This window comes from Lachnoanaerobaculum sp. Marseille-Q4761, from assembly GCF_017565785.1.
Lineage (GTDB): Bacteria > Bacillota > Clostridia > Lachnospirales > Lachnospiraceae > Lachnoanaerobaculum.
The window spans coordinates 346,029-461,371 of record NZ_JAGEKB010000003.1 but is presented as its reverse complement, the minus strand read 5'-3'; the positions used below and the strand labels follow the sequence as shown (position 1 = coordinate 461,371).

Here is a 115,343-nt window from a genome sequence, read left to right as displayed (position 1 = left end):
GGGTATTGAGATCATCTCATGTAATATACAAAAGATAAAGGATGAGAAGGATCTTATACTGGCATTAGGTCAGGACAATATGTCTCAGATTCAAAAATGTGCATCCATTGCCAAAGCACAGGCTGAAAGAGATGTTCAGATAGCAGATGCGTCTGCTAAAAAAGAGGCAAATGCCGCAAGAGTTGCAGCAGAAACGGAAATTGCACAAAGACTTACAGATCTGGAGATAAAAAAGGCGGAGCTTAAAGTGCAGACCGATACAGCAAAAGCTGAGGCTGATGCGGCTTATGAGATTCAAAAGCAGCAACAGGAGAAGAAAATTCAGACTGAGACCATCAATGCACAGATAGCCAGAGCGGAGAGAGAGTCGGAGCTTAAGGAAAGAGAGATTTCCATAAAGCAAAGACAGCTTGAGGCTGAGGTAAATAAGCAGGCTGATGCTGAAAAATACGCTACCGAGCAAAGAGCTACGGCGGATCTTATAAAAAGGCAGAGAGAGGCTGAGGCTACACGCTATGCTGCCGAACAGGAAGCTGCAGGTATTCGTGCAAAATATGAAGCTGAAGCCAACGGTATAGCACTAAAGGGTAAGGCTGAGGCTGAGGCTGCAAAAGCAAGAGGACTTGCCGAGGCGGAGGCTATGGAGAAAAAAGCCGAGGCTTATAATAAGTATAACCGTGCCGCAATGGTGGAAATGATCATAAAGGTATTACCTGAAATTGCAGGTAAGGTGGCTGAACCTCTAAAGCAGATCGATAAGATTACTATAGTGGGCGGAGGCTCGGATAACAGCGGTTTATCAAATGTAGCGGATAATGTTCCTCTTATGATGAAGAAAACCTTTGAGTCTGTAAAAGAGGTAACAGGTATAGATTTAACCGAAATAGTAAGAGCCGAGAGCTATGATGCAAAGGTAAATAAGAATGTAAATATTTCAGGACTTTCCGATATATTATCAAATGTACAGGTAAAGAATGTGACTGAAAAACCGGAGGATCAAAATGCTGAAAAAGCTGTAGTGTCCGACAAAGATACAAAAGAGGTTGTATCGCCTAATCAAGATATAAAAGAAGTCACATCGTCAGCTCATAATGCAAAAAAAGTTGCAAAAACAGATCAAAACACAAAAGAGATTACCTATAAGGAAGATCTGATTGACAATACAAAAGATAATAAGGACAAGGATGAATGATGGAAACAAAGATAATTCTTGCCTCGGCATCACCAAGAAGAAAAGAATTATTGGAGCAGATAGGCTTAGACTTTGAGATAATGGTCTCCGATAAAGAGACGAATATAGACAGTGATGATCCGAAAGAAGCCTGCAAAAAGCAGGCGATACAAAAGGCGGAGGATATTGTAAAAAAGGCTGAGTCAATATATAAAAATTATATTATAATATCTGCCGATACGATTGTAGCCTTTGAGGGGGAAATACTTGGGAAACCTAAGGACAGGTCTGATGCAAAGAGGATGCTTGAAGCCATATCGGGTAGAAAACACAGGGTGTATACAGCTGTATGTGTATATAATTCCATAAAAGGAAAATATGAGAGTTTTGTAGAGGATACCCTTGTGGAAGTGGCAAAATTATCAAAAGAAGAGATAGAAGATTATTTATCCAAAAAAGAGCCTTATGATAAGGCAGGTGCCTATGGGATACAGGGATATTTTTCAAGATATATTGTGGGAATAGAAGGCGATTACTACAATGTAATGGGGCTGCCCATAGGTAGGCTCTATAGAGAACATTTAAGGGGAATAGTATAATTTATATTCCATAAAAGAATTAAGAAAAACGATTGATCACTGTTTGAGTGAAAAGTGTTTTGCTTAATTCTTTTTTATTGAAAAATTTTACAAAAGAAGTTAATTTTGAAAAGCTATAGGAAAATAGTATTCATAGATAAACTCTGAGCTATTCATTGAAGTAATATTACTTTAAAAATGGGTGTAAAGGGAATATTGGTAGAGAAAGTAAATAAAGTGAAAATAAAACTACTGCAGTAGTATTGACTCATACAAAAGACTGTAGTAGTATATAGTTAAAACTACACCAGTCTTTTGTAAGGAGGAATATAAAAATGATTGTAAAATTATTTGATTCGGAGCTTAAAGTGATGAATGTTCTATGGAAAGAAGGAGACTGTACTGCCAAACATATCTCAAATGTACTGAAAGAAGAGATTGGTTGGAATATGAATACAACATATACTTTAATAAAGAGATGTATCAATAAGGGTGCAATTGAACGTTATGAACCAAACTTTATGTGTCATGCTGTTATTCGAAAAGAAAAAGTACAGATAGAAGAAACTAAGGAATTTATTGACAAGATGTTTGATGGATCTATTGATAAAATGTTTGCTGCATTAATTGGAAATAAACAGCTTTCGGAAAAACAGATTACGAAACTAAGAAATCTTATAGAAAATATAGAGTGAGGTGGGAAGAATGACACTAATACAAATGAGTATTTCTGCAACAATTTTGATAGCCATCATTACTTTAGTACGTGCCATATCCATAAATAAATTGCCAAAAAAAATTTTTATGTTTTTATGGGGGATTGTTTTATTTAGACTGCTTGTTCCAATTTCCATTGCATCTATTTTCAGTATACACTCCATAATACCGCAGAGTAAGGCATCATATTTATCTGAATCAATAAATGAATTGCCAATATTTTTAGATACTTCAGATATGCTTAGTGGGGACATTGGAAACGAGGTTGATATTCAAGGATTCCATAATGTAACTATTTCATTGTGGATAGTATTATGGATGGTAGGGTTTTTATTGTGTTCTATATATTTTATAATCGCATACCGTAGAGGAATAAAGAAATTTAAAAATTCTCTGCCGATTGAAACAGATTTTATCAGAGCGTGGGAAGAAAAACACCCTTTGAAAAGGATTCTTTCTATCCGTAGTTCTGACCAAATTCTCTCACCACTAAGTTATGGAATATTAAAACCTGTTATCTTATTGCCGAAAAATTTGAATTTTGATGACACAAATAGTATGAACTACATCTTGACACATGAATACATCCATATTTGTCATTTCGATGTTTTAACAAAAATGTTGATGATACTGGCATTAAGTATTCATTGGTTTAATCCAATGGTTTGGATTATGTTTTTACTACTTAACAGAGATATTGAGCTGGTATGTGATGAAACAGTTATTAAGATAATGGGAGAAAAAAACAAAAAATCTTATGCTCATATTTTGATAGATATGGAAATACAAAAGTCGGAATTTATTTCTATTTACAATAGTTTTAGCAGAAATGCGATTGAAGAAAGAATAGGTGCAATTATGAAAATGAAAAAAATGACAATTTTCTCATTGTTACTTGCAGTACTTCTGGGCTTAGGTGTGACTATGGCATTTGCTACATCTGAGGTATCAGACAAAGAAAAGACACAATTTATCGTATCTAATCTATCAGCAGAAGAATTTGAACAAATAACAGCTTTAAAGTTAGACGGATATGAAAATATGAGCATTTCAGATTATCAAAATAAAGTATGGGAAATTACAGATACTGTGGAATATAGAAATTTATTGGATCGTATTTTAAATGATGATGCTTTGTATAAACAAAAAGACAGAAATGCTATTGCTTCCTACTTATTCAATATACTGGAACCTCTTACTTCTGAAAGATGGCAAGAAAAAGAATTTGGAGGGTATGTCCAAACAAATTATAAGGAAGCTTCAGATAATGCTTTATTGGAGTATTCTTTTATTATGACTATTAAAAATCCCCAATTGATTACCGTTGGACAGTATGACAAAACGCGCTTGAGTATTAAAGATGAATTAGATGTTATTATAAATGATAAAACTTTGGAAGAGCTTCAAGATGAAGTATCTATGAATAAATATATAAGTTCAAAAATTGAAAGTATTAAAAATCAATATAATAGTGATGTATTGAAGGTTGATTTGAACTATAGCTATCACCCATTATCAGGTTTAAAAGCAGATAATACTATAGAAGCTCCGGTAGAAGAATATGAAGAAGGACAATATCCGAATGCTACAAGAGAAGACTATCAATCGTTACTTGCCCTTAAAACACCCAATTATAAAACAATGTCTGTTTCAGATTTTAATAGAAATCTGATGGAATGGGCTAATGAAAATTATAATCGGTTCGAACGAATAGCCATGGACTATACTCGTGAAGATTATAAAATTCCTTTATCCAAAGAGGAAAAAAACTTTATTGAACTTACTGTATGGGCATCAGGCACAGAAAATGCTGAATTGGTAAAGAGTTTGTACACATCTGAACATATACAAAATCCAATACTGAATGTAGAGCTTCCAAGAAAAGGATATTACTCTGAAAATGAATCATCTACATGGTGTAGCGGTTCTTATCAACTTTCTTACTACATTAAAAATAAAGATATACTCAGCATTGGTGAAAGAGATAATTATCTTAGTAATGTTTTGTCTGAAATAAAAAGATTTTGGGATGATACGGAAATACATATGATGATAAAAATGGATAAAAAAGAGATTGAAAAGAAGTTTAGCGATATTGCAATAAAAAGCTGCAATGATAAAATAACATTTTCGATTGTAGAAGGCCAAGTTTACCTCGATTACAGTAATCCTTAAAGATATATTTCGAGATTGTGCCACAAATTGAGTTGAAAAAGAAATAGAGATATTCTAAATTTAAAAGACAATAGTTTTTTTGACTTATACGTAAAAGAACTTGATATTCAATGAAAATACATAAAAGCGAAGCTTCATATCTAATGCTTCGCTTTTATGTATTTAATTTATTTAATTTCCGTCAGGATTCAGGCATTTGCCTTCTTTATCAAACTGATAACTTACTCCCATTATATCAATGGAGCGGTCTCTTGCCATCTTACCGTCCAAAAGCAAATAATACCATTCATCCTCACCCTTAGGTACCCATTCATTGGTTGCCATTGAGCCGTCGGAATGAACATAGTATGTATTGGTATCATCCTTTATCCATTTGTGCTTGGACATCTTACCGTCATAATTAAAATAATACCATTTGCCATTATCCTTATCCTGCACCCATTCTCCCTGTGCCATTGTTCCGGTGGAATGAAGATAATAATAATCATCCTTTATTTTTTGCCATCCGGTAAGCATGGAGCCGTTATTGCTAAGATAATACCAGGAACCGTCTATTACTTTCCAGCCTGTTGTTTTTCTGCCATTGGCATCGGAATAATACCAGGTGCCGTCCTTTTCCTCCCAATTGGTCTTTTCTACAACAGTTACATGAACGGATTTATTTATATCCATATATGATACTGAAATATTGGTTTCACCTGCTTTTTTTGGGCTTATTACACCCTGTACAACATCTGCAACCTCGGTATTTTCAGATGTCCAGACAGCAATCTGGCTGACATTTGTATATATACCGCCCTCCAAAAATATGGCTTCAATAGAAGGATTAAGTGACAGTTGCACATCCATATCGGTTGGAGTCACTATGAGATGTTTCTCCAGTTTATCCTCAGAATCAACACCTGAATTTGCAAGTGCAAGCTCGGTCATTTTTTTCTGAATGGAATCCACATCAAAACCATTTTGTAAATCAATGCCGGAACCGCTATATACATCACCGATATCCGTAGAACTGCGCAATTCTCTGATAAAGCCGGTCTTTCCTGCGTTGTCGGCAGCGGTAAAACTATTTTCAATAGATGAAGACTGATTGTTACTACATCCGGTTACTAAAAAACTACTACCAATAAAAACTGATAGAAATAAAAATGGTACAATACTTCTCATAATCCTCCAAAACAAATATACTCTAATATGTATTATATCTATTTAAAAATATCATTTCAATACATATTTTGAGAAAATACAGGAATCTTTTAAGTATTTCTTAATTTTGAAAAATATATCAATACAATTCCATAAAAAATATGATTTCCGGGGCATTTTTAACAAGATTTAATATAATATCATGGCTGTCCTTTGTTTTACCGCTTATTGTTAATGTGACAGCACCGTAATTATCGGGTACTATAAAATTTTTTGAAAATTCAAGTGAAACTATATCCAGATCATTTTGCCTTATATGATTTAAAAAATCACTGAAGGGCATTTTATTATCATATTCTAAGTATAACTCAACAGTGGTGGAGTTTTTTCGCAAAAGTCCCTCAAGTTTTTGCAGTAATGCCATAACGGCAAATATGGCTATACCGCCTGCTATTGCACATTCATAAAATCCTATACCTATAGTCAGACCGCAACAGGCTGCTGCCCATATACCGGCTGCTGTGGTAATTCCTTTTACCTGGTTGCGCCCTGTAAGGATTATTGTTCCGGCACCCAAAAATCCCACACCGCTTACAACCTGTGCCCCAAGCCTTGTAGGATCTCCGCTGTCAAACATTTGATACACATATTGGTTTGTCATCATAACAATTGTGGAACCGAGGCAAACCAAAATATAGGTTCTAAAACCGGCAGGTCTGTTTTTCCTTTCACGGTCAAATCCCAGTATTCCTCCTATGAATAAAGACAGTATAATGCGAAGTATCATAGAGTAAAAGTTTAATTCTCTAAACATACACACTCCTTAAAATATTTATGTGCCTATTATATATGTTATACCGTATAAGGTAAATATACAGATGCAGCTATTTAGAGTTCGCCTTTAATAAAGGGGGCGTACTTCTTGCTTTTAGACCTTCTATAAGCTATAATTATGTGATTATATGTAAACAATATGGAGGATTATATGACAAGGCATTTGCTAAGGGAACATTGTTTTAAAATATTATTCGGCTTGGATTTTTATGCTGATGAAGAAATCAAAGTTCAAACAGATAATTATTTTGAATCGCCGTCTTTAGAGGATGAAGATGATGAACTGATTCATGATGCAAATTTCAGTGATGTAGATATAGAATATATAAAGTCAAAAGCAATGCTGGTAATGGATAATAAATCCGAAATAGATAAAATAATCAGCGAACTCTCACAGGGTTGGAAGCTTGAAAGAATAGGAAGAGTGGAAAGAAATATTCTAAGGCTTGCTATAGCTGAGATGAAATATGATGATGATATACCTGTAAGTGTAGCTATAAATGAGGCTGTAGAACTGGCAAAAGCATATGGCAGAGATGAGTCTTATTCATTTGTAAATGCCATATTGTCAAAGGTCGGCATAGAGGAGTAATGTGATATGGTTTATTCTGTGTCCAAAGTAAATGCATATATAAAAAATATGTTTATGCAGGACTTTGTGCTAAATAAGATATCAGTAGAGGGAGAAGTAAGTAATTGCACCTATGCAAACTCAAATCATATATATTTTACCATAAAGGATGAAGGAGGGACCTTATCTGCGGTGATGTTTGCCAGTCAGAGAGGAGGTCTCTCTTTTGATATGAAAAGAGGGCAAAAGGTTATTGTTACCGGCAATATTTCCTGCTATGAAAAAGAAGGAAAGTACCAGCTGTATGCGAGTAAAATAGAGGAAGCGGGCAAGGGTGATTTATATGAAAAGTATCTTCAGTTAAAAGAAAAACTTGAAGATATGGGTATGTTTGATCAAAGCTATAAAAGAGAAATACCGAGATTTGTTCAAAGTATCGGAGTGGCGACAGCACAAACGGGAGCGGTAATAAATGATATACAAAATGTAAGTTACAGAAGAAATCCCTATGTCAGGATAGTTCTTGCCCCATGCCTTGTACAGGGAGAGATGGCGCCAAAAAGCATTATTTCAGCTATAAAAAAGCTGGATAAAATGAATCTTGATGTTTTAATAGTGGGAAGAGGCGGAGGCTCCATAGAAGATCTGTATTGTTTTAATGATGAGGAACTTGCAAATACTATTTTTAATGCAAAAACCCCTATAATAAGTGCAGTCGGGCATGAGACGGATTTTACAATAGCTGATTTTGTGGCTGATTTAAGAGCCCCTACACCAAGTGCGGCTGCTGAAATAGCCAATTTTATATATGATGATTATATGTATACTTTGGATTATTACAAAAGGAAATTGAGCGAATCTGTGGAGAGAAAAATAGATTATGCCAAAAGAGATCTGGATATGCTGCTTATAAGATTAAATACATTAAGCCCGCAGATAAGACTTAGAGAGCAAAAACAAAGACTGGAAAACTTTTCAAAAATATTGCAAAATAGCTTTAGGAATACTTTGGAAAACAAAAAGATATCACTTGAAAATCTGGCTAAAAGGCTTGAGAGTTCTTCGCCTTTAAAAAGATTATCGGGCGGATATGCATATATAAGTGATGAGAACAATAAGAAGGTATTAAGTGCAAAAACCTTAAAGCCTGATGAGGAAATAAATATATTTTTTTCTGATGGAAAGCTAAGGGCAAAGGTTTTATAATAAGGGGAGAAATATGCCGAAAAAACAGGAAAAAAAGCCGGGAATAGAAGAGAATCTGGCAAGCATCGAAAGCGTTATAGCAAAACTTGAGGAGCCGAATACCACATTGGAAGAGGCTTTTGTACTATACGAAGAGGGAATAAAGCTTGTAAAACAGGCAAGCGAAGGTATTTCCCATGTAGAAAGACAGATGGAAATATTATCGGGAGCGGATGATGAATAAAGAAAAGATAAAAAAAATCGACAGTATAATAGAATCCTTTTTTTATGCTGAGGACGGATTGAATAAAAAAGTTATAACAGCATCAAATGAAGCCATAAAAAACGGAGGAAAAAGACTCAGACCGCTTATAATGTTTGAGATTTACAGGGCGGTTGCGGGTGAAGAATACCGTGAAGAAATAATAGCCCCTTTTTTGGCTGCAATAGAAATGATACATACCTTTTCGCTTATTCATGATGATTTGCCCGCTATGGACAATGACAGACTCAGAAGAGGAAAGCCTACCACATGGGTAAGTTATGGAGAGGATATGGCAATACTTGCAGGTGATATGCTCTGCGTTCAGGCATTTGAGATAATATCAAAAAAGATGCAGGATGTGGACGATATAAATATACTAAAGAGAATGTCAAAAGCATTATATACTTTGGCAAATGCCACAGGAGCGCTAGGAATGATTGGAGGTCAATGCGTGGATGTGGAGTATTGCGGTAAGAGAATGAGTGAAGATGTATTAAGATATACCTATGAACTAAAAACAGGTGCATTATTACAGGCTTCATTTGTTATAGGAGGAATACTTGCAGGTGCAAATGATAAAGAAACCCGATTGCTCAAAAAGGCGGGAAGTTATATAGGAGAAGCTTTTCAGATAAGAGATGATTATCTGGATATAGTGGCGGATGAGAAGGAACTTGGAAAGCCTACACATTCTGATGAAAAGAATGAAAAAACAACATATGTAAATATAGTCGGTATCAATGAAAGCTTAAAAAGGGTGGAAACACTCAGCAGTGATGCCAAGAAATGCTTGAAGGAAGTAAGAGGAGATATGGACTCTATTTTTGAAATCATTGATATGATGGTAAATAGAACTTCATAAAAACAAATATGATACTTGAAAAAATTGAAAAACCAAGTGATATAAAAAAATTAAAGAAAAAAGAACTGGAAATTTTAGCGAGGGAAATAAGAGATTTTCTTATAAAAAAAATAAGTATAACCGGTGGACATTTGGCAAGTAATCTGGGAGTCGTGGAGCTCACCATGGCTATGCATATATCCTTTGATTTACCCAAGGATAAAATAATCTGGGATGTGGGACATCAGTCATATACACATAAGATTCTAAGCGGAAGAAAAAATGCATTTGATAATCTTAGAAAGTTTGGAGGTATGGCGGGATTTCCAAAAACCAGTGAGTCAAAGTTTGATGTTTTTAATACCGGACATTCATCCACAAGCCTTTCGGCAGGTCTTGGGATGGCATTTGGAAGAGATATAAGGGGAGAAAATTACAGAATAATTTCAGTAATAGGTGACGGTGCGCTTACAGGAGGCATGGCATATGAGGCTTTAAACAATGCTGCAAGAATAAAAAAGAATTTTATAATGGTGCTTAATGATAATGAAATGTCCATCTCCAAAAATGTGGGCGGTATGAATGACTATCTTAATAATATAAGAACAGCGGACAGCTATAATAATCTGAAAAAAGCCGTTGTAAGTTCTTTGGAGAAATTGCCATATATGGGCAAACCTATGATAGACAGTATCAGACAGACCAAAAACGGTATAAAGCAGATTTTAATTCCCGGTATGCTGTTTGAAAATATGGGAGTAACATATCTTGGACCTGTGGACGGACATAATATATTTGCACTTTTAAAGGTATTTGATGAGGCAAAAAAGGTTGAAGGACCTGTACTTGTACATATACTTACAAAAAAAGGCAAGGGATATTCTCCGGCTGAAAATCATCCTGAAAACTTCCATGGAATAGGAGCATTTGATATTGCAAGCGGAGATGCAAAGTCCGGAAGTAAAAAGCCGACATATACCGATATTTTTTCAAAAAAAATAGTGGAGCTTGCGGCGGAGAATAAAAATATAGTGGCTCTCACAGCCGCCATGCCGGAGGGATGCGGTCTTTTAGAATTTAGAGATAAGTTTCCGAAGAGATTTTTTGATGTGGGCATTGCAGAGCAGCATGCCATCACATCTGCGGCAGGACTTTCCGCTGCGGGGCTTACCCCTGTGGTATGTGTTTATTCATCATTTTTACAGAGGGGATTTGACCAGATAGTGCATGATGTCTGTTTACAAAATCTTCATGTGGTATTTGCAATAGACAGAGCAGGTCTTGTAGGAGCGGACGGGGAGACTCATCAGGGAATATTTGATGTTTCCTTCCTTACATGTATACCGAATATGACCTTGCTTGCACCAAAAAACGGCAAAGAGTTGGAAGTCTGCCTTGAATTTGCCATAAATTTTGACGGACCGATTGCTATAAGATACCCAAGAGGAATAGCCTATGACTGTTTGGAGGAGTTTGAGAGCAAAATAGAGTTTGGAAAGGGCGAAATGCTGTTTGAAGAAAGAGACATAGCTCTTCTTGCTATCGGAAGCATGGTAAGCACCGCTAAAAATCTGAGGGAGAAATTAAAGGCGAAGGGAATAAATGTATCTATTGCCAATGCCAGATTTTTTAAGCCTATAGATTTTGATTTGGTGGATAGATTATGTGAAAAGCATGGATTTATCGTTACTATGGAGGAGAATGTGTTAAACGGCTCCATGGGTGAAAAAATAAAAGCATATATTCATGAAAATCATAGCGATGTAAAAGTACTTAATATTGCATTGCCTGACGGATATGTGGAGCATGGAGATGTGAGTCTTTTAAGAGAAAAGCTTGAGATAGATTCAGATTCCATATTAAAAAAAGTTTTGGACAAATATGAGAAGATAAAAAATGAAAGATAGATTGGATATACTTTTGGTAAAGCGTGGACTTGCCGAAAGTAGAGAAAAGGCTAAGGCTGTAATAATGTCCGGTATAGTATATGTGGACGGTCAAAAGGAAGATAAAGCCGGACAGACATTTTCCGAAAATGTAAATATAGAAGTGCGTGGAAATACATTAAAGTATGTGAGTCGTGGAGGATTAAAGCTTGAAAAGGCTATGGAATGCTTTGATGTAAGTGTGGAGAATAAAATCTGTATGGATATAGGGGCATCCAGCGGAGGATTCACCGATTGTATGTTGCAAAACGGAGCAATAAAGGTCTATGCGGTGGATGTGGGGCATGGACAGCTTGCATGGAAACTTAGAAATGATGAAAGAGTAACAGTCATGGAAAAGACCAATATAAGATATGTAAAGCCTGAGGATATAGGCGAGCAAATTGATTTTGCAAGTATAGATGTGTCATTTATATCCCTATCAAAGGTTTTGCCCGCCGCTTACAATCTTTTAAAAGAAAACGGAGAAATAGTGGCGCTTATTAAGCCGCAGTTTGAAGCCGGAAGAGAAAAGGTGGGCAAAAAAGGTGTGGTAAGAGAAAAATCCACACATATCGAGGTGATTGAAAACTGCTTTGAATACGCAAGGGCAAATAATTTTTCCATAGAGGAGCTGGAGTTTTCTCCGGTGAAAGGTCCGGAAGGAAATATTGAATATCTGTATCATCTTGTAAAGAACGGAGAAAATAATAAGGATATAGATATTAGCGCTATAGTAAATACAGCGCATGAAAGTTTATAAGAGCGATATTAACGGAGGATAAATGAAAACTTTTTTTCTTGTCGGAAACAGTGAAAAGGACGGAATAAAAAAAGCACTTTTAAGTTTGGAAAAAGAGATAAATGACAGGGGAGGAGTATGCTATAAATCTTATGGATATATAGATATAAACAAATTTCCGAAAGTGGACTGTGTAATAACTCTTGGAGGAGACGGTACTCTTATAAGAGCGGCAAGGGATATATCACATCTTGGTATTCCGCTAATCGGTATAAATATGGGACATATGGGTTATCTTACAAGTATCAGCAGTGCAAAAGATTTTAAATATATGGTGGATATTCTTATAGATGATAAATACTTCATAGAGAAAAGAATGATGATAACCGCAACAGTTATAAGAGAAGGAAAAGAGCTGCACAGCTTAAATGCCCTTAATGAAGCCGTAATTACAAGAAGAGAAATGTTAAAAACTATAAGATGCAATGTTTATATTGACGGGGATTTCTTGAATGAATATTCATCTGATGGTATAATTGTAGCAACGCCTACAGGCTCAACAGCATATAATTTGAGCGCCGGAGGTCCCATCATAGAGCCAAGTTCAAGAATGATGCTGATTACAGCTATCTGCTCTCATGCACTGAGTCAGAGAAGTATAGTACTTTCATCTTCAAAGGTGATAAGGATTTCATTTAATGACAATCTTAAGGCGACAAGAGAGCTGGTTGTGGATGGAGATGACAGTGTAAGCCTGAAAAACGGGGATGTTATTGAACTGAGGGAGTCGGAAATATTTGCCGGATTGATAAAATTAAAAAAGGGAAGTTTCCTTGACAATATCAGAAATAAAATGAATAGGATTTGATATGAAAACAAAAAGACATTCAAAAATTGTGGAACTTATCAATGCATTTGATATCGAAACACAGGAAGAACTTGCACAAAAGCTCGAGGAGAGCGGATTTGTGGTAACTCAGGCTACAGTTTCAAGAGATATCAGAGATTTGAAACTCTCAAAGGTGATACTGGGAGACGGAAGACAGAAATATTCTCTGATGCCCAAGCAGGACGGTATCTCTGAAAAATATGTAAGAATATTAAGAGAAGCCTTTGTATCAATGGATATGGCACAGAATATTTTGGTATTAAAGACTGTATCGGGTATGGCTATGGCTGTAGCTGCGGCACTTGATTCCATGCAGATGAGTGAGATAGTGGGCTGTATTGCGGGAGATGATACAATCATGGCAGCTATAAGAAGCACAGATGATACCGTAGTAGTTATGGAGAGAATAAGGAAACTTGTTTATAAAAACGAATAGACATTAGTATATCAGGGTAGTACCTAAAAGGAGAATTATGCTGATAGAATTACATATAAAAAATCTTGCACTTATAAAAAAGGCGGATATTTACTTTAAAGAAGGACTTAGTGTACTAAGCGGTGAAACAGGTGCAGGTAAATCCATCTTGATTGATTCAATAAATCTGGCACTTGGAGCAAAGGCAAGCAAGGATATTATAAGAACCGGTGAAAATGAGGGTTTTGTAGAACTTATTTTTACACTGGATGAAAAGAGAAAAGAAAAATTAAAAAATCTGGATATTTCATTTGAGGACGATTTACTTATAATCACAAGGAAAATAAGTAATTCAAGAAGTGTATGCAGAATCAATGATGAAACCGTAACTTTAGCAAAACTTAGAGAAATTACGGATACCCTGATTGATATTCATGGTCAACATGAGCATCAATCACTTCTTAGTGCGGGCAATAATCTTGTTTTACTTGATTCTTTTTGCCCTGAGGAACTTATCACACTTAAAAAGAGTTTATCAAAAAATTATGGTGAATTAAAAACAATCAATCAAAAAATACAGGGCGGCAGTGATGAGAGGCTTAGGAAAAGAGAGATTGATATATTAAACTTTGAAATATCCGAAATAAAGACTGCCGATATAAAAATAAATGAAGAAGAAGAGCTGGAGCAGATATTTAAAAAGAGTAAGAATATTTCAAAAATCAATGATGTACTTTCAAATATGCTTGAAGACCTTGAAAATGAAAGTATCGGAAACAATATCAGGGAAGTATCGGAGATTGCAGCTTTGGATGAAGAAATTGAGACCATATCATCAAATCTTAATACAATAGAGGATTTGATATCTGAAACCATACATTATACCAACAGATATCTTGACAGTCTTGAATACAATGAGAAGGAGTATGACAGGGTTATAGAAAGGCTTGATACGATAAGGCATATAAAATCCAAATACTCAAATGATTATAAAAAAATCGGAGAACTTTTAAAAGAAAAAGAAAAAAGACTTGAGTTTTTAAAAGATTTTGAAGGTGAAGTTCGTATATTAAAGGAGAGTGCATCAAGGCTTGAAGAAAGTATATTAAAGGAATGTACAAAAATCAGTGAAATACGAAAAAATGTGGCAATTACTCTGACAAAGAGGATAAAAGAAGAACTTGAGGATTTAAACTTTCTCGGTGTGGAATTTGAAATAAAATTTACAAGGAAGGATAAAATCTCAAGGGACGGATATGATGCGGTGGAATTTTTGATAAGCACCAATCCCGGTCAGCCGCTAAAATCTTTGCAGATGGTGGCAAGCGGTGGTGAATTATCCAGAATAATGTTGGCATTAAAGAGTGTTTTTGCAAATAATGACGATATTCAGACTCTTATATTTGATGAGATAGACAGCGGTATAAGCGGGAAGACGGCGGTAAAGGTAGGAGAGAAGTTAAGTAATATCTCAAAGGGACATCAGGTTTTATGTATTTCTCATTTACCGCAGATAGCGGTGATGGCTGATCAAAATCTGTTTATATCAAAATCAACTGACGGGAAGACTACTCAAACAAATATTGATTTACTGGATAAGGATGGTAAAATAAGAGAGATAGCCAGATTGATAGGCGGAAACAATTTGACTGAGGTTGTTTTAAAAACAGCAAGGGAAATGATACAGGAAGCGGACTCAAGAAGATGAGGAGGAAACAGCTATGAAAAAGATATTATTTGTTGCATCGGAAGCAGTGCCTTTTATAAAAACAGGAGGTTTGGCGGATGTTGTAGGTTCCTTACCGAAATATCTGGATAAAAGATATTTTGATGCCAGAGTTATTTTGCCCAAATATATGTGTATGAAAGAAGAAATAAGAAACTCACTGGAATATATAGGTGATTTTTATATAGATTATGCCGGTACAAGTAAGTATGTCGGTGTACTGAAAAAAGAAATAGACGGTGTGATTTTTTATTTTATAGACAATGAAGAGTATTTTGGAGGACCAAAACCCTATGGGGATTGGCTTTATGATATAGAAAAGTTTATCTTCTTTTCACAGGCTGCACTTTGTGCCCTGCCGCTTGTGGACTTCAGACCTGATCTTATTCACTGTCATGACTGGCAGACAGGACTTGTGCCTGTTTATTTAAAGGACAGATTTGCGGGCGGTGATTTTTTCAAGGGAATAAAGTCAGTATTTACGATACATAATCTTAAGTTCCAGGGAACATGGGATATGAAGACAATACAGTATTTTTCAGGACTGAGCGATTATTACTTTGCTCCGGATAAGCTGGAGGCATTTAAGGACGGTAATCTTTTAAAGGGAGGTCTTGTATATGCCGATGCTATAACAACAGTGTCAAAAACCTATGCGAAAGAGATACAAAATCCTTTCTACGGAGAGGGGCTTGACGGACTTTTAAGAGCAAGACAAAATGATCTTAGAGGTATTGTAAACGGTATAGATTATAATGAGTTTAATCCGGAGACGGATAAGCTTATTTATGCAAATTACAATGCAAAAAACTTCAGAAAAGAAAAAATTAAAAATAAAAGAGCATTGCAAAATGAGCTTGGAATCACTGTGGATGATAATAAATTTATGTTGGCGGTGGTTTCAAGACTTACAGACCAAAAGGGATTTGATTTGGTTGAATATATGATGGAGCAGATCTGTGAGGAAAATGTACAGCTTGTGGTACTTGGAACCGGAGATGACAGATATGAAAATCTCTTCAGGCATTATGCATGGAAGTATCCTGACAGAGTTTCGGCAAATATTTATTATTCCGAGGAGATGTCACATAAGATATATGCGGCAGCGGATGCATTCCTTATGCCTTCGCTTTTTGAGCCATGCGGTCTCAGTCAGCTTATGTCGCTCAGATACGGAACTATTCCGATAGTTCGTGAAACGGGCGGTCTTTGCGATACGGTGGAAAGCTATAATGAGTTTGAGTCAAAGGGTACAGGATTTTCATTTGCAAATTATAATGCACATGAGATGCTTGACAGGATAAATTTTGCAAAGCATATTTATTATGATAAAAAAAGAGAATGGAATAAAATGATTGACAGGGCAATGGCGGTGGATTTCTCATGGGGACAGTCCGCACTTGAATATCAGGCTCTGTATGATTGGTTGATAGGATGAAAGAATATTTAAAAGATATAGAGTATATGGAATGTGTTAAAGACATACTGTGCAGCGATATTTTCAAAAAAACCGATGAGTTTGTTCAGCATGGTTCAACATCTACGATGGAGCACAGTATTGCTGTTTCATATACTACATATTCGGTATGTAAGAAACTTAATTTAAATTATAAATCTGCTGCCAGAGCGGCACTTCTACATGATTTTTACCTCTATGACTGGCATAGACCGGTTAAGGAGACCGGAGCATTTTTGCATGGATTGACACATCCTTTTAAGGCGGCAAAAAATGCTAAAAAATATTTTAATATAACAAATATGGAAGCCGGTATGATAAAAACACATATGTTTCCTTTAACCCCTCTCCCTCCGCTTTCACCGGAGGGATGGGTGCTGACTATGGCTGATAAGTCGGTTTCAATAAATGAAATTATTAAAAATATGAAAAAGATCACCAGAACAGGGGAGGGAGCTGTATGAGTATTTTAGATGAGATAGTTTCAAATCAGGTGCTCATCAGTGCGGCTCTCGGATGGTTGGTTGCACAGCTTTTAAAAACACTTATAGATATATGGTATAATAAATCTTTTTCACCGGACAGACTTTGGGGAAGCGGGGGTATGCCAAGTTCACATTCCGCCACGGTTTGTGCATTGGCTACTTCAAGTGCATTAAAATACGGCTTTTCGGGATTTGAGTTTGCGGTCAGCTTTATTTTGGCATTGGTGGTTATGTATGATGCCATGGGTGTCAGAAGAGAAACCGGAAAGCAGGCAAAGCTCCTTAATATGATTTTGGAGAACAATATATTTGAAGACAATTTTGAACATTTTGAAGAAAGATTAAAGGAATTTGTCGGACATACACCGTTACAGGTATTTATGGGTGCAATACTGGGTATAGTTATAGCATTTATAATTGGAGGTATATACTAAAAATGATAAAACTTATTGCTTCGGATGTGGACGGAACCTTGGTAGGTGACGGTGAGGGCAAGCTTGATAAAAGAGTTGTAGAGGCTATAAAGGCTCTCCATGATAAGGGGATACATTTTGCTGTCGCATCGGGCAGACAGTGGGTAAGTATAGAAAATGTTTTTGAAGAGGTAAAGAATAAGATTTTTTATATTTCGGATAATGGAGCCTATATAGGGATCAACGGCAGAAGTCTTTTTATAAATAAAATGGATGAAATAACAGCAAAGGATCTGATTTTAGATATAAGAAAAGACAGCGAATTGATTGCTATGGTGGCGGATGAGAATTCTTACTATATCGAAGAGAATAATGAGTTTTTAATAGACTGGATCAGGGGCGGATACAGAGGAAGAATAGAACTTGTGGAGGATCTTACCAAGATAAAAAATATAATAAAAATTTCAGCATATTCCGAAAGTGTATATGGAAAGGCGGATCATATTATAGCTAAATATTGTGATAAGCTCTTGGTAAATTATGCCGGAAAAATGTGGCTTGATTGTACGGCAAAGGGTGTGAGTAAGGGAAATGCTTTAAGAAAACTTCAGGAAGCATTTGATATAAGCGAAAATGAAACAATGGTTTTTGGAGATCAGGATAATGATGTTGAAATGTTTAAAGCGGCATATTATTCTTTTGCAGTGGGAAATGCAGCTCCCATAGCAAAGGAAGCTGCAAGATTTATGGCAGACAGTAATGAAAATGCAGGTGTTTTAAAAATATTAAATTATCTGCTTTAGGAGACTAAGTTGAAAAGAAAATTTTTGTTTGGCTTTATAATGGCTATTTGTCTTTACGGTTGTGGAATAAAGACTAACAGTATCAGTGAAAATATAAAAATCAATCTTACAGAAAACAGTTTAGGCTATAATTACAGCCAGATGCTTATTCCTGCGGTATCGGAGATTCAGATTGTAACAGATACATACACAGATGCAATATGGGACAGCTATGTTGACAGAGAGAGAAATCTTACCTACAGAGATAATTTTTATAATGATTTGAAAAATTATTATAAGGAATTGGTAGTATTAAAGAAGGTGGCGGGAAATTATAAAATCACCTTATCAGAGCAGGAAAAAAATAAAGCATTGAAGCTCTCAAAAATATTTTATGATGAAAATGTGGAAAATACACAAGACTTCCCGGAACTTAGCAGGGAGGATTGTGATACCGTATTTTTAGATTATTTTTTGGTAAATAAGACAAAGAAAAATCTGATAGAAAAAAATGTCAAAGAGGTAAGTGAGAGTGAAGCCAGAATAATGGATTTTCATGTGATTGAAGTTTCAGACTATGAGCTTGCAACAACACTTTTGGAAAGACTTAACAATGGTGAAAACTGTGTAAAACTTGCAAATCAGTTTTCGGAAAGTGACGAAATTTCAAGAAGTATAGCTATAAACAATGAATCCGATGATGTAAAGAATGCTTTAAGTGTTTTGGTTGACGGCGGTATAAGCCCGATTGTCACAGATAAGGGTAAGTATATGCTTTATAAATGTGTAAAGGGCTATAATGAAGATGCCACAAGAAGAAATAAAAAAAGAATAAAAGAAGAAAGAGAATCGGCTTATCTTTTAAATTTATATAATAATTATGCAAGGGAAAATCCAATAGATATAAATGAAAATGAATTTGAAAAGGTTTGTAAAGCTCCTGATGTTACTCTTTTAGGAAGAGATTTCTTTACACTTTGGTCGGAGGAAGAAAATGGAGGCCTTTGAGATTTTAGATGTGAAGGAATTCACCAAAAAACTTTTTATGACTGATTTATTTGATAAATTCAGTGTTGTGGAGGCGGAGTTTACCACCTTTGTAAAATTTGATATAAAGGGTAATCTGAATAAGTCTTATTTTGATGAGGAACAAAACAGAGATTTTTGTAGCTGGAGCGAAATAAGAAATATTTGTTTTGAAATAATAAAGGGGAAAAAGCCGCCTACAGCTTTCAAACTCATATTAAAATTTTCAAAAGAGTTTACAAAAAAATGGATTGCGGATAATACAACAAAGGATATAGATGCGGATATGTATCTGAATATAAGATATGCCGATAAAGGATTGAATCTTATCAGTTCATTTTCGCCTAAGTCATTTTTACTTGAAAGAGATATAATGCATACCTTTGATTTATATGTAAAGGATATGTTTAAGAAAATAAATATTACATTGGTACAGATGGGAGCAGACAGTGAAGGATAAAACAATTCTTGAGATGTATCTTGAGGATATGAAAAATATAAAGCCGCTTGATGAGGCAAAAAAAGATGATTTGCTTAAAGCTTTGTGTACAGGTGATAATAATGCCAAAAACAGGCTTATAGAAGCGCATATGATGTATGCTGCAGAGCTTGTACAGCCGTTTATGGGATGCGGCCAGGAAGTAATGGATTTAATAAGTGAGAGTCATTTGGCACTTACTATGGCGGTAACGGAGTATAAGTCCGGAGATTTAAAAGCTCAAATAAGACAGGCTGTTGAAAAGCGACTAAATGAGATAATAGATGAACAAAACAGAGCAAAGCATGATTCAAACGAGCTTACAAACAGGCTTAACGAGTTGATGGAAATATCAAGTGCTTTGGCAAATGAATACGGTAGAGAAGCTACTGCCAAGGAGCTTTCCGACAGACTCCTTATACCACAGGATGAAGTGGAAGAACTATTAAAAATCAGTCTAAATGCTATAAATTTAGATAAAAATATTTAGGATATGGAGAAGTTTATGATAGAGAGAAAAAATTTGATTGTAGGTCAATCGGGCGGACCGACTGCGGCTATCAATTCATCACTGGCAGGAGTTTATGAAGGGGCAAAGCAATCAGGATTTAAAAAGGTCTATGGTATGAGATACGGTATTGAAGGATTATTATCGGAAAAGATAATAGACCTTGATGATACTCTTAACAATTCATTAAATATCGAACTCTTAAAAAGAACACCAAGCTCATATCTTGGCTCTTGCAGATATAAACTGCCCAAGGTAGAAGCAAATAATGAGGTCTATGAGAAAATATTTGAGATACTTAAAAAGTATAATATTGAGATTTTCATCTACATAGGCGGAAATGACTCTATGGACACTATAAAAAAATTGTCAGATTATGCAAAGCTTATCGGAAGTGATATCAGATTTATCGGAGTTCCGAAAACTGTAGACAATGACCTGCCTGTTACAGATCATACTCCGGGCTATGGAAGTTCGGCAAAATATATTGCAACCTGTATTTCAGAGATAGTCAGAGATTCAAATGTATATGATCTAAAGAGTGTAACAGTTGTAGAAATTATGGGCAGAAATGCGGGGTGGCTTACAGCCGCAGCCGCATTGGCAAAAAACAGCTTAAATGACGGAGCCGATTTTATATTATTGCCTGAAATAGGTCTTGATTTACAGGGCTTTATAAAAATACTCGATGAGAAACTTTCAAATAAAAATAATATTATAGTTGCCGTATCCGAGGGACTTAAAGATTTAAACGGAAATTATATAAGTGAAGATGAGGGAAATGTGGATGCATTCGGACATAAAATGCTCTCAGGCACCGCAGCATATCTTGCTAAAAAGATAAAATCCGAACTTTCGGTAAAAACAAGAGCTGTGGAGATAAATACCTTGCAAAGAGCGGCAGCACATCTTCAAAGTAAAACCGATATAGATGAGGCGTTTAATATAGGATTTTTGGGAGTAAAAGCAGGCATTGAGGGAAAAACCGGAGTTATGATGTATTTTGAGAGAACGCCGGAAGCTCCGTATTCCTCAACCGTAAAATCCTGTGATATAAATTTGGTTGCAAATATTGAAAAGGAAATACCGAGGGAATGGATATCTGATGACGGCTTTGGCGTGAAGGAAGAGTTTATAAAGTATGCAAAACCTCTTATAATGGGCGAACTTTCAAATATTGTATGTGACGGTATACAGAGTCATATAAGAAGTTTAAAGTAAATATTAACAAAAATAATTCATAAAACTCATAGAAAATCAGCCCAAGACAGATTGCAAGTTAACAACCCCCATTTCAAATGGGGGTTTAATTTTAACCCCTCCGGGGTATTTCTCCGGTTCCGCCAAGGGCGGGATTTCGCAGTACCATTTTTATCGGTAGCCTCCTAAAGAAGGCTCTTCTACTTTCTTCCGTCCGCTACCTTATCATTTTCTTCTTGTTCCTTAATATATTTCAAGATTGTTTCTTCATTTACATTTCCTACTGTTGATACATAATATCCTCTTGCCCAAAAATGACGATCGCCCCATTTATTTCTATACTCAGGATGTCTATCAAATAGCATTAATGCACTTTTACCTTTTAAATATGACATGAATTCCGATACACTTATTTTTGGTGGAATTGCTATATACATATGAATATGATCTATACATACTCTTCCATCTATCAACTTTACCTGTTTCATCTCACACAACTTTTTTATTATTTCCACCAAATCTTTTTTTGTTTCTCCATACATGATTTTTCTTCTGTATTTTGGTATAAAAACAATATGGTAAGTGCAATTCCAACGTGTATGTGTTATACTTTGATTATCCACTTGGATACCTCCTATGCTTTGATATGGCCTGCGAAACCAATATCATTATAGCATAGGAGTTTTTAATACTCTAAGTAACGCTTCGGCTTTGCCGGTTCCCCCATCTCAGATGGGGGATTAATAGCTTTTTTCATTTATAAGACTTTTATAAATATTTTAAAACAGTACTTGCAAATCTTTGAATCTGTTGTAAAATATTTCAGATAAAAAGTTTTGGAGAAGATTAAAAATTATGATAAAAGTAGTAAAGTTTGGAGGCAGCTCACTTGCCAGCGCACATCAGTTTAAAAAAGTGGGAGATATAATAAAGGCTGATAAGTCAAGGAAGTTTGTGATTCCTTCCGCACCCGGAAAAAGGAATGCAAAGGATGAGAAGGTAACGGATCTTTTATATGAGACTTATGATGCTGCGGCAGAGGGAGCTTCATATAAGAAAAAATTCGAGAAAATAAAGGCAAGATATGAGGAGATTATAGACGGTCTTTCACTTGATTTAAATCTTGAACCTGAGTTTGCAAAGATAGAGGAAAACTTTTTAAATAAAGCAGGCAGAGAATATGCGGCATCAAGAGGAGAATATTTAAACGGTCTTATAATGGCAAAATATCTGGGGGTGGAGTTTGTAGATCCGGCTGAAATGATATTTTTCTTTGAGGACGGTACATTTGACTCGGAGGCTACAAATAAGGAAGTTGCGGAAAGACTTGAAAAAGTTCAAAGAGCGGTAATACCCGGATTTTACGGCAGTGACCATAGCGGAAAAATCAGAACATTCTCAAGAGGAGGTTCCGATATCACAGGTTCCATAGTTGCCAGAGGTATAAAGGCTGATATGTATGAGAACTGGACCGATGTATCAGGATTTTTAGTGGCTGATCCGAGAGTAATCCCAAACCCTGAGACCATTGAATCAATAACATATAAGGAGCTTAGAGAACTGGCTTATATGGGTGCTTCAGTATTACATGAGGATGCGATCTTTCCTGTAAGAAAAGAGGGTATTCCGATAAATATCAGAAACACAAATAAGCCTGAGGATAAGGGTACAATGATTGTGGAAAGTACCTGTAAGAGCTCAAAGTTTACAATTACAGGTATCGCCGGTAAAAAGGGATTTTGTGCGATAAATGTGGATAAGGCAATGATGAACTCAGAGGTAGGCTTTTGCTCCAGAGTATTGGATGTTTTTGCAAAAAACAATATCTCAATAGAGCATATGCCTTCAGGTATTGATACTATGACAGTGCTTGTACATCAATCAGAGTTTGAAGAGCATGAGCAGCAGATAGTATCGGGTATACATAGAGCTGTAGGTCCGGATACCGTGGAGATGGAATCAGGGCTTGCACTTATTGCAGTTGTAGGCAGAGGAATGAAGGCAAACAGAGGCACAGCAGGAAGAATATTCTCGGCACTTGCACATGCAAGAGTGAATGTAAAGATGATAGATCAGGGTTCATCAGAGCTTAATATCATTGTGGGTGTTAAGGAAAATGACTTTGAAACAACTATAAAGGCAATATATGATATGTTTGTAAAATCGGTATTATAATATGGCAAAAGTAATAATCATAGGCGGAGGTGCGGCAGGAATGATAGCAGCATACTCCGCTGCTTTAACATCAAAGCAGGTAATATTGCTTGAAAAAAATGAAAAACTCGGAAAAAAGATTTTTATTACAGGCAAGGGAAGATGTAATCTTACAAATGCGTCCGATATGAATACTGTGATGGAAAATGTAGTAAGCAATAAGAGATTTTTATTCAGTGCTTTTAAAAAATTTACAAATGAAGATATTATGAGACTGGTGGAAGAAAACGGCACCAAACTTAAAATTGAAAGAGGAAACAGAGTATTTCCGGTGAGTGATCATTCCTCGGATATAATAAAATCTCTTGAAAATGCACTTCGGGCTTTGAATGTTGATATCAGACTGAATACAAAGGTGGATTCTCTTTTAATAGAAAATGATATATGCAAAGGTGTGTTAATCGGAAAAAGTAAAATTATGGCTGATGACGTTATTGTGGCTACAGGCGGAATGTCATATCAGGCTACAGGCTCTGACGGTGACGGCTACAGATTTGCAAAAGAGGCCGGACTTAGTGTAAGCAAGCTCTATCCGTCCCTCGTACCTTTTAATATCGAGGGGGAGAGAATAAAGGCATTACAGGGGCTTTCGCTAAAGAATGTACATGTATATATATATAATGAAAAAAACCTTGTATATGATGAGTTCGGTGAAATGCTTTTTACACATTTTGGAGTAAGCGGTCCTGTGATAATATCCGCATCTGCAATCATAGGAAATAAAAATATAAAGGGCTATAGGCTCTGTATTGACTTAAAGCCCGCATTGGATGAGGAAAAGCTGGATGAGAGGATACTAAGAGATTTCACTGAGCAAAAAAACAAAAGTTTGAAAAACTCATTAAATAAGCTTTTTCCGGCAAAACTTATAGACGAGGTCATATATCAGAGCAAAATAGATCCTGAAAAAAAGGTAAATTTACTTACAAAAGAGGAAAGGCAAAGGCTTGTACATGCTACAAAAAATCTCGAATATGTTATAAGCTCCACAAGAGGCTTTAATGAGGCGATAATCACAAAGGGAGGAGTGGAAGTCTCACAAATAAATCCAAAGACCATGGAATCAAAAAAAATCAAGGGATTATTTTTTGCAGGAGAGGTGCTTGATCTGGATGCATTTACAGGAGGTTATAATCTTCAGATAGCATGGTCCACAGGATATGCCGCAGGAGAAGGAGCAGGAGAATGAACAGTATAGCAATAGACGGACCGGCAGGTGCCGGAAAATCAAGTATAGCAAAAGCTTTGAGCAAAAAGCTTGGATATATTTATATAGATACGGGAGCAATGTACAGAGCGGTGGCGTTATTCTTTCTTGACAATAATGTGGAGGATGGAAATGATGCCAAAGCGGAAGAACTTTTAGAAAAACTTGATATCAGCATAAAGTATGAGAACGGAATACAGAAAGTTTTTTTAAACGGGGATGATGTTACCGATAAATTAAGGCTTGAGCAGATAGGTAAGTTTGCAAGTAAGTTCAGTGCCATAGGGAGTGTAAGAGAAAAGCTTGTAGCCTTGCAAAGAAAGCTTGCAGAAAAAGAAAATGTGGTAATGGACGGCAGAGATATAGGTACTGTGGTTTTACCAAAGGCAAATCTTAAGATATATCTGAGTGCAAGCTCCAAAATCAGAGCCAAAAGAAGATATCTTGAACTTTTGGAAAAGGGCTTTAAAGATTTGGATATAAATATTATTGAGGATGAAATAATAAAAAGAGATGAGGCGGATATGAACAGGGAAATATCACCTCTAAAACAGGCAGAAGATGCTTATTATCTGGATTCATCAGAAATGTCTATAGATGAGGTGGTATCAAAGATACTTACAATGGTGAAAGAGGAAAAATGAAAGTCGAGCTGGCTAAAAGTGCAGGATTTTGCTTCGGAGTGGAGAAAGCGGTAAATACCGTATATGAAGAAGCAAAAAAAAATGATGATATTGTATATACTTTGGGACCTATAATTCACAATGAAGAAGTCGTTAAGGATATGAAAAAAAGAGGTGTGGAGGCTGTTGCCATAGAGGATTTACATTCCATGCCAAAGGGAACCGTAATTATCCGTTCACATGGTGTAAGCAAAGAGATATACAATTATGTAAAGGAAAGCGGACATAGAGTGGTGGATGCCACCTGTCCTTTTGTAAAAAAAATACATGCTATAGTTTCCGTGCAAAGCGGAAAAGGAAAAACTGTAGTAATAATAGGAAATCCCAAGCATCCTGAAGTGGAAGGAATAAGAGGCTGGGGAGATCAAAACACCTATGCGGTGGAAAACATAGATGAGTTTATAAAATTAGACTTAAAAAAGGATAAAGAGATCATAATCGTAGCTCAAACTACATTTAATCATAAAAAATTTCAAGAAATCATTGATAAAATATCGCTTTTAGGTTATGATGTAAGATGTTTTAATACGATTTGCAATGCAACACAGGAAAGACAAGCTGAGGCAAAAAATATAGCGTCAAATGTGGATGCTATGATAGTTATCGGAGATAAAAAAAGCTCCAATACATCCAAGCTTGTGGAAATATGTCAGGAAGAATGTAAGAATACAGTTTTTATTCAAACTCTTGAGGACCTGGACTATGATGCTTTACTTTCTGTGGATAGTGTAGGTATTACGGCAGGGGCGTCAACCCCAAAACATATCATTGAGGAGGTTCAAAATATTGTCAGATCTAAGTTTTGAACAAATGTTAGATGAGTCATTCAAGACTCTACACACGGGAGAAGTTGTCAACGGTAAGGTAATTGATGTTAAGGAAGATCAGATTATTCTTAATGTCGGATTTAAGTCAGACGGTATCATCACAAGAAGTGAATATAGTAATGATAACAGTTTAGATTTAAGAACAGTTGTAAATGTCGGTGACGACATGGAGGCAAAGGTCTTAAAGATAAATGACGGAGAAGGTCAGGTTCTCCTTTCATACAAGAGGTTGGCTCAGGATAGAGGTAATAAGAAGCTTGAGGATGCTTTCAACAATCATGAAGTACTTACAGGAAAAGTGATACAGGTAGTTGAGGGCGGTCTCAGTGTAGTTGTAGAGGATGCAAGAGTATTTATACCTGCTTCACTTGTATCAGATACTTTTGAGAGAGATTTATCTAAATATAAGGATACTGAGATTGAGTTCGTTATCACAGAGTTCAATCCAAAGAGAAGAAGAATTATCGGTGACAGAAAGCAGCTTCTTGTAGCTAAGAAAGAGGAGCAAAAGAAGGCTTTATTTGAGAAGATAACACCGGGAGATGTAATAGAGGGTACAGTAAAGAATGTTACAGACTTTGGCGCTTTCGTTGACCTTGGAGGTGCAGACGGTCTTTTACATATCTCAGAGATGAGCTGGGGTAGAGTGGAGAATCCAAAGAAGGTATTCAAATCAGGAGAGACTGTTACAGCTTTTATTAAGGATATCTCAGGAGAAAAGATTGCGCTTTCAATGAAGTTCCCTGACCAGAATCCATGGCTTGATGCTGAAGAGAAGTTTGCACGCGGAAATGTTGTAAAGGGCAGAGTTGCAAGAATGACAGATTTCGGTGCATTCGTTGAGATTTCAAACGGAGTTGATGCATTATTGCATGTATCTCAGATTTCACATGATCATGTGGAAAAACCTTCTGATGTACTTAAGGTAGGAGATGAAGTTGAGGCTGTTATCGTTGAGTTCAATGAGGCGGATAAGAAGATTTCACTTAGTATTAAAGCTTTAACTCAGGCAAATGAAGAGCTTGAGAAAGAGAATGCAAGAAATCCCGAGTCTGAAGAGGAATAAAAATTTAGTTAACGGGGGTCGTAGGTGGATTTCATCTGCGACCTTTTTATCTGATTTATAAGGAGTTATATGGAGAGAAACTATAAAAGAACAGCTTTTTGGGCAATTGTTGTTGTCCTTTTATATTTGAGCTATGAAAGGCTCAGTGATGTAATATTTAGAGCTTTTAACTATATTGATGTAAATTACAGCGTAGTGCCGGAAGCATTACTTCCGAGTATAAATGCATTTGTGGATACATTTATTTCTGCAATACTTATTGTTATTTATCTTATATTGGCGGTATTTATAGTTAAAAAGCATGAACCGGGGGTAAAGCTTGGATATGTTAAGGGCTTTATTTTCTGTCTTGTAATGGGCTTTGCATTCTACGGAATAGCAGGGCTTTGGTTTGAACTTGTAGACAGATTTTTGGTGGCAATTCCTTTTATTGCCGAAAATGTTGAATATTTTTCAGGTGTATATGATGATTTGGAATCCGGTGCCTATATATGGTCACTATTGTCCATATCAATTATAGGTCCTGTTGTAGAGGAGATATTATTCAGACTGTTGATATTTAACTCACTTGAGAGAATAACAAAGAGTCCATGGTTTGCAATCATTGTTTCAGGGGTGCTGTTCGGTATATGGCATATGATTTTTGTGCAGAGTGTTTATACCGCTGTAATGGGTTGTATTATGGGACTTATTTACTATAAAACAAGAAATATTTTTTACACTATTTTGATACATATTATAAATAATACCATCGGCAATCTGCCGCCGGCACTCAATACCGATGCGATAAACACTCTAATAAGCAATGTAACATATCTGATGATTATTCCGAGCATTATACTTTTGATACTTTTATGTAAGGAAAAACCGGCAAATAGGGAGCTTGCAGCAGAAGATTACGGTCTATGACAGATAAAAAAATAAGTATTTTTTCATTTACAAAAAAAGGTGGAGAAATAAATATCCGGTTGATGGATATACTGAAAGAAAATAATATATCATCATATACCTTGGAAAAATATCTGACAGATGAAAGAATGAGAGTCTTAACTGATTTAAAAGAAAAAGTAAAAAAGCATTTCAGTGATGACGCCATTATATTTGTCGGAGCTACAGGTATTGCAATCAGAAGCATATCCGGATATATAAAGGATAAGTTCAGCGATCCTGCGATACTTGTAATAGATGAACTTGGAAGATATGTGATACCATTGCTTTCCGGTCATGTCGGAGGTGCAAATGAATTAGCGGAATATATAGGAGCGGCACTTGGTGCCACTCCTATTATTACTACAGCTACAGATATCAATGGTGCTTTTGCAGTGGATGTATTTGCAAAAAAGTATGATTTGATACTTTCATCAAGAAAACTTGCAAAGGATGTAAGTGCGGCACTGCTTGACGGTAAGCCCGTAGATATTGACAGTGATATAAAGGATATAGATGTTTCGGGTATAAGGGAAAAATTAAATCCTTCACATTCAAAATGTGATCTTACTGTAAGAATAACGGATAAAATCTATGATGAAAATGTACTGACTCTTATACACAAGGATCTATATATAGGTGTAGGCTGTAAAAAAAATACAGATATAAAAAAAATGCTGGATTTTATCTATCAGGTGTTTAGAGGTAAAGGGCTTGATATAAGGGCGATAAAAGCCATCGGAAGCATTGATATAAAAAAAGATGAAAGGGCTATAGTTGAACTTTCAAACAGCTTATCGGTTCCGTTTTATACCTTCACCAAGGATGAATTAAAAAAGGTGGAGGGAGAGTTTAATGAGTCGGATTTTGTAAAAGAAACCGTAGGAGTGGGAAATGTTTGCGAAAGAGCGGTTTTGATACAATGTGACAAGTTAATACTTAAAAAGACGGCAAAAGACGGAATGACTGTAGCAATAGGGCGGTCATGATATGATATATCTTATAGTGGATAAAAAATATGAAAAAGATTTAAAAAGGATAGAATATTATAAAAGTTTTTTACTTGATTTATATCATGATGATGTGGACTGTATCATAGAAGACAATAGAGTTATAACTCCGCTTGGAGAAGAGGGGAGGGCTTTGGAAGAGAAAGGCAGAAATATAAGAAAAAAACTTTCAGATGCCAAAGCGGTATATCTATGGCGTGGAGGAAGTCTTATTGTATTAAAGGATGTAACAGTAAAAAAATAATTTCCCATATTTAAATTTTATCTTGCGAATATGTTTCTATTCATATATGATACAATGGTATTAAGATAAAAACTTAAAACTTACTTTCGAGGTGTATTATGGTTACGGTTGCATTGGATGCAATGGGTGGAGATTATTCACCCGAAGAAATAATAAAGGGGGCATTTGATGCCTTAAAGAAAGATAAAGACATTAAAGTTATTTTAGTCGGTAAGAAGGAGGTTTTAGAGGGGAAGGTAATCAAAGAATTTGAAGACAGATGCTCTGTGGTTTATTCCACAGAGGTGATAACAAATGAGGAAGCACCTGTAGCTGCTATCAGAGCAAAGAAGGATTCATCCATAGTGGTAGGCATGAATCTTGTAAAAGAGGGTAAGGCTGACGGCTTTGTAAGTGCGGGAAGCACCGGAGCGGTACTTGTCGGAGGACAGCTGATAGTGGGAAGAATAAAGGGAATACTAAGACCTGCACTGGCACCGCTTTTACCCACTGAAAAGGGGGTATCACTGCTTATTGACTGTGGTGCAAATGTGGATGCAAGAGCCGAGCATCTGGTTCAGTTTGCCAGAATAGGTTCTTTATATATGGAGAAGGTCATAGGTATTAAAAATCCAAGAGTAGGTATTGTAAATATAGGTGCCGAGGAAGAAAAAGGTAATGCTCTTGTAAAAGAAACCATGCCGCTTTTAAAGGAATGCGATGATATCAATTTCATCGGCAGTGTGGAAGCCAGAGAAATCCCGAAAGGCGGTGCGGATATTATAGTCTGTGAGGCATTTGTGGGAAATGTAATACTCAAATTATATGAGGGTGTAGGTTCCACGCTGATAGGAAAAATAAAAGAAGCATTGATGAAGAATGTTTTCACAAAAATAGGTGCAATGATGATAAAATCTTCATTAAAGCAGACTTTAAAATCATTTGATGCAAGCGAATATGGCGGAGCACCTCTGCTAGGTCTTAACGGTCTGGTCGTTAAAGCACATGGAAATTCAAAGGCAAATGAAATCTGTAATTCGATTTTGCAATGTAAGAGCTTTAAAGAAGAAGCTTTAAGTGATATTATAAGAGAAAAAATGACAAATAATTAGAATGGAGAATAAAATGGAGTTTGAGAAATTAAAAAAGATTATCGCTGAGGTTTTAAATATTGATGAGAGTACAATTGAGCTGAGTTCTTCTTTTGTAGACGATTTGGGAGCGGATTCCCTTGACTTATTTGAGATTATTACAGGAATTGAAGAGGAGTTTGAACTTGAGATACCTCAGGAAATTGCAGAGAATATTCATACTGTGCAGGATGCGGTAGAAGAAATAAAGAAGGCAACAGACTCCTTTAGATAAGAGATAATGAGGCTATGCAAATAGCCTCTTTTATAGATTTGGAATGTAGAGGATTTATATGAATAATAATTTAAAAGAATTGCAGGAATTATTAGGGTATGAGTATAAGAATAAAGAACTTTTAAAGCAGGCACTTACACACAGTTCCTATGCCAATGAGCATCAGCTTGGTAAAAACGGCTCCAATGAAAGACTGGAGTTTTTGGGAGATGCGGTATTGGAGCTTGTCAGCAGTGAGTTTTTTTACGGAGTTTATCCTGAAAAGCCGGAGGGTGAGCTTACAAAAATAAGAGCAAGCTTTGTTTGTGAGCCGGCTTTGGTGGACTGCGCTAAAAATATAAAACTCAGTGAGTTTTTAAAGCTTGGAAAAGGTGAGGAACATACCGGTGGAAGAATGAGACCGAGTATTATCAGTGATACATTTGAGGCGATTATAGGAAGCATCTATTTGGATGGTGGTTTTGCTAGTGCAAAAGAGGTGATTTTAAAATTCATTTTAAATGAATATGAGAATAAAGTCTTCTTTTATGATAGCAAGACTATTTTACAGGAAGTTATTCAATCACAGGATTCAAAACCTGTGGAATACACTCTATTATCAGAAGAGGGACCGGATCATTTAAAAAAGTTCGTTGTAGCTGTAAATATTGACGGTAAAAGAGCCGGAGTGGGTGAGGGCGTAAGCAAGAAGGCTGCGGAACAGGCAGCCGCCTATGAAGCATTAAAAAAATTAGGAAAAATTGAAGGATGTATTTAAAGCGTATTGAAATTCAAGGATTTAAGTCCTTTGCAAATAAAATTGTATTTGATTTTCACAATGGAATAACCGGTATAGTCGGCCCCAACGGTTCCGGAAAAAGTAATGTTTCGGATGCGGTAAGATGGGTTCTCGGTGAGCAAAGTGCCAAGCAGCTTAGAGGCGGAAATATGCAGGATGTTATTTTTGCCGGAACGGAACTTAGAAAACCGCTCGGATTTGCCTATGTTGCCATCACCCTCGATAATTCGGATCATAAGCTTGATATAGATTTTAAAGAGGTTACGGTTTCAAGGAGACTTTTCAGATCGGGAGAAAGCGAGTATCTTATAAACGGCTCTGCTTGCAGACTGAAGGATATCAGTGAGCTGTTTTTTGATACCGGTATCGGTAAGGACGGATATTCTATAATAGGTCAGGGACAGGTAGATAAGGTACTTAACGGAAAGCCCGAGGAGAGAAGAGAATTATTTGATGAGGCTGCAGGAATCACCAAATTTAAAAGAAGAAAGGGACTGGCTCTAAAAAAGCTCGAATCTGAGAGAGAAAGTCTTGTAAGAGTAAATGATATTATCTCAGAGCTGCAAAAGCAGGTAGGTCCGCTTGAAAAGCAGGCTAAGATTGCCAAAGAGTTTTTAGGTTTGCGTGAGGAATTAAAGATATTTGATGTAAACAGTTATGTAATGGAGTATGACAGTATTACACAAAATCTGAATGAGTATAAAAAAAGAGAAAAACTTTTATCGGATGATTTAAATGATGCAAAAGCGGCATTTGAAAAATCAAAAGAGGACTATGAGGGTATTAGTGCAGATTTAAGAAGGCTGGATGAAGAGCTGGATGAAGTAAAAAACATAAGAAGTAATGCAGGAATACAATTACAGGAAATTACCTCACATATTGAAATATTGAAGGAGCAGATAAACTCGGAAAATAAAAATAATGAGAGTTTATCATCCAGAAGTGAAAATATAGACAGTGATATAGAGAAAAAACAAAAAGAGCTTGACGCCCTTGAGGAAGAAAAAAACTCACTGCAGATACTCTTAAAGGAAAGCAGTGAAAAGGAAATCGGTATCTTTAATGAACTTGAAGATACCGATAAAAAAATAAATGAACTTTTAAAGAAACTTGAAAGTTTAAGAATTACTTCTGAAGAATTCACTTCAAAAAATGCCGATTTAAGAGTGAAAAAAGAAAGGTATAGAGGTATCTTAGAGCAGGTAAGACTTAGAAAAGCCGAAATGACTCAAAGATTGCTTGAGAGTAAAACCGGACAAAATACTCTGGAGATAAAAATAGATGAAGAGGATAAAAGCCTTAATGAAATAAATGAGTCCATTGATATTACAGCAGCCAAAAGAAATGAACTTGAAAGTAGTGGTGAGAGTATTCATGCCGAGATAACCAGATTTTCAAAAGTGGCATCGGATCTGCAAATAAAATATCAAAGAGAGTCTGCAAGGCTGACATCATTAAAAAATATAGCCGAAAGATATGACGGATATGGTAATTCCATAAAAAAGATAATGGAGACCAGAGACAGAATCGGAGGCATTCACGGAGTTGTTGCGGATATTATTAAGGCATCAAAAGAGTATGAAATAGCCATAGAGACTGCACTCGGAGGTAGGATTCAAAATATAGTTACCGATTCTGAAAATACCGCAAAGATACTGATAGAATATTTGAAAAAAAATAAATACGGAAGAGCCACATTCCTACCGCTCTCATCTGTAAGAAACTCCACTTTTTCAAATACAGGTTTTCTAAAGGAGAGAGGTGTTATAGGTATAGCCTCAGACCTTGTGGAGTATGATGATAATTATAAAAATCTTGTGGGAAGTCTGCTTGGCAGGATTGTAGTTATTGACAATATAGATAATGCCATAGCATTTGAAAAAAAGTTTGCATATGAGTACAGAGTGGTTACACTTGACGGTGAGTCATTAAGCCCCGGAGGTTCTATAAGCGGGGGTGCTTTTAAGGGTGCCGGAAATCTGCTTGGAAGAAAGAGGGAAATAGATGAGCTTGAAATCAGTGTATCGGAGCTTTTAAAAAATTATGCACAGGCAAATGATAAGGTGGAAGCCTTTAAAGCACAGAGAGAGGATATTTTATTAAAGATTGAGGAAAACAGGAAAATCAATCAGGATCTTATTATCGAAAAGAATAATATAGAGAACAGAAAAAGAAGTCTGATTGAAAAACTGGATGAATTAAAGGCATCATCCATATCGGTTCAAAATGATTTTGACAATATAGATAATGAGCTTTTGGAAATAGAAAATGAGACCAAAAGGCTTGATAACAGCCTTATCAATGTGGGTGAGGATTTCGGAAAAGTCGGAAAAGATATGGAAAGTCTTGAAAGAGAGATTCAAAATCATAGAAATCAAAAAGAAAAGATAATGGAGAGGCTGAATACTTCAAGGCTTGAAAATGCAAATATATCACAAAGACTTGAGTTCAGTGAAAAAAATGTAAGCAGAACCAAGGCTGATATGGAAACACTTGTATCTGAAAAAGCGGGTTTAAAGGATAGGGTTTTTGATATTGCAAGAAATATATCGGAGAAAAACTTAAAGATAGAAGAAGAGCATAAAAAAAGACAGGAACTTTTAAAAAAGATTGAGATTCTTAAGGCAAAAGAAGAAGAGCTGGCTGCATTTAAAGATACAAAGTCTAAATCTCAAAATAAGATCTTTGAAAACAGAGATACCTACAGTGAGAGAGTTTCACTTCTTGACAGGGATTTATACAGGCTTAGAGGTCAGATAGAAAAATCCGAGGAGAGAATTTCAGAGCGAACAAATTATATGTGGAATGAGTATGAGCTTACATATAATTCCTCACTGGAATTAAAGACCGATATCAATATGAATTTAAATGATATCAGGGCGCAGATACAGGAACTCAGAAGCAAAATAAAGGCACTTGGGAATGTAAATATTAATGCAATTTCCGACTATAATGAAATATCGGGAAGATATGAGCTGATGAAAAAGCAGCATTCGGATATTTTGGAAGCGGAAGCTACTTTGATAAAAATTATTGAAGAACTTGATATTGCAATGAAAAAGCAATTTGCAGAAAAATTTGATGAGATTGCGACTGAATTTAATGAGGTGTTTAAAGAACTCTTTGGAGGAGGCAGCGGAAAGCTTGTACTTGAAGAAGAGGGAGATATGCTTGAGGCGGGTATTACGATAATCTCACAGCCGCCGGGAAAGAAACTGCAAAATATGATGCAGCTTTCAGGTGGAGAAAAGGCACTTACCGCAATAGCACTTTTATTTGCCATACAAAATCTTAAACCCTCACCATTTGCACTTCTGGATGAGATAGAGGCTGCACTTGATGATTCCAATGTAGACAGATTTGCAAAATATCTGCATAAGCTTACAGACCATACACAGTTTATAGTGATCACTCACAGGCGTGGTACAATGGTGGCATCAGACAGGCTTTACGGAATAACAATGCAGGAAAAGGGCATTTCCACCCTTGTTTCGGTAAATCTTATAGAGAATGAATTAGATAATTAGGAGGCTGATATGGAAGAAAAGAAAAAAGGATTTTTTTCGAGACTTGTAGAAGGTCTTACAAAAACAAGAAATGCCGTTGTAAGCGGAATAGAAAATGTTTTTTTAGGATATGATGTAATAGATGAGGACTTTTATGAGGAGCTGGAAGAAACCCTCATAATGGGAGATATCGGAATCAGAGCATCCACAGATATCATAGAGGAGCTTAGAAAAAGAGTAAAAGAAGACCATTTAAATTCACCCTCACAGTGCAGGGATGTACTTATTGACACTATAAAGCAAAGAATGGATTTGGGAGAAAATGCTTATGAATTTGAAAACAGAAAATCCGTTGTATTTGTTATAGGTGTGAACGGAGTCGGAAAGACAACTTCGGTAGGAAAACTTGCAAGTCAGCTTAAAAATGAGGGCAAAAAAGTATTGGTGGTTGCGGCGGATACTTTCAGGGCTGCGGCAATAGAACAGCTTGAGGAATGGACAAAGAGAGCCGGAGTGGATATAATAGCACAAAATGAAGGCTCGGATCCGGGTGCTGTGGTATTTGATGCATGTAAGGCTGCAAAGGCAAGAAATGCCGATGTAATGATAGTTGATACCGCAGGAAGACTTCATAATAAGAAAAATCTTATGGAGGAGCTGAAGAAAATAAATAAAATCATTGAGAGAGAATATCCGGATGCATACAGAGAAACATTGGTTGTACTGGACGGTACTACAGGGCAGAATGCATTGGAGCAGGCAAGAGTATTTAATGAAGCTGCAAATATAACAGGAATTATACTGACAAAGCTGGATGGAAGTGCCAAAGGAGGTATTGCGGTGGCAATACAGGCGGAACTTTCAATTCCTGTAAAATATGTCGGGGTGGGTGAGAAAATAGATGATTTACACAAATTCAATTCAAAGGAGTTTGTGGATGCACTCTTTAGTAATGAGTAATCGAAAAAGCTATTACAATTTATGTAAAATAGAATCGAGGAAATCATGAAAGAATTTACATTAGAAAAATTTGAAGAGGCAAGTGAGCTTGTACAAAAGGTCACATCAGAGACAAAGCTGGTATTCAGTGAATTTTTCTCTGAGCAATCCGGAAATAAAGTTTTTTTCAAGCCTGAAAATATGCAATATACAGGGGCATATAAGGTAAGGGGTGCATATTATAAGATATTTACTTTATCGGAAGAAGAAAAGAAAAAAGGAATAGTGACGGCATCAGCGGGAAATCATGCACAGGGAGTGGCATATGCCGCAAAGCTCTCAGGTATCAAGGCTACTGTTTTTATGCCCACCACCACACCTCTTATAAAAATAAACAGAACTAAAAACTACGGAGCCGATGTGGAGCTTTATGGTGATGTCTTTGATGAGGCGGCATCAAAAGCTTTGGAATATGCAAAGGAGAGCGGTGCGACATTTGTACATCCGTTCAATGATCTTACAGTGGCTACAGGACAGGGCAGTATTGCAATGGAGATAATAAAGGAGCTGCCTACCGTAGATATCATACTGGTGCCTATCGGAGGAGGCGGATTATGTGCAGGAGTGGCAACACTTGTAAAGATGCTGAATCCAAGTATACAAGTCATTGGTGTTGAGCCTGAAAATGCAGCCTGTATGAAGGCTTCCATAAAGGAAGATCATATAGTGACCTTAGAATCCGCAAATACAATTGCGGACGGTACCGCGGTAAAAACCCCCGGAGATAAGCTGTTTAAATATATCAAGGAAAATATACATGATATTATAACAATCAATGACAATGAGCTTATTGTTTCATTTCTTGATATGGTGGAAAATCATAAGATGGTTGTTGAAAACTCAGGGCTTTTAACTGTAGCCGCTCTGAAACATTTGAATGTAAAGGGAAAAAAGATAGTGTCAATTCTAAGCGGCGGAAATATGGATGTTATAACAATGGCATCACTTATACAGCATGGTCTTATTGAGAGAGGCAGAATATTTACCGTTTCGGTGCTTTTGCCGGATAAGCCGGGTGAGCTTGCAAAGGTGGCGGACCTTTTGGCAAGTGAGAGAGGAAATGTTGTAAAGCTTGAGCATAATCAGTTTATAAGTATTAACAGAAATGCGGCTGTGGAGCTTAGAATCACCATAGAGGCTTATGGCACTGAACATAAAAAAGAGATAGTTGAGAGATTAAATAAAGAGGGATATAGACCAAAACTTGTAAGGAGTAAGGGAACTTATAATGCTTGATGAAAAAGTAAATGTAGATTTCAGAGGATTTTTAAATAAATTTCATTTTAAAACCAATTTGATCTATTGTATAAAATGGGGAATAGTGTCGCTTATAATCGGCGTAATTGTGGGGATTGCAGGTTCAAGCTTCGGGCATGCTATAGATTTTGCCACGGGAATCTGGAAAACTCACAGCTATACACTTTATCTTATGCCGGTATTCGGACTTATAATCGCAGGACTTTATCATTTTATAAATGCGGACAATCCAAGAGGAACTAATTATGTAATTGATTCGATATCATCAGGAGAAAGACTGCCTCTAAAGATGGCACCTGCAATTTATATATCTTCGTTTCTTACCCATCTGGCATCGGGAAGTGCCGGAAGAGAGGGTGCGGCATTGCAGATTGGAGGAAGTATCGGAAGCTTTATCGGAAGAATGCTAAAGCTTGGAGAAAGCAGATTTTCAGATAAAGCCGATATAAATATTGCGGTAATGTGCGGAATGGCGGCATGCTTTTCGGCGCTTTTCGGTACACCGATTGCAGCATCCATATTCAGTATGGAATTATTCAGTGTAGGTGTAATGTATCATGCAGCATTTATACCATGTCTGCTCTCATCATATATTGCCGTATATGTGGCAGGGATTTTACATACACCTGAGGAGAAATTTATATTGCAAAGTGCACCGGAGTGGAGTCTTAGAATGGTTTTATTTATGATGTTACTTGCGGCTCTTAGTGCAACGGTGGCAATATTATTTTCTGTAGCAATGCATGAAAGTGCGGATCTTTATAAAAAATATTTTAAAAATCATTATATTAGGATTGTAGTTGCATCAATTTTATTTATAATATTAACTATAATCTCAGGAAGCAGAGATTATAACGGAGGCGGATTTTGGCTGATTGAAAGAAGTATGGAGGGAGATGTAAGATATGAAGCATTTCTTATGAAAATACTTTTTACGGCTCTAGCTCTTGGAGGAGGCTTTAAAGGTGGAGAGATAGTACCGACATTTGTTATCGGTGCAACCTTTGGAGGCGCTTTTGCAAAAGTATTCGGACTTCCATACGAATTATGTACAGTATGCGGAATGATTGCCTGCTTTGTGGGAGTTACAAACTGTCCGATTGCCTCGATATTTATGGGAATAGAATTTTGTGGTAGCCTTGGCTTAAATTATTATGCTATAGTAGTGGGAGTCAGTTTTGTATTATCAGGTTATTATGGACTGTACAGTTCACAAAAGTTTGCATATTCAAAAACTGAGGCAAGATATTTGGGCTCGGATGCGGTAAGTATCAGGAAAAAAAGACAAAAAGTTTAGGAGGATTTTATGGCTATATTTGAGGGAGCCGGTGTTGCGCTTATAACACCGATGAATGAAGACTTCAGCGTAAATTATGATAAATTAGAAGAAATAATTGAGGAGCAGATAGCAGGAGGTACAGACTGTATAATAATCTGCGGTACAACAGGTGAGGCATCAACTCTCACTGTGGAGGAGCATCTTGATGTTATAAAAAGAACAGTTGAAATGGTAAACAGGAGGATTCCCGTTATTGCGGGAACAGGTTCAAATTCCACAGAAACAGCTGTAGAGTTTTCAAAAGAAGCACAGAAATACGGTTCAGACGGTGTACTTGTCGTTTCACCTTACTATAATAAGGCTACACAAAAAGGTCTTATAAGGCATTTTAGTGAAATAGCAAATTCTATATATATTCCTGTACTTCTTTACAATATTCCGGGAAGAACAGGGGTTAATATAGAGCCTGAAACTATTGCCTACCTGGTAAATAGTGTTTCAAATATAGTCGGTGTAAAAGAAGCAAGCGGAAATTTCTCAAATGCTGTAAAAATACTCAGATTATGCCCTGAGATAGATATGTACTCAGGAAATGACGATCAGGTAGTGCCGCTTATGAGTATAGGTGCAAAGGGTGTTATTTCTGTTTTATCAAATGTGGCTCCAAGGCAGACACATGATATGTGTCGTGCCGCACTTGACGGAGATTTTGTGAAGGCAAGAAAAATGCAGATAGAGGCACTTGATGTGATTGAAAATCTGTTTACAGAGGTAAATCCTATACCTGTAAAGGCAGCAATGAATTTGCAGGGTAAAAATGTCGGACCTCTAAGACTCCCTCTGACACAGATGGAAAAGCCTCATGAAGATGTTTTGGCTAAGGCTATGAAAGAGTATGGTATTTTATAATGACTAAAATAATATTAAACGGTGCAAACGGTGCAATGGGAAAGGTGGTATCTGAGCTTGCAGCTGCCGATTCCGATATAGAGATTGTGGCAGGAGTGGATTTGAATACCGAGTCAAAATATGATTTTCCTGTATTTGATAATATTAAAAAAGTCGATATCGCTGCAGATGCTATAATTGACTTTGCATCAGTAAAGGCAGTGGATAATCTTCTTGATTTTATCGAGGAGAAAAAAATACCTGCCGTGATTTGTACTACAGGTCTTAGTGAGGCACAGACAGATAGGATAAATAAAATTTCAAAAAGCTGCGCAATACTCAGATCCGCAAATATGTCTCTTGGAATAAATATTTTATCAAAGGTATTATCGGATGTGGCTCCGGCGCTTAGGGCGGCGGGTTTTGATATAGAGATTGTGGAAGCACATCATAGAAGAAAGCTGGATGCTCCAAGCGGTACAGCGATTTTGCTTGCAGATGCAGTGAATGAAAATATGGGAGAAAAACTCTCATACACCTATGACAGAAGTGAAAGACATGAGCCAAGAAGAGCTGATGAGATAGGGCTCTGTGCTATAAGGGGAGGAACTATAGTAGGTGATCATGATGTGATATTTGCAGGTGAGGATGAGGTTATTACATTCAGTCATAGAGCATATTCCAGAAAGATTTTTGCAAAAGGAGCAATATCCGCCGCAAAATTCCTGAATGGAAAAAGTAAAGGACTATATGATATGAGTGATATTATCTAAAATTATTATTTAGGCAATCAGGTGTCTGATTGCCTTTTTTGTAGAGGTGAATATGAAGATATTGGGGATTATTGCGGAATATAATCCTTTTCATAACGGACATAAATATCAGATAGAAAAAGCGAAAGAGATTTCGGCTGCCGACTATATAATAGTTATTATGAGCGGTAATTATGTTCAAAGAGGTGCACCTGCTGTTTTTGATAAAAAAACAAGGGCGGAGATGGCATTAAATGCTGGGGTGGATGCCGTATTTGAAATGCCAAGCTTTTTTTCCTGTGCAAGCGCTCCTGATTTTGCGGATTTCGGTATAAGCCTGCTTCAAATACTCGGTGCGGATTATATATCCTTCGGTGCGGAAAATAATGATTATAAGCTACTTAATGATGTAGCGGATATATTACTTTACGGAGATTTGGAATCCAACATAAAAAAATATATTTCATCGGGATTAAATTATGCCAAAGCAAGGCATAATGCTATAATAAAGGAATTAAAAGGCAATAATACAGAGCAGATAGAGAGTATACTTGCCTCCCCCAATAATATATTGGCAATAGAGTATTTAAAAAATATAAAATTAAAAAATTTTGACATAGAGCCGGTTATAATTAGCAGATGCGGAAGCGGATATCATGAAAAAGAAATAGAGGAAAATAAATTTTCATCAGCCACCGCTATAAGAAAACTTATGGCTGTGAGGGGATACCGTAAAGAAACAGATTTTACTCAAAATATAATAAAAGCCGTACCGAAAGAAAATATTGATCTTCTTAAAAAAAACAAACCTGTATTTGAAGATGATTTTTTATTCACTTTGCAAAGAAATATACTTGATAAGCTAAAACGGGGTGAGAATTTGACAGAATACTGTGATATGTCTGAGGAGCTTGCCAATACCGTAGAAAAAAACATATATGAGCTTAAAAGCAGGAGTTATACAGATTTTATATTAAATCTAAAAAGCAAGAATTTTACATATACAAGAATCAGTCGTGCTCTTTTCCATATTCTTTTAAATCATAAAAAGCAGGATTTAAAGAAAATAAAGTCGGGAGAAAATATATCAGCCTATCCCCTGCTTCTGGGATTTAAAAAAGAATCATCAGAGCTTTTATCCGAATTAAAAAGGCGAAGCAAAATGCCTATTATAAGTAAAATAAGTAATGCAAAGGATATCTTAAGTGAAAAAAGCCTTAAAATATTTGAAAACAATATATACGCAGATTTTTTATATAATTCAATATATTTTGAGAAATATGGAGAAAGTCTTATAAATCCTTATAGAAGTAATGTGGTAATACTCTAATTTCATCTTGCCAAATCTTTTTCGGGATGTTAAAGTATCTTTTAGTAAAACAGACGGTCGCACGAATGTGAGGAAAGTCCGGGCTTTATAGGGCAGGATGCCGGATAACATCCGGTGGAGGCGACTCCAAGGAAAGTGCAACAGAAAATAACCGCCGAAAGGTAAGGGTGAAAAGGTGGTGTAAGAGACTACCGCTCATATGGTAACATATGGGGACAGTGTAAACCCCATCCAAAGCAAGACCGAAGCGAATAGGGCTGCCCGTCCGATATTCAGGTAGGTCGCTAGAGCCTTGTGGTGACATAAGGACCAGATAGATGACCGTTTAATACATAACCCGGCTTATGTTTTGCTCAGGCTCCCATTGGGAGCCTGTTTTTGTTGTAAAAAATCATTACAGCAATTATAATAATAATATATTAAGAGTTCGTAAGGGGTATATATGGGAGATTGTATAATAAAAACAGCCATATTTATTTCTATACTTTTTATCCTTTCATCCTGTAGTAAAGTAGAATCATCAAATATATCAAATAAAGATATCATTTCATACAGTATCGGAGATATAGACATGGACGGTGATGATGAACTTATTGCGATAAATGACGGTGGAGAAAGACAGAGGCTGCCAAGCGGAGAGCCATATGGCAAATTTATAGAAATATACAGAGATTTTAAATTATTGGACGGCAACGTAGTATTGGGGGAAGAGCCGGATTACAGATTTGATTTCTCAAATATGAAGCCTTCAAAGATACAGCTTGGTGATGTGGACGGCGATAAAAGAGCTGATATAAATATTATAATGTATAAAAAGGTAAAGTTTCACAATGCATTGGCAAAAAGACCTTTTTTCTATAATTTTGATTCCCAAAAACTTATACCGCTCTGGCTGGGTTCAAGACTGTCAAAACCTTTTGATGATATTATATTGGCGGATATAGATAATGACGGTATAGCTGAGCTTATAGCGATAGAAGAACTTGAGAATAAAAAGAGGATTTTGGCAGTATATAAATGGGAGGGCTTCGGATTTAACCTGTTTATTCAGGGCAGTTAAGAATTTAAAAAAATAAAATTTGATAATAATAAGGATGGAATAAATGTTATAGCGGACGGTAAAGAAAGAGAGGTGAAAATAGTAAAAGAAAATTTATTTTTGGAATAAAGAGGTAAAAACATAAAAAAGGGGATAAATTTATGAAAAAACGATTTTTGTCGGTGATGATAGTTATTATATTGATTTTAACTTCCTGCAGATACAGTATTGATATAAAGGTACATAATAACGGAAAGGATAAAGAAAATCAAAGTGTAGATAATGGCAGTCAAAACAGCAATATAACAGTCAAAAATCTTGACTATGAATTGCCAAAGCCAAAGGAATTTTATTCTACAGGAGGCGAGTATACTCCTCTTGAAATAGAGGCAAATGTTCCTGATATTAATATACAAAGCGGTCTTTCAAATATTGAAAATCTAAGTCAGTTCGGGAATTTGAATGATGTGCAAAAAGAAATGATTGAAAAAAACGGTTTTGTTGTAAATCCTACGGACAGCCAACAGTTGTTTTACATATATGAGGCAAATACATATAATAGGATACCAAGTTTTATAACCACAGATTCCGTTTTACAGCTCTATCATATCTTTTATGATTATACTCTCAGGCAGACGGAGACTGAAAAGCTTTATATAGAACTTAAAGAGCTGAATAAAAATATGGTGGATATTTTAAATCAAAAATATCAGGATACAAAGAATCAAAAGGATAAAGAACTTGTCGGAAAGACATTGGCATATTTTGCCCTATGTGAAAAGCTTTTGGGCGAAGGCAGCAGTTTGCCGGATGAAATAAAAACACTTGTAGAAGCGGATTATGCAAATGTAGGGGCGGAGAGCAAAACTGTATCTTCAATCACCGGCAGTGATGTTGACTACAGTTTGTTTAAAGTAAGGGGACATTATAGCAGAAGTGATGAATTAAAGGCGTATTTCGGTGCTATGAGTATGTATGGTGTTGTACCCTTTGTTTTATCCAACTCAGTAGGCAAAAGAAATGAAGACGGAGCATATATGTCAATCATTGCCACCGAGGCTTTGGAGGAGCTGCCAAAGGAAAAAGGAATGGAGCTGTGGGAAGATATATATACGATCACAGAGTTCTTTGTGGGAAGTACAAATGATATAAATCCTTTGGAGTTTGGTGCCATAGTTAAAGCTGCTTATGGGGAAATGCCTGAGCCGAAAGATATAGCGGGCGGTATGGATAAGCTTTATGCCGAGCTTGATAAAGTAAGTCAGGCAAAGATAAAGAACAGTTCCATAGATTTGAGTTTTAGATTTATGGGACAAAGATATATACCTGATTCGGAAATTTTAAGCAGACTGTCAAATGAAAAAAGACCTTTCCCGAGCGGACTTGATGTTATGGCTGTATTCGGATCTCAAAGAGCGGAAGAGATATTGGATTCGCTTTATGAACCTGCAAAGAAATGGCCGGGATATAGAGATGAATATAATAAGGTAAAGGCAGAGTTTGATGAAAGAAGCATTAAGGATAAGACGGGTAATATATATACTACATGGCTTTACAGTCTTGAGAGTTTAAATCAAAGATTCCCTGAAGGTTATCCGAGTTTTATGAGAAATAAGGCATGGGAGAGCAAATCACTTGCAACAGCACTGGGAAGCTGGGCGGAGCTTAGACATGATACCATATTATACGGTGCCCAAAGCAGTGTGGAATGTGGAGGAGAAGAAGAGGAGCCGCCAAAAGTTACAGGATATGTGGAGCCAAATCCTGAGTTTTATAACAGACTTATATGGCTTACAAAGCAGACTATGGAGGGACTGTCACAAAGAAACGGAATAAGTGACAGCATGAAAAATAAATGTGAAAATATAATTGAGCTGCTTGAGTTTTTAAAGAACTGCTCCATAAAGGAACTTAAGGGAGAAAGCCTTACATATGAAGAGAATGATACATTAATGACATATGGAGGTACACTTGAGTATTTAAGCAGCAGTATTGCAGAGGCTCAAGACTGGTATCAGGTAGAGTCCGATACAGATAAGAATATGGCACAGATAGCGGATATTCATTCTGCAAGTACAAGCGGCGGTATGGGATATCTTGAAGTAGGTGTAGGAAATGCCGCTGAAATATATGTTGTTGTACCTATAGAGGGCAAGCTTTATTTGACCAGAGGTGCGGTGTTTGATTATTTTGAATTTATAGGTAATGAAAGACTGACGGATGAGGCATGGCAGAATATGGTTAAAAGACCGCCTAAGAGACCTCCGTTTGTAGAAGATTATATGCAAGAGGAGGAGGGAGAGGAGATAATAACTCCTGAAGTTCCTTACAGTTCAGGATGTTAAAAAATAAAAAAAATATTTTTATATTGATTTTAATTGTAATGTCCGTATCCGGTATAGCTGTTCACTGTTATCGAAGCAAAAAAAATAAAAGTATAGAACTTACAATTGTAGGTGATATCATGCTTTCAAGAGGGGTGGACAGCTATATAAAAAAGAGAGGTTATGATCATCTCTATGAGAATATGAAAGATATTTTCTTAGAGGATGATCTTACAATAGTTAACCTTGAATGTCCTATTACCGAATACAGCCGTGGAGCCAATAAGGCGAGTCGCTTTGTGTTTAAAGCCTCAGCCGACAATGCAAAAGCTATGAAAAAAGCGGGTATAGACCTCTGTGACCTGGCAAATAATCATACAATGGACTATAGATCCGAGGGATTAAAGGATACTATGGATGAACTGGAAAGAGCCGGTATCTCATATGTGGGAGCCGGCGAAAATGCCGGTGAGGATATGAGCTATATTTTTGAAAAGGACGGTTTTCGGCTGGGGATTTTGGCATACAGCATATTTCCGCCGGAAGGTTTTGTATACAATGCGGATAAAGCCAATATAAATTATCTTTTAGATTATGACGGAAATAAATCCGACAAAATAAAAACTGAACTTGAAAATATGAAAGCTGATTTTAAAATAGTATATTTTCACTGGGGAATTGAATATGAACGATTTGCAAGCAAGATGCAAAAAAATCTTGCAAGATATGCCATAGATAACGGTGCGGACTTCGTAGTGGGAGCCCATCCTCATGTAATACAGGAGAGTGAGGTTTATAAAGACAAATATATTTATTACAGTCTGGGTAATTGCATATTTGATAAGCAGATACAAAGGGGCACTGATGAGGGGCTTATGCTAAGAATCAGTATTGATAAAAAAAACAATGTAAATATAGATGAGCGGAAATTTAAAATAAACAAAGGGCAGCCGGTGATGATGGAATAAGGGGGATGATAATTCCACATATTAAAATTCATTGAAATTTAACATATAAAAGGCTACAATTGTGATATCATATGTTCATAGATAAGTCTTTTCTTGCTATTTTTATTGGTGCCATTTTATATGGCAGATTTCACAAGAAAAGAATGGAGGAAAAACTATGGAAAGAGCGATTAATGTTGCACGATATATTTGCGACGAATATCGCAAAATGTCAGGTGAAGCAATTGACGAAATGAAATTGCACAAGCTGCTTTATTTTTCACAGCGAGAAAGTTTTGCAATTACAGGGGAGCCACTTTTCATTGATGAATTTGAAGGATGGCGTTACGGTCCGGTCTGTGTTGCAGTTCGAAAGAGTTTTTTTGATGGAGAAATTATTTCCAAAGAAACGGAAAATATATCGGATAAAGATATATACATTGTTTCTAATGTGATAGCACAGTATGGAGAGCTGGCATCATGGAAACTTAGCAAACTTTCACATGATGAGACTTCATGGAAAAATGCACGCAAAGGTTTGAGTACATCTGAAAACGGATACAACAAACTATCTTTGGAGGATATCGAAAATGATGCCAAAAAGGTTAGGCCTTATGACCACATATGGGATATGTATCTGGATGAATTTGAAGATTATGAGGATGTTGAATGATAGGAAAAGTTTATAAATCTATTGTTCCTTATTATGATCGATCTGCTCGCAAACAAAGTTTTAAAAGTAGGCCATGTTTAATAATCGGTCAGGCAGATGTAGGTGATTATGTAGTTTTGCCTATATCATCAATCTCTGATAAAAGTAAGGTAAACCCTGTTTATGACATAAGTCTTGATTGTTCGGTTTATACATTTTTGCATAAAGATTCTTATTTAAGAACACATAAACAAACAGTTGTAAATATTGCATTGCTTAAAGATCAGTTAGTGGATTTTAAATCTACATATGAAGAGAAATTTTTAGAAAGTATTATAAAAGTTGAGGAGTTTCAAAAACAGATGACTTTAGATGCTTTATAGAATTTTCAAAGAAACTCAAATAACTCTATCGGATGAAGCTAATTCCGATAGAGTTATTTTTATTAAAAAAAATTTACTTTATCTTAACCGAAAACATGGTAATATATACAAAAGAAAATTTGTAGGAGACAAGAAATGAAATACTTCGAGAATAAATATACAAAGCTTCAAGAGAGGAAGAAAAATATTATACAGGCATTGGCGAGCCTTGCTACCAATGCGAATTTAAAGGGCTTTTTTGAGGGAAGGATATATACGGGAAATACAAAAGTGGCATGTGTTCCGGGACTGAACTGCTATTCATGTCCGGGAGCGGTAGGTTCCTGTCCGATTGGCTCATTACAGGCGGTAATAGGAAGTAAAAAATTCAGCATATCCTATTATGTATTTGGAATAATGATACTTATAGGAGCATTATTTGGCAGACTGGTATGCGGACTTTTATGTCCTTTCGGCTTTGTACAGGATCTTTTATATAAGATACCTACCCCGAAGTTTAAAATACCGGAAAAGGTGGACAGACCGCTCAGATATCTAAAGTTCGTTATACTTTTAGTATTTGTAATACTGCTGCCTATGTTTTTGACAAATCAGTTCGGGCTTGGCGCACCGTATTTTTGCAAATTGATATGTCCCGCCGGAACACTTGGAGGAGCATTACCTTTACTTGCTAAAAATGAAGGACTTAGAAATACAATAGGATTTTTATTCTTTTGGAAACTAAGTATTTTAATAGTAATAATAGCTTTATCAATATTTACGTACAGACCATTTTGTAAATATATTTGCCCGCTTGGAGCTTTTTATTCCTTCTTTAATAAAATAGGATTTTACAAGATGGAATTTGTATCCGATAAATGTGTAAACTGTGGCTTATGCGAAAAGTCATGTAAGATGGATATAAATGTAAGAGCTAATCCTAACTCTTTGGAATGTATCAGATGCGGTGCATGTACTGCAGCCTGCAGACATGATGCTTTAGTGATGACATATGCAGGTCTTGGAAAGAAAAAAGAAGAAAAGCCTGCTCCTGTAAAAGCTTGTAAGAGTGGTTGCAGAGGATGTGCAAATGTGGAATAAACTGTCTATAAGAATAAAGGTAACATTACTTACAGCTGCAGTGCTCTGTGTAATCTCGGTGTTGTTATTCTTATTTAATATAGAAAGTGCATCCAATATTTTTATAATACCCGATAATGTGGATATACCTTTTAACAGTGATGCGAGCTTTACCTTTGATTTTGATATTGCACAGCGTGTATTTAGGATTAACAGTCTTTATACATTGATAATATTTTCCGTCGCGGGAACCGCTTTGATGTGGTGGGTGGTAGGTAAGGTTTTGATGCCGCTCAATAAATTCAGCAGAGAAATAAAAAAGCTTGATATCACTAAAATTAATGATGATATACATATAGTAAAAAGCACTGATGAATTGGGTGATCTGCAAAATGCCTTCAACCATATGCTTGGAAATATAAGGGAATCCTATGAAAGGCAAAAAAGGTTTTCGCAAAATGCCGCCCATGAATTAAAGACTCCTGTGGCGGCAATAAGGGCAAATCTGGAGGTATTAAATCTGGATGAAGAGCCGCAGATAGAGGATTATAAAGACTTTGTGGAAGTTGTGGGCAGACAGATCGAGATGATGAACTCGATAGTAGTGGGACTTAGGCTTTTAAGTAATGAAGAGAGCTTAAATATTGAAAAGGTTTATTTGTATAAAATTATAAATGAGATAATCGAGGATTTAGATTATAAAATCAAAGAAAAAAATCAGAATATAGAGTTTATTTGTGATAATAAAAATATGGCTATAGATGCCGATAGAGTTTTGATAAAGCAGGCTATCTTTAATATAGTACATAATGCCATAAGATATTCAAGGGAAAATGCATTTATAGAAATAAAGCTTGGAGATAATTTATTAAGTATAAAAAATCACGGAGAAAGTATTCCGAAAGAGAGTCTTGAAAAGATATTTGAAGCTTTTTACTGTGTGGATAAGTCCAGAGCTAAAAAATTCGGTGGAAGCGGTCTTGGTCTTGCCATAGTAAGGGAAATATTGGACAGACATAAATTCAGAATAAGTGCAAACAGCGTAGATGGTGATTTTGTAGAGTTTATAATAGATTTTAAAGGATGAAAATATGAAAGAGATTTTAAAAAAGTTGGAAAAGAATAAAGCACTTCCTTATATTATGCTGGGAGTAGGTGTGGTAATGATTATTGCAGGTGTAATGAGAGATGAACATCTGGTGGTATTAAAAAAAGCTGTTAATATATGCCTTGAATGTATAGGCATAGGATAGGGGGAAGAAATGAAAATACTAAAGATTGCATGGGCTACATTTATAGCTGTTTTACTGGGATTTATATTTTTTGTGATTACGGATCTTGTGATGATCAGTTTAGGTTTTGCCTATAATAAGACCGGAAATGCGGTACTTGACTGGTTGACTCTGCCACAGGAGATGGACAGGATTTATCTGGTGATTTATCCTTTATCAATTCTTGTATATTCAATTATATTCTTTAAATGGATAAATAAGGATAAGGAGGAAGCACAAGTACATTGGGATATAAAGACAGGAGTGGTGTGCAGCATAATGGCAGGTATAGCCTTTGGAGGTATATCTACATTATGGGTAATGTTTTTAAAAAACACGGCACTGTCAAATATAGGTTTTATAAAGAGCAGTCTGGAGTATTTGAATGCCTCATCAGCAAATAAATCAACTGTATCATTTATTATAAGTCTGGTGGTTGCAGGAATTCTTGCACCTATCAATGAGGAGATTATATATAGAGGAGTAACTTTTAATTTCCTTGAAAAAAGAGTGAATACAAAATATGCACTTATAGTTTCATCACTGATGTTCGGAATTATACATTTATCATTTGTACAGTCTGTATATGCAACTATTATGGGGCTGATATCAGGTATTGTATATATGAAGACAAGAAAACTCAGGTGGTCCATTTTAATACATATAACTATAAACACTTTGGCAACATATGAGCTTACCTCAAATTTGATCTGGGTGGCTTTTACAATAATCATGTTTTTACCGCTTGGAGCCATGCTCTATAAGCTTTTAAAAACAAAAACAAATTATGCATATTAAAAAGATATAGTTTTATCAATCTTAACTTAGGCTTAACCAAAGCCATGTTAGTATATAGACATAAGATAAAGAAATTCATAAGGAGAATAAACATGAAAAAAAGATTATTGATTTTAGGTTTTGCTTTGATGATGATGGCAAGTGCTACAGCTTGTGGAAGTCAAAGCAGTACAGACAAAGACGGAGGAAATGCCAAGACTGAAAGTACGGCGGCAAGTACAGATAAGAAGTCTCAAAAGTTCCCGGAGTTTAAGGCAAAAACAGTAACAGGTGAGGATATAAGCAGCGATGTGTTTAAAGACAATAAGTTGACAGTGGTAAATGTATGGGGAAGCTGGTGCGGTCCATGTGTAGCTGAAATACCTGAATTACAAAAGCTTTATGAGAATATGAAGGATAAAGGTGTAAATGTCGTAGGACTTGCACAGGATGCCGGAACAGATATGGACGCGGTAAAGGATATTTTGGAGAAGAACAAGGTTACTTATCAGAATGTAGTACCTGAGGGGGCTGTTACTGATTTTGTAATGAGTATTCAAGCATTCCCAAGTACCTTTTTGGTAGACTCTGAAGGAAATATAGTTGATAAAATACAGGGCGGAAGAGACCTTGAGTCATTTACAAAGGCAGTTGAGGATGCTTTAAACAAGATGTAATGGGGAAATGCTTGTTGTAGCGATATTTATGAGTATGAAGTGTGATATTCAAATAATAAAAATATTAATATAAAGGAGATAAATATGAAACAGAATTTGAAAAAGCTTATTATGGCAGCGGCAGCCGCATCATTATTGATGGCATGTACAAGTAATGCAAAACCGGCTGAAACAAAAACAGCAGAGACGGAGAGTGTTATGCCGGAGAGTGTAGAGGCAGGACAGGCAGGAATGACTATTGAAACAGATGCACAGATGCCTGATGATATGCCAAGTTTACCGGGCGCTGAAAACGGAAAGGTAAAGTCGGTTACAGACAAGGTTATCCGCATAGAGAGAATATCATATGTGAGTAATGAGGTAGAAAGCAGTGAAAGTACAAATACAAAGGAAGAAAATGAGGTTCCTGAAGAAGTTGACCTGGTACTTGATCCTGCAGGTTTGAATTTCGTAGATATGGCTACAGGTCTTGTAAGTGATGCACCTAAGGAGGGAGATGAGATCTATGCATGGGTAGCACCTGAATATATGGCAAGTATGCCTCCACAGGTAAACTCATATGTGGTACTTACCAATGCAAAAGAGGGATTCCATATGCCTATGTACACAGACGGTATTGAAAAGGCTGAGGAAGTAGACGGCAATATTGAACTTTTGGATACTTTAAACAATGCTAAATGGACTGTAGATAAATCCGTAAAACCTGTGCTTGCATCAACAGGCGAGGAAGTGGATTTTTCCGAGATTAAAAAGGGAGACAGATGTCTTTTATGGTCAGAGAACTTTATGATTACAACTACAAGTACAGAAATGCCTAAGATAAAGACAAACAGAGTGGTTATTTTAAAGTAAAAGATATCTAAGAATTGTAAGTGAATATACAGATAAGCCTTGGGAATAAAGGCTTATCTGTGACAAAATAAGGACTATATAAGGGAAATGATAATGAAAAAGAAACAATTTAAGTTTAAGGGTGTAGTTTTGGCATGTTGTTTGGCGGCGTCTATGCCGCTTGGTATAACAACACCGTTTGAAATAAGTGCTATGGCAGATGTGGCTGCACATAATGTAGATATAACGCCTCCGGCAGGAACAACAGATAAGGCTTCTTATATAAAGACAGCAATAGAAAATGCATTGGCGTCTCATGATATTGTAAGAGTCAGCGGTAATGCACAAATGGAACCGACCGCAAACAGTATAGAAATTACTATACCTCAGGGAAAAAAGATTATATGGGAAGCAAGTATTACAGGATCAGCCGCAAATGTATTGCTAAAGATAAAGTCAACAGGAACGGGTGGAGAATTTGAAATGGTTTCAGGAACACTGAGGTCTGAAGCACATTCAGCGCTTGCATCTACAGACATAAACGGTTATACAAATTTCACTATAAAGGGTGGAGAAATTATAAGCGGAAAGCATGCAAGTGCTCCTACAGTGAACTTTAACGGAAAAGGTCAGTTTAATATGACCGGTGGAACAATAATAAACTATGCAGCAGATAATGCTCTGATTATACAGCCTAAAGCTGATACAAACCACAGCATAACAGGTGGAACTTTGTTAGCCTGCGGTGAAAAAAACGCTACCGATATAAAGGCTAATAATGATGTGATAGAGCTTGCGGCGCCACCTACAATAAACAGTATTGTAGATATAGATACACAAAGAACAAATATAATATGCTGGAACAAGACAGTTTATAATAATCGTACTCCGGTGATAAGATATGTTGCAGAACATGACAATAGGGATATACTGGCTTATCCGGGTTCTCAAACAAAGGCTATGTGGATAAGCGAGAACGGTAAAGCCGCTATAAGGTATACCAACAGTAATGGAGAAAGCGGAAGTGCGGTATTTGAAGATGCAGCAGTTGAGAATATAGATTTTCCAAATGTTTCCGATGCTGTTTATGATAAGAGCGGACATGGAGTCGATAATTTCGAAGCACCTGATCATAGCAATATAGAATTCAAATATAAGGACGAGCAGGGCAATATAAGCAGTGATAAACCTGTAAATGCAGGAGAGTATGAAGTTACAACAAAGCTGTCGCCTACTTATGACGAGCTTGAAGTGAATCTTGGGAAATTCACTATAAATAAAAGACCTGTAACTGTCGAAGTGGCAGATAAGGAAATAAATGTAAATGAAGCATTGCCAAATGATTTTTCAGACTATAATGTAAGCAATCTTGCAAATGGGGATAACAGAGAAGATGCGATTATGCAGATGCCTTCATTTACATGGGGGACGGATGGAGCATCCGTTGGAGAGTTTAATATATCAACTTCTACAGCTATAAATTATACAAATAATTATATGCCTGCAAGTACAGCATTAAGAGGTGTACTAAAGGTCAAAGCGGCACAATCAAATCCACAGCAACCGCAGACACCGGGAACACAGCAGCATCCACAACAGCCACAAACACCGGGAACACAGCAGCATCCACAGCAACCGCAGACACCGAGAACACAGCAGCCACAGCAACCGGGTACACAACAGCAACCACAAACACCGGACACACAACCAAATAAACCGCAGCAAAATCAAACTCCGGAAAAAAAGCCTAATAAACCGCAAACACCTGAAAAACAACCTCAGATACCGCAGCAGCCTGAAAAGAAAAAGCCTTCAGATATATTAACGCCGGGCAAATCAGGTTCAGAAGATAATAAAGCGCATGGCAAAGCTACACCTTCTGTACCTAAAAAGCCCGACAATAGTGGAGGCGGAAGAAGAAAAGGAAGAAATTCAGGCGGAGGCTCAGGAAGAGGTTCAGGTAGAGATTCAAAAAAGGATAAAAGCGCAAAAAACAATAACAAACCGCTTGCAGGCACATGGATAAATGATGCAAAGGGATGGTGGTATAAGGAACCAAACGGAGCATATCCTAAATCAACATGGAAACAGATAGATTATAACGGTATAAAAAACTGGTACTATTTTGATGAACAGGGATATATGGCAACCGGTTGGAAACTTATAAATGATAAATGGTATTATATGTATGAAAATACTGAAAAAGGTCATATAAAAGGTAGTATGGCATATAGTACAAAAGTAGGTGAATATAAAATCGGATTTGACGGCGCATGGATAAAATAATATAAACTATATAGCATGATATCGATAGGATCGCAAAAGCGGTCCTATTTGAATGTAATAAAATCTTTGATCAGCCGGAGTGGATTAAGCAATATTTATAAATACTATATAAAATTAGTATAGATTCTTAAGATAATTAAAATATTTTTAATGTCAGCTTTAATAAAGATATGATATAATACGAAAACAAACTATATAAGGAGTTAATATGAAAAAGAAAATATTAGTTTTGGGTTTTGCACTGATGATGGCAGCTTCTATAAGTGCTTGTAATGCAAAGGGTACAGCTTCAAATGATGCTGCAAGTACACAGTCACAGCAGGCTGAGTCTAAGCAGGATGATACAAAGCAGGCTGAATCTAAGGAAGCCGATTCCAAGCAGGCAAGCTCAGAGCAGGAAGATATAAAGTTCCCTGAGTTTAATGCAAAAACCGTAGCAGGTGAAGAAATAAGCAGTGATATATTCAAAGACAGTAAGCTTACTGTTGTGAATATATGGGGAAGCTGGTGTGGTCCATGTGTTCATGAGATTCCGGAATTACAAAAGCTTTATGAAAACATGAAGGAAAAAAATGTAAATGTAGTCGGAATAGCACAGGATTCAGGAAGCGATTTTGATGCTGTAAAGGAAGTACTTGATAAGAACAATGTTACTTATCACAATATAATCCCTGAGGGAGATGTGGAAGGTTTTGTAATGAGTCTGCAGGCATTCCCTACCACTGTATTTATAGATTCAAACGGAAATATAATCGGTGGAATACAGGGTGCAAGAGATTTGGAAGGTTTCACACAGATAGTTGATGAAATATTGGCTAAACAAGGCTGATATGATAATATAAACTAAAATATTAAAGAGGTATGGGATATACTAATCATTTATAGTATATCCCATACCTCTGTTTGTTTTTATTACATCACTTCCAAGTTTTTTTCTGATAGCGGCTATATGTACTTTTATTACGGTTGAAGCATCATTGGCATTCATATCAATATTATGTTCAAGGAGTTCTCCTGTAGAAATCAGATTCCCCTTGTTTATACAAAGATATTCAAATATAGAATATTCCTTAGGTGTAAGAGGTATTATCTCACCGCCTTTTTGTACCTGTTTTTTACTGAGATAGAGAGTGATATCCTGAGATTCAATTCGTATAGTATCATCATTTGTACTGTAATTATTGCGCAAAAGCACCCTTATCCTTGCTTCCAATTCTCTAAAATGAAAAGGTTTTACCAGATAATCATTTGCACCAAGATCAAGTCCAAGTACCTTATCATTTAGTGTATCTCTGGCAGATAAAATAATAACCTTACTTTCCGCATTGTCCTCTCTGATAGTCTTTAAAACCTCCAGTCCGTCAAGCTTGGGCATATTAAGATCAAGTATTATAAGATCATATTCGGACTCAAAATAAAGAGAAAGAGCTTCTTCACCGTCCATAGCAGTGTCGACATAATAGTTCAGTTTGCGAAGTCCCTTTGCAAGTCCGTTCAAAATATCTTCTTCATCTTCACATATTAAAAGTCTCATCAATTCCTCCCAAAATTTTTAATAATATAAAGATACAATGAATTTCAATGAATATCAACAGTTAAAATACATATAGAACCAAAATTTCTGAATGAAAAAAATAATGATATTGGCTGAAATGCTAAATAAACACTCATAATTATATAAAATCCCGAAGAACAACCCCCAAACTGAAAGAACAAAGCAATATTTAAGCACAGTTAACAAAAATATTAATATATAGTTAAGTAAAGATAAAGTTCTCATTGAATAAATTATATCTAGCAGTATAATAGAGAAGTCAAAACAGGTGTTAATAAAAAAGAAAATAAAAATAAAGGAATATGAAAGGTAATGAGTATTTAATAGACATCCATTCACATATAGTTTTTGATGTGGATGATGGAGCAAGGAATTTGGAAGAATCTCTTAAGCTTATAGATATGGCAAGGGGGCAGGGAATTAAAAAAATAATAGCAACACCTCATACAATGCCGAATCTAAAGCCGGAGGAGATTATAGAAAAAATAAATATAATAAGGTCAAAAATTCATGAGAGGGATATGGACTGTGAAATCTATACCGGACAGGAAATATTTTATTCCGGTTCAGCTATAGAAAAAATCAAAAAAGGTGAGTATCTTACATTGGCAAACAGTAAGTATATACTCGTGGAATTTGAACCTGCTGTCAGCTTTAGTTATTTAAAGAGGGCAACAAGAGATATTATATTTGCAGGATATATTCCGATATTTGCACATGTTGAGCGCTATATCTGCTTAAGAAAGTCGGACCGATTTACAGAGATAATGGATATGGGAGCATTATTTCAAATGAATTATGGCAGCATAAAAGGGGGGATCTTTGATATAGATGCTTATTGGTGTAAAAGGCAGATAAAAAACGGATACATTTCCTTTATGGCAACGGATATGCATAGAATCGGCAGCAGAGAACCGGATATAGCAAATGCATTACGATGGCTTTCAAAAGGAGTAGAAAAGCATTTTAGGGAAATAACCTATGATAATGCAAATAATATTATTTTAAACAAATAGAATGGAGCAGGCAGATGGGTGACAGAATGATAAATGAAGACACAGAGATAGACTTACTTGAATTGCTTTTTGTTTTAAAAAGGAAATGGTGGATGATTATATTGTTTGGAATACTTGGCTGTGCATCGGCTATAGGAATCAATATGTTTTTAATCACACCGCAATACCAATCCACCTCACAGATGTATGTTTTATCAAAGGAAACCACACTTAATTCATTGGCAGACCTGCAAATAGGCAGCCAACTGACTAAGGACTATAAGATTATAATACAGAGCAGACCGGTGCTGGAGAAAGTTATTGAAAAGCTGGGACTTAATATAAATTATAAACAGCTAAGAAGTAAGCTTAAGATTGACAATCCATCGGATACAAGAATACTTTCGCTTACTGTTACGGATCCTGATCCTGAGAATGCAAAAGAGATTGTAAATCAGATATCAATGTCATCATCACAGTATATAGGTGATTTGATGGAGGTGGTTCCACCAAAGATTATCGAGTTTGGAATAGCTTCGTATGAAAAATCAGGTCCCGGTATAAAGAAAAATGCAGTACTTGGAGGGATTTTAGGCGTTTGCCTGATTTCAGCCATTATTATAACTATAGAATTACTGGATGACAGCATAAAGAGCGAGGATGATCTGGAAAAGAATCTTGGACTTACAATTCTTGCCAGCTTACCTGAGTATAAAAAAAGTAAGTAACTTGAGAGGAGAAGATAAACATTGGAAATATTATTCAATTTGGACGGAATGGACAAGGGCTTTTTGTATGAAGAGTCTGTAAGAATACTTAGAACAAATCTTCAGTTTTCAGGTGCAAATTTAAAGGTAATACTTTTTACAAGCTCAATACATGGAGAGGGGAAGTCTGAAACAAGCTTTCAATTGGCAAGAAGTCTGGCTCAAATAGAAAAAAAAATACTTTATATTGATGCAGATATGAGAAAGTCAATGTTTACAACAAGATATAGGATAAAGGAAGAAGTAGAGGGACTCAGTCAATTTTTAAGCGGTATGAATACTGATAATATCATATATAAAACAAATATAAAAAATATGGATGTGGTATTTTCAGGACCGTATGCACCTAATCCCGCAGAGCTTTTATATGAGCTAAAACTGGATGAGTTTATAAAGGAGCAAAGAAAGATTTATGATTATATCATTATTGATGCCCCTCCAATCAGCAATATTGTAGATGCGGCGATTATAGGAAGATGTGTTGACGGAGCCGTAATAGTGGTGAGGAGTTCAACAGTAAGTCAAAGGATGGTAAAAAGAGTTAAAGACCAGCTTGAAAAAGTGAATTGTAAAATTATAGGAGCGGTTTTAAACGGAGTTGAGATGAAAAAGAACAGCTATCATTATAAGTATTACGGAGACTATTACAGTTATAAAAAATGAGAGTATCAATCAAAAAGTGCTTTGTTATTTCATTGCTTGTAGTTTCGACAATAATACTTGTTGCTATAGGCATTTGGAAAAATAATGCAGGAATAATAAAAACGACAATAAATGAAAATGCTGAAACAAAACCTGATAAAACTTATATAGTTCAGGATGGAAAAAAATATAAAAGAAAGAGCTATGTAAAGGCAATACTTGTACTGGGAATAGACTCGAATGTAGATATGCATTATACGCAGGATGCAGGCTCAGGAGGGCAGGCCGACAGTATAGGACTTATTGCATGGGATACTGCAAATAACAGATTGGATATGATAATGATACCCAGAGATACGATGACACAGATACCTGTAACAGATGTCGGTGGAAACATTATCGGGAAAACTCTTCAGCATATAACGATGGCATATGCCTTTGGTGATGGAAATGAAATCAGTGGAGAGTTTATGAAGGAGGCGGTAAGTGAACTTTTTGAAGGACTTTCAATCGACCAATATCTGTCTGTAAATACATCAGCAATAAAAAGTATAAATGATGCAATAGGCGGAGTAGAGCTGGTTATACCATATGAAGGTATGGAAAAAGTCGATGCCTCATTTGTAAAGGGCGAAAAGGTGTTACTTAAAGGAGATATGGCTGAAAAGTTTTTAAGATACAGGGATACGGACAGTGATTTTTCAGCAATGACCAGAATAGAAGCACATAAAGTGTATCTGGCGGCTTATCAGAAAAAACTTAGACAGTTTAAAGGGGATTCTTTGGTTGAAAAAATTTTAAAAGAGATAAGCCCCTATTATTATACTGATATGCAAAAAGATATGATTTTAAAGCTTGCCGCCTGTGCTATGGCAGATGAAAGCTTTAATGAAGACAGAATGTATGTATTGGAGGGAGAAAACAAAAAGACGGAAATTTATGATGAGTTTTATATGGACAAAGACATGGCAATGAATAAGATTATTGATTTGTTTTATGCGGAGGAATAAAGAAAGGGATAGAGATATGAAGAAAATTATTATGGCAATATTATCATGTGTACTTGTTATATCAATGGCAATAACAAGTTTCGGAGCGCCAAGCATTCAAGGTGCCGGAGCAAAGACTATAGGACTTTTTGGTGCTTTGGATAAGGGGCATGCAATGATTGCACCTTTAGAAGCTGAAACAACAGGTCTTCCTGAAAAGGTAGTAGCAAGTATAAAAAGTATTAATGAAGGCAAAAGTATCAGTGAGGCTACAGGATTAAAAGAGTTTGCCGAATATAAGGCATTAGGCAAGACGGTGGCAATACTTACAACCGATGCAACAGGAAAGATATTGGATGTTCCTACAAAGCTCAGTATCTATGTTCCTAATATGGTTGAAGGAAAGGATATAAAGGTTATCGCCTATACAAATATCACAGGATTATGGGGACCTACGCAGGTACTGGGACTGAATTATCAGAAAAAGAGTTTAGATATTTTGATAAACGGTTCATCAACAATATGTGTTGTATATAAATAAAGATTCGCAAGAAAAAAGTCTATGGGGGAGAAATGCAAGAACGGGACTTAAAACTAAATTACTTACATGGAGCAGCTGTAATGCTTGTTATCTATGATATGATCGCGGTGAATTTGTCATATCTTGTAGGACTGTGGCTGCGGTTTGACCTACAGTTTTCACGTATTGAGACTAATTATATTACGGCATGGGCAAAATTTGTTCCGATATATACTCTTATATCATTGGCTACATTTATTGTATTCAAATTATATAAAAGTATATGGCAGTTTGCCGGTTACACTGAATTAAAGCATGTGCTGTATACAAGTATTATCACAGGAATATTGCATACAATATTGATTACATTATTGATTGAGAGAATGCCGATTTCATACTATTTACTTGGTGCAATAGTGCAGTTTTTGGCAATTATCGGAAGTCGCTTTTCTTATCGCTTTGTACTTTTACTTCGTTCAGACAGGGAAAATGAAAGAAAGTTAAAGGGTGATATTTCCAGAGTAATGATAGTTGGCGCAGGAAGCGCAGGAAGATTACTTTTAAGAGATATTAAAAGAACAAAAGATTGTGACGATATAGTCGTTTGTTTTATAGATGACAATAATTTAAAATGGGGAAAGACTGTAGATAATATACCTGTAGCCGGTGGAAGAGAAAGTATTCTTGATACTGTAAAGCGCTATAGAATAGATAAAATCTATGTGGCAATACCGGGAAGTACATCGGAGGAGCTCAGTAAAATACTTAATATTTGCAAGGAGGCGGACTGTGTATTAAAGAATTTACCGGGAATGTGCCAACTTGCCAATGGAAAAGTGGAAGTAAAGGATCTAAAGGATGTAAATATTGAAGATTTGCTTGGAAGAGAGCCGATAAAAGTTGATTTGGATGAAATATTTAACTATTTAAACGGAAAAACCATAATGGTAACAGGCGGAGGTGGTTCCATAGGCAGTGAGTTATGTAGACAAATTGCGGCACATTCACCAAAGCAGCTTATAATCTTTGATATATACGAGAACAATGCCTATGAAATAGAGCAGGAACTTTTGATGGATTATCCGGAACTGAATCTTGAGACAATAATAGGTTCGGTCAGAGATTTAAAAAAGCTTGAGCAGGTGTTTAGCACATATAAGCCTGATGTTGTATATCATGCTGCGGCACATAAGCATGTACCTCTTATGGAAGACAGTCCATGCGAGGCTATAAAAAATAATGTAATGGGTACATATAATACCGCACTTGCCGCACTTCACTACGGTTGCAAACGCTTTGTACTGATTTCTACCGATAAGGCTGTAAACCCGACAAATGTTATGGGTGCAAGTAAAAGAATGTGTGAGATGATTATACAGACCTTTGCAAGAAAGGTGCAGGCTAAAAAAACATCAGATCTTAGACCTATTAATGTCCAAAGAAATAACAGAATTATTGAAATGGATGATTACTGCTATACCACTGTTAAAAATCCTGAGACCGAGTTTGCAGCTGTAAGGTTTGGAAATGTACTTGGAAGTAACGGCTCGGTTATACCTAAGTTTAAAAAACAGATACAGGCAGGCGGACCGGTGACTGTTACACATCCTGATATTATCAGATATTTTATGACTATATCAGAGGCGGTATCCTTGGTATTACAGGCAGGAAACTACGCAAAGGGCGGTGAAATATTTGTCCTTGATATGGGAACTCCGGTAAAGATAGATACTATGGCAAGAAATCTTATAAAGCTATCAGGTCTTCGTCCCGATATAGATATTAAGGTGGAGTATTCAGGTCTTCGTCCGGGTGAGAAACTCTTTGAGGAAAGACTTATGTCGGAGGAGGGACTTGAGACCACTCCTAATAAACTTATAAGTATAGGAAAGCCGCTTGACTTTAATGAGGACAAGTTCTTAAGACAGCTTAAGTTATTAGCTGTATATATGGGAGATAATAATGGAAATATTCGTGAACATATAAAGCAGATAGTAACGACATATCATACAGCTCATGTTGAAAGTATAAATAGTGAATTGTTTGATAATAAAAATGAAATTGCAGACGGATTACATCATGAAGACTTACCACAGGCGGCAAATTGATTTTATCAACTCAAAAAGCTTACAGGAGCAGTCTTGTAAGCTTTTTTAACTTTATAGATTTAATATGTTGTAAATCTAAGTAATCCTTAAAATGAGGTGAAAATGTTTAATACAGATAAGATATATGAAAAAAATGATAAGCATGTGTGGTTAAGCAGTCCGACTATGCATGGAGATGAGCTTGAATATATAAAAGAAGCATATATGAGCAATTGGATGTCCACAGTCGGAAAAAATATTGATGAAGTTGAAAAACATATTTCAGAATATATAGGTACAAAGTATGCCATAGCTCTGGCATCAGGAACAGCATCACTTCATCTGGCAATAAAGATGGCAGCAATAAAAGCATACGGAATGCCGGGCTCCGGGATAGTAAGCTTAAAGGGTAAGAAGGTATTTTGTTCAGATATGACATTTTCGGCTACAGTTAATCCAGTGCTTTATGAGGGTGGAGAGCCGGTATTTATAGATACCGAATATGATACATGGAATATGGATCCGAAGGCTTTGGAAAAAGCATTTGAGATATATCCTGATGTGAAGATAGTGGTACTTGTACATCTTTACGGAACTCCGGCAAAAATAGATGAAATAAATACTATTGTAAAAAAGTATAATGCAATACTGATAGAGGATGCCGCCGAGTCAATGGGGGCAACATATAGAGGAAGTCAAACAGGAACATTTGGAGATTATAATATTTTATCATTCAATGGAAATAAAATAATCACGGGAAGCAGCGGAGGCTGTCTTTTGACAGATGATGAGGAGGCGGCAAAGAAGGCAAGAAAATGGTCCACACAATCAAGAGAGGCAGCTCCATGGTATCAGCATGAGGAGATTGGCTATAATTATCGCATGAGTAATGTGATTGCAGGTGTGGTAAGAGGTCAGCTCCCGTATCTTAATGAACATATAGCCAAGAAAAGGAAAATATATGAAAGATATCAGGAAGGGCTTAAAGGTCTACCTGTATCTATGAATCCTTTTGATAAAGAAAAATCAAATCCTAATTTCTGGTTATCCTGTTTAATTGTAGATAAGGCTGCAATGTGCAAGCAGGTAAGAAGCGAGAGTGATAATTGCTATATCAAAGAAAAGGGAAAAAGCTGTCCGACAGAGATACTGGAAGCGATATCTTTAATAAATGCGGAAGGTCGCCCGATATGGAAGCCAATGCATAATCAGCCTATTTACAGAATGAATCCTTTTATCACATCTGACGGAAATGGCAGAGCCAAAACAAATGCCTATATATCCGGTGAGGCAACAGATGTGGGTATGGATATATTTGACAGAGGGCTGTGCCTGCCAAGCGATAATAAGATGACGGCAGAAGAACAGGACAGGGTAATAAAAGTAATAAGGGATTGTTTTGAGTAGAAAATGGGAGCAAACAGTGGTGAATAAAAGAAACAGAATGGGAGTTTTAGCTACAGTATCTATCATATTAGTAGCAATTATTTTATATATTATAAAAAAAACAGAAAAAAAGACAACCTACAAAGCCTATATTATCGAATCAATTAAAGTTAGAAAAAGAGGGTTGTATGAGAAGTACATAAAAAGAGGAATTGATATTATTTGCTCTATAGCGGCAATCGTATTTTTTAGTCCTGTTTATATATTAGTGGCAATTTTAGTTAGAATGAAATTAGGAAGTCCAATTTTGTTTACACAAGATCGCCCGGGTATTATTGGTGAAGATGGAAAAGAATCTATTTTTAGAATATATAAATTCCGCACCATGACGGATGAAAAAGATGAAAAAGGAGAACTTTTACCGGATAAAGATCGTTTGAATTCATTTGGTAAGTGGCTTAGAAGTACAAGTTTAGATGAACTTCCTGAAGTATTTAATATTTTAAATGGGACACTTTCCATTTGTGGTCCACGTCCACAACTGGTTAGAGATGTTACATTTATGACAAAGGAACAACGCATGCGTCATACTGCAAAACCGGGATTGACAGGATTGGCACAGGTAAATGGAAGAAATGCAATAAAATGGGAAGAAAAATTGGATTGGGATTTAAAATATATTAAAAATATTTCTTTTTTAGATGATTTACATATTATTTTAAAGACTATAAAAACTGCTATTATTAATAATGAAGGCATTACAGATGGAAATATGGCAACAGCAGAAGACCTTGGAGATTATTTACTTAAAAATGGTAAAGTGAGTGAAGAGGAATATAATAAGAACCAATCTAAAGCAGAAAAGATTTTAAATAAAGAAAGTATTCTTGAAGAAATCGGTAAAATAGATTCTCGCAATCATGTCCCGTTTTCTGTAATTATATCAGTATATAAAAATGATAACGCTGTGTTTTTTAGTAGAGCACTCGATAGTATTACAGAAAGTCAAACAATTATTCCAAATGAAATTGTGTTGGTTGTTGATGGACCTATAAGTAAAGAGATAGAGGATGTTATTAGTGAATATACAAAAAAATATGGGATATTTAAAGTTATCAGACTGAAAAAAAATGTTGGATTGGGAAAGGCATTAAAGCTTGCAATTGAAAATTCAACTTATGAGTTAATTGCCAGAATGGATAGTGATGACGTTTCAGTACCTACACGTTTTGAAGAGCAATTAGCATATTTTGAATTGAAACCTGAAACAGATGTTTTAGGTGGAGATATTACAGAATTTATTGGTGAAGAACATAATATTGTAGGGAAGAGAGCCGTTCCATTATCTAATGACTGTATTAGAGAATTTATGAAAGAAAGATGTGGAATGAACCACGTCTCTGTTATGTACAAAAAGGAAGCTGTAAAGCAAGCGGGAGGCTACCTGGATTTATTTTGGAATGAAGACTACTACTTATGGATAAGAATGTGGATGAAGAATGCAGTATTTGCTAATACCGGAAGTGTACTTGTTAATGTTCGTGTCGGAACGGATATGTATAAACGACGTGGAGGTTCTAAGTATTTTAAAAGTGAGAAAAAAATTCAGGATTATATGCTGAAATATGGAATGATTTCATATCCACTATATATTAAAAATATAGCAAAGAGATTGGTAATTCAAAAGTTAATGCCAAGCAATATAAGGGGATTTATATTTAGGAAACTGGCGAGGGAAAAGGTATTATGAAGTATGTAGAGGGATTAGTTAGTGTTGTTATGCCTACATACAAAAGGTCAGAAAAATTAATTAGGGCAATAGATAGTGTGCTGAATCAGACTTATAGTCATTTGGAATTATTATTAGTTAATGATAACGATCCATTTGATGAGTATACACAGGAGTTGAAGATAAAATTAAATCGTTATATAAATGATGATAGATTACACCTTATAATTCAAGATAAGCATATTAATGGAGCAGTGGCAAGAAACATAGGTATACGATTATCAAAGGGAGAGTATATTGCATTTTTAGATGATGATGATTGGTGGGAGTTAAATAAATTAGAGGAGCAGATAAAAATATTCAAATGTCTTGATGACAGTTGGGGGGGAGTATCTTGTAAATTCAAGTTTTACGATCAAAATGAAAGACTTATTGGAAAAACATTAAAATATAGAGATGGATATATATATAAAGATATTTTAAATCTTATGTCAGATGTAGCCACAGGAACTTTGCTTTTAAGGCATGATTATTTTGATAAAACAAGATATTTTGATGAAAAACTGTCAAGACATCAAGACCTTCAATTATTAGTTGATTTCACATCAAAGTATAAGTTGAAGGAAGTAAATCAATATTTACATTGTGTAGATGTTTCAGACACGCAAAATAGACCGGATGCTTATAAATTAGTAAAATATAAAAAAGATTTTTTCAAATCTATAAAACCGGTGATGGAATTATTAAGTAAAAGCGAAAGAAAATGTGTTATTGCAATGCATAAATACGAACTTGGATATGTGTGTATAAAAAATGGTGAAATTTATAGGGGTATAGCGTATTGTAAAGCATTATTTGGGAGCCATAAAGCTTGTGTGTTAGCATTAAAGAAAACCATTTTAAAAATTATTCAGAGCATAAAATGGTAAACTTTGATCGGTATTGTTAATGAGATTAAATCAAGAAAGATTTTAATAGAAAATATTCAAACAGATAGCTTAAATCAATATAACCAATACTGAATTTATAAAGAGGAATAAGAAGTAATGTCAGAAGAATTAGTAAGTATAGTTGTACCGATATATAATATGGGGAACACTCTTGAACGATGTGTGAATTCATTATTATATCAGTCATATTCCAATATAGAGATTTTACTGATTGACGATGGTTCGACAGATAATAGTCTTGAAATATGTAATGAGTTAAAAAAGAAAGATAGTAGAATTTTAGTATATCATACAGAGAATAGAGGGTCAGGTCCGGCACGTAATACAGGGATTGAGAATGCAAACGGTAGATATATTTATTTTCCTGATGCTGATGATAAGCTTGAAAAAGACTCTATTTCTATTTTGGTTTCGGCAATGAAAAAAGGAAGCTTTGATATGGTTGTATTTGGATATAAGAGTATAGATGTAAAGGGAAATATATACTTGGAGAAACAATATCCAAATATGATAAAAAAAGGGGAAGAAGTTCGTAAAGATTATTCGGACTATGTGCTGTCAACCAGAAAATATGGTATACAGGGAGCACCTTGGAATAAGTTTTTCGACTTAAATATTGTAAAAAAATATTCCATAAAATATCCGGGGTTGAGACGTCATCAGGATGAAGGATTTATTAGTAGTTATGTCTGTCACACAAAAGAAATTCGATTTATAAATGATGTTTTATACAGCCATTATTTAAATGATTTAAAAAAAGAATGGGATAAGTATCCTGTTGACTATGTAGATGCTGTGATAGGTTTATATAAGATACGTCAAGAAACTATTTTAGCATGGAATAATGAGGATAAAAAAACAAGGGAAATAGTAGAGCATGAATATATTTGTAATATTATCAAAGCCTTGGAATTATCATATTCACCCAAAATGAAATTTAATAGAAAAGAGAGATTAAAATGGATTAAAAAACAAATTGAAAAATCACAAATTTTAAAAGTTGTTATGCCACTATCATTAGGGCGTTATCAGAAAATATTATTTATTCTGTTAAAAAAACAATATATATTTGTTGCAATGCTAATCATGCATATAAAAATAGTGATTGAAAAAAATGGATTTTTAGAGTTTTTTAGAAAATTTCAGTGAATATTTTGTAATGTATAGTAATTATATAAGTATATTGCATTTTTAATAAAAATTATATATTTAAATTATAAATATAAACATAATATTCCGGAGGAATAGATTGATGAATATTAAAAGTAAACGATTTATGAGTTTATGGTCATATGTGTATATATTAGCTATACTTTTGATTTCACTGTTTAGCCAAGATTTCAATATTATGTTGTTTGTCCTTTACACTATCATGGCATTTCCTTTTATATATTCTATTGAGCATTATGTTGTGATAGTTTTAATGCTTTCAACAATATCATATTATTTTACAGGTGCATATGAAGGTGTTTATAGTATATACACAATACTTATGATATTGATAATTATAAGAATTCTGTTTATGCAAAAAGGTAAAATGGAATTCAATAAGAATAGCGTTGTCCTTATAGTTATATTAAGTGTAATATCCTGCTTCTCTTATTCCATATCACAATTTAATTATTTTAACGGATTGGTCAGACTATTATATTTACTATTTTTATCTTTAATACTTGGAAATACTATTAAGCTTAAAATAGATTTAATGTGTAATATATTGCCGGAAATAGCGAGTGTAATGATCAGTGGTTATATTTTTAGTGTTTTAGTTAACGGTTCTATTATAGAAGGAAGATTAACAATAGCAAATACTGTTAATACAAACACATTTGGTATGTCATGTGCGCAGTTGGGTAGTGTATTATTAACAGACTCATTCCTTAATAAAACACATAAGAAAAGCAACTTGCTTTTATGTGCAGCGGTTATTGTATTGGCATTTCTAAGCGGCTCAAGAGGGGCAGTATTGGCATTTGTATTGACTAATGTGATAATAATTATTATGTATGAGAAAATAAATGGTAGATTAATAGGAGCTATGCTTAGATTTGCAGTTTTAGGAACTATAATTCTGTCCGGTATATATTTTCTGTTTATATTATTTGGACTGGATGTAGGCAGGTTCAATGTTACAGATGTTATATCATCCGGTGGTTCACGCAGAACACTTATTTATAATTCATTAATTCCTTACATAATAAAAAATGGATATTGGAAGTTAGGATATGGTCCCGGGCATGAGTGTAGTCGTATAGTAATAATGTCATTGATAGGATGGGATTATGCACATTCTCACAATACATTTTTAGAAGCTTTTGGCGAACTTGGAATTATTGGAGTATTGACTTTATTTTTAATAATAAAAAAATCTTTGAAAAACATTTATAGTACATGCAAAACGCATAAAAGAGCATATTTATTTATAGCAATGCTTATATGTTTAATTATTAACGGTTTTGCAGAATCATATTTTTTTGATGCTATCTTATGGCTCTTATTGGCTATCAGTAGGAATAAATATAGCGATATGAAATATAATTTAAATAAGGTTTAAAAAGTTGGAGGAAAAAAGTTTGTTGGATGTATTAAAAAAGAAGTTTCCGGGTCTATACGATTACTATCAGCATATGAAACGCATGAAAGTATTAGCTAATGCCAAGAGATTAGAAAGTCTGCCGGAAGAAAAATATAATGATCTAATAGAAAAAGAATACCTGAAAGTATTTGGTAATATTTTAGATTGGAATAATTTAAGAACATATACAGAAAAAATGCAATGGGAAAAAATATATGACAAAAATCCGATAAAAACAACTTTAACAGATAAATATGCTGTAAGAGAATGGGTTGAAGGTAAAATCGGTAAAGATTATTTGATTCCATTGATAGGTGTGTGGGACTCTTTTGACAACATAGATTTTGACTTATTGCCTAAGCAATTTGTTTTAAAGACAAATCATGGAACGGGAACTAATTTAATCGTAAAAGATAAATATAAAATAAATATGCGAAGAGCAAAACGTATGTTTGATGATTGGATGAAAACCGATTATGCTTTTACAAACAGTTTACAACTACATTATAGGGATATTAAACGAAAAATAATTGCAGAAAAATATTTGGAAACAAACTTAGGAGAGCTGCAGGACTATAAATTCTTATGCTTTGACGGAAAGCCATGCTTTTGTTGGGTTGATTTAGGTAGATATTCAAAACATACCAGAACGGTATTTGACATGAACTGGAAATTACAACCATGGACTCAAGCTTCATACGGAATTGCAAATTATGATATACCAATGCCTAAGAATTTTGACATGATGATAGACATAGCAAATATATTATCAAAAGGATTTTCTCATGTCAGAGTTGACCTTTACAATATTGACGGAAAAATATATTTTGGCGAAATGACATTTACAAATGGAAGCGGTTTAGATCCTATTATCCCCAAAGAATATGACAAAGTCCTTGGAGATTATTGGAAACTCCCAAAAAATAAAGACGGAAAAACAAAAAATGATTAACAAACAAAGTATATCAAAAAATTTTTTTTTCCAATATGTTTATCAACTATTGGTACTGGTAATTCCACTGGTTTTAGCACCATATTTGTCCAGAACACTTAGAGAAACGGCACTAGGTATATTTTCTTATGCGAATTCTATAGCGGCATATTTTGTTACATTGTCTATGCTTGGAATTGCAAGACATGGACAAAGGATAATTTCTGAAAATGCAAATAATAATATAAAATTGAGAAAAGCATTTTGGAGTTTGTTTGTAGTACATATTATAGTATCTGTAATATCGATAATTCTTTATTCACTATTTGTAGTCTTTTTTATAAAAAGTGACAGGGTAGTATTTAGGATAGAGATATTATATGTGGCATCAGCGTTGTTTGATATTACATGGTTATTTTACGGTCTTGAGAATTTTAAAAGTGTCGTAATAAAAAATACATTAATAAAAATATTCGAATGTGCTTTTGTATTTATCTTTGTAAAAAGTCCAAATGATTTGGGTATTTATACATTTATAAATGCAAGTGCTATATTAATTAGTCAGGCAATTATGCTTCCACAAGCTATTAAAGCGGTAAGACCGATTAGATTTAATAAAGATGACGCTAAAGAACATATAAAACCATTACTTGTTTTCTCAATATCTGTGATTGCATCATTTATGTATACAGTATTCGATAAAACACTTTTGGGAATAATGAGTACAAAAGAGAGTGTCGCGTTTTATGAATATTCGAATAGGATTGTGAGTGTTCCTAAGACTATAATAGGGGTAACCGGAACGGTTATGTTTCCAAGAGCATGTAGATTAGCAGCCGAAGGAAATATTATCGGGCAAAGAAAGTATATTAAATATTCATATTTTATTACTTCTTTTTTAGGTATGGCAGCTTTGTTCGGTCTTATAGGAATTTCAGATGTATTTTCAATTTTATACTATGGTGATTCGTTTAGAATATGTGGCAAAATAATTGTATATATGGCACCGCTTATTTATATTGTCGGTGCGGGAGATATAATAAGAACCCAATATATGATACCTAATCATATGGATAAACAATTTAATATATGTATTATATTTAATGCAATTATTAATTTGATTCTAAGTGTGTCTTTAATTCCGTTAATAGGTGTTTTCGGCGCCGTAGTAGGTTCTGTATCTGCAGAGATATTTGGATTAATAGTACAAATAGTTCTATGTAGAAAGTTTGTTAAAATAAAAGAAATATTAAGCGAACTTATACCGTTTATTTTAATTGGGGGAGTAATGTTACTGTGTATAAGATATGTAGATAATATCAGTAGTATATCATTATTAGGACTGATATTAAAATTATTGGTAGGTTCTTTTGTATATTGTGCTTTAACAGCCATATATATATTAATATTTAGAACAGATATAAAAATCGCTATTATAAATAAAATAAACTATAAAAATAGGAGAAGCATATGAAAATAGCAATAGCAGGAACAGGATATGTAGGCTTATCAATTGCCACTTTGCTGGCGCAGAATAATGAAGTGGTGGCGGTGGATATCATTGCTGATAAGATTGATAAAATAAATAACAGAATAAGTCCTATTCAGGATGAGTATATTGAAAAGTATTTTAAGGAAAAAGAACTTAATCTGACAGCCACTTTGGATACAAAGGAGGCTTATACCGATGCGGATTTTGTTGTGGTAGCGGCTCCGACAAACTATGATACACAGAAGAATTTTTTTGATACTTCGGCTATAGAAAATGTGGTGGAATCTGTTATTAAATATAATCCTGATGCAATCATTGTGATAAAGTCCACTATACCTGTAGGATATACGGATAATATAAGAAATAAATTTCACTGTGACAATATACTTTTTTCTCCGGAATTTTTAAGGGAGTCAAAGGCATTATATGATAATCTATATCCTTCAAGAATAATTGTGGGTACAGATACTATGAATGCAAGGCTTATGAAGGCGGCGGACACTTTTGCAAATCTTTTAAAGGGTGGTGCCGTTAAAAAGGATATAGATATACTGCTTATGGGATTTGCTGAAGCTGAGGCTGTAAAGCTTTTTGCAAATACATATCTGGCACTTCGTGTATCTTATTTTAATGAGCTTGATACCTATGCGGAAATGAAAGGACTTAATACAAAGGAGATTATAAGCGGAGTCTGCCTTGATCCAAGAGTCGGAGAACATTATAATAATCCTTCCTTTGGTTATGGAGGATATTGTTTGCCAAAGGATACAAAGCAGCTTTTGGCAAATTATGAGGATGTACCTCAAAATATGATTTCGGCTATCGTGGAGTCGAATAAGACAAGAAAGGACTTTATTGCCAATAAGGTGTTGCAAAAAGCCGGATATTATAATTACGGTGACAAAGGTGCCTATGATCCGGCTATGGAAAAAGAGGTTGTAATAGGTGTATATAGACTTACAATGAAATCCAATTCCGATAATTTCAGACAATCTTCTATTCAAGGTGTTATAAAAAGAATTAAGGCAAAGGGAGCAAAGGTCATTATATATGAGCCTACACTTGATGATAACAGCACATTTTTCGGAAGCAGGATTATAAATGATATTGAAGTTTTTAAAGAAAAAAGTGATGCAATTATAGCAAACAGATATGATGAATGTTTGGATGATGTAAAAGACAGGGTATATACCAGAGACCTTTTTGGCAGGGATTAGAGAATATTATCAATATTAAATTTAGATAAATGTTTTCAGATAATAAACACAAGTGATTAAATAAGAACAATATATTGAAAGAATATACATTTTCTTTGATATATTGTACTTAAATAAGTACTGTAATACAAAAAAAATACACAAAAAAAGCTTGAAATAAAATAAAGCTTCAAGTATACTTACATCTGTTAGCAAAGGCTAACGAGCGTAACATACTGGAACTTAGATGTAAAGGGAAGTGTTTTTGCAAGAGTATTTAGTCAAAGTGCAGATTTACACAGTGATTTAGATATCTTATTGTAGTGCAACATTCCCTTATTTAAGTTAACAAAGTTAGTGGCCACTAACAAGAAGCAACAGGAGACTTATGAAAAGGAAACTATTTTATAATATAGGTGTTGGAGCTTTAAGTATATTGATGGCGGCAACACAGATTACACCGGCTTTTGCAGGTTCGTGGGTGAACGGCAAGAGTGGATGGAATTATATAAAAGATGATGGCAGTAAGGCATCAGGTTGGACTCAAACTCCAAGCGGATGGTATTATTTTGACGCCAACAGCGGGGTTATGAAGACCGGATGGCAACAGGATGAAAAGGGAAACTGGACCTTCCTAAGTACAGCTGAAGGTGCAGCTCAAGGGCAATTGCTTACAGGTTGGAACTGGATAGACGGGTATTGCTATTATTTTAATAATGAGAGCGGACCTGATCAGGGTAAAATGCTTGCAAACGGTAAGACACCTGACGGATTTCAGGTAAATGCCGACGGTAGATGGGAAAAAGACGGGAAGGTTGTTTTTGAGCAGGGTAAGGGACTTCCTTCTGTAGTCGGTGCGGCAAACAATAAAGCACAAGCAGATAAACCGGCTAAAAAGAGCAGCAAAGGCAGCTCAGGTGGTGGCGGCTCATCAAGAGGAGGCGGCTCTTCCCGATCACGTAGGGATACTACAGTAAATAATAATGTAAGTTCTGAAGTAGCAAAAGATAATAAGGTAAATTCTGAAGTTACAACAGAAAATAAGGCTGTTTTACCACAGAATGTGGAGAATAATGCAAATACAGCAGCAAACAACTCGGCTAATACAGAAAATAATGTAAATAACGCAAGTAAGGCGGAGGATAAGGTAAATAATAAAGTCGATACCACAGCCGATACACAAAAGAGTGTAGACAAAATAGAAAATAAGGCACAAAACAATTCGGATGAGATTATAAACAACGCAGGCAGTAAAACAGATGAAGCTGCAAACAACGCAGACACTAAAGTAAATGACAGTGTAAACAATGCAGATTCTAAAGCAAATGACAGTGTAAACAATGCAGACACTAAAGTAAATGACAGTGTAAACAACACAGACACTAAAGTAAATGACAGTGTAAACAATGCAGATTCTAAAGCAAATGACAGTGTAAACAATGCGGACTCTAAAGCAAATGACACTGCAAACAATGAAGATAAAACGGAAAACAATGGAACTGCAAATACCGAAAAGCCTGAGGAAACAAATAATGATAAGTTTGCATATGTAAAATATACAAAAAATGTTAATACAGACTTTGGTGAGTATGTAGTGGTTGCATTTAAATATGGCACTATTGATAATTACAAAGTATTGGTAGACGGAGTAGATGTCACAGCCGATATGACAAAGGTTGATGATGAAGGACATGTGGTTAAATGGCTTTCAAGTGTATCAAGACCTTCAGCATTACAGATTGTAAATAAGGCTGATAATGATACTCAGGATATTACACTTGCGGGCGGAGAGAGAAAGACTATAACAAAGACTTCAATCAAGGCACCGAAATATGTAATATCAAACGGACCTATTACCAAGTTTGATTATTTCCTTGAGACATATGATAATGAGGGTAAGGTAAGAAAGAACGCTTCAAAGACAACATTTACATTACAGACAAAGAAGACCGACTCGGCTACTGCTGCGGTTCCTTCAAAGTATTATATTCCTGTAACGGAGATTGACAGTGTAGGAAACGGAAGCATAAAAATAAAGCTTCAGTTGGAGAATGCGGAGCAGGAGACATGGTTTGGCGGATTAAACAATATTAAACTGCTCAGTGAAGATCATAATATTGTAAATTCAAATCTTGTATATACCACTGATATAGAGACAAAATACGGAAAAGTAGGAGTTATAAATATTCCTCTTCCGCAAAACAATGCAAGAAGCAGAGGCGACTATTATGTAAGCATAGGTTCTTCAAAGGGTAATGAAAGAATAAGTCTTCCTATATCTCTTGTAAGCAGTACAAACTTTAAGGTAATGCGTGACAGCACAACACCTAATCCGAAGATTGGCGGAGATATAAGATTTAGAATAGTTGATACAAAGACAAATCAGAGCTTTGGAAATGATCTTGGTGTTGTAATGTATAGAGTTACTCTTACAAAACCTGACGGAACAACTATTGATTTGCCTAAGTACTCAGGATGGCATAATATTGCCGATATTGTACAGATTACAGGTACAGACAGTACATCAGGCAAGGTATATACAGATGTGGCAGGAGTTTATACAGCTACAATATATACCAAGGGCTATAAGATATTGACAAAGAAATTTGAAGTGTTAAAAAATGACGGTACATCAGCTGCTACAAATCCTGTAAAGGATGAGTCGAAGACTATAGATGCCATATCAAGCCCTACAGTGACAAAGACACATTCAGGAAACAGAGATTCATATAAAGGTGGTTCAACAGTTCTTGTAGGAGGACACAGCACAGGCGGTTCTTCAAGCAGTACAGGAAAGAAGGCTGACAGTGTATCAAGTGCTACAGGAAAGTCGGGTGGAAGTTCAGATGCCACATCAGGTGCAAGCGGAAGTATGATGATAAATTCATACTTATTGTATGAATATGATTTACTTACAAATGCTATTGTTTTAAATGAAATCGGACTTAGAACCAAGGCATCTGATGCTGTAATGAATTGGTGGCTTGAGCAGTCTCCTAAGGCGATAGTAGGAGATGATAAGGGCAAGATATATCGTCTTAACGATTTTGTAGATGCTTACAATGATGCAAGACTTGAGGGAAATGTCCTTACATTTGAGGATTATATAAAGTCTGAGGATGCAAGAACCAGAGAAGGTATCGGCAATATCAAGAATGTTCTCGAAAACGGTAAGCTTGGTACAATTTATCGCTACGGAAATCTTATAGGAGAGGCTGCACCGACATTTGAGGGACTTACACAGCCAAAGGGTGAGAGCTACACAATAACAACAGATAATGTGGATTTCTTAAAGAATCTTTATTCAATAGTTATGGACGGTTCATCACCGCTTAGAGGAGATAACTATCTTAAGCAGTATGAAGTTAATCTTGAGAATAAGAGCATAACAATTTATAATAGTGCATTTAACAGATATCTTGCACCTATTGTCGGAAAACATAAACTGGTATTTGATTCAACAGGTTTTGAGAAGGTTGAGATTGAATGAAAAAAGCTATTAATCCCCCATCTGAGATGGGGGAACCGGCAAAGCCGAAGCGTTACTTAGAGTATTAAAAACTCCTATGCTATAATGATATTGGTTTCGCAGGCCATATCAAAGCATAGGAGGTATCCAAGTGGATAATCAAAGTATAACACATACACGTTGGAATTGCACTTACCATATTGTTTTTATACCAAAATACAGAAGAAAAATCATGTATGGAGAAACAAAAAAAGATTTGGTGGAAATAATAAAAAAGTTGTGTGAGATGAAACAGGTAAAGTTGATAGATGGAAGAGTATGTATAGATCATATTCATATGTATATAGCAATTCCACCAAAAATAAGTGTATCGGAATTCATGTCATATTTAAAAGGTAAAAGTGCATTAATGCTATTTGATAGACATCCTGAGTATAGAAATAAATGGGGCGATCGTCATTTTTGGGCAAGAGGATATTATGTATCAACAGTAGGAAATGTAAATGAAGAAACAATCTTGAAATATATTAAGGAACAAGAAGAAAATGATAAGGTAGCGGACGGAAGAAAGTAGAAGAGCCTTCTTTAGGAGGCTACCGATAAAAATGGTACTGCGAAATCCCGCCCTTGGCGGAACCGGAGAAATACCCCGGAGGGGTTAAAATTAAACCCCCATTTGAAATGGGGGTTGTTAACTTGACCATCACAGATACCCTTGAGGAAGTTGAGCTTACAGATGTAAGTGAGAAGCATGAAACAGGTTCATCTATAATAATAAATGCTGTTAAGGATGGAGATGCAAAGAAGGGTGATTTCTTAAGTAAGCTTGGCAGTGTTAAGATACAAAATCCTGACGGAACATTAAGAGATGTAATCTCAGCAGCTGCAGGAGGAATGGATTCAGATTCGGTTTACAAAGTAGCTGACGGTAAGGTTGAACTTCGTGGAGGTCTGTTTAAGACAGCGGGAGAATATACTATATTCTTACAGTCAAGTGACAGAAACTATCCTGTAAAATCCATTAAGGTAACTCTTACACAAAAAGAAGAAGCTGTTCCTCCTGTAACACCGGGAGTAACAGAGGATGCCGAGGCTCCGAATGCAAAAACAGGCGGAAAGTCAAGCACATTCTTCTACGAGATGCTTACAGTTAAGTTTGACGGCATGGATGCGGCAGACCTTGAGAAATATCTGAAGGCTGTAAATGAAGTAAGTGTAAACGGTGAAGAGTTTACAAAGACAAGCAGCTTCGGATTTGGAGATAATGCCGAGTTTAAGGCGCATTCAAATGCAACTTATGGCGGCAAGATAAGTGAGCTTTCAGTTAAAGGAAAGAAGGGCAAGTTTAATGCTGCCAAGTATGATTTTGTCGTAAAGGCTGAAGGATATAAGGATCTTACATTTACATTGAATGCTGACGGAAGCATTGCAGAGGCAACAGCTCCTACAACACCTTCCGTACCTACACCGGCAGCAAAGGTTGTAGAAATTGAAAAGGTGGAGGCTACCAGAGTAAATTATTCAGATGCCTATGTTATCACTTTAAAGGGTGATGCAGATAAGATTGCCGAGTTTACAGAGAAACTTTCGGCAGTAGAGGTAAACGGTGTAAGCGTAGGCAAGCTCAACAGAATTTCTTCATTAAGCGGTGACGGATTTACAGTGACAGATGATAAGGTATATGTAAAATCAAATAAATTCAAAGGTCTTTCAGATAATATAGTTTTAAAGGCTGACGGATATGATGATGTAAGCTATACAACAGAGTCCCAAATACCTACACCTGCGGTAACATCTTCAGAGGCTGTAAAGGCTTTCTTTGACAGATATGTGAGAGTAACATTTGATGACTCTGATAGAACTGTACTCAAAACATTTATGAAAGAAATAAAGGCAGGCAATGCTACAGTTACTGTAAACGGTATTACTTATAATAAGGGCTTTAATATAAGTGCCAATACTACATATAAGGTTTCATCAAATATGACCTATGGATATGATCAGTATATAGATCTTTCACTTGACGGTTTCAATCAGGGAAGTAATGAAGTGGTTATAAGTTCCGATAATTTTGAAACTATAAGAGTGGATGTAGAAGTAAATTCATCAAGTTCTTCAGGCAGAAGAAACAGAAGAGATCTCAGTGCGGTAAGTACGGCAACTTCTTCAAATGCAAGCAGACAATAGAACTAATGCAGGCAGATAAGAGATAAAATAAAAGGGGCTTTTAAAAGCCCCTGATTAAAAAAGTCATCCGGAGTGATTCCGAATGACTTTTTTACTATACTCTTATATTTTCTCTGCTTTCATGACCTATAGGTAATGGTATCTTTGCATATATGAGCTGATATATAACATAGGAGAGTATTGTAGCTCCCACAACATCTATAAAGGAATGCTGTTTTAAGAATAATGTGGAGAGGCATATGGAAATCATAATAATAAATGAGATTACCTTTGCCTTCATATTATTATAAAAGAATCTTGATCGGAGTATGGCTACATGTGTTGCAATGGAATTAAACACATGGATACTTGGGAACACATTGGTATTCGTATCTGTTTTATAGATAAAGGCTACCAAATGTGTAAAAATATTTTTACCGGGGTTCAGATTTGTCGGTCTGAGATCGGTTCCGTTTGGAAATATCTGGCATATAAAGAGTGATATACTCATACCAAGTGCCAAATACAGTCCGAATCTGTAAAACTCATCCACATCTTTAAAAAAGAAGAAGAGAAGCACTGATGCCACATATATAAACCATATAAAATACGGAATTATAAAGTACTCATTAAAAGGAATTATATCATCAACCCAAGTATGTAATATATGATACTCATGTACTATAGTTCTTTCCAGATATATATACCAAGGTATATATATTAAAATATATAAGAATACCCATGCATGTCTATACTTTTTTAATGCTTCTATTATTTTTTTCATAATATCCCCTAAACTTTTGTTTGCTTTATTGTCAATATGTATCTATAAATTGTATAGCTATATGAAAAATAATTCAAGTAAATTAGGAAAACAGATATTACAATTTCTTAAAGAAAAACAAAAAAAGCACTGTTTTAGTGCTTTTTTAGTATATCTTTTGCTTCATCCTCACTTATACCACAGTCGGAAGCGGTCCAACCGATTTTTAAAAGATTGTATATGCGAAGCTCACGGTCGCTGAAATCATTTTCTTTTTTTGCCATATGTACTCTCACCGAAATAATGATTATAAGTAAAATTATAAGAGAAGCTATCACACCGGCAATTATAATACTTTTCTTTGAGAAACTGAGTATTATATTTGAAAAGTTTTGACCTGTTATCTGTATGATGTTTTTATTATTCTTCTCAGACTGTGCTGTTTCAATTGTTACAACCTTGGTTTCCTCAGGTACATAATTTGCATTTTTATTGGAAAGTATATGTACCGAACCTATAGGATAATCATTATATGTATAATCAACCTTACAAAGTGCATTGGCAGGCAGACCTGCAACGGATTCAAAATCCATAGTGGATTTTATATCATTTATATCCGCATTATTGGGCAATGATATGGAAGCATTATCATCAGGCTCTATTATATACTCATTAAAATCCGGTATCATAGAGATATTACTTGAAAACTTTGTGGTAATATCTGCCGTACTTAATTTTATATTTTTAAAATTTGCAAAACCGAAGTTTAATAATTCCTGTGTATCTGTATAATGTGTTTTATTTCCGTTTAATACTACGGTAATAAGGCCTATCTGATCATTCCTTGCATAAGTTACCAAGGTATTTCCTGCAAGTGTGGTATATCCGGTTTTACCGCAAATAGCATTTTGATAGTAATTACCGGAAGTTTTTCTAAGCATGGAGTGGTGATTATATATGGTCTGACCTGTAGGCACCCTTTTACTGGGAGGTAAATTATAGTATGTGGCTGAATCTATCTCGGTAACGATTGGATTCATAAAGGCTGCACGGCTGATTAAAGCATAGTCATAGGCACTTGTATAGTGATCCGGGCTGTTTAATCCGCTGGGATTGACAAAATGTGAATCCGTACAGCCAAGATTTGAGGCTTTTTGATTCATCATATTTGCAAATTCCTCTATACTTCCTGCAGTATGTTCAGCCAAAGCGTTTGCGGCTTCATTTGCAGACTGTAAAAGCATTGCATACAGGCAATCTCTTACGGTGAGAGTATCTCCAACATCCAGACCTGCACTGGAAGAGCCTGCCTCCACATTGTATACCGCATTTTTTGAAAATGTAACAACATCATCCAGATTACAATTTTCCACAACTATCAAAGCGGTCAAGATTTTTGTAATACTTGCCGGATAGTAATGCTCATGGATATTTTTACCATATAGCACGGCTCCCGAATCGGCATCCATAAGTATGGCACCTTCGGAAAGAATATTTGCATTTGCCGGCCAGTCAACATAGGCAAGTGCCTTCAGTGGCAATAAAAGTACGGTAATAAATGTTAAAAAAAGTGTTATTATAGTTTTCTTGAAAATTTTAGCGTTCATTCTTATATTATGCCTCTATTGAAAGAAATAGTAAAGTAAAAGAATTATGAATATTTTAAAAGATATATCGGCATTATATAATCAATTATTATATGTTAAATAAATTATATTGCGAGTAAGTGAAAGAAAGATTATAATGGGAGTGCTGCATGCGATGTTTCAAAAGAGATATCGCCATTTTTATGTAAGATATGGTTGTTACTTTTGTGAAAGGGAAAAATATGAAATATGATGTAATGATAATAGGGGCAGGCCCCGGAGGTATTTTCTCAGCTTATGAACTGATAAATCGAAACAGCTCATTAAAGATTGCAGTTTTTGAGTATGGTAATCCTCTTGAGAAAAGGCATTGTCCGATAGACGGAGTAAAGATAAAGTCCTGTATTCATTGTAAGAGCTGTGGAATAATGAACGGCTTTGGAGGAGCGGGAGCATTTTCCGATGGAAAGTACAATATCACAAATGAATTCGGCGGTACTTTGCATGCATATATAGGAAAGAAAAAAGCCATAGAACTTATGAACTATGTAGACGGAATAAATGTAAAATTCGGTGGAGGAAAGACCAAGCTTTATACTACAGCCAATTCAGATATAAAGCGTCTTTGTCTGCAGAATAATCTGCATTTGCTGGATGCCAGTGTCCGCCATTTGGGAACAGATATAAATTATGAAGTGCTTGAGAATATATATGATGATTTAAAGGAAAAAGTGGAGTTTTTCTTTAATACACCAATAGTAAAAATAGAAAAGCTGGATGCAGGATATAAATTATATTCAAAAAATAATGAAGAATTTTTTGGGGATAAATGTATTGTTTCGGTAGGAAGAAGCGGAAGCAAATGGATGGAGCAGATTTGTAAGGATTTAAAGATTCCTACCAAGTCAAATCGTGTGGATATCGGTGTAAGAGTGGAGCTGCCGGCTGAAATATTTAAGCATCTTACAGATGAATTGTATGAGAGTAAGATAGTATACAGAACAGAAAAATATCAGGATCTTGTAAGAACATTCTGTATGAATCCAAAGGGAGCCGTGGTAAATGAGAATACAAACGGTATTGTCACCGTAAACGGACATAGCTATGAGGATCCTGCTCTTCAAACGGAAAATACAAACTTTGCATTACTCGTATCAAAGCATTTTACCGAACCTTTTAAAGACAGCAACGGATATGGTGAGAGCATTGCAAGATTGTCAAACATGCTTGGCGGCGGTGTGATGGTACAAAGATTCGGAGATCTTATCAGAGGACAAAGAAGTAGCGAGGGAAGACTTAATAAATCATTTATGCAGCCTACCCTTACAGCAACTCCGGGTGATTTGTCATTAGTCATACCGAAGAGAATCTTGGATGATATTATTGAGATGATTTATGCACTTGATAAGATTGCACCGGGAACTGCAGGTGATGAGACTCTTCTTTACGGAGTGGAGGTTAAGTTCTACAATATGGAGGTGGAGCTTGACAATAATCTTGAAACTATTCACAAGGATTTATATGTTATAGGTGACGGTAGCGGAGTTACTCATTCACTTTCACATGCCTCAGCAAGCGGTGTATTTGTAGCAAGGCATATATTGGGAGAATAGATATATAATACTTATATATCTAAAATTTCTATAGCATTATCGATAAAACATATAAGATGCATTAATTTATTAGAAAAAACTATAATAAATTTCGGGATTTTTAGTACAGGTACACAAAACCTGTACTTTTTTTAGTGTACAAAAATATTTTTTAGTGTTAAAATTATGTAAAAGCTTTTAGGAGGAAATATGAATATCAAAAGTGAAATCAGTGTGGACAAAGTAAGACAGGATGCAGAGGATAATTACAGAAACGGATACTTTTGCTGTGAGGCGCTCATGGCGGCAGTTGTAGACAATTTTGAGCTGGATGTTCCGAGAGAAGTTATAGCTATGTCATCAGGTATGGCTGTGGGAGCAGGAAAGAGCGGTTGTATGTGCGGTGCTCTAAACGGAGGCGTATTGGCTCTTGGAATGATTTTTGGAAGAACTGAGCAAAACGGTCCTAAGGATCCCAAGGTGGTAAAGTGCATGGAGCTCACCCATGAACTGCATGATTATTTTAAAGAGGCTAACGGAAAACATTCAAACTGTTGTAGAGTTCTTACAAGAGAGTTTGATATGGGTGCAGGCGAGCATAAAGAGCAATGTATCAGATTTACAGGTATAGCTGCAAAGAAGGTTGCGGAGATAATTGTAAGAGAAAAAGGATTAAAAAATATTGATATATAGGATGTGATTATGAACTTTTTAAAAAGAGTACCACTGCCTTTATGTGGTGTTGCACTGGGTATTGCGGCACTTGGAAATATACTGGCAGCTTACAGCCCATATTTAAAAATACTTTGCGGGATATTGGCATTTGTAGGCATAATGCTTGTAAAATGTAAGTATCTTACAGCACCGGATGCTTTTAAAACAGATATGAAAAATCCTGTACTTGCAAGTGTTTTCGGAACATACAGTATGACAATGATGCTTTTGGCAGGTTATATAAAGCCGGTTTTACCGTTTATTGCAATTATTATATGGTATGCCGCCATTGTTATACATCTTGCACTTATGGTTTATTTTACATTAAATTTTATATTAAAAATAAAGATACCGGATGATTTGATGAAGGTTTTTGCCAGCTATTTTATCGTATATGTAGGTATTGTGGTTGTATCTGTGACCGCACCGGCTTTTCAAAATATTGCACTTGGGCAGATTTGCTTTTGGCTTGGCTTTATTCTTTATATTCCTCTTTTTGTTTATGTATCCTACAGATATATAAAGCTTGGAAATAAGAATATCGAGGCAAAGGCGCTTGCATGTATATATGCAGCACCGGCAAGCCTTTGTGTAGCGGGATATATAAATTCATTCGAGCAAAAAAATATAAATTTTTTGACATTATTATATATTTTATCTCTGGTAATTTATTTGGTCGGAATAATTGCGGCGATTGATTTGTTTGCAAGTTTTGCAAAGAATAATGAGTTTAAGTTTTATCCAAGCCTTGCGGGGCTTACCTTTCCCTTTGTTATCAGTGCCATAGCAGCTAAGCAGTTTAATGCCGTACTTATAAAGATGAATGTAGAGATGGGGCTTAGACCTGTATTGCCTGCAATTGTAAATATAGAAATAATAATCGCCATAGCCGGAGTTGTATTTGCGGCATTATGCTTTGCAAAGCATGTGTTTGCACCGGTGATATCAAAAGAAGGCGGTAGAGCTTTAGCATAAAGTAAAAAAGATTGTTTGCATTGCAGACAGTCTTTTTTATTTTAGAGATATTCAAAGATGCAAAAATATTTTTTATATGCTATAATTTTTGCGAAAACTTCGGAAAACTGTGATAGTTGGGATATGGAGTTTATCTTTGGAACTAGGTTTTGCCTATATTTATGAAAGGTGTATATGGAGAAAAAAGATACAATTACAGAGATTTTCGGAATCAATGTATTTAATGATGAGGCTATGCAGGTATATTTGCCTAAGGCAGTATTTAAAAAGTTAAAAAAGACTATAGAAGACGGTTTGGAACTTGATAATGATATTGCGGATTCTGTGGCTCATGGAATGAAGGAATGGGCAATAGACAGGGGAGCGACTCATTACACTCACTGGTTTCAGCCTCTTACGGGTGTAACTGCTGAAAAGCATGATTCTTTTATTTCGGCACCTGACAATGGCAAGGTTATAATGGAATTTTCAGCAAGAGAGCTTACAAAGGGTGAGCCTGATGCTTCAAGTTTCCCATCCGGAGGTCTTAGAGCAACTTTTGAGGCAAGGGGATATACCGCCTGGGATTGTACATCACCGGCATTTTTAAAGAAAGATTCTCTGGGAGTGACATTATATATTCCTACAGCCTTTTGTTCATATACAGGCGAAGCACTGGATAAAAAGACTCCACTGTTAAGGTCCATGCAGGCTATAAATACACAGGCTCTCAGAATACTCAGATTATTCGGGAATACTACCGCAAAGAGGGTAATACCGTCCGTAGGTGCCGAGCAGGAGTATTTTATAGTTGACAGAGAAAAATATCTTCAAAGAAAAGATCTTATATATACAGGCAGAACCTTATTCGGAGCTATGCCGCCAAAGGGGCAGGAACTTGAAGATCATTATTTCGGCTCCATCAGAGAGAGAATAGCCTCATATATGAATGATATCAATCATGAGCTTTGGAAACTGGGTGTTCCTTCCAAAACCCAGCATAATGAGGTGGCACCGGCACAGCATGAGCTTGCCCCTGTGTATGAGCAGGTAAATATTGCCGTAGATCACAATCAGGTTACTATGGAAACCATGAAAAAGGTGGCGGGAAGACATGGTCTTACCTGTTTATTAAATGAAAAACCTTTTGCGGGTGTTAACGGCTCCGGAAAACATAATAACTGGTCCTTGACCTCTGATGACGGAATAAATATGTTAAATCCCGGAGATACACCACATGAAAATATTCAGTTTTTACTTGTACTTGCATGTATTTTAAAGGCGGTTGACAAACATGCCGATTTGCTTCGTGAATCTGCAGCCTGTGTGGGAAATGAGCATAGACTTGGAGCACATGAGGCACCTCCTGCAATTATTTCTGTATTCCTTGGTGAACAGCTGGAGGATGTTATAGACCAGCTTTGTTCCACAGGCGAAGCCACACATTCACTTCAGGGAGGTATATTAAAAACAGGTGTAACCACTCTTCCTGATTTTGAAAAAGATGCTACCGACAGGAACAGAACATCTCCTTTTGCATTTACAAATAATAAGTTCGAGTTTAGAATGGTCGGCTCTTCGGATTCTATAGCATCTCCGAATATTGTACTTAATACAATAGTGGCTGAGAGTTTTAAAGAAGCCGCAAATGAGCTTGAAAAAGCCGATGATTTTGATGAGGCTGTGCATAATATGATTAAAAAACTCTTTATAAACCACAGAAGGATTATCTTTAACGGTAACGGATATTCGGATGAATGGGTAAGGGAGGCAAAAAGAAGAGGACTTTCCAATCTGCCCAGTATGGTGGATGCTATTCCCGCATTGGTTTATGACTCTTCGGTTAAGCTTTTTGAGGAGTTTGAGGTTTTTACCAGAAAAGAACTTGAATCAAGAGTTGAAATAGAATACGAGGCATATTCAAAGGCTATAAATATAGAGGCAAAGGCTATGATAGATATTGCCGGAAAATCAATAATACCGGCAGTTATAAGATATACGACAAGATTGGCTGATTCCATTATAAAGCTGAAAAAGGCTATGGAGGGTATAGAGCCCTATGCACAATGCTCTATTTTATCAGAGGTAAACGATCATTTGAAGGAGTCAAAGCTGGCGCTTGAGAATCTAAAAAAATATATGGATGATGTATCGGTAATTACAGATGTAACAGAGCATGCAAGATATATGCATGAGGTAATAGTTCCCGCTATGGAGGCGCTCAGAAAGCCTATTGATACTTTGGAAATGATTGTGGATAAGGATCTTTGGCCTATGCCAAGCTATGGCGATTTGCTGTTTGAGGTATAATTATGATTAAGGCTGTTGTTTTTGATTTGGACGGTACTTTACTGAATACATTGGATGCTCTTTCATATTGCATGAGCCTGACAATGAAATATTTCGGGTTTAAGGATATAGATAAAGAGCATACAAAGTACTTTGTAGGTGAGGGAGCCAAAAAATTTGTAGACAGATCACTTATATATAATGGTGATACCCATTTGGAATTTTCAAAGGAAGCTTATGAAGTTTATAATGATTTTTTCTCCAAATACTGTCTTGTGGATGTAAAACCCTATGAAGGGATAACAGAACTTTTGGATGAACTAAAAAAACTTAATATAAAGACTGTGGTTTTATCAAATAAATCTCAGGAGGGTGTTGAAAAAAATATAAATAATATTATCGGAGAGAATGTATTTGATCTGTTATACGGAGAGAGGGAGGGCATTCCTAAAAAGCCGGATCCCACTTCTTTAAATATGATTATAAAAGAACTCGGACTTTCAAAGGATGAGATATTATATGTTGGAGATACCGCTACAGATATGCTTACAGCGCTTGCGGCAGAAGTTAAAAGTGTTGGTGTACTTTGGGGATTTAGAGATGAAAAGGAGCTTAGAGAAAACAAAGCCGACTTTATTATAAATACTCCGGATGAAATAATTGATATTATAAAAGGGATTTAAAATATAAGAGGGCTGTTACGGGATAATATTTTCCTGTAACAGCCTGTATTTTATACTTTTAACATGGATATAAAATTTGCCAAAGAGGGATTGATATTTTTTTCATCATAAAGAAATACGATCTCTCTTTTTGGTATACTTAGTCCTTCAGGCATTTCTATTTCCACGAGTGTACCCTCTTCAAGCTCCTTTTGTATAAATTCCTTTATAACACAGGCAATGCCTACGCCGGTCTTTGCAAACTCGATAAGAAGCTCCATATTTCCGGTTTCAATGGACTGCTTTAATTGCAGTTTTGAACCTTCGATACAACTGTCAATATACTTTCTTGTGGCATTGTTTTTATCAAGCATCATTATATTTCCGTCTCTGAAAGGATCAAAATTATTATTAAATATTTTTTTCAAATTATTTAGATAATCAGGTGTGGCTACAAAGACATCATGTATTTTTAAGATACTGATATACGACATATTATGGGTTTTAGCAGGTTTTGCTACAAGCCCTATATCAATTTTACCTTCCGAAAGAAGGAAATTGGTTTCATCGGATGATTGTGTAAAAATGCTCACCATTGTATTGGGGTTTTTCTTCATAAAATTATTCAGATATGGGAGCAGTATGTATTTACAAAGTGTATTGCTGGTTCCTATAGTTATTTTGCCTATATTAAACTGCTTTATTTTTGTAAGATGATTTTCTCCCGCCTCAATAGCTGAAAATGCATTCTGTAAATATTCATAAAAAATTTGACCTTCCGTTGTCAGGCTTACTCCCTTTGAAGTTCTTACAAATAGAGCAATCTCCAGACTCTCCTCTAATCTTAAAATAGATTTTGATATTGCCGGCTGGCTGATATATAAAAGTTTTGCCGCCTTTGATATACTGCCTGCCTTGGCTACTTCAAAAAAAATTCTGTATTGTGATAAATGCTGTTCCATATTCCTCCGCCGCTATATTATTTATATACACAGTTTTTATGGCTAGACTACAATAAGTATAACCAAATGTAATGCTTGGTATATTAAATTCATATCGCTATTATATCATTTGATATGTTACAATCAACATTAATTAAAAGAAAAGAGGAAAAAATATGGGAATGACAATGACTCAAAAGATTTTGGCTGCCCATGCGGGATTGGATTTTGTAGAAGCCGGTCAGCTTATAGAGGCAAATCTTGATTTGGTGCTCGGAAATGATATCACATCACCTGTAGCAATAAATGAGATGAAGAAATTTGAAAATCAAAAAGTATTTGATGGTGGAAAGATAGCATTGGTTATGGACCATTTTGCTCCTAACAAAGATATAAAATCTGCCGAGAATTGTAAAATCTGTAGAGATTTTGCAAATGAAAATGAAATAGTCAATTTTTTTGATGTGGGAAGAATGGGAATAGAGCATGCACTTCTTCCCGAGCAGGGACTTACCGTGTCAGGGGATTGCATAATAGGAGCGGATTCCCATACATGTACCTATGGTGCTTTGGGAGCATTTTCAACAGGTACAGGTTCTACCGATATGGCGGCAGCTATGATTACAGGAAAGGCATGGTTTAAGGTGCCGAGTGCCATAAAATTTAATTTAAAGGGTAAGCTGTCAAAGGATGTATGCGGCAAGGATGTGATACTTCATATCATCGGAAAAATAGGAGTTGACGGTGCACTTTATAAATCCATGGAGTTTGCAGGAGAAGGTGTGGCATCTTTATCAATTGATGACAGATTCACCATCTGCAATATGGCAATAGAAGCCGGTGGAAAAAACGGTATTTTCCCTGTGGATGATATAACTCTTTGTTATATCAAAGAGCATTCAAGCAGAACACCTAAGATATTTGAAGCTGATGAGGATGCTGTATATGATGAGGTGATTGATATTGATTTGTCGGCACTAAGACCGACTGTAGCTTTCCCGCATCTGCCTGAAAACACCAAGGTAGTGGGTGAGTTTGGTGATATTAAGATTGATCAGGCTGTAATAGGTTCCTGTACAAACGGGCATATATCAGACCTTAGAAGTGCGGCGGCACAGATGAAGGGCAAGAAGGTGGCAAAGGATGTAAGATGTATTGTAATTCCTGCAACTCAGGAAATATATAAGCAGGCTGTTAAAGAGGGGCTTGTAGATATTTTTATAGATGCGGGTGCAATATTTTCCACTCCTACATGCGGTCCGTGTCTGGGAGGATATATGGGAGTTTTGGCGGCAGGTGAGAGATGTGTATCCACCACCAACAGAAACTTTATAGGAAGAATGGGACATGTGGAATCAGAGGTGTATCTTGCTTCTCCTGCAGTAGCGGCAGCTAGTGCAATAGCAGGTAAAATAGTGGCACCGACAGTTTAAAGAGAGGTAGAATATGGAAGCAAGAGGACATGTATTTAAATATGGCGAAAATGTAGATACAGATGTAATAATTCCTGCAAGATATTTGAATGCAACTACAGGTGAAGAACTGGCAAAGCATTGTATGGAGGATATTGATAAGGATTTTGTAAATAAGGTTCAAAAAGGGGATATTATAGTTGCAAGAAAAAACTTCGGTTGCGGCTCATCCAGAGAACATGCTCCGCTGGCAATTAAGTCAAGCGGAGTAAGTGTGGTGATTGCGGATACCTTTGCAAGAATTTTTTACAGAAATTCTATAAATATAGGTTTACCTATTATTGAAAGCCCTGAGGCGGCAAAAGAGATAAATCAGGGTGATGAGGTAAAGGTGGATTTTGATACCGGCATTATTACAAATATTACAACCGGTAAGAGCTATAAAGGTCAGGCATTCCCTGAGTTTATGCAAAATATCATAAATGCCGGCGGACTTGTAAATTATGTAAATAATAAGAATAAATAAAAACAGGGGCTGATTTTTCAGCCCCTGTTTTGGATTTTTTTAGGTAAGACTATTGTAAGTTTATCTATACCTGTTTTTTTGTTTGAAGCTCTGCCATTTTCATTGCCCTTACCTTTAGCGGCAGACCGAATAATGTGATAAATCCATCCGCATCATGGTGATCATATAAATCTCCTGTAGTAAATGAAGCTAAAGATTCCGAATAGAGTGAATATGGGGAACTTGTGCCTGCCTTTATAATATTTCCCTTATAAAGTTTTAACACTACTTCACCTGTAACATATTGCTGTGTACTTTCAACAAAACTTTGTATAGCCTCACGAAGAGGTGTAAACCATTTACCTTCGTAAACTATCTGAGCAAATTTATTTGCCATATCTTTTTTTACTTCAAAGGTAGCCCTGTCAAGTACAAGCTCCTCGATTGCATCATGAGCCTCCATAAGTATTGTACCTCCGGGTGTTTCATAAACACCTCTTGATTTCATACCTACAACACGATTCTCAACGATATCAATGATGCCTATACCGTTTTTTCCTCCAAGCTCATTTAACTTTGTAATAATCTCTGAGACTTTCATCTTTTCACCGTCTAATGCTACAGGAATACCCTTTTCAAAGCTAAGAGTGATTTTCGTTTCCTTATCAGGCGCTTTTTGAGGTGTTACACCAAGCATCAGCACATGATCATAATTAGGTTCAAGTGAAGGATCCTCAAGTTCCAATCCTTCATGGCTTATATGCCATAGATTCCTGTCACGGCTATAGCTGGAATCTGATGAAAACGGAAGGTCTATACCATGTTCCTTACAATAGGCTATTTCATCCTCACGGGAATTCATGGTCCATATATCTGTCATACGCCATGGAGCAATAATCTTTAAATCAGGTGCCAATGCTTTGATACCAAGCTCAAATCGTATCTGATCATTTCCCTTTCCTGTAGCGCCGTGACAGATGGCAACGGCATTTTCCTTTCTTGCGACCTCTACAAGCTTTTTTGCTATACCCGGTCTTGCCATTGATGTTCCCAAAAGATATTTATTCTCATATACGGCACCTGCCTGTACGCATGGAATTATATAATCATCACAGAATTCATCAATCATATCTATTATATAGAGTTTTTCGGCTCCGGATAATTTTGCTCTTTCCTCAAGTCTGTCTAATTCATTTCCCTGACCGCAGTCTATACAGCAACATATAACATCATAATCAAAATGCTCCTTCAACCATGGGATAATAGCTGTGGTATCAAGACCTCCTGAATATGCAAGTACAACCTTTTCCTTTGACATAAAGCCTCCTATGTATAAAAATACGAATAAAATATAGTAACATAGCTTGTTAAATGATAAAAGCTATAAAATATATTTATAAATATACATTAAAAAAGAATATTATTCAAGTGTATTTTTATTTTTATACAAAGAAATTTATAAAGAGATTATTTTATATAGGCAGATAGAGAATATTTTACAAAAGAGTTAAACGCTACAAGGATCGTAAAATTAAAAGTATCAAGATATATAGTACCTGAACTTTAAATTAAATAAAAAATAAATATCATAAAATATTGCTTGACAAATAAAAATAAATAGATTATTATAAACCTATAAAACAAGTAGGAATAAAGGAATAGAAAAACGGAGGTATTTATGTCCAGAGTTTATAAAAGCAGTAGTGAATTAATAGGTAACACACCATTGTTGGAAGTTTCAAATATTGAAAGAGAGCTTGGTCTTAAGGCAAGAGTTTTGGTAAAGCTTGAATACTTTAATCCGGCAGGTTCTGTAAAGGACAGAATAGCACTTGCTATGATTGAGGCGGCAGAAAAAGAAGGAAAGCTAAAGCCCGGTGCCACTATAATAGAGGCAACATCAGGAAATACAGGAATAGGACTTGCATCTGTAGGTACTTCAAAGGGATATAAGGTAATTCTTACAATGCCTGAAACAATGAGTGTTGAGAGAAGAAATATCTTAAAAGCTTATGGAGCACAAATAGAGCTTACAGAGGGCTCAAAGGGAATGAAGGGTGCTATAGCAAAGGCTGAAGAGCTTGCGGCAGGAATTGAGGGAAGCTTTATTCCGGCACAGTTTGAAAACAAGGCAAATCCTGCAGTTCACAAGGCTACTACAGGACCTGAAATCTGGAATGATACTGACGGTGAAGTGGATATTTTTGTTTCAGGTATCGGTACAGGCGGTACAATAACAGGTGTAGGCGAATTCCTAAAAGATAAAAAGCCAAGTGTAAAACTTATTGCTGTAGAGCCTACAGGTTCACCCGTACTTTCAGAGGGAAAGAGCGGTCCTCATAAGATACAGGGTATCGGTGCAGGATTTATTCCGGATACACTCAATACTGAAATTTATGATGAGGTGGCTACGGTTGAAAATGAAGAGGCGTTTGAGTACAGCAAGCTTATCGCATCAAGAGAGGGTGTACTGGTAGGTATATCATCAGGTGCCGCATTATTTGCCGCTGTAAGAGAGGCTAAAAAGCCGGAGAATGAGGGAAAGACAATTGTTGCACTGTTGCCTGACAGTGGAGACAGATATTTTTCAACTCCTTTATTTACAGAATAAATTATATAAACATATACTCTTATTATCTTTATCAGGTAATAGGGGTATTTTGCTTACAATAAAGTTTTTAATCCGATATATTTTTAGTATACAAGTCAGGTCTAGGATTGCGATAGAGATATATCAATGATATAATAATAAATCAGTGAATAAACCAAGATAGATGGGGGAAACTTATGTCGGAAGAAATTAAAAATACTAATACTGAGACAGTTTCAAAGAACTTTATTGAAATAGAGATAGATAAGGATTTGGAATCCGGAAGATATGACCATGTACAGACCAGATTCCCACCGGAGCCAAACGGATATTTGCATATAGGACATGCAAAGTCAATTATTTTAAATAATGATATTGCAAAACAGTATGGCGGGAAGTTTAATTTAAGATTTGATGATACAAATCCTACAAAGGAAAAGGAAGAGTTTGTGCAGTCAATACTGGAGGATGTAAAATGGCTTGGAGGAGAGTTTGAAGACAGACTTTTCTTTGCCTCAAATTATTTTGAGGAAATGTATGAAAAGGCTGTTTTACTTATAAAAAAGGGAAAAGCCTTTGTTTGTGATTTGAGTGCGGATGAAATCAGGGAGTATAGAGGAGATTTTAAGACTCCGGGAAAGGAAAGTCCTTACAGAAACAGAAGTGTTGAGGAGAACTTAAAGCTCTTTGAAGATATGAAAAACGGTCTTTGTGCAGATGGAAGTCATGTACTTCGTGCAAAGATAGATATGGCATCACCGAATATAAATATGAGAGATCCGGTAATATACAGAGTGGCAAGAATGACTCATCATAATACAGGCGATAAATGGTGTATTTATCCTATGTATGATTTTGCACATCCTATAGAGGATGCAATAGAGGGTATTACACATAGCCTTTGTACTTTGGAGTTTGAAGATCACAGACCTTTATATGACTGGGTGGTGAAAGAATGTGAATATGATCATCCGCCAAGACAAATTGAGTTTGCAAAGCTTTATCTTACAAATGTGGTTACAGGTAAAAGATATATTAAAAAGCTTGTAGAGGATAAGATAGTGGACGGATGGGATGATCCAAGACTTGTGTCCATAGCGGCGCTTAGAAGAAGAGGTTATACTCCTGAGGCAATAAGAAATTTTGTTAAGCTGGCAGGTGTATCAAAGGCTGATTCATCAATAGAATCTGCAATGCTTGAGTATTGTATAAGAGAGGATTTAAAGCTTAAAAAAGCCAGAATAATGGCAGTACTTGATCCTATAAAGCTTATAATAGACAACTACCCGGAAGGTCAGTCGGAAATGTGTTCAATTCCTAACAATATGGAGAATCCTGAACTTGGAGACAGAGAAATAGAGTTTTCAAGAGAACTCTATATTGAAAGAGAAGATTTTATGGAGGAGCCGCCAAAGAAGTATTTCAGACTCTTCCCCGGAAATGAAGTAAGACTTATGGGTGCTTATTTTGTAACCTGTACCTCTGTTGAAAAGGATGAAAACGGTGAGATTATTGCAGTTCATGCGACATACGATCCTGAAACAAAGTCAGGTTCAGGCTTTAGTGCAAGAAAAGTAAAGGGTACCATACATTGGGTAAATGCCAATACCGCTCTAAAGGTTGAGATGAGATTGTATGAAAATATAGTTGATGAGGAGAAGGGCAAGCTTGATGAAAACGGAAATCTGAATCTTAATCCCAATTCTTTGACTGTATTAAAAAACTGCTATGTGGAGCCATGCTTAAAGGATGCAGCGGCTTATGACAGCTTCCAGTTTGTAAGAAACGGATTTTTCTGTGTAGATGCAAAGGATTCAAAACCGGATGCTTTGGTATTTAACAGAATAGTTTCGCTAAAGAGCTCATTTAAGATGCCTAAGAATAATTGATGGAACTTCTTATAGATTTGAATAGTGATTGCCCGATATATGAGCAAATCTATGAATTTATAAAGAATGAGATAAAAATCGGGCATATTTTGCCGGATACAAAGTTACCATCCACGAGAAGTCTGGCACAGAGTCTTAAAGTATCAAGAACAACAATAGTAAATGCCTATGAGCAGCTGATGTCTGAAGGATATTTAAAATCAAGAGCGGGCAGCGGATATATTGTAAACAGGCTTGATATATTAAATATTGAAAGAAAAGAATATAAAAGGGAATATAAAAAAGAAAAGTCTGTAAATGATGAAAATATAAATATAGACTTTTCTCCGACAAAGATTGATTCAAAAAACTTTCCCTATGCTTCATGGAGAAGTATTGCCAGAAAGGTGTTTTCAAGTGAAAAGGAAGATGTCTTTTCAACCGGAGACAATCAGGGAGAATACGGACTCAGAATGCAGATAGCCGACTATCTTCATACGGCAAGAAGAGTGGTTTGCTCTCCTTCAAATATTATAATAGGTGCGGGAAGTGAATATTTAATAATGCTTCTTGGGCTTTTGCTGGGGAGTAGAAATATAGCGGTGGAAAATCCGGGCTATATAAAGGCAAAAGAAATATTTAAGTCAATGGCATGGAATGTTATAGGCATTGATATGGATATTGAGGGCATGGATATAAATATGCTTGACAGTAAAAAAGCGGATATATGTTATCTGATGCCGGCAAATCAATATCCTACAGGTGTTATAATGCCTATAAACAGAAGAAGAGAACTTATTGCCTGGTGCTACAGGGGCGAGGACAGATATATTATAGAAGATGATTATGATTCGGAATTTAGATTTGTCGGAAAGCCCATTCCTGCAATGCAGGGAATAGATTCGGATAAAATAATATATATCGGTACATTTTCAAAGTCCATTGCTCCCGCTATAAGAGTAGCTTATATGGTATTGCCTGAAAAGCTGATGGAAGAATATGAGAGAAGACTTGATTTTCTTTCCTGCAGTGTTCCAAGGTCTGACCAGGATATTCTTGAAATCTTTATAAAAGAGGGATATTTTGAGAGACATTTAAACAGGATGCGAACAAACTACAGGATAAAAAGAGATGTTTTGATAGAAAGCATTAAAAATAATCTTCCAAGGGGAGAGGTGTTTGAAAACAACTCAGGTCTGCATATACTTTTAAAAGTAGAGGGAATGAGTGAAGAGGAGATACTTTTATGCGGAAATAATGCAGGTGTAAAATTATACCCCATATCAGGTTTTTTCACAGGGGAAAATACAATAAAATCAACTGTATTGGTTGGCTTTGCAAGCCTGGGCTCAGAGGAGATAAAGAGTGGAATAGCTGATTTATCAGCAAAAATAAATGATTTTTTTAATAAAACGGTAAAGGAGTAAATATGACAATAAATAAAAATATGACCATAGGTGAACTTTTATTAACCAGCGATTTAATAGCGCCGATACTTATGAGAGCGGGTATGCACTGCCTTGGCTGCCCTTCATCACAGATGGAGACACTTGAAGAGGCTTGTATGGTGCATGGTATGGACTGTGACGTCTTGGTATCACAAATAAATGAAATACTTGCTGTAGAATAAAAAACGGGCTGTTGCTTTAGGGATACGGATATATTAAAACTAATATATATCCCCGGGGCAACAGCCTTTTTAATATCTTTATAAGATAATTTTATATAAGATTTGCAAAAAATGAAGCAAAAACAACTGTAATTATACCTGCCATGGCTATGGATAAAGAACTCATGGCACCCTCTGTTTCTCCCATTTCAAGTGCTTTTGAAGTACCTATGGCATGTGCTGAAGAGCCAAGCCCTATGCCCTTTGCGATAGGATTTTTTATATTAAAGATTTTGTATATTATATCAGCCGTAACATTTCCGAAAACTCCGGTAACAATAATAACGGCGGTGGTAATAGTAGGTATACCTCCAATTTCTTGTGAAACTCCGATACCTATTGCGGTAGTGATGGATTTTGGTAACATTGAAGCATAATGCTCATGGCTGAGTCCGAATAACAAAGCCATAACAAATATGGATATCAACGAGGTCAAAACACCGGCAATAAGCCCTGACATTATAGCTTTAAAATTGGACTTAAGTAAGGAGAGCTTTGAATAAAGAGGAATGGCAAGAGCAACAGTTGCAGGAGTAAGTAAATAGCTTATATATTTTGAACTGTTATAAAAATCCTGAAATTTGATATTAAAAATAACCAGTACAAAAATCACTATAATTATAGAAATAAGTAAGGGATTGAAGGCGGCAATTTTGGTCTTTTGCCTTAAAAAAAGTCCTGCCTGATAAGCTGATAAACATAGTAAAACACCGAAAAAAACGGAATTAGTAAAAAAATCACTCATCTATTTACCCTTTCTTTTGCTTTCCTTCATCAAGCTTTATAATAAATTCAGTCACCTTTCCCGATACTACCATTACAAGTACAGTTGAAAGTAGAGTCATAATAAGTAAAGGAATAAGAACAGGTTTTAGACTTGGCCAGACATCAATAAGTCCGGCTGAAGCGGGTATAAACATCAGGGGCATTATATCTATCAAAAACATAGAAGCACCCTCCACCTGTTCAAGTTTTACAACCTTTGATACAAGTAAAGCAAGCATAATGGTAAGTCCATATATGCTTGCCGGTATGGGAAGCGGTAAAACGGCTTTTAACACTTCCCCCAAAAAACTTACAAATAATATAATTAGAAATTGTTTGATAAAACGCATAAACTCCCTACAATTCTATCAGATTAAAATCCTGCATGGTAGCCGTCATCAATTGAGCTTCTCTCATATGGCAGCTAAAAACAATTATCTGCTCCGGTACATTATTGGCAATCCAAAGAAGAGCGGCTCTTAAACGTATGGAATCATAGTTTACAAAGCTGTCATCAAATATAAAAGGAAGTTCCTTGGCTCTGCCCTGCATAAGTCTGCCGGCTGCGATTCTGAGTGCCAGATATACCTGATCCATAGTACCTGAACTTGCCTGCTCGATAGGTACGAGTCTGCTTGGAGTATTTAAAAACACATTAAAGTTTTCATCTATGGATATCGAGTCATATACTCCGCCGGTAATACCTTCTATAAGTTCGGATGCATCCTTATTCAGATACAGTCCGAAGGAGTTTTTAATGGTTTCCGAAAGATTTTTTAATGTTTCCATAGCAAGATCTATGGCATCTATTTCAAAACGAATTTTGTCATTTTCCAAAATAACATTCTTTAATGAAGCATTGTCCTCCTTCATATGGGCAAGCTTTTCCATAAGCTTTTCAAGTTCCCATTCGTTTTGCTTTTTGGCATCTATACCGCTTGCATAGGCGGCTTTTTTTGCACGAAGATTTTCTATATCCTCATTTAAAGCCTCACTCTTTGCAATATCGGCAGCCATTTCATCAAAAATAACCAGCTTTGAATTCAAAGTTTTATTGGCACGGTGGATATTGTCCTCTGTTATAGAATCAAAAGAACCTACTCTTGCCATAAGAGCTATAAGATTTACTTTCAGCTCCGTCAAATGCCTATTGTCCTTATTATGTACAGTATAGATATAGCTTGCAAAAATAAGGGATGCAAGCCCTATAATCATAAAAAGAACCATTGCAAACTGGAAGCTTATACCTGTAGTTGTTGTAAAAACATTGTTTTTTCCTGATTTAAAAATATATATTGCAAGAATTACGCTTACAATTGCCAGTATAAGGAATACAGCCGAATAAGTTTTGCTTATTGATTTCTTTTCGGTTTCATAGGCGGAGAGATAATCATTATATCCTCTGTTAAGTTCGTTTTGTAAAGATATAATATTTCTCTTATCCGTAAAACCGAGGTCTGAAAGATGCTGGCGTTTGGAAGCAATGCTTTCTATCAAAGATTCTCTTTGAGAATTAAGTTCGATAATTCTTTTATCGGTAATGGCATCAGCCTCTTTTAGGGTTTTTAAATGACTTGAAAACTCGGGAGAGGCGATTTTCTTTTCCAAAGCTCTTATTTCAGTAAGATTTTGATTATAGGTTTTGGCGGCATCGGGATTAAGCGAGGCAACAAATGCCTTCTTTTTTTCTTTTAAAAATTCGGATGCTTTAGTGATATTTAAAGACATATTACCGGTAGTATTCATATTGGCAATATAGTTTTTTAATTCAACAACCATTTTGGCATCTGTAGCGGATTTTAGCTGTGATATACTTACTGTGTTTGAATATGCGGTTTCAGTAAGACCGCAAAGTGCTTCCTTTAAGAAAACAGCCGGGTTTTCCACATTTTTTCCGTCCGTTTCATTAACTATATTAAAGGGGGTGGTAGCGGTTTTGGTAAAATCTCTTTCTATACGATAGGCTTTTTCATGGTAAAGGAAACGCAAATTTCCGCCATATATATCGCCGTTGCCCCATGGCTTGAACTTAGTCCATGTATCGCTTTTGCTGGCTCTGCCCTTTGCTCTTTCAAGACCGTAAAACATTGCCTTGATAAACATAAATATTGTAGATTTTCCGGCTTCATTATAGCCGTAAATAATATTCATATTGTCGCTAAATTGCAGATCTTTATTTTTGAATTTGCCAAAGCCATCTATATGCAAGCTTAGCAGTTTCATGTTTTCCCCCTTTCATCAGTAGTTCTAAGTAAGGCATTTATTCCATAATAGAGTGCTTTTTTATCAAGCTTGCTCATATTAGGTCTGTCAAGCTCACGAATAAAAAATCCTATCATATCGGACGGATGCTCCGCAAAAAGTTTTGCAAAGTCATATTTCGGCTCGGAATCATCTATAATCTCAGCAATTCTTAAAGTGGAAGAGAGTGATTCCAAGTCAAACTCGATATCGGGATCCCTAAGCCCCTTTATCTTAAATCTGTATATATTTTGTTTACCTTTTTTATTAATAGTCTCTATCAAAGAGGTATGCAGTTCCGAGTTGGTGGTCTCGGGAGTTACATTTATTGTAAGTGAGATATAGGAAGTGTTTGAAATTTTAATGAATTCAAAATCCTTCATAATGCGGGTATCATTATCTATCTCACCGTAATAAATACCATGATCACCGGTTTCCGTCATATCTAGTGGCTCGGGAGAACCGCAGTATGCCATATGTCTGTCAAAAAGCACTTCATGCTTGTGCATATGTCCAAGAGCTATATATGATGAAGAAATCTTATTTAATTCATTTTTATCAAAGGGCAGATGTGTAACATCACCACCATGTAAAAGAAGAATTTTAACTCTGTCATTTTCACGGATGGAAAGACCGGAAACTATATTTTCCTTTACTTCCCTTTCATGATATGAAAAGCCGTAGACTTCCGTATTTATATCGGGGAAATATACACTGCTGATAGTGGGGGTGGACAAATAAACCACATTTTTCGCCCAAGGGAATGTAATTATATTATTGTTTTCTCTTAAACAGTCATGATTTCCGGCAATAATAACAACCTTGGTATCAGGTATTGTGGAAAAAAGAAAATTAACTTCTTTTAAATCACGGCTAAAGGGCTGGGAGTGGAAAAGATCTCCGGCTATAAGTAGAAGATCCACCTCTTTTTTCTTTGCTACATCAATAATTTTCTGAAGTGATGATTTAACGGCATCAGATCTTTCCTTACCCCAAGGTCTATTTGAATCAGGCTTCATACCATAATGAATATCACCTGTATGTATAAATTTCATATGGCTAAAGTTACCTCCCTATTATTTATAATTCGCAGTTGCCCACAGTTCTTGGGAATGGAAGCACATCTCTTATATTTGACATTCCTGTAAGATACATAACACATCTTTCAAAGCCGAGACCAAATCCCGCATGTCTTGTTGAACCGTATTTTCTAAGGTCTAAATAAAAGTCATAATCCTCAGGCTTCATTCCAAGCTCTTCTATTCTGCTTAGAAGCTTATTATAGTCATCCTCTCTTTGGCTTCCGCCGATTATCTCACCGATTCCCGGTACCAGACAATCCATAGCGGCAACAGTCTTTTTATCATCATTTTCCTTCATATAAAATGCCTTTATATCTTTTGGATAATCTGTAACAAAGATAGGTTTTTTAAATACCTGCTCTGTAAGGAAACGCTCATGCTCCGTCTGCAAATCGCATCCCCATGAAACTTTGTACTCAAAATTGTCATTATTCTTTTTAAGTATATCTATAGCTTCGGTATATGTAATTCTGCCGAAATCAGATTCAACAACATTTTTTAATCTGTCTAAAAGTCCCTTATCTACAAATTGATTAAAAAATTCAATTTCAAGAGAGGCATTCTCAAGAACATAATTTATTATATACTTCAGCATACTTTCAGCCAAATCCATATTATCGTCAAGATCACCGAAAGCAAACTCGGGCTCAATCATCCAAAACTCGGCAGCATGTCTTGTGGTATTTGAATTTTCAGCTCTGAAAGTAGGACCGAATGTATAAATATTTCTAAATGCCATAGCAAAAGTCTCACCGTTTAACTGTCCGGAAACGGTAAGATTGGTCTCTTTTCCAAAGAAGTCTTTAGAGAAATCCACACTACCGTCATCATTAAGAACAGGATTTGCAGGATCAAAGGTGGTTACTCTAAACATTTCACCTGCACCCTCCGCATCACTTCCTGTAATAATAGGTGTATGAACATATACAAAATCTCTTTCCTGGAAGAATTTATGTATAGCATAGGCTATAAGAGATCTGACTCTGAATACAGCCTGGAATGTATTTGTTCTGGGACGCAAATGAGAAATTGTTCTTAAATATTCAAGTGTATGTCTTTTCTTTTGAAGAGGATAATCCGAACCTGATTCACCCTCTATATCTATATGAGTAGCCTGTATTTCAAAAGGTTGCTTTGCATCCGGAGTTGCTACAAGGGTACCCTTTATAATAAGTGCGGCACCGACATTTACCTTTGTCAATTTATTAAAATCAGGGAGAGTATCATTATATACAACCTGTATTTGCTCAAAATAACTGCCGTCACTGATAACCAGGAAGCCGAAAGTCTTTGAGTCTCTATTGCTTCTTACCCATCCTCCTATTGTGATTTCAGTGTCAATATACTTTTCTCTATCTTTGTATATTTCTCTTACTGTTGTCAGTTTCATTAGATTTCCTCCTCAATACCATTTAGGCATAAATTTAGTAACATCTAATTATATCATATAATCATTTGTTTGGACAACTTAAGAAAAAATAATATCGTATTTTATAGAATATTAAGTGCCTTGGTAATAACTCACAAATATTCGGGTTAAAATTTGTATATTTTTTAGGTTGATTCTCCATAAATGTTAATTGTACCTTAATTATTAAGGGCAAATATTAAATTTCGTCAAAACATAGAAAAAATTATGTTAAAATAAAATCTTTTATTCACAATCAAGTATATTTGTGCTATAATTTAAATGTAAACATAAGGAATTAGCATTAGGCAACGAGGTGTGTACATGATTAAAAAGGAAATGATAGCTATGCTATTGGCTGGCGGACAGGGTAGCCGCCTTGGCGTTTTGACGCATAATGTGGCAAAGCCGGCAGTTTCATTTGGCGGTAAGTACAGGATTATAGATTTTCCATTGAGCAATTGTATCAATTCAGGTATTGACACAGTTGGAGTCTTGACTCAGTACCAGCCTCTTAGACTGAATACCCATATAGGAATCGGAATTCCGTGGGATTTGGATAGGAATATGGGAGGGGTCACTGTTTTACCGCCGTATGAAAATGCTGCAGGTAGTGACTGGTATTCAGGTACTGCAAATGCGATTTACCAGAATCTCGAGTATATGGAGAGTTATAATCCTGATTATGTTTTGATTCTGTCGGGGGATCATATTTACAAAATGGATTATGAGGTAATGCTTGACTATCACAAGGCAAATAATGCAGATATAACTATCGCAGCTATGCCTGTTTCGATGGAAGAGGCGTCAAGATTTGGAATATTGATAACCGATGAAAACAGCAGGGTGACAGAGTTTGAGGAAAAACCTAAAGTTCCCAGATCCAATCTTGCATCTATGGGAATCTATATCTTCTCATGGAAGGCACTGAGGGATTCTTTGATTGAACTTTCAAATGAGCCGGCATGTGATTTTGGTAAACATATTATTCCGTATTTGTTTAACAAGGGCAGCAGGATTTTCAGTTATGAATTTAACGGCTACTGGAAAGATGTAGGTACTTTGGAAACATATTGGGAAGCGAATATGGAGCTTGTTGATATAATACCTGAATTCAACCTGTATGAAGAATACTGGAGAATATATACCAAGGGCGATATTATCACTCCGCAATATATTTCGGGCAGTTCCACTATAAACAAAAGTATTATAGGAGAGGGAGTGGAAATATACGGAGAGGTAAATAATTCGGTTATCGGTGCCGGAGTTGTTATTGAGGAGGGGGCGGTAGTCTCCGATTCCATAGTGATGAAGGGAAGCAAGATAGGAGCAAATTCCAGAGTAACAAAAGCAATTATCGCTGAAAATTCTATAGTTGGAAAGGATTGCGAGATAGGAGCTTTTGAATTTTGCGAAAGCAAATATGATAAAAAAGTTTATAATTGCGATCTGGCAGTTATCGGGGAGAGAACATCCATCCCTGACGGAGTTGTTATTGGTAAGAACACGGCTATTTTAGGTAAAACAACCTTGGATGACTATGTGAACGGTAAACTTTTAAGCGGTGACTTCATTGTAAAGGTAGGTGGCAAGATATGAGAGCAATAGGAATAGTGTTGGCAGGCGGAAACTCCAAAAGAATGAAAGAACTTTCCAACAAGAGGGCTATTGCGGCAATGCCTATTGCAGGAAGTTACAGAAGTATAGATTTTGCACTCAGCAATATGTCAAACTCACATGTACAAAAGGTGGCTGTTTTTACACAGTACAATTCCAGATCATTAAATGAACATTTAAGTTCATCAAAATGGTGGGATTTCGGTAGAAAGCAAGGAGGATTGTTTGTTTTCACACCAACTATTACCGCTGAAAGTTCGGATTGGTATAGGGGTACTGCTGATGCGTTATATCAAAATTTAGTATTTTTAAAGAGATCTCATGAGCCGTATGTTATTATTAGTGCAGGTGACGGTATTTATAAACTTGACTATAATAAAGTATTGGAGTATCATATTGAAAAGAAGGCAGATATTACTGTAGTATGCAAGAAAGCTAATGATACAGAAGATTTGACTAGATTCGGTATGGTTTCGATAAATGATGACGGTAGGATTGTCAGTTTTGAGGAAAAACCGATAGTTACAGATTCTGTTAATATATCCTGTGGGATATATATTATCAGAAGAAGACAACTTATAGAGCTGATTGAAAGAAGTATTGCAGAGGATAGATATGACTTTGTAAAAGATATTTTAATCAGATATAAAAATCTGAAGAGAATTTACGCATATAAGCTTAATACCTATTGGAGCAATATTGCTTCCGTAGAATCGTATTATAAGACAAATATGGATTTCTTGAAAAAAGAGGTGAGGGATCATTTCTTTGTAGAGTATCCGGGCGTATATTCTAAGGTTGACGATTTGCCTCCTGCTAAGTATAATCCGGGGGCTAGGGTGTCAAATTCACTTATTGCAAGCGGCTGTATCATAAACGGTACGGTTGAAAACTCAGTTCTTTTTAATAAATCGTACATAGGTAACGGTTGTATAATTAGGAATTCTGTTATATTGAATGATGTATACATTGGGGATAACACAGTGATAGAAAATTGCATTGTGGAGAGCCGTGATACAATACGTGCAAATTCGACTTATATTGGGACAGCAGAGCAGGTCAGAATAGTAATAGAAAAAAACGAAAGATATACTCTTTAAGGAGATTAAGGGGGGATTCAAATAATGCAGATTACTGATGTCAGAGTTAGAAGAATTGATAAAGAAGGTAAGATGAAGGCTGTTGTTTCAATTACTTTAGATAATGAATTTGTTATTCATGATATTAAAGTTATTGAAGGTGAAAAAGGATTGTTTATAGCTATGCCAAGCAGAATGGCGGCAGATGGAGAATACAGAGATATTGCCCATCCTATAAACTCTCAGACCAGAGAACTTATTTCGGAAACAGTCATAGGCAAATACGAAGCTATGTTGCTTGAAGGCGCAGCGGATGTAAATGTATAATTTGATGAGTGTGAAATTTATATTATAGAAACTTAAGGGCTGTGAAAACAGCCCTTATTTAAGTGTAAATTCAAAATGTAAATTTAAATTATAGATTTAAATTGCGTATTCAGAAGTTTCTGTATATAAATGATTTTATAGAATATCGACATTGATAGATTATCCTTTTCTTGATATAATCATTAAGTACTTTTATATTAAAAAGTAATGATATTTCAGCTCATATAAAAGATATAAGTTGAAATATCATTTTTAGAAAAATGGAGATGCTAATGGAAAATAAAAAAAATACAAAGGCAATATTACGGAAAAAAATATCGTATTCTCTTATAGTCTTAGTATTTTTGCTTGTAATATTATTTGTTGCACCAAGTAGGGGAAGTGGTGCAATAATTTTTTTAACGGCATTTTTTGGAATAATATATATTATTGTATGGAATATTATATTATCAAGGAATTTGTCAAATTACATGGTGGATTATGCCATGGCAAGCGAAAGTACACAGAATATATTTTCTCAGGATTTGGATTTGCCATATGCATTGATGGATAAAAGAGGAATCATAGCTTGGAGAAACAGGGCTTTTAATGCTCTGGTACAAAGAGACAGGCAATCCAAAAAAGATATCCATGCAATGTTTGGAAGTATTTCAGTAAGCGATATTGAGGATATTACAGATAAGGCTGATTTTCACGGTGAATATCAGGGAAGGAAGTACAGAGTAAGGATAACCAGATTATATATTGAAGAGGCATATGTATATACAGTCTGTCTTTTTGATGAAACGGATCTGATGGAGTTAAAAGAGCGAAAAGAAGGCTTAAAGCCCGTTATAGGCCTTATTTATATGGACAATTATGATGAGGCTATGGAAAGTGTGGAAGAGGTCAGGAGATCTCTTTTGGAGGCATTGATTGACAGAAAGATAAATCAGTATATAAACGGATTTAACGGTATTGTAAAAAAACTTGAAAAAGATAAATTTTTCTTTGTAATAAAAAAGGAAAATCTTGATGCCGCCATAGATGTAAGATTTGATATTTTAGAGGATGTAAAGACTGTAAATATCGGAAATGAAATGAGAATCACATTAAGTATCGGTATAGGCTACGGATGTGAAAATCTCTCGAGAAATTATGAGCTTGCAAGAATGGCTATGGATATGGCACTTGGAAGAGGTGGTGACCAGGCTGTTGTAAAGACTGAAAATGATATTAAATATTTCGGAGGTAAGGCTCAGACTGTTGAAAAGCAGACAAGAGTAAAGGCAAGGGTAAAGGCTCATGCTTTTAGGGAATTGCTTGAAAATAAGGATAAAGTTATTATAATGGGGCATAAGATACTGGATATGGATGCCTTCGGTGCCGCAATAGGAGTTTGGAGGATTGCAACCACTTTAAATAAAAAGGCTCATATTTTACTTGGCGATGTCAATCCTTCAGCAAAGCCGATGGTGGAAAAATTCAAAACATCAGAGTATCCCGAGGATTTATTTATTTCCGAGGATAAAGTTTTAAACAGTATCACAAATGATTCGCTGGTGGTAGTGGTGGATGTAAACAGACCTAGTATCACAGAGGGACCTGTTTTATTAAAGAAGGCTAAAAATATAGTTGTATTTGATCATCACAGACAGAGTTCTGAAATAATAACTAATGCAACCCTATCCTATGTGGAGACTTTTGCATCATCTGCATGTGAGATGGTATCTGAAATAGTGCAGTATATATCGGATGATATAAAGCTAAAGACATTGGAAGCGGATGCCATGTATGCCGGAATAGTAATAGATACACAGAACTTTAATGTGCAAACAGGTGTCAGAACCTTTGAAGCCGCCGCATTTTTAAAGCGCTGCGGAGCGGATGTTACAAGAGTCAGAAAGATGTTTAGAGAAGATGCAAATGACTATCTGGCAAAGGCTGAGGCGATACATAATGCAGAGATTTTTGAAGATTTTTATGCAATCAGCGAATGTGATTCGGAGAATACCGCATCACCTACTTTGGTATGTGCACAGGCTGCAAATGATCTTTTAAATATAAAGGGAATAAAAGCAAGCTTTGTTTTGACATTATATAATAATACAATATTTATCAGTGCCAGATCCATGGATGAAGTAAATGTACAAACCATTATGGAAAAGCTTGGAGGAGGCGGACATCGTTCCGTTGCAGGAGCACAGCTTAAAGAAAACAGTATTGAGGATGCAAAAGTAAGAGTAAAAGCTGTTTTAAAAGAAATGATTGAGAAAGGTGAAATATAATGAAAATAGTTTTATTGGAAGATGTTAAATCATTGGGTAAAAAGGGAGATATTGTAGAGGTAAGCGAGGGTTATGCCAGAAATTTTATAATACCTAAAAAGAAGGGTGTTGAGGCAAATCAGGAGAATTTAAATACTCTAAAGCTTCAAAAAGCAAATCAGGAAAAGATTGCCAAGGAGAAGCTTGATGCGGCAAAAGAGCTTGCAGGAAAGTTAAATGATGCAAGCATTGCATTAACAATAAAGGGCGGTAAAGACGGAAGAACATTCGGTTCAATATCTTCTAAAGAGATTGAGGAAGCTATAAAGCTTCAATTGGGACTTGAAATAGATAAGAAAAAGCTGGTTATTGCAGAACCTATAAAGACTTTTGGAAATCATGAGATTAAGGTTAAGCTGCATAAGGATGTTACTGCAAGTTTAAAGGTAAAAGTTGGAGAAGAGTAATGGAAGAAACTCTGGTTAAGAGAGTGATGCCAAACAGCATAGATGCCGAAAAAGCGGTTTTGGGCTCTATGCTGCTTGATAAAGAAGCAGTTGCCGGTGCAATAGAAGTGCTTGACAAGGATGACTTTTACAGCAAGGCATACGGTACTGTATTTGAATGTATGGTAGAACTCTTTAATGAGGGCAAGCCGATAGATTTGGTTTTGATTCAAAATAAACTGGTTGAAAAACAGGTACCTCCGGATATAACAAGTTTGGATTTTTTCAGAGGTATAATGGATTCCGTACCCACATCAGCCAATATAAAGAATTATGCAAAAATAGTTAAGGATAAAGCCAATATAAGAAAGCTTATAAGAATCTCTGAAGATATAGTAAATGATTGCTATGTAGGAGAAAAAAATGTGGACGATCTTTTTGCAAAAACGGAAAATGAGATTTTTAAGCTTTTGCAGACAAAGGAAACAAAGGATATTGTACCTATAAATGATGTGGTATTAAATGTACTTGATAAAATTGAGGCGGCATCCAAAAACAGTGATACCGTCACAGGTATTCCGACGGGATTTGTAGATTTGGATTATAAGACCAGCGGATTACAGCCCTCAGACCTTGTTTTGGTGGCGGCAAGACCTTCTATGGGTAAGACTGCTTTTGTCCTTAATATAGTTCAAAATATCACGATTAAAAAGAAAATATCATGTATGGTTTTTTCTTTGGAGATGAGTGCGGAACAGCTTGTTAACAGACTTTTAAGTATGGAAAGTAATGTGGACTCACAAAAGCTAAGAACCGGCAATTTGAATGATAATGACTGGAACAGCTTGATAGAGGGGGCTGTAAGTGTAGGTTCATCCACACTTGCAATTGATGATACTCCGGGTATTTCCATAAATGAACTCAGATCCAAATGCAGGAAAATGAAGCTTGAGAAGGGGCTTGATATTATAATAATTGACTATTTACAGCTTATGACAGGCAGCGGTAAGGCAAATATAAGCAGACAGCAGGAAATCTCCGATATTTCAAGAAGCTTAAAGGCTTTGGCAAGAGAGATGAGGGCGCCGGTTATTGCATTGTCACAGCTTTCAAGAGCTTGCGAAACGAGACCTGATCACAGACCTATGCTTTCGGATTTGAGAGAGTCCGGAGCAATAGAACAGGATGCGGATGTTGTAATGTTTTTATACAGAGATGACTATTATAATAAGGATACCGAACATCCTAATGAGGCGGAGGTAATTATTGCAAAACAAAGAAACGGTGCGATAGGAACGATAAACCTCGTTTGGAAACCGGATATTACCAAGTTTGTAAATATGGCGAGATAGGGATTACCTGTCTTGCCTTTTTTTGAATCTATAATTTTGGGGTTTGTCATTTGCTAAAACCGGATAAGTAAATATAAAATATACTAATAAAAAAGACCTGCAAAGCAGGTCTTTATGATAAGCATTATTACTTGAGCAAGTAATAATTAAGCTATAATAGCATCTGTAGGGCAAACTGAAGCACATGTACCGCAATCGATGCAAGCATCAGCGTCTATATTGAACTGTGTATCTCCCTGTGAAATTGCACTTACAGGACACTCGCCTTCACATGTTCCGCAACTAACGCACTTATCTGTAATTGTATATGCCATTGAAATTTCCTCCTAAAATATATATGTTTCTCTTACTTGAGGCTATTCTAATCTATTTAATGTAAAATAACAAGAGCTAATTTCAATGTATTGAATAAAATACAAGTTAGGATAGCCTTACTGACTATACAATTTATACAATGAATCAATTTAAATCTGAATATTTACAAAATATGCCATCTTGCTTTTAAACCTGATTTAGTATATAATACTTAATCAAGTTTAAGAAAAAGGGGAAGTTACAATGACCTTATTGGAAAATTGGAGAAATAAAGCTTACGGTGATGCAACGGATAATAAACAAAAAGAAGAAATTTGGAAAAATTACTTCTTGGTTGAAAAGGGTATATATGAGAGTATATTAAAGAACCCTAAAGAGGTTATTACATGCACTGTAGCTGAATTGGCGGCAAAATTTGATACCGATATACAGACTATTACAGGTTTCCTTGACGGAATAAATGATTCATTAAATAAGCCGAATCCTATTGAGGAGATGAAGGAAGATACTGTTATCAGCCTTGATATAGATCTGGAGAAGCTTTACTATAATATGGTAGAGGCTAAGGCTGACTGGCTTTATAATTTACCTGAGTGGGATGCTCTTTTGGATGAGGAAAAGAGAAAAGAACTTTATAAGAATCAGAAAAAGAGCGGAACGGTTGTAAAAGAAAAGAAGGTTGGCAGAAATGATCCATGTCCATGCGGAAGCGGGAAAAAATATAAATTCTGCTGCGGGAAGAACTAAATAAGGGTATTGTTTTAGGTGGTGGTTTGACTGTCACCTAAAATTTTAAGGAAAAATGATGGAGCAGTATACAAACTTTGCTAAGGTGTATGATTTATTCATGGATAATGTGCCCTATGATAAATGGGTGGAGCGGATAAGGGATATTTTGCATAAGGAGAATATTTTTGACGGTCTGATTTGTGACCTGGGCTGCGGAACAGGTGCTATAACCGAGAGGCTTGCAAATATAGGCTATGATATGATCGGTATAGATAATTCTTATGATATGCTGGATATTGCCATGGAAAAAAAGTATGCTTCAGGCAATGATATATTATATCTGTGTCAGGATATGAGAGAGTTTGAACTCTATGGCACCGTAAGGGCGATTGTATCCGGATGCGACAGCTTAAATTATATACAGGATTTATCAGGCCTTGAGGAAGTGTTTTCTTTGGTAAATAATTATCTGGATCCGGGAGGTCTGTTTATTTTTGATATGAATACGGTTTATAAGTATCAAAATATTCTGGGAGAAAATACCTTTTCGGAGGTAAGAGATCAGGCGGCATTTATATGGGAAAATACCTATGATAATAATAAAAGGATCAATGAATATGATTTGAATTTATTTATAAAGCTTGAGAATGATATATATAAAAGATTTGAAGAAAGACATGTGCAAAGGGCTTATACCTTTGATGAGATAGTTTCTGCAATAAATTCAAGCAATATGCAGCTTGAAAAGTATCTGGATGCGGATACTTACGGGGATTTGAGAGAAAATACCGAGAGAATACTTTTTATAGCAAGGGAGAAGGGTAAGTAAATGAAGGATTATATGGTGAAAGCTACTGCGGCAAACGGATATATAAGGGCATTTGCTGCAAGTACAAGGGATTTGGTGGAAGAAGCCAAGAATGATCATAATACTTCGCCTGTGGCTACTGCGGCACTCGGAAGAATGCTTACCGCAGCCGCTATGATGGGAAGTATGATGAAGGGAGAGAAGGATCTTCTTACTTTAAAGATAGAGGGAGACGGTCCTTTGGCAGGAGTTATTGCTACTGCAAATAATCATGGAGAAGTGAAGGGATATCCCTTTAATCCTACGGTAATTATCCCTCCGAATGCCAAGGGAAAGCTTGATGTGGCTGAAGCTATAGGCATAGGACTTATGAGCGTTATAATGGATACGGGAATGAAGGAGCCGTATGTAGGTCAGATTGCTCTTCTTTCAGGAGAAATAGCGGAGGATTTGACATATTATTATGCTACAAGTGAGCAGACGCCTTCAAGTGTCGGACTTGGTGTACTTTTAAATAAGGACAATACTATAAAGGCTTCGGGAGGCTTTATTATCCAATTGATGCCGGGATGCCCTGATGAAATAATAGACAGACTTGAGAAAAAGATAAATTCGCTGAGTCCGGTTACTACAATGCTTAGTGAGGGCATGTCACCTAATGATATATTAAAGGATATTCTTGGTGATATGGATTTAGAGTTTAATGAAAGTCTGGATCTTTGCTTTAAATGTAATTGTAATAAGGGAAGGATTGAAAAAGCACTTATAAGTGTAGGGCAAAAGGATTTACAGGAAATGATAGATGACGGCAAGCCTATAGAGGTAAAATGTCATTTTTGCAATAAGGCATATGAATTTGATGTGAATGAGCTTGAGAATATGTTAAAAAAAGCTATTTCAAAATAGTTTTAATACCATAAAGATGCTTATGGAAGGTTAAAAAAAGAGCTCTGTAAAGAGCTCTTTAAACATATCCGATTATCTAACTACTGTAACATTTACAGCTTGTGGACCCTTAGCACCTTCTGTCAAATCATATTCAACGGAGATTCCCTCATCAAGAGTCTTAAATCCTTCCATGTTTAGATCAGAAAAATGTACGAACACATCACTTCCGCCTTCATCTGAGATGAAACCGTAACCTTTTTGGTTATTAAACCACTTAACTGTACCTCTGTTCATAAATAATGCCTCCAAATCAAAAAGTGTAACTACAGAAAAAAGTTAAATAGCTTGAAAGATTACAGGCTCAAAAATCCATTTTGGGGGATAATTGTAAGTCTTTCTTTGTTTTGATGAAAGTAGTAATTTCCATCGTCAAGCATTCTTGTGATAATCTTTATCTGCAATTTAATATTATCACGGAATGTATGTATTGTCAAATATTTTATTGGAGGAGATAGATAATTATGCATAATAACAGTGTATTTAATCATTTAAAGACAATAAATAAACATAAGGTTCTTGTGATGGACCTTTGTTTTAAAATAGGCTTAATTAAGCAGGGAATACTGCACGATTTAAGCAAATATTCACCGGAAGAGTTTATAATCGGTATCAAATATTACCAGGGAAATAAGAGTCCGAACTCGGCGGAGAAGCTTGAAAAGGGATATTCAAGTGCATGGTTGCATCATAAAGGAAGAAATAAACATCATTTTGAATACTGGATTGACTATGGTATAGATGAAAAAGACGGCCTTATTGGTATGAAAATGCCTTTAAAATACGTGCTTGAGATGTGTTGTGACAGAATTGCCGCATCAAAAGTATATTCGGGAGATAATTATACTACCGATGTGCCATGGAATTATTATTGCAGAAGAAAGGACTATATTCACCTGCATGATGAGAGTCGTGCATTACTTGAAAAAATACTTTTAATCAATAAGGATGAGGGGGAAAAGAAGGCTTTGGCATATATGAGATGGCTTTTAAAACATCCATATTTATATTGATTTTTCTTTCTAAATTATACAAATTGTTTGAATTAAATTATATTCTTACACATAAAACCCTTATAATCAGAAATTATAAGGGTTTTACAAAATAATGATTTATTTCTATAGTTTTTGTACTTGTTTTCTGAATAATATAATTATTATTTTAATAGTTTAAATTGTTTAAGCATTTCGACTAGATACCTATTAAAGAAGGTTTTATCATCAAAGTTTAATTTTGATAAATCTATATATTTTTGCTTGGATTTATAATCTTTTCTAAAATTTTCACCAATGAGAACCTCACCATAGCAAGGGATAAACTCTGATATTTGCTTAATATAGGCGGTTTGTTTGGTTGCTTTTTTCTTCACGGCTTTATCCACAAACTCACCTATACTTTTATGTATGGCATAATCCTCAATTGTCAGATAATAGTAATCCTTATAGTTGTCAAAAAAGTATTTTAATTCATCCTTTAATATGGGTATGCTTATATTCAGCTTATTATCTGAAATATCTATATTTACCTCCGAATCTATCTGTAAATCATAATTTATATATTCACTTGATTTATAGACTAAATATAGCTTTTGTTCATCCCTGCGGCTTTTGTATAAAATAAAATCCGAATTAAAAAAATCTATAAAGGAGAGCATTTCCACCACTTTTAACATACCTAGAAGATCCTCTTCATTATGTAAAAGCAAATCGGCCAAAATACTTTTGTCTTTACTTTCTATATAATCATAATAAAATCTTATTAATGTTCCTCCATCATATAAATCTTTGCGGTATAAGCCCAAAAACTCTTCCAGAGATTTTTGATTCATATGAGAGAGGGAAAGCGGTTTTTTTAAATATCTTATCTGTTTATAAATATCAATGCTTTTATAATTTTCCAAAGGATTAAAAAGATAGTACTGCTTTGCACATTCTTTTATATAGGGCAGGTCAAAACCGTCTCCGTTAAAATGTATCAAAGTATCAAAACCGGCTGCATATTCATAAAACGCCTGCAAAATAACGGTTTCTTCCGATAGACTTTCCGAAAACCATTGTTTAAATATCATCTTATCTCCATCTATACTTATACATCCTATCAGATAAAGATTTGAGTTTTTAGGACTGAGTCCTGTGGTTTCAATATCAAAAAAAAGCTGCTTTTTTATATCACCTATTTTGGATAAATTATATTTTATATTATTTGGAAAAATCTTTGTTATTTCTTTCATAGATGTATTATAATATCACAACATGTTTTAATCAAGAAATTACGAAAGTGTGTTCGATTTTATTTGATTTGTAATTGCGGTATATGATATGATTATATTTGAAAAGATTTAAAAAATTGGGAAGAGATATGATTGCATATATAAAAGGAATTGTAACTGAAAAAAATACCGACAGCATTATAGTGGAATGCAGCGGTTTGGGATACGAGGTCTTTACCTGTGGCAGAGATATACAGAGTGTATCAAAAACAGATGAGATTTTAATTTATACTTATTTAAGGATATCGGATGATGCCCATACATTATACGGATTTTTAAATAAAGACGATCTGCTTATGTTTAAAAAACTTTTAGGTATAAGCGGTGTGGGACCTAAGGCGGCTTTAAGCATTATGTCCACTCTTGGAAGTTTTGATTTAAAAATGGCTATAGTTTCAGATGATTATAAGGCTATCAGTGCGGCGCAGGGAATAGGTCAAAAGATTGCCAAAAGAATAATTCTTGATCTGAAGGAGAAAGTGGATCTTGGCAGTATTGTGGTGTCTGATATTGACAATACGGTTAATAATACAGTGCAAACAGAGACTGCACAGGCTTTAATATCTTTGGGATACTCAAGCAGTGAGGCATATAAGGTACTTAAGAGTATGGATATTAAAGATTCCGATAAGGTGGAGGATGTATTAAAAATCGCACTTAAAAAGATGGCGATATTCTAAGGGTAGAGTATATTAAAATGGAAAAAAGGATAATATCAACCGAGATAACTAAAGAGGACAAACAAATTGAAAAAAGCCTTAGACCGCAGTTTTTACATGAGTATATCGGTCAGGAAAAGATAAGAAATAATCTTAAAATTTATATAGATGCAGCAAAACTCAGAAGAGAAAGTCTTGACCATGTGCTGTTTTACGGACCTCCGGGACTTGGTAAAACCACACTTTGTAATATTATAGCAAATGAAATGGGTACAAATCTAAAGATTACATCAGGACCTGCCATTGAAAAACCAGGAGATATGGCGGCGATTTTGAATAATCTTAATGAGGGTGATGTGCTTTTTGTAGATGAAATACATAGATTAAACAGGCAGGTGGAGGAGGTATTATATCCTGCTATGGAAGATTTTGCCATAGATATTGTAATCGGAAAGGATGCCGGAGCAAGGAGTATAAGACTTGATTTACCGAAGTTTACTTTAGTGGGAGCTACCACAAGAGCGGGGCTTCTTACAGCACCGCTAAGAGATAGATTCGGAGTGGTACAAAAACTTGAGTTTTATAATACTGATGAGCTTAAGGAGATTGTAAAAAGGTCATCCATAGTTTTAGGTGTTGAAATAGATGATAGCGGAGCTGTTGAAATTGCAAGAAGGAGTCGTGGAACTCCAAGACTTGCAAACAGACTTTTAAAGCGTGTAAGAGATTTTGCACAGGTAAAATATAATGGGATAATAGATAAAAAGGTCGCAGATTATGCACTGGATACTTTGGATGTGGATAAGCTAGGACTTGACAATAATGACAGGATTATACTTTTAACCATTATAGAAAAATTTGGAGGAGGTCCTGTGGGGCTTAATACTTTAAGCGCTGCAATAGGAGAGGATGCAGGCACATTGGAAGATGTATATGAGCCATATCTTTTGATGAACGGGCTTATAAACAGAACACCGGGTGGAAGGGTTGCGACAGAAAATGCATATATTCATCTGGGTATTGAAATGAAAGGTTAGAAATGAAAAATATAGAGCTTTTGGCACCTGCCGGTTCTTATGAGAGTCTGGTGGCAGCTGTCAATGCCGGAGCGGATGCAATATATATAGGCGGCAAAAAGTTTTCTGCCAGAGCATATGCTCAAAATCCGGATGAGGATATACTTATAAAGGGAATAGAGTATGCTCATACCTTTGGAGTAAATGTATATATGACAATAAATACCTTGTTAAAGGAAAATGAAATAGGGGAGCTTTTTGACTATATAAAAACCTATTATAATGCAGGTGTGGATGCGGTTATTGTGCAGGATCTCGGAGTTTTTGAGTTTATAAGAAGACATTTCCCCAAACTGGCGATACATGCCAGCACACAGATGACTATAACAGGAAGCTACGGCGCAATTTTTTTGAAAAATCAGGGGGCAAGCAGAATAGTACCTGCAAGAGAGATATCCCTTGAGGAAATACGAGATATAGATAAAAAAAGTGATATAGAGATTGAATGTTTTGTACATGGGGCACTTTGTTATTCATATTCGGGGCAATGCCTTATGAGTTCAATGATTGGAGGCAGAAGCGGAAACCGAGGCAGATGTGCACAGACTTGTAGATTGCCATATGATTTATATGATGATGAAAAAAAGCTAAATAAATCCGATGAAAGAAATCTTTTAAGCTGTAAGGATCTTTGCAGTCTGGATATACTGCCGGATTTGATAGAAGCGGGTATTGATTCTTTAAAGATAGAGGGAAGAATGAAAGCTCCAAGATATACAGCGGGAGTTGTAAGTATATGGAGAAAGTATCTGGATCTTTATCAAAAAAAGAAAAGAGCAGGATACAAAGTGGAAAATGCCGACAGAAAGCTTTTACTTGACCTTTTTGACAGGGGTGGTCAGACTGAGGGATATTATAAAAAACATAATGGTAAAGATATGATAGCAATCCATGAAAAGC

The 115,343-nt window shown here is 35.7% G+C and carries 109 protein-coding genes and 1 other RNA gene (2 of these 110 cut by a window edge); 94 read left to right on the top strand and 16 right to left on the bottom strand.

Annotated elements, in window-relative coordinates; genetic code table 11:
- The 4 genes from J4O15_RS13320 to J4O15_RS13305 all read left to right on the top strand — a co-directional run.
- A protein-coding gene (locus tag J4O15_RS13320) for a flotillin family protein (protein ID WP_208101103.1) crosses the window boundary here: on the top strand, nucleotides 1–1,192 show its 3' portion. Its footprint begins 506 nt before the window's first position; only the last 1,192 of its 1,698 coding nucleotides appear in the window; the start codon falls outside the window, past its left edge; the stop codon is at nucleotides 1,190–1,192.
- A complete protein-coding gene (locus J4O15_RS13315) occupies nucleotides 1,189–1,770 on the top strand; it encodes a Maf family protein (protein ID WP_208101102.1) in 582 nt (193 codons plus the stop codon). The genes J4O15_RS13320 and J4O15_RS13315 overlap by 4 nt, the downstream gene beginning before the upstream one ends.
- Nucleotides 1,771–2,084: 314 nt before the next feature.
- Nucleotides 2,085–2,444: a BlaI/MecI/CopY family transcriptional regulator gene (locus tag J4O15_RS13310; protein ID WP_208101101.1), complete on the top strand. Its 360-nt coding sequence runs from the start codon at nucleotides 2,085–2,087 to the stop codon at nucleotides 2,442–2,444.
- A 10-nt stretch (nucleotides 2,445–2,454) separates the two neighbouring features.
- On the top strand, nucleotides 2,455–4,641 hold the full coding sequence (locus J4O15_RS13305) for a M56 family metallopeptidase (protein WP_208101100.1): 2,187 nt from the start codon (nucleotides 2,455–2,457) through the stop codon (nucleotides 4,639–4,641).
- A 171-nt stretch (nucleotides 4,642–4,812) separates the two neighbouring features.
- Here the strand turns inward: J4O15_RS13305 and J4O15_RS13300 are convergent, their stop codons facing one another.
- Nucleotides 4,813–5,808 carry an N-acetylmuramoyl-L-alanine amidase family protein gene (locus tag J4O15_RS13300; RefSeq protein WP_208101099.1) on the bottom strand — a complete coding sequence of 332 codons (996 nt, stop codon included), beginning with the start codon at nucleotides 5,806–5,808 and terminating at the stop codon, nucleotides 4,813–4,815.
- 118 nt (nucleotides 5,809–5,926) lie between these two features.
- On the bottom strand, nucleotides 5,927–6,601 hold the full coding sequence (locus J4O15_RS13295; protein ID WP_208101098.1) for an MgtC/SapB family protein: 675 nt from the start codon (nucleotides 6,599–6,601) through the stop codon (nucleotides 5,927–5,929).
- Nucleotides 6,602–6,772: 171 nt separating this feature from the next.
- Here J4O15_RS13295 and nusB point away from each other — a divergent pair, with 171 nt between their 5' ends.
- The 17 genes from nusB to J4O15_RS13210 are packed head-to-tail and all read left to right on the top strand — an operon-like array spanning nucleotide 6,773 to nucleotide 21,549.
- On the top strand, nucleotides 6,773–7,213 hold the full coding sequence (gene nusB, locus J4O15_RS13290) for a transcription antitermination factor NusB (RefSeq protein WP_208101097.1): 441 nt from the start codon (nucleotides 6,773–6,775) through the stop codon (nucleotides 7,211–7,213).
- Nucleotides 7,214–7,219: 6 nt separating this feature from the next.
- Nucleotides 7,220–8,398 carry an exodeoxyribonuclease VII large subunit gene (gene xseA, locus J4O15_RS13285; RefSeq protein WP_208101096.1) on the top strand — a complete coding sequence of 393 codons (1,179 nt, stop codon included), beginning with the start codon at nucleotides 7,220–7,222 and terminating at the stop codon, nucleotides 8,396–8,398.
- A gap of 13 nt (nucleotides 8,399–8,411) precedes the next feature.
- Nucleotides 8,412–8,621 (top strand): exodeoxyribonuclease VII small subunit, encoded by a 210-nt coding sequence (gene xseB / locus J4O15_RS13280; protein ID WP_208101095.1) that lies wholly within the window; start codon nucleotides 8,412–8,414, stop codon nucleotides 8,619–8,621.
- Nucleotides 8,614–9,504 (top strand): polyprenyl synthetase family protein, encoded by an 891-nt coding sequence (locus J4O15_RS13275; RefSeq protein WP_009219092.1) that lies wholly within the window; start codon nucleotides 8,614–8,616, stop codon nucleotides 9,502–9,504. The genes xseB and J4O15_RS13275 overlap by 8 nt, the downstream gene beginning before the upstream one ends.
- An 8-nt stretch (nucleotides 9,505–9,512) precedes the next feature.
- On the top strand, nucleotides 9,513–11,390 hold the full coding sequence (dxs, locus tag J4O15_RS13270) for a 1-deoxy-D-xylulose-5-phosphate synthase (protein ID WP_208101094.1): 1,878 nt from the start codon (nucleotides 9,513–9,515) through the stop codon (nucleotides 11,388–11,390).
- Complete coding sequence (locus tag J4O15_RS13265) at nucleotides 11,380–12,171, top strand: TlyA family RNA methyltransferase (RefSeq protein WP_208101093.1); 792 nt, start codon at nucleotides 11,380–11,382, stop codon at nucleotides 12,169–12,171. The genes dxs and J4O15_RS13265 overlap by 11 nt, the downstream gene beginning before the upstream one ends.
- Before the next feature lie 22 nt (nucleotides 12,172–12,193).
- Nucleotides 12,194–13,018, top strand: coding sequence for an NAD(+)/NADH kinase (locus tag J4O15_RS13260; RefSeq protein ID WP_009219089.1), 825 nt, complete (start codon nucleotides 12,194–12,196; stop codon nucleotides 13,016–13,018).
- A 1-nt stretch (nucleotide 13,019) separates the two neighbouring features.
- The gene (argR, locus tag J4O15_RS13255; protein ID WP_009219088.1) at nucleotides 13,020–13,475 is read left to right on the top strand and encodes an arginine repressor; all 456 of its coding nucleotides are present in this window, start codon (nucleotides 13,020–13,022) and stop codon (nucleotides 13,473–13,475) included.
- 37 nt (nucleotides 13,476–13,512) lie between these two features.
- The gene (gene recN / locus J4O15_RS13250) at nucleotides 13,513–15,162 is read left to right on the top strand and encodes a DNA repair protein RecN (protein ID WP_208101092.1); all 1,650 of its coding nucleotides are present in this window, start codon (nucleotides 13,513–13,515) and stop codon (nucleotides 15,160–15,162) included.
- Between the two features lie 13 nt (nucleotides 15,163–15,175).
- Nucleotides 15,176–16,618 (top strand): glycogen synthase GlgA, encoded by a 1,443-nt coding sequence (gene glgA, locus J4O15_RS13245; RefSeq protein ID WP_208101091.1) that lies wholly within the window; start codon nucleotides 15,176–15,178, stop codon nucleotides 16,616–16,618.
- Nucleotides 16,615–17,100, top strand: a complete 486-nt coding sequence (locus tag J4O15_RS13240) for an HD domain-containing protein (protein ID WP_208101310.1) — start codon at nucleotides 16,615–16,617, stop codon at nucleotides 17,098–17,100. Before glgA ends, J4O15_RS13240 begins: the two co-directional genes overlap by 4 nt.
- Nucleotides 17,097–17,555, top strand: a complete 459-nt coding sequence (locus J4O15_RS13235) for a divergent PAP2 family protein (RefSeq protein ID WP_009219084.1) — start codon at nucleotides 17,097–17,099, stop codon at nucleotides 17,553–17,555. Before J4O15_RS13240 ends, J4O15_RS13235 begins: the two co-directional genes overlap by 4 nt.
- Before the next feature lie 2 nt (nucleotides 17,556–17,557).
- Nucleotides 17,558–18,337 carry an HAD family hydrolase gene (locus tag J4O15_RS13230; protein ID WP_208101090.1) on the top strand — a complete coding sequence of 260 codons (780 nt, stop codon included), beginning with the start codon at nucleotides 17,558–17,560 and terminating at the stop codon, nucleotides 18,335–18,337.
- A gap of 9 nt (nucleotides 18,338–18,346) precedes the next feature.
- Nucleotides 18,347–19,324 (top strand): hypothetical protein, encoded by a 978-nt coding sequence (locus J4O15_RS13225; protein ID WP_208101089.1) that lies wholly within the window; start codon nucleotides 18,347–18,349, stop codon nucleotides 19,322–19,324.
- A complete protein-coding gene (locus J4O15_RS13220; RefSeq protein ID WP_208101088.1) occupies nucleotides 19,311–19,802 on the top strand; it encodes a DUF5721 family protein in 492 nt (163 codons plus the stop codon). The genes J4O15_RS13225 and J4O15_RS13220 overlap by 14 nt, the downstream gene beginning before the upstream one ends.
- Nucleotides 19,792–20,310 carry a sigma-70 domain-containing protein gene (locus tag J4O15_RS13215; RefSeq protein ID WP_208101087.1) on the top strand — a complete coding sequence of 173 codons (519 nt, stop codon included), beginning with the start codon at nucleotides 19,792–19,794 and terminating at the stop codon, nucleotides 20,308–20,310. The genes J4O15_RS13220 and J4O15_RS13215 overlap by 11 nt, the downstream gene beginning before the upstream one ends.
- A gap of 15 nt (nucleotides 20,311–20,325) precedes the next feature.
- Complete coding sequence (locus J4O15_RS13210) at nucleotides 20,326–21,549, top strand: 6-phosphofructokinase (RefSeq protein ID WP_208101086.1); 1,224 nt, start codon at nucleotides 20,326–20,328, stop codon at nucleotides 21,547–21,549.
- A 179-nt stretch (nucleotides 21,550–21,728) separates the two neighbouring features.
- Here J4O15_RS13210 and tnpA (J4O15_RS13205) read toward each other — a convergent pair whose 3' ends face one another.
- On the bottom strand, nucleotides 21,729–22,157 hold the full coding sequence (gene tnpA / locus J4O15_RS13205) for an IS200/IS605 family transposase (protein ID WP_156791601.1): 429 nt from the start codon (nucleotides 22,155–22,157) through the stop codon (nucleotides 21,729–21,731).
- 226 nt (nucleotides 22,158–22,383) lie between these two features.
- Here tnpA (J4O15_RS13205) and J4O15_RS13200 point away from each other — a divergent pair, with 226 nt between their 5' ends.
- The 32 genes from J4O15_RS13200 to J4O15_RS13045 all read left to right on the top strand — a co-directional run bounded on the left by J4O15_RS13200 (nucleotide 22,384) and on the right by J4O15_RS13045 (nucleotide 54,914).
- Nucleotides 22,384–23,703: an aspartate kinase gene (locus J4O15_RS13200; RefSeq protein WP_009219078.1), complete on the top strand. Its 1,320-nt coding sequence runs from the start codon at nucleotides 22,384–22,386 to the stop codon at nucleotides 23,701–23,703.
- A gap of 1 nt (nucleotide 23,704) precedes the next feature.
- The gene (locus J4O15_RS13195) at nucleotides 23,705–24,931 is read left to right on the top strand and encodes an NAD(P)/FAD-dependent oxidoreductase (RefSeq protein WP_208101085.1); all 1,227 of its coding nucleotides are present in this window, start codon (nucleotides 23,705–23,707) and stop codon (nucleotides 24,929–24,931) included.
- The gene (gene cmk, locus J4O15_RS13190; protein ID WP_208101084.1) at nucleotides 24,928–25,593 is read left to right on the top strand and encodes a (d)CMP kinase; all 666 of its coding nucleotides are present in this window, start codon (nucleotides 24,928–24,930) and stop codon (nucleotides 25,591–25,593) included. The genes J4O15_RS13195 and cmk overlap by 4 nt, the downstream gene beginning before the upstream one ends.
- The gene (gene ispH / locus J4O15_RS13185) at nucleotides 25,590–26,438 is read left to right on the top strand and encodes a 4-hydroxy-3-methylbut-2-enyl diphosphate reductase (protein WP_208101083.1); all 849 of its coding nucleotides are present in this window, start codon (nucleotides 25,590–25,592) and stop codon (nucleotides 26,436–26,438) included. Before cmk ends, ispH begins: the two co-directional genes overlap by 4 nt.
- Nucleotides 26,419–27,525 carry a 30S ribosomal protein S1 gene (gene rpsA / locus J4O15_RS13180; protein ID WP_208101082.1) on the top strand — a complete coding sequence of 369 codons (1,107 nt, stop codon included), beginning with the start codon at nucleotides 26,419–26,421 and terminating at the stop codon, nucleotides 27,523–27,525. Before ispH ends, rpsA begins: the two co-directional genes overlap by 20 nt.
- 69 nt (nucleotides 27,526–27,594) lie before the next feature.
- Entirely contained in the window at nucleotides 27,595–28,434 is an 840-nt protein-coding gene (locus tag J4O15_RS13175; RefSeq protein ID WP_208101081.1) for a CPBP family intramembrane glutamic endopeptidase, read from the top strand.
- Nucleotides 28,431–29,441: a cobalt-precorrin 5A hydrolase gene (gene cbiG / locus J4O15_RS13170; RefSeq protein ID WP_208101080.1), complete on the top strand. Its 1,011-nt coding sequence runs from the start codon at nucleotides 28,431–28,433 to the stop codon at nucleotides 29,439–29,441. The genes J4O15_RS13175 and cbiG overlap by 4 nt, the downstream gene beginning before the upstream one ends.
- A 1-nt stretch (nucleotide 29,442) precedes the next feature.
- Entirely contained in the window at nucleotides 29,443–29,706 is a 264-nt protein-coding gene (locus J4O15_RS13165) for a hypothetical protein (RefSeq protein ID WP_208101079.1), read from the top strand.
- Nucleotides 29,707–29,804: 98 nt separating this feature from the next.
- A complete protein-coding gene (plsX, locus tag J4O15_RS13160) occupies nucleotides 29,805–30,797 on the top strand; it encodes a phosphate acyltransferase PlsX (protein ID WP_009219069.1) in 993 nt (330 codons plus the stop codon).
- A 13-nt stretch (nucleotides 30,798–30,810) separates the two neighbouring features.
- Entirely contained in the window at nucleotides 30,811–31,050 is a 240-nt protein-coding gene (acpP, locus tag J4O15_RS13155) for an acyl carrier protein (RefSeq protein WP_208101309.1), read from the top strand.
- 58 nt (nucleotides 31,051–31,108) lie between these two features.
- Nucleotides 31,109–31,807: a ribonuclease III gene (gene rnc, locus J4O15_RS13150; protein WP_009219068.1), complete on the top strand. Its 699-nt coding sequence runs from the start codon at nucleotides 31,109–31,111 to the stop codon at nucleotides 31,805–31,807.
- Complete coding sequence (smc, locus tag J4O15_RS13145) at nucleotides 31,798–35,355, top strand: chromosome segregation protein SMC (protein WP_208101078.1); 3,558 nt, start codon at nucleotides 31,798–31,800, stop codon at nucleotides 35,353–35,355. Before rnc ends, smc begins: the two co-directional genes overlap by 10 nt.
- 9 nt (nucleotides 35,356–35,364) lie before the next feature.
- On the top strand, nucleotides 35,365–36,294 hold the full coding sequence (gene ftsY, locus J4O15_RS13140) for a signal recognition particle-docking protein FtsY (protein WP_208101077.1): 930 nt from the start codon (nucleotides 35,365–35,367) through the stop codon (nucleotides 36,292–36,294).
- A 45-nt stretch (nucleotides 36,295–36,339) separates the two neighbouring features.
- The gene (gene ilvA / locus J4O15_RS13135) at nucleotides 36,340–37,569 is read left to right on the top strand and encodes a threonine ammonia-lyase (RefSeq protein ID WP_208101076.1); all 1,230 of its coding nucleotides are present in this window, start codon (nucleotides 36,340–36,342) and stop codon (nucleotides 37,567–37,569) included.
- Nucleotides 37,562–38,887 (top strand): chloride channel protein, encoded by a 1,326-nt coding sequence (locus J4O15_RS13130; RefSeq protein ID WP_208101075.1) that lies wholly within the window; start codon nucleotides 37,562–37,564, stop codon nucleotides 38,885–38,887. The genes ilvA and J4O15_RS13130 overlap by 8 nt, the downstream gene beginning before the upstream one ends.
- Before the next feature lie 9 nt (nucleotides 38,888–38,896).
- A complete protein-coding gene (dapA, locus tag J4O15_RS13125) occupies nucleotides 38,897–39,778 on the top strand; it encodes a 4-hydroxy-tetrahydrodipicolinate synthase (RefSeq protein WP_208101074.1) in 882 nt (293 codons plus the stop codon).
- Nucleotides 39,778–40,530: a 4-hydroxy-tetrahydrodipicolinate reductase gene (dapB, locus tag J4O15_RS13120; protein WP_208101073.1), complete on the top strand. Its 753-nt coding sequence runs from the start codon at nucleotides 39,778–39,780 to the stop codon at nucleotides 40,528–40,530. Before dapA ends, dapB begins: the two co-directional genes overlap by 1 nt.
- A 52-nt stretch (nucleotides 40,531–40,582) precedes the next feature.
- Nucleotides 40,583–41,839 carry a tRNA(Met) cytidine acetate ligase gene (locus J4O15_RS13115; RefSeq protein WP_208101072.1) on the top strand — a complete coding sequence of 419 codons (1,257 nt, stop codon included), beginning with the start codon at nucleotides 40,583–40,585 and terminating at the stop codon, nucleotides 41,837–41,839.
- Between the two features lie 41 nt (nucleotides 41,840–41,880).
- Nucleotides 41,881–42,199: RNase P RNA component class A (gene rnpB, locus J4O15_RS13110), an RNA gene on the top strand.
- 82 nt (nucleotides 42,200–42,281) lie between these two features.
- Entirely contained in the window at nucleotides 42,282–42,899 is a 618-nt protein-coding gene (locus tag J4O15_RS13105; protein WP_243762068.1) for a hypothetical protein, read from the top strand.
- 140 nt (nucleotides 42,900–43,039) lie between these two features.
- Nucleotides 43,040–45,223 (top strand): DUF3160 domain-containing protein, encoded by a 2,184-nt coding sequence (locus J4O15_RS13100; RefSeq protein ID WP_208101071.1) that lies wholly within the window; start codon nucleotides 43,040–43,042, stop codon nucleotides 45,221–45,223.
- Complete coding sequence (locus J4O15_RS13095; protein ID WP_208101070.1) at nucleotides 45,217–46,170, top strand: CapA family protein; 954 nt, start codon at nucleotides 45,217–45,219, stop codon at nucleotides 46,168–46,170. The genes J4O15_RS13100 and J4O15_RS13095 overlap by 7 nt, the downstream gene beginning before the upstream one ends.
- A 157-nt stretch (nucleotides 46,171–46,327) precedes the next feature.
- On the top strand, nucleotides 46,328–46,822 hold the full coding sequence (locus J4O15_RS13090; protein WP_208101069.1) for a Panacea domain-containing protein: 495 nt from the start codon (nucleotides 46,328–46,330) through the stop codon (nucleotides 46,820–46,822).
- Nucleotides 46,819–47,184 carry a hypothetical protein gene (locus J4O15_RS13085; RefSeq protein WP_208101068.1) on the top strand — a complete coding sequence of 122 codons (366 nt, stop codon included), beginning with the start codon at nucleotides 46,819–46,821 and terminating at the stop codon, nucleotides 47,182–47,184. The genes J4O15_RS13090 and J4O15_RS13085 overlap by 4 nt, the downstream gene beginning before the upstream one ends.
- A gap of 135 nt (nucleotides 47,185–47,319) precedes the next feature.
- Nucleotides 47,320–48,264, top strand: coding sequence for a 4Fe-4S binding protein (locus J4O15_RS13080; protein ID WP_208101067.1), 945 nt, complete (start codon nucleotides 47,320–47,322; stop codon nucleotides 48,262–48,264).
- Nucleotides 48,254–49,330, top strand: a complete 1,077-nt coding sequence (locus J4O15_RS13075) for a sensor histidine kinase (RefSeq protein WP_009219054.1) — start codon at nucleotides 48,254–48,256, stop codon at nucleotides 49,328–49,330. Before J4O15_RS13080 ends, J4O15_RS13075 begins: the two co-directional genes overlap by 11 nt.
- Before the next feature lie 4 nt (nucleotides 49,331–49,334).
- On the top strand, nucleotides 49,335–49,496 hold the full coding sequence (locus tag J4O15_RS13070; RefSeq protein WP_007592821.1) for a CD1871A family CXXC motif-containing protein: 162 nt from the start codon (nucleotides 49,335–49,337) through the stop codon (nucleotides 49,494–49,496).
- 9 nt (nucleotides 49,497–49,505) lie between these two features.
- Nucleotides 49,506–50,312, top strand: coding sequence for a CPBP family intramembrane glutamic endopeptidase (locus tag J4O15_RS13065; RefSeq protein WP_208101066.1), 807 nt, complete (start codon nucleotides 49,506–49,508; stop codon nucleotides 50,310–50,312).
- A gap of 92 nt (nucleotides 50,313–50,404) precedes the next feature.
- Nucleotides 50,405–50,968: a TlpA family protein disulfide reductase gene (locus tag J4O15_RS13060; RefSeq protein ID WP_208101065.1), complete on the top strand. Its 564-nt coding sequence runs from the start codon at nucleotides 50,405–50,407 to the stop codon at nucleotides 50,966–50,968.
- Between the two features lie 84 nt (nucleotides 50,969–51,052).
- Entirely contained in the window at nucleotides 51,053–51,820 is a 768-nt protein-coding gene (locus J4O15_RS13055; RefSeq protein ID WP_208101064.1) for a hypothetical protein, read from the top strand.
- A gap of 93 nt (nucleotides 51,821–51,913) precedes the next feature.
- Nucleotides 51,914–54,085, top strand: a complete 2,172-nt coding sequence (locus J4O15_RS13050) for a hypothetical protein (RefSeq protein ID WP_208101063.1) — start codon at nucleotides 51,914–51,916, stop codon at nucleotides 54,083–54,085.
- Nucleotides 54,086–54,293: 208 nt separating this feature from the next.
- Entirely contained in the window at nucleotides 54,294–54,914 is a 621-nt protein-coding gene (locus tag J4O15_RS13045) for a TlpA family protein disulfide reductase (protein WP_208101062.1), read from the top strand.
- Between the two features lie 42 nt (nucleotides 54,915–54,956).
- On the opposite strand, the gene J4O15_RS13040 is transcribed toward J4O15_RS13045, so the two are convergent.
- On the bottom strand, nucleotides 54,957–55,619 hold the full coding sequence (locus J4O15_RS13040; RefSeq protein ID WP_009219048.1) for a response regulator transcription factor: 663 nt from the start codon (nucleotides 55,617–55,619) through the stop codon (nucleotides 54,957–54,959).
- A gap of 323 nt (nucleotides 55,620–55,942) precedes the next feature.
- Between J4O15_RS13040 and J4O15_RS13035 the strand changes: the two genes are divergently transcribed.
- The 17 genes from J4O15_RS13035 (at nucleotide 55,943) to J4O15_RS12955 (ending at nucleotide 77,555) form a co-directional block, all read left to right on the top strand.
- Entirely contained in the window at nucleotides 55,943–56,656 is a 714-nt protein-coding gene (locus J4O15_RS13035) for a CpsB/CapC family capsule biosynthesis tyrosine phosphatase (protein ID WP_208101061.1), read from the top strand.
- Between the two features lie 26 nt (nucleotides 56,657–56,682).
- Nucleotides 56,683–57,363 carry a YveK family protein gene (locus J4O15_RS13030; protein ID WP_243762067.1) on the top strand — a complete coding sequence of 227 codons (681 nt, stop codon included), beginning with the start codon at nucleotides 56,683–56,685 and terminating at the stop codon, nucleotides 57,361–57,363.
- Nucleotides 57,364–57,384: 21 nt separating this feature from the next.
- A complete protein-coding gene (locus J4O15_RS13025; protein ID WP_208101059.1) occupies nucleotides 57,385–58,065 on the top strand; it encodes a CpsD/CapB family tyrosine-protein kinase in 681 nt (226 codons plus the stop codon).
- On the top strand, nucleotides 58,062–59,054 hold the full coding sequence (locus J4O15_RS13020) for an LCP family protein (RefSeq protein ID WP_208101058.1): 993 nt from the start codon (nucleotides 58,062–58,064) through the stop codon (nucleotides 59,052–59,054). The genes J4O15_RS13025 and J4O15_RS13020 overlap by 4 nt, the downstream gene beginning before the upstream one ends.
- 16 nt (nucleotides 59,055–59,070) lie before the next feature.
- Nucleotides 59,071–59,574 carry a preprotein translocase gene (locus tag J4O15_RS13015; protein ID WP_208101057.1) on the top strand — a complete coding sequence of 168 codons (504 nt, stop codon included), beginning with the start codon at nucleotides 59,071–59,073 and terminating at the stop codon, nucleotides 59,572–59,574.
- Nucleotides 59,575–59,606: 32 nt separating this feature from the next.
- Nucleotides 59,607–61,661, top strand: a complete 2,055-nt coding sequence (locus J4O15_RS13010) for a polysaccharide biosynthesis protein (protein ID WP_208101056.1) — start codon at nucleotides 59,607–59,609, stop codon at nucleotides 61,659–61,661.
- 102 nt (nucleotides 61,662–61,763) lie between these two features.
- Nucleotides 61,764–63,047 carry a DegT/DnrJ/EryC1/StrS family aminotransferase gene (locus J4O15_RS13005; RefSeq protein ID WP_208101055.1) on the top strand — a complete coding sequence of 428 codons (1,284 nt, stop codon included), beginning with the start codon at nucleotides 61,764–61,766 and terminating at the stop codon, nucleotides 63,045–63,047.
- Nucleotides 63,040–64,776, top strand: a complete 1,737-nt coding sequence (locus J4O15_RS16190) for a sugar transferase (RefSeq protein ID WP_279546190.1) — start codon at nucleotides 63,040–63,042, stop codon at nucleotides 64,774–64,776. The genes J4O15_RS13005 and J4O15_RS16190 overlap by 8 nt, the downstream gene beginning before the upstream one ends.
- Nucleotides 64,773–65,684 carry a glycosyltransferase family 2 protein gene (locus tag J4O15_RS12995; RefSeq protein ID WP_208101054.1) on the top strand — a complete coding sequence of 304 codons (912 nt, stop codon included), beginning with the start codon at nucleotides 64,773–64,775 and terminating at the stop codon, nucleotides 65,682–65,684. The genes J4O15_RS16190 and J4O15_RS12995 overlap by 4 nt, the downstream gene beginning before the upstream one ends.
- Before the next feature lie 117 nt (nucleotides 65,685–65,801).
- Nucleotides 65,802–66,854, top strand: a complete 1,053-nt coding sequence (locus J4O15_RS12990; RefSeq protein ID WP_208101053.1) for a glycosyltransferase family 2 protein — start codon at nucleotides 65,802–65,804, stop codon at nucleotides 66,852–66,854.
- 103 nt (nucleotides 66,855–66,957) lie between these two features.
- Complete coding sequence (locus J4O15_RS12985) at nucleotides 66,958–68,259, top strand: O-antigen ligase family protein (protein WP_208101052.1); 1,302 nt, start codon at nucleotides 66,958–66,960, stop codon at nucleotides 68,257–68,259.
- A gap of 19 nt (nucleotides 68,260–68,278) precedes the next feature.
- On the top strand, nucleotides 68,279–69,232 hold the full coding sequence (locus tag J4O15_RS12980) for an ATP-grasp fold amidoligase family protein (RefSeq protein WP_009219036.1): 954 nt from the start codon (nucleotides 68,279–68,281) through the stop codon (nucleotides 69,230–69,232).
- Nucleotides 69,165–70,685 (top strand): oligosaccharide flippase family protein, encoded by a 1,521-nt coding sequence (locus tag J4O15_RS12975; RefSeq protein WP_330638827.1) that lies wholly within the window; start codon nucleotides 69,165–69,167, stop codon nucleotides 70,683–70,685. The genes J4O15_RS12980 and J4O15_RS12975 overlap by 68 nt, the downstream gene beginning before the upstream one ends.
- The gene (locus J4O15_RS12970; protein ID WP_208101051.1) at nucleotides 70,682–71,920 is read left to right on the top strand and encodes a nucleotide sugar dehydrogenase; all 1,239 of its coding nucleotides are present in this window, start codon (nucleotides 70,682–70,684) and stop codon (nucleotides 71,918–71,920) included. The genes J4O15_RS12975 and J4O15_RS12970 overlap by 4 nt, the downstream gene beginning before the upstream one ends.
- Nucleotides 71,921–72,287: 367 nt before the next feature.
- Nucleotides 72,288–75,389 (top strand): hypothetical protein, encoded by a 3,102-nt coding sequence (locus J4O15_RS12965; RefSeq protein ID WP_243762066.1) that lies wholly within the window; start codon nucleotides 72,288–72,290, stop codon nucleotides 75,387–75,389.
- Between the two features lie 124 nt (nucleotides 75,390–75,513).
- Nucleotides 75,514–75,942, top strand: a complete 429-nt coding sequence (gene tnpA, locus J4O15_RS12960; RefSeq protein WP_156791601.1) for an IS200/IS605 family transposase — start codon at nucleotides 75,514–75,516, stop codon at nucleotides 75,940–75,942.
- Between the two features lie 107 nt (nucleotides 75,943–76,049).
- Nucleotides 76,050–77,555 (top strand): hemoblobin-interacting domain-containing protein, encoded by a 1,506-nt coding sequence (locus tag J4O15_RS12955; RefSeq protein WP_208101050.1) that lies wholly within the window; start codon nucleotides 76,050–76,052, stop codon nucleotides 77,553–77,555.
- 94 nt (nucleotides 77,556–77,649) lie between these two features.
- Here J4O15_RS12955 and J4O15_RS12950 read toward each other — a convergent pair whose 3' ends face one another.
- On the bottom strand, nucleotides 77,650–78,318 hold the full coding sequence (locus tag J4O15_RS12950) for a phosphatase PAP2 family protein (protein ID WP_009219032.1): 669 nt from the start codon (nucleotides 78,316–78,318) through the stop codon (nucleotides 77,650–77,652).
- 134 nt (nucleotides 78,319–78,452) lie between these two features.
- Nucleotides 78,453–79,904, bottom strand: coding sequence for a D-alanyl-D-alanine carboxypeptidase family protein (locus tag J4O15_RS12945; protein ID WP_208101049.1), 1,452 nt, complete (start codon nucleotides 79,902–79,904; stop codon nucleotides 78,453–78,455).
- Nucleotides 79,905–80,125: 221 nt separating this feature from the next.
- Between J4O15_RS12945 and J4O15_RS12940 the strand changes: the two genes are divergently transcribed.
- From J4O15_RS12940 to J4O15_RS12920, 5 genes are all read left to right on the top strand, one after another.
- Nucleotides 80,126–81,496 (top strand): NAD(P)/FAD-dependent oxidoreductase, encoded by a 1,371-nt coding sequence (locus tag J4O15_RS12940; RefSeq protein ID WP_009219030.1) that lies wholly within the window; start codon nucleotides 80,126–80,128, stop codon nucleotides 81,494–81,496.
- A 189-nt stretch (nucleotides 81,497–81,685) separates the two neighbouring features.
- Nucleotides 81,686–82,168, top strand: coding sequence for a C-GCAxxG-C-C family protein (locus J4O15_RS12935; protein ID WP_208101048.1), 483 nt, complete (start codon nucleotides 81,686–81,688; stop codon nucleotides 82,166–82,168).
- 9 nt (nucleotides 82,169–82,177) lie between these two features.
- Complete coding sequence (locus J4O15_RS12930) at nucleotides 82,178–83,164, top strand: TDT family transporter (protein ID WP_208101047.1); 987 nt, start codon at nucleotides 82,178–82,180, stop codon at nucleotides 83,162–83,164.
- Between the two features lie 174 nt (nucleotides 83,165–83,338).
- Entirely contained in the window at nucleotides 83,339–85,453 is a 2,115-nt protein-coding gene (locus J4O15_RS12925; protein WP_208101046.1) for a glutamine synthetase III family protein, read from the top strand.
- 2 nt (nucleotides 85,454–85,455) lie between these two features.
- Complete coding sequence (locus J4O15_RS12920) at nucleotides 85,456–86,115, top strand: HAD family hydrolase (protein WP_208101045.1); 660 nt, start codon at nucleotides 85,456–85,458, stop codon at nucleotides 86,113–86,115.
- Nucleotides 86,116–86,165: 50 nt separating this feature from the next.
- On the opposite strand, the gene J4O15_RS12915 is transcribed toward J4O15_RS12920, so the two are convergent.
- Nucleotides 86,166–87,056 (bottom strand): LysR family transcriptional regulator, encoded by an 891-nt coding sequence (locus J4O15_RS12915; RefSeq protein ID WP_208101044.1) that lies wholly within the window; start codon nucleotides 87,054–87,056, stop codon nucleotides 86,166–86,168.
- Between the two features lie 155 nt (nucleotides 87,057–87,211).
- On the opposite strand from J4O15_RS12915, the gene leuC reads away from it, so the two are divergent.
- Complete coding sequence (gene leuC / locus J4O15_RS12910; protein ID WP_208101043.1) at nucleotides 87,212–88,468, top strand: 3-isopropylmalate dehydratase large subunit; 1,257 nt, start codon at nucleotides 87,212–87,214, stop codon at nucleotides 88,466–88,468.
- 13 nt (nucleotides 88,469–88,481) lie between these two features.
- Nucleotides 88,482–88,973, top strand: a complete 492-nt coding sequence (leuD, locus tag J4O15_RS12905) for a 3-isopropylmalate dehydratase small subunit (RefSeq protein ID WP_009219023.1) — start codon at nucleotides 88,482–88,484, stop codon at nucleotides 88,971–88,973.
- Nucleotides 88,974–89,037: 64 nt separating this feature from the next.
- Here leuD and J4O15_RS12900 read toward each other — a convergent pair whose 3' ends face one another.
- A complete protein-coding gene (locus J4O15_RS12900) occupies nucleotides 89,038–90,270 on the bottom strand; it encodes an argininosuccinate synthase (protein ID WP_208101042.1) in 1,233 nt (410 codons plus the stop codon).
- A gap of 360 nt (nucleotides 90,271–90,630) precedes the next feature.
- Between J4O15_RS12900 and cysK the strand changes: the two genes are divergently transcribed.
- From cysK to J4O15_RS12880, 4 genes are all read left to right on the top strand, one after another.
- Complete coding sequence (gene cysK / locus J4O15_RS12895) at nucleotides 90,631–91,563, top strand: cysteine synthase A (RefSeq protein ID WP_009219021.1); 933 nt, start codon at nucleotides 90,631–90,633, stop codon at nucleotides 91,561–91,563.
- Between the two features lie 176 nt (nucleotides 91,564–91,739).
- Nucleotides 91,740–93,431: a glutamine--tRNA ligase/YqeY domain fusion protein gene (locus J4O15_RS12890; protein WP_208101041.1), complete on the top strand. Its 1,692-nt coding sequence runs from the start codon at nucleotides 91,740–91,742 to the stop codon at nucleotides 93,429–93,431.
- On the top strand, nucleotides 93,431–94,837 hold the full coding sequence (gene pdxR / locus J4O15_RS12885; RefSeq protein ID WP_208101040.1) for a MocR-like pyridoxine biosynthesis transcription factor PdxR: 1,407 nt from the start codon (nucleotides 93,431–93,433) through the stop codon (nucleotides 94,835–94,837). The genes J4O15_RS12890 and pdxR overlap by 1 nt, the downstream gene beginning before the upstream one ends.
- 2 nt (nucleotides 94,838–94,839) lie before the next feature.
- Nucleotides 94,840–95,040, top strand: coding sequence for a DUF1858 domain-containing protein (locus J4O15_RS12880; protein WP_009219018.1), 201 nt, complete (start codon nucleotides 94,840–94,842; stop codon nucleotides 95,038–95,040).
- Nucleotides 95,041–95,131: 91 nt separating this feature from the next.
- On the opposite strand, the gene J4O15_RS12875 is transcribed toward J4O15_RS12880, so the two are convergent.
- Genes J4O15_RS12875 through asnS form a run of 5 tightly spaced genes read right to left on the bottom strand, consistent with a single transcriptional unit; the run spans nucleotide 95,132 to nucleotide 100,557 of the window.
- A complete protein-coding gene (locus tag J4O15_RS12875; protein ID WP_208101039.1) occupies nucleotides 95,132–95,824 on the bottom strand; it encodes an LrgB family protein in 693 nt (230 codons plus the stop codon).
- Nucleotides 95,825–95,828: 4 nt separating this feature from the next.
- Complete coding sequence (locus J4O15_RS12870) at nucleotides 95,829–96,194, bottom strand: CidA/LrgA family protein (protein ID WP_009219016.1); 366 nt, start codon at nucleotides 96,192–96,194, stop codon at nucleotides 95,829–95,831.
- Nucleotides 96,195–96,201: 7 nt separating this feature from the next.
- On the bottom strand, nucleotides 96,202–98,067 hold the full coding sequence (locus J4O15_RS12865; protein WP_009219015.1) for an ATP-binding protein: 1,866 nt from the start codon (nucleotides 98,065–98,067) through the stop codon (nucleotides 96,202–96,204).
- A complete protein-coding gene (locus tag J4O15_RS12860) occupies nucleotides 98,064–99,140 on the bottom strand; it encodes a metallophosphoesterase family protein (RefSeq protein ID WP_208101038.1) in 1,077 nt (358 codons plus the stop codon). Before J4O15_RS12860 ends, J4O15_RS12865 begins: the two co-directional genes overlap by 4 nt.
- 25 nt (nucleotides 99,141–99,165) lie before the next feature.
- Entirely contained in the window at nucleotides 99,166–100,557 is a 1,392-nt protein-coding gene (asnS, locus tag J4O15_RS12855) for an asparagine--tRNA ligase (RefSeq protein WP_009219013.1), read from the bottom strand.
- Between the two features lie 342 nt (nucleotides 100,558–100,899).
- Here asnS and J4O15_RS12850 point away from each other — a divergent pair, with 342 nt between their 5' ends.
- The 6 genes from J4O15_RS12850 (at nucleotide 100,900) to dnaB (ending at nucleotide 107,642) form a co-directional block, all read left to right on the top strand.
- Nucleotides 100,900–102,174, top strand: a complete 1,275-nt coding sequence (locus tag J4O15_RS12850) for a glucose-1-phosphate adenylyltransferase (RefSeq protein ID WP_009219012.1) — start codon at nucleotides 100,900–100,902, stop codon at nucleotides 102,172–102,174.
- The gene (gene glgD, locus J4O15_RS12845) at nucleotides 102,171–103,292 is read left to right on the top strand and encodes a glucose-1-phosphate adenylyltransferase subunit GlgD (protein ID WP_009219011.1); all 1,122 of its coding nucleotides are present in this window, start codon (nucleotides 102,171–102,173) and stop codon (nucleotides 103,290–103,292) included. Before J4O15_RS12850 ends, glgD begins: the two co-directional genes overlap by 4 nt.
- A 24-nt stretch (nucleotides 103,293–103,316) precedes the next feature.
- Nucleotides 103,317–103,598, top strand: a complete 282-nt coding sequence (spoVG, locus tag J4O15_RS12840) for a septation regulator SpoVG (protein ID WP_008751752.1) — start codon at nucleotides 103,317–103,319, stop codon at nucleotides 103,596–103,598.
- A gap of 272 nt (nucleotides 103,599–103,870) precedes the next feature.
- Nucleotides 103,871–105,865 (top strand): DHH family phosphoesterase, encoded by a 1,995-nt coding sequence (locus tag J4O15_RS12835; protein WP_208101037.1) that lies wholly within the window; start codon nucleotides 103,871–103,873, stop codon nucleotides 105,863–105,865.
- The gene (gene rplI / locus J4O15_RS12830; protein ID WP_208101036.1) at nucleotides 105,865–106,311 is read left to right on the top strand and encodes a 50S ribosomal protein L9; all 447 of its coding nucleotides are present in this window, start codon (nucleotides 105,865–105,867) and stop codon (nucleotides 106,309–106,311) included. Before J4O15_RS12835 ends, rplI begins: the two co-directional genes overlap by 1 nt.
- Nucleotides 106,311–107,642, top strand: coding sequence for a replicative DNA helicase (dnaB, locus tag J4O15_RS12825; RefSeq protein ID WP_208101035.1), 1,332 nt, complete (start codon nucleotides 106,311–106,313; stop codon nucleotides 107,640–107,642). Before rplI ends, dnaB begins: the two co-directional genes overlap by 1 nt.
- 146 nt (nucleotides 107,643–107,788) lie before the next feature.
- Here the strand turns inward: dnaB and J4O15_RS12820 are convergent, their stop codons facing one another.
- Nucleotides 107,789–107,956 carry a DUF362 domain-containing protein gene (locus tag J4O15_RS12820; RefSeq protein WP_007592708.1) on the bottom strand — a complete coding sequence of 56 codons (168 nt, stop codon included), beginning with the start codon at nucleotides 107,954–107,956 and terminating at the stop codon, nucleotides 107,789–107,791.
- A gap of 244 nt (nucleotides 107,957–108,200) precedes the next feature.
- Here J4O15_RS12820 and J4O15_RS12815 point away from each other — a divergent pair, with 244 nt between their 5' ends.
- The 3 genes from J4O15_RS12815 to hslO are packed head-to-tail and all read left to right on the top strand — an operon-like array spanning nucleotide 108,201 to nucleotide 110,400.
- The gene (locus J4O15_RS12815; RefSeq protein ID WP_009219007.1) at nucleotides 108,201–108,704 is read left to right on the top strand and encodes an SEC-C metal-binding domain-containing protein; all 504 of its coding nucleotides are present in this window, start codon (nucleotides 108,201–108,203) and stop codon (nucleotides 108,702–108,704) included.
- Between the two features lie 58 nt (nucleotides 108,705–108,762).
- The gene (locus J4O15_RS12810) at nucleotides 108,763–109,515 is read left to right on the top strand and encodes a class I SAM-dependent DNA methyltransferase (protein ID WP_208101034.1); all 753 of its coding nucleotides are present in this window, start codon (nucleotides 108,763–108,765) and stop codon (nucleotides 109,513–109,515) included.
- Nucleotides 109,516–110,400, top strand: coding sequence for an Hsp33 family molecular chaperone HslO (hslO, locus tag J4O15_RS12805; RefSeq protein WP_208101033.1), 885 nt, complete (start codon nucleotides 109,516–109,518; stop codon nucleotides 110,398–110,400).
- A gap of 72 nt (nucleotides 110,401–110,472) precedes the next feature.
- On the opposite strand, the gene J4O15_RS12800 is transcribed toward hslO, so the two are convergent.
- The gene (locus tag J4O15_RS12800; RefSeq protein ID WP_007592698.1) at nucleotides 110,473–110,676 is read right to left on the bottom strand and encodes a cold-shock protein; all 204 of its coding nucleotides are present in this window, start codon (nucleotides 110,674–110,676) and stop codon (nucleotides 110,473–110,475) included.
- 227 nt (nucleotides 110,677–110,903) lie between these two features.
- Between J4O15_RS12800 and J4O15_RS12795 the strand changes: the two genes are divergently transcribed.
- On the top strand, nucleotides 110,904–111,452 hold the full coding sequence (locus tag J4O15_RS12795; protein ID WP_208101032.1) for a DUF5662 family protein: 549 nt from the start codon (nucleotides 110,904–110,906) through the stop codon (nucleotides 111,450–111,452).
- Between the two features lie 143 nt (nucleotides 111,453–111,595).
- On the opposite strand, the gene J4O15_RS12790 is transcribed toward J4O15_RS12795, so the two are convergent.
- Nucleotides 111,596–112,669: a ribonuclease H-like domain-containing protein gene (locus J4O15_RS12790; protein WP_208101031.1), complete on the bottom strand. Its 1,074-nt coding sequence runs from the start codon at nucleotides 112,667–112,669 to the stop codon at nucleotides 111,596–111,598.
- A gap of 98 nt (nucleotides 112,670–112,767) precedes the next feature.
- Here J4O15_RS12790 and ruvA point away from each other — a divergent pair, with 98 nt between their 5' ends.
- The 3 genes in view from ruvA to J4O15_RS12775 are tightly spaced (at most 17 nt apart) and all read left to right on the top strand, a layout consistent with a single transcriptional unit that may run on beyond the window.
- A complete protein-coding gene (gene ruvA / locus J4O15_RS12785; protein WP_243762065.1) occupies nucleotides 112,768–113,388 on the top strand; it encodes a Holliday junction branch migration protein RuvA in 621 nt (206 codons plus the stop codon).
- A gap of 17 nt (nucleotides 113,389–113,405) precedes the next feature.
- Complete coding sequence (gene ruvB, locus J4O15_RS12780) at nucleotides 113,406–114,404, top strand: Holliday junction branch migration DNA helicase RuvB (protein WP_208101030.1); 999 nt, start codon at nucleotides 113,406–113,408, stop codon at nucleotides 114,402–114,404.
- A gap of 2 nt (nucleotides 114,405–114,406) precedes the next feature.
- On the top strand, nucleotides 114,407–115,343 hold the 5' portion of the coding sequence (locus J4O15_RS12775; RefSeq protein WP_208101029.1) for a U32 family peptidase. The gene runs 1,313 nt beyond the window's last position; the window shows 937 of its 2,250 coding nt (coding positions 1–937); its start codon is at nucleotides 114,407–114,409; its stop codon lies beyond the right edge, outside the window.

Bases quoted from the DNA above. Each gene is read 5' to 3' on its own strand.
- J4O15_RS13315 (WP_208101102.1), top strand. From the start codon at position 1,189: ATGATGGAAACAAAGATAATTCTTGCCTCGGCATCACCAAGAAGAAAA.
- J4O15_RS13310 (WP_208101101.1), top strand. From the start codon at position 2,085: ATGATTGTAAAATTATTTGATTCGGAGCTTAAAGTGATGAATGTTCTA.
- J4O15_RS13305 (WP_208101100.1), top strand. From the start codon at position 2,455: ATGACACTAATACAAATGAGTATTTCTGCAACAATTTTGATAGCCATC.
- J4O15_RS13300 (WP_208101099.1), bottom strand. From the start codon at position 5,808: ATGAGAAGTATTGTACCATTTTTATTTCTATCAGTTTTTATTGGTAGT.
- J4O15_RS13295 (WP_208101098.1), bottom strand. From the start codon at position 6,601: ATGTTTAGAGAATTAAACTTTTACTCTATGATACTTCGCATTATACTG.
- nusB (WP_208101097.1), top strand. From the start codon at position 6,773: ATGACAAGGCATTTGCTAAGGGAACATTGTTTTAAAATATTATTCGGC.
- xseA (WP_208101096.1), top strand. From the start codon at position 7,220: ATGGTTTATTCTGTGTCCAAAGTAAATGCATATATAAAAAATATGTTT.
- xseB (WP_208101095.1), top strand. From the start codon at position 8,412: ATGCCGAAAAAACAGGAAAAAAAGCCGGGAATAGAAGAGAATCTGGCA.
- J4O15_RS13275 (WP_009219092.1), top strand. From the start codon at position 8,614: ATGAATAAAGAAAAGATAAAAAAAATCGACAGTATAATAGAATCCTTT.
- dxs (WP_208101094.1), top strand. From the start codon at position 9,513: ATGATACTTGAAAAAATTGAAAAACCAAGTGATATAAAAAAATTAAAG.
- J4O15_RS13265 (WP_208101093.1), top strand. From the start codon at position 11,380: ATGAAAGATAGATTGGATATACTTTTGGTAAAGCGTGGACTTGCCGAA.
- J4O15_RS13260 (WP_009219089.1), top strand. From the start codon at position 12,194: ATGAAAACTTTTTTTCTTGTCGGAAACAGTGAAAAGGACGGAATAAAA.
- argR (WP_009219088.1), top strand. From the start codon at position 13,020: ATGAAAACAAAAAGACATTCAAAAATTGTGGAACTTATCAATGCATTT.
- recN (WP_208101092.1), top strand. From the start codon at position 13,513: ATGCTGATAGAATTACATATAAAAAATCTTGCACTTATAAAAAAGGCG.
- glgA (WP_208101091.1), top strand. From the start codon at position 15,176: ATGAAAAAGATATTATTTGTTGCATCGGAAGCAGTGCCTTTTATAAAA.
- J4O15_RS13240 (WP_208101310.1), top strand. From the start codon at position 16,615: ATGAAAGAATATTTAAAAGATATAGAGTATATGGAATGTGTTAAAGAC.
- J4O15_RS13235 (WP_009219084.1), top strand. From the start codon at position 17,097: ATGAGTATTTTAGATGAGATAGTTTCAAATCAGGTGCTCATCAGTGCG.
- J4O15_RS13230 (WP_208101090.1), top strand. From the start codon at position 17,558: ATGATAAAACTTATTGCTTCGGATGTGGACGGAACCTTGGTAGGTGAC.
- J4O15_RS13220 (WP_208101088.1), top strand. From the start codon at position 19,311: ATGGAGGCCTTTGAGATTTTAGATGTGAAGGAATTCACCAAAAAACTT.
- J4O15_RS13210 (WP_208101086.1), top strand. From the start codon at position 20,326: ATGATAGAGAGAAAAAATTTGATTGTAGGTCAATCGGGCGGACCGACT.
- J4O15_RS13200 (WP_009219078.1), top strand. From the start codon at position 22,384: ATGATAAAAGTAGTAAAGTTTGGAGGCAGCTCACTTGCCAGCGCACAT.
- J4O15_RS13195 (WP_208101085.1), top strand. From the start codon at position 23,705: ATGGCAAAAGTAATAATCATAGGCGGAGGTGCGGCAGGAATGATAGCA.
- cmk (WP_208101084.1), top strand. From the start codon at position 24,928: ATGAACAGTATAGCAATAGACGGACCGGCAGGTGCCGGAAAATCAAGT.
- ispH (WP_208101083.1), top strand. From the start codon at position 25,590: ATGAAAGTCGAGCTGGCTAAAAGTGCAGGATTTTGCTTCGGAGTGGAG.
- J4O15_RS13175 (WP_208101081.1), top strand. From the start codon at position 27,595: ATGGAGAGAAACTATAAAAGAACAGCTTTTTGGGCAATTGTTGTTGTC.
- cbiG (WP_208101080.1), top strand. From the start codon at position 28,431: ATGACAGATAAAAAAATAAGTATTTTTTCATTTACAAAAAAAGGTGGA.
- J4O15_RS13165 (WP_208101079.1), top strand. From the start codon at position 29,443: ATGATATATCTTATAGTGGATAAAAAATATGAAAAAGATTTAAAAAGG.
- plsX (WP_009219069.1), top strand. From the start codon at position 29,805: ATGGTTACGGTTGCATTGGATGCAATGGGTGGAGATTATTCACCCGAA.
- acpP (WP_208101309.1), top strand. From the start codon at position 30,811: ATGGAGTTTGAGAAATTAAAAAAGATTATCGCTGAGGTTTTAAATATT.
- rnc (WP_009219068.1), top strand. From the start codon at position 31,109: ATGAATAATAATTTAAAAGAATTGCAGGAATTATTAGGGTATGAGTAT.
- smc (WP_208101078.1), top strand. From the start codon at position 31,798: ATGTATTTAAAGCGTATTGAAATTCAAGGATTTAAGTCCTTTGCAAAT.
- ftsY (WP_208101077.1), top strand. From the start codon at position 35,365: ATGGAAGAAAAGAAAAAAGGATTTTTTTCGAGACTTGTAGAAGGTCTT.
- ilvA (WP_208101076.1), top strand. From the start codon at position 36,340: ATGAAAGAATTTACATTAGAAAAATTTGAAGAGGCAAGTGAGCTTGTA.
- J4O15_RS13130 (WP_208101075.1), top strand. From the start codon at position 37,562: ATGCTTGATGAAAAAGTAAATGTAGATTTCAGAGGATTTTTAAATAAA.
- dapA (WP_208101074.1), top strand. From the start codon at position 38,897: ATGGCTATATTTGAGGGAGCCGGTGTTGCGCTTATAACACCGATGAAT.
- dapB (WP_208101073.1), top strand. From the start codon at position 39,778: ATGACTAAAATAATATTAAACGGTGCAAACGGTGCAATGGGAAAGGTG.
- J4O15_RS13115 (WP_208101072.1), top strand. From the start codon at position 40,583: ATGAAGATATTGGGGATTATTGCGGAATATAATCCTTTTCATAACGGA.
- J4O15_RS13105 (WP_243762068.1), top strand. From the start codon at position 42,282: ATGGGAGATTGTATAATAAAAACAGCCATATTTATTTCTATACTTTTT.
- J4O15_RS13100 (WP_208101071.1), top strand. From the start codon at position 43,040: ATGAAAAAACGATTTTTGTCGGTGATGATAGTTATTATATTGATTTTA.
- J4O15_RS13095 (WP_208101070.1), top strand. From the start codon at position 45,217: ATGTTAAAAAATAAAAAAAATATTTTTATATTGATTTTAATTGTAATG.
- J4O15_RS13090 (WP_208101069.1), top strand. From the start codon at position 46,328: ATGGAAAGAGCGATTAATGTTGCACGATATATTTGCGACGAATATCGC.
- J4O15_RS13085 (WP_208101068.1), top strand. From the start codon at position 46,819: ATGATAGGAAAAGTTTATAAATCTATTGTTCCTTATTATGATCGATCT.
- J4O15_RS13080 (WP_208101067.1), top strand. From the start codon at position 47,320: ATGAAATACTTCGAGAATAAATATACAAAGCTTCAAGAGAGGAAGAAA.
- J4O15_RS13075 (WP_009219054.1), top strand. From the start codon at position 48,254: ATGTGGAATAAACTGTCTATAAGAATAAAGGTAACATTACTTACAGCT.
- J4O15_RS13070 (WP_007592821.1), top strand. From the start codon at position 49,335: ATGAAAGAGATTTTAAAAAAGTTGGAAAAGAATAAAGCACTTCCTTAT.
- J4O15_RS13065 (WP_208101066.1), top strand. From the start codon at position 49,506: ATGAAAATACTAAAGATTGCATGGGCTACATTTATAGCTGTTTTACTG.
- J4O15_RS13060 (WP_208101065.1), top strand. From the start codon at position 50,405: ATGAAAAAAAGATTATTGATTTTAGGTTTTGCTTTGATGATGATGGCA.
- J4O15_RS13055 (WP_208101064.1), top strand. From the start codon at position 51,053: ATGAAACAGAATTTGAAAAAGCTTATTATGGCAGCGGCAGCCGCATCA.
- J4O15_RS13050 (WP_208101063.1), top strand. From the start codon at position 51,914: ATGAAAAAGAAACAATTTAAGTTTAAGGGTGTAGTTTTGGCATGTTGT.
- J4O15_RS13045 (WP_208101062.1), top strand. From the start codon at position 54,294: ATGAAAAAGAAAATATTAGTTTTGGGTTTTGCACTGATGATGGCAGCT.
- J4O15_RS13040 (WP_009219048.1), bottom strand. From the start codon at position 55,619: ATGAGACTTTTAATATGTGAAGATGAAGAAGATATTTTGAACGGACTT.
- J4O15_RS13035 (WP_208101061.1), top strand. From the start codon at position 55,943: ATGAAAGGTAATGAGTATTTAATAGACATCCATTCACATATAGTTTTT.
- J4O15_RS13030 (WP_243762067.1), top strand. From the start codon at position 56,683: ATGATAAATGAAGACACAGAGATAGACTTACTTGAATTGCTTTTTGTT.
- J4O15_RS13020 (WP_208101058.1), top strand. From the start codon at position 58,062: ATGAGAGTATCAATCAAAAAGTGCTTTGTTATTTCATTGCTTGTAGTT.
- J4O15_RS13015 (WP_208101057.1), top strand. From the start codon at position 59,071: ATGAAGAAAATTATTATGGCAATATTATCATGTGTACTTGTTATATCA.
- J4O15_RS13010 (WP_208101056.1), top strand. From the start codon at position 59,607: ATGCAAGAACGGGACTTAAAACTAAATTACTTACATGGAGCAGCTGTA.
- J4O15_RS13005 (WP_208101055.1), top strand. From the start codon at position 61,764: ATGTTTAATACAGATAAGATATATGAAAAAAATGATAAGCATGTGTGG.
- J4O15_RS12995 (WP_208101054.1), top strand. From the start codon at position 64,773: ATGAAGTATGTAGAGGGATTAGTTAGTGTTGTTATGCCTACATACAAA.
- J4O15_RS12990 (WP_208101053.1), top strand. From the start codon at position 65,802: ATGTCAGAAGAATTAGTAAGTATAGTTGTACCGATATATAATATGGGG.
- J4O15_RS12985 (WP_208101052.1), top strand. From the start codon at position 66,958: ATGAATATTAAAAGTAAACGATTTATGAGTTTATGGTCATATGTGTAT.
- J4O15_RS12975 (WP_330638827.1), top strand. From the start codon at position 69,165: ATGACAAAGTCCTTGGAGATTATTGGAAACTCCCAAAAAATAAAGACG.
- J4O15_RS12970 (WP_208101051.1), top strand. From the start codon at position 70,682: ATGAAAATAGCAATAGCAGGAACAGGATATGTAGGCTTATCAATTGCC.
- J4O15_RS12965 (WP_243762066.1), top strand. From the start codon at position 72,288: ATGAAAAGGAAACTATTTTATAATATAGGTGTTGGAGCTTTAAGTATA.
- J4O15_RS12955 (WP_208101050.1), top strand. From the start codon at position 76,050: ATGGGGGTTGTTAACTTGACCATCACAGATACCCTTGAGGAAGTTGAG.
- J4O15_RS12950 (WP_009219032.1), bottom strand. From the start codon at position 78,318: ATGAAAAAAATAATAGAAGCATTAAAAAAGTATAGACATGCATGGGTA.
- J4O15_RS12945 (WP_208101049.1), bottom strand. From the start codon at position 79,904: ATGAACGCTAAAATTTTCAAGAAAACTATAATAACACTTTTTTTAACA.
- J4O15_RS12940 (WP_009219030.1), top strand. From the start codon at position 80,126: ATGAAATATGATGTAATGATAATAGGGGCAGGCCCCGGAGGTATTTTC.
- J4O15_RS12935 (WP_208101048.1), top strand. From the start codon at position 81,686: ATGAATATCAAAAGTGAAATCAGTGTGGACAAAGTAAGACAGGATGCA.
- J4O15_RS12930 (WP_208101047.1), top strand. From the start codon at position 82,178: ATGAACTTTTTAAAAAGAGTACCACTGCCTTTATGTGGTGTTGCACTG.
- J4O15_RS12925 (WP_208101046.1), top strand. From the start codon at position 83,339: ATGGAGAAAAAAGATACAATTACAGAGATTTTCGGAATCAATGTATTT.
- J4O15_RS12920 (WP_208101045.1), top strand. From the start codon at position 85,456: ATGATTAAGGCTGTTGTTTTTGATTTGGACGGTACTTTACTGAATACA.
- J4O15_RS12915 (WP_208101044.1), bottom strand. From the start codon at position 87,056: ATGGAACAGCATTTATCACAATACAGAATTTTTTTTGAAGTAGCCAAG.
- leuC (WP_208101043.1), top strand. From the start codon at position 87,212: ATGGGAATGACAATGACTCAAAAGATTTTGGCTGCCCATGCGGGATTG.
- leuD (WP_009219023.1), top strand. From the start codon at position 88,482: ATGGAAGCAAGAGGACATGTATTTAAATATGGCGAAAATGTAGATACA.
- J4O15_RS12900 (WP_208101042.1), bottom strand. From the start codon at position 90,270: ATGTCAAAGGAAAAGGTTGTACTTGCATATTCAGGAGGTCTTGATACC.
- cysK (WP_009219021.1), top strand. From the start codon at position 90,631: ATGTCCAGAGTTTATAAAAGCAGTAGTGAATTAATAGGTAACACACCA.
- J4O15_RS12890 (WP_208101041.1), top strand. From the start codon at position 91,740: ATGTCGGAAGAAATTAAAAATACTAATACTGAGACAGTTTCAAAGAAC.
- pdxR (WP_208101040.1), top strand. From the start codon at position 93,431: ATGGAACTTCTTATAGATTTGAATAGTGATTGCCCGATATATGAGCAA.
- J4O15_RS12880 (WP_009219018.1), top strand. From the start codon at position 94,840: ATGACAATAAATAAAAATATGACCATAGGTGAACTTTTATTAACCAGC.
- J4O15_RS12875 (WP_208101039.1), bottom strand. From the start codon at position 95,824: ATGAGTGATTTTTTTACTAATTCCGTTTTTTTCGGTGTTTTACTATGT.
- J4O15_RS12870 (WP_009219016.1), bottom strand. From the start codon at position 96,194: ATGCGTTTTATCAAACAATTTCTAATTATATTATTTGTAAGTTTTTTG.
- J4O15_RS12865 (WP_009219015.1), bottom strand. From the start codon at position 98,067: ATGAAACTGCTAAGCTTGCATATAGATGGCTTTGGCAAATTCAAAAAT.
- J4O15_RS12860 (WP_208101038.1), bottom strand. From the start codon at position 99,140: ATGAAATTTATACATACAGGTGATATTCATTATGGTATGAAGCCTGAT.
- asnS (WP_009219013.1), bottom strand. From the start codon at position 100,557: ATGAAACTGACAACAGTAAGAGAAATATACAAAGATAGAGAAAAGTAT.
- J4O15_RS12850 (WP_009219012.1), top strand. From the start codon at position 100,900: ATGATTAAAAAGGAAATGATAGCTATGCTATTGGCTGGCGGACAGGGT.
- glgD (WP_009219011.1), top strand. From the start codon at position 102,171: ATGAGAGCAATAGGAATAGTGTTGGCAGGCGGAAACTCCAAAAGAATG.
- spoVG (WP_008751752.1), top strand. From the start codon at position 103,317: ATGCAGATTACTGATGTCAGAGTTAGAAGAATTGATAAAGAAGGTAAG.
- J4O15_RS12835 (WP_208101037.1), top strand. From the start codon at position 103,871: ATGGAAAATAAAAAAAATACAAAGGCAATATTACGGAAAAAAATATCG.
- rplI (WP_208101036.1), top strand. From the start codon at position 105,865: ATGAAAATAGTTTTATTGGAAGATGTTAAATCATTGGGTAAAAAGGGA.
- dnaB (WP_208101035.1), top strand. From the start codon at position 106,311: ATGGAAGAAACTCTGGTTAAGAGAGTGATGCCAAACAGCATAGATGCC.
- J4O15_RS12820 (WP_007592708.1), bottom strand. From the start codon at position 107,956: ATGGCATATACAATTACAGATAAGTGCGTTAGTTGCGGAACATGTGAA.
- J4O15_RS12815 (WP_009219007.1), top strand. From the start codon at position 108,201: ATGACCTTATTGGAAAATTGGAGAAATAAAGCTTACGGTGATGCAACG.
- J4O15_RS12810 (WP_208101034.1), top strand. From the start codon at position 108,763: ATGGAGCAGTATACAAACTTTGCTAAGGTGTATGATTTATTCATGGAT.
- hslO (WP_208101033.1), top strand. From the start codon at position 109,516: ATGAAGGATTATATGGTGAAAGCTACTGCGGCAAACGGATATATAAGG.
- J4O15_RS12800 (WP_007592698.1), bottom strand. From the start codon at position 110,676: ATGAACAGAGGTACAGTTAAGTGGTTTAATAACCAAAAAGGTTACGGT.
- J4O15_RS12795 (WP_208101032.1), top strand. From the start codon at position 110,904: ATGCATAATAACAGTGTATTTAATCATTTAAAGACAATAAATAAACAT.
- J4O15_RS12790 (WP_208101031.1), bottom strand. From the start codon at position 112,669: ATGAAAGAAATAACAAAGATTTTTCCAAATAATATAAAATATAATTTA.
- ruvB (WP_208101030.1), top strand. From the start codon at position 113,406: ATGGAAAAAAGGATAATATCAACCGAGATAACTAAAGAGGACAAACAA.